General features: G+C 69.3%; 124 protein-coding genes and 1 tRNA gene (2 of these 125 cut by a window edge). 72 read left to right on the top strand and 53 right to left on the bottom strand.

The features are described 5' to 3' along the window. The 4 genes from ACQPZZ_RS04495 to ACQPZZ_RS04480 all read right to left on the bottom strand — a co-directional run. Window positions 1–168, bottom strand: the beginning of a protein-coding gene (locus ACQPZZ_RS04495) for a carbonic anhydrase (protein WP_432929216.1). The gene continues 453 nt to the left of window position 1, outside the view; 168 of the gene's 621 nt are visible here — the first part of the coding sequence; its start codon is at window positions 166–168; its stop codon lies beyond the left edge, outside the window. A gap of 158 nt (window positions 169–326) precedes the next feature. Continuing rightward, the gene (locus tag ACQPZZ_RS04490; protein WP_432929214.1) at window positions 327–716 is read right to left on the bottom strand and encodes a hypothetical protein; all 390 of its coding nucleotides are present in this window, start codon (window positions 714–716) and stop codon (window positions 327–329) included. Between the two features lie 280 nt (window positions 717–996). Further along, window positions 997–1362 carry a DUF2809 domain-containing protein gene (locus ACQPZZ_RS04485; protein WP_432929212.1) on the bottom strand — a complete coding sequence of 122 codons (366 nt, stop codon included), beginning with the start codon at window positions 1360–1362 and terminating at the stop codon, window positions 997–999. Between the two features lie 31 nt (window positions 1363–1393). After that, a complete protein-coding gene (locus tag ACQPZZ_RS04480) occupies window positions 1394–2215 on the bottom strand; it encodes an SDR family oxidoreductase (protein WP_432929210.1) in 822 nt (273 codons plus the stop codon). A gap of 216 nt (window positions 2216–2431) precedes the next feature. Between ACQPZZ_RS04480 and ACQPZZ_RS04475 the strand changes: the two genes are divergently transcribed. Beyond that, the gene (locus ACQPZZ_RS04475; RefSeq protein ID WP_363645707.1) at window positions 2432–2899 is read left to right on the top strand and encodes a MarR family winged helix-turn-helix transcriptional regulator; all 468 of its coding nucleotides are present in this window, start codon (window positions 2432–2434) and stop codon (window positions 2897–2899) included. Window positions 2900–2938: 39 nt separating this feature from the next. Here ACQPZZ_RS04475 and ACQPZZ_RS04470 read toward each other — a convergent pair whose 3' ends face one another. Beyond that, the gene (locus ACQPZZ_RS04470; RefSeq protein ID WP_432929207.1) at window positions 2939–3517 is read right to left on the bottom strand and encodes a DUF1707 SHOCT-like domain-containing protein; all 579 of its coding nucleotides are present in this window, start codon (window positions 3515–3517) and stop codon (window positions 2939–2941) included. 389 nt (window positions 3518–3906) lie between these two features. On the opposite strand from ACQPZZ_RS04470, the gene ACQPZZ_RS04465 reads away from it, so the two are divergent. From ACQPZZ_RS04465 to ACQPZZ_RS04445, 5 genes are all read left to right on the top strand, one after another. Then, entirely contained in the window at window positions 3907–4878 is a 972-nt protein-coding gene (locus ACQPZZ_RS04465) for a hypothetical protein (RefSeq protein WP_432929205.1), read from the top strand. A 38-nt stretch (window positions 4879–4916) separates the two neighbouring features. Then, entirely contained in the window at window positions 4917–5486 is a 570-nt protein-coding gene (locus ACQPZZ_RS04460; protein ID WP_432929203.1) for a TetR/AcrR family transcriptional regulator, read from the top strand. A gap of 106 nt (window positions 5487–5592) precedes the next feature. Beyond that, window positions 5593–6672, top strand: coding sequence for a hypothetical protein (locus ACQPZZ_RS04455; protein ID WP_432929201.1), 1080 nt, complete (start codon window positions 5593–5595; stop codon window positions 6670–6672). Window positions 6673–6737: 65 nt separating this feature from the next. Then, window positions 6738–7985: an erythromycin esterase family protein gene (locus tag ACQPZZ_RS04450; protein ID WP_432929199.1), complete on the top strand. Its 1248-nt coding sequence runs from the start codon at window positions 6738–6740 to the stop codon at window positions 7983–7985. 382 nt (window positions 7986–8367) lie between these two features. Beyond that, window positions 8368–8757 carry a hypothetical protein gene (locus ACQPZZ_RS04445; RefSeq protein WP_432929197.1) on the top strand — a complete coding sequence of 130 codons (390 nt, stop codon included), beginning with the start codon at window positions 8368–8370 and terminating at the stop codon, window positions 8755–8757. Window positions 8758–8787: 30 nt separating this feature from the next. On the opposite strand, the gene ACQPZZ_RS04440 is transcribed toward ACQPZZ_RS04445, so the two are convergent. After that, window positions 8788–9150: a hypothetical protein gene (locus ACQPZZ_RS04440; RefSeq protein ID WP_432929195.1), complete on the bottom strand. Its 363-nt coding sequence runs from the start codon at window positions 9148–9150 to the stop codon at window positions 8788–8790. Between the two features lie 196 nt (window positions 9151–9346). On the opposite strand from ACQPZZ_RS04440, the gene ACQPZZ_RS04435 reads away from it, so the two are divergent. Further along, window positions 9347–10192 carry a class I SAM-dependent methyltransferase gene (locus ACQPZZ_RS04435; protein WP_432929194.1) on the top strand — a complete coding sequence of 282 codons (846 nt, stop codon included), beginning with the start codon at window positions 9347–9349 and terminating at the stop codon, window positions 10190–10192. Window positions 10193–10348: 156 nt separating this feature from the next. Here ACQPZZ_RS04435 and ACQPZZ_RS04430 read toward each other — a convergent pair whose 3' ends face one another. After that, window positions 10349–10903 (bottom strand): hypothetical protein, encoded by a 555-nt coding sequence (locus ACQPZZ_RS04430; protein ID WP_432929192.1) that lies wholly within the window; start codon window positions 10901–10903, stop codon window positions 10349–10351. A gap of 798 nt (window positions 10904–11701) precedes the next feature. Next, the gene (locus ACQPZZ_RS04425) at window positions 11702–12055 is read right to left on the bottom strand and encodes a nucleoside triphosphate pyrophosphohydrolase (RefSeq protein ID WP_432929190.1); all 354 of its coding nucleotides are present in this window, start codon (window positions 12053–12055) and stop codon (window positions 11702–11704) included. Window positions 12056–12085: 30 nt separating this feature from the next. Here ACQPZZ_RS04425 and ACQPZZ_RS04420 point away from each other — a divergent pair, with 30 nt between their 5' ends. Next, entirely contained in the window at window positions 12086–13102 is a 1017-nt protein-coding gene (locus ACQPZZ_RS04420) for an HNH endonuclease (protein WP_432929188.1), read from the top strand. A gap of 349 nt (window positions 13103–13451) precedes the next feature. Here the strand turns inward: ACQPZZ_RS04420 and ACQPZZ_RS04415 are convergent, their stop codons facing one another. Beyond that, window positions 13452–13709, bottom strand: a complete 258-nt coding sequence (locus ACQPZZ_RS04415) for a hypothetical protein (RefSeq protein ID WP_432929186.1) — start codon at window positions 13707–13709, stop codon at window positions 13452–13454. A gap of 1026 nt (window positions 13710–14735) precedes the next feature. On the opposite strand from ACQPZZ_RS04415, the gene ACQPZZ_RS04410 reads away from it, so the two are divergent. From ACQPZZ_RS04410 to ACQPZZ_RS04395, 4 genes are all read left to right on the top strand, one after another. After that, window positions 14736–15668, top strand: a complete 933-nt coding sequence (locus tag ACQPZZ_RS04410) for a hypothetical protein (protein WP_432929184.1) — start codon at window positions 14736–14738, stop codon at window positions 15666–15668. A gap of 52 nt (window positions 15669–15720) precedes the next feature. Beyond that, complete coding sequence (locus ACQPZZ_RS04405) at window positions 15721–16176, top strand: DUF488 domain-containing protein (RefSeq protein WP_432929182.1); 456 nt, start codon at window positions 15721–15723, stop codon at window positions 16174–16176. A 902-nt stretch (window positions 16177–17078) separates the two neighbouring features. Beyond that, entirely contained in the window at window positions 17079–17801 is a 723-nt protein-coding gene (locus tag ACQPZZ_RS04400) for a GIY-YIG nuclease family protein (protein ID WP_432929180.1), read from the top strand. A gap of 193 nt (window positions 17802–17994) precedes the next feature. Then, the gene (locus ACQPZZ_RS04395; RefSeq protein ID WP_432929178.1) at window positions 17995–19095 is read left to right on the top strand and encodes a GTP pyrophosphokinase; all 1101 of its coding nucleotides are present in this window, start codon (window positions 17995–17997) and stop codon (window positions 19093–19095) included. 1006 nt (window positions 19096–20101) lie between these two features. Here the strand turns inward: ACQPZZ_RS04395 and ACQPZZ_RS04390 are convergent. The 3 genes from ACQPZZ_RS04390 to ACQPZZ_RS04380 form a co-directional block, all read right to left on the bottom strand. Continuing rightward, complete coding sequence (locus tag ACQPZZ_RS04390) at window positions 20102–20488, bottom strand: hypothetical protein (RefSeq protein WP_432929176.1); 387 nt, start codon at window positions 20486–20488, stop codon at window positions 20102–20104. 87 nt (window positions 20489–20575) lie between these two features. Then, entirely contained in the window at window positions 20576–21001 is a 426-nt protein-coding gene (locus ACQPZZ_RS04385; RefSeq protein ID WP_432929174.1) for an NUDIX hydrolase, read from the bottom strand. Window positions 21002–21011: 10 nt separating this feature from the next. Then, window positions 21012–21761 (bottom strand): GntR family transcriptional regulator, encoded by a 750-nt coding sequence (locus tag ACQPZZ_RS04380; RefSeq protein WP_432929172.1) that lies wholly within the window; start codon window positions 21759–21761, stop codon window positions 21012–21014. A gap of 153 nt (window positions 21762–21914) precedes the next feature. Between ACQPZZ_RS04380 and ACQPZZ_RS04375 the strand changes: the two genes are divergently transcribed. From ACQPZZ_RS04375 to ACQPZZ_RS04285, 19 genes are all read left to right on the top strand, one after another. Continuing rightward, window positions 21915–22262, top strand: a complete 348-nt coding sequence (locus tag ACQPZZ_RS04375; protein ID WP_432929170.1) for a hypothetical protein — start codon at window positions 21915–21917, stop codon at window positions 22260–22262. Window positions 22263–22361: 99 nt separating this feature from the next. After that, the gene (locus ACQPZZ_RS04370; protein ID WP_432929168.1) at window positions 22362–22589 is read left to right on the top strand and encodes a hypothetical protein; all 228 of its coding nucleotides are present in this window, start codon (window positions 22362–22364) and stop codon (window positions 22587–22589) included. Window positions 22590–22598: 9 nt separating this feature from the next. Beyond that, complete coding sequence (locus ACQPZZ_RS04365; protein ID WP_432929166.1) at window positions 22599–23762, top strand: FtsK/SpoIIIE domain-containing protein; 1164 nt, start codon at window positions 22599–22601, stop codon at window positions 23760–23762. Window positions 23763–23869: 107 nt separating this feature from the next. Then, on the top strand, window positions 23870–24574 hold the full coding sequence (locus ACQPZZ_RS04360; RefSeq protein WP_432929164.1) for a DUF2637 domain-containing protein: 705 nt from the start codon (window positions 23870–23872) through the stop codon (window positions 24572–24574). 22 nt (window positions 24575–24596) lie between these two features. Further along, window positions 24597–24914 (top strand): hypothetical protein, encoded by a 318-nt coding sequence (locus tag ACQPZZ_RS04355; protein ID WP_432929162.1) that lies wholly within the window; start codon window positions 24597–24599, stop codon window positions 24912–24914. 12 nt (window positions 24915–24926) lie between these two features. After that, window positions 24927–25082, top strand: coding sequence for a hypothetical protein (locus ACQPZZ_RS04350; RefSeq protein WP_432929160.1), 156 nt, complete (start codon window positions 24927–24929; stop codon window positions 25080–25082). Between the two features lie 35 nt (window positions 25083–25117). Beyond that, entirely contained in the window at window positions 25118–25624 is a 507-nt protein-coding gene (locus tag ACQPZZ_RS04345; protein WP_432929157.1) for a Pycsar system effector family protein, read from the top strand. A gap of 44 nt (window positions 25625–25668) precedes the next feature. Next, window positions 25669–25830: a hypothetical protein gene (locus tag ACQPZZ_RS04340; protein WP_432929155.1), complete on the top strand. Its 162-nt coding sequence runs from the start codon at window positions 25669–25671 to the stop codon at window positions 25828–25830. Beyond that, window positions 25827–26222 (top strand): RapZ C-terminal domain-containing protein, encoded by a 396-nt coding sequence (locus tag ACQPZZ_RS04335; RefSeq protein ID WP_432929153.1) that lies wholly within the window; start codon window positions 25827–25829, stop codon window positions 26220–26222. The genes ACQPZZ_RS04340 and ACQPZZ_RS04335 overlap by 4 nt, the downstream gene beginning before the upstream one ends. 51 nt (window positions 26223–26273) lie before the next feature. Then, window positions 26274–26417: a hypothetical protein gene (locus tag ACQPZZ_RS04330; protein WP_432929151.1), complete on the top strand. Its 144-nt coding sequence runs from the start codon at window positions 26274–26276 to the stop codon at window positions 26415–26417. Further along, window positions 26414–26587, top strand: coding sequence for a hypothetical protein (locus ACQPZZ_RS04325; protein ID WP_432929149.1), 174 nt, complete (start codon window positions 26414–26416; stop codon window positions 26585–26587). Before ACQPZZ_RS04330 ends, ACQPZZ_RS04325 begins: the two co-directional genes overlap by 4 nt. 116 nt (window positions 26588–26703) lie before the next feature. Further along, window positions 26704–26904, top strand: a complete 201-nt coding sequence (locus tag ACQPZZ_RS04320) for a hypothetical protein (protein ID WP_432929147.1) — start codon at window positions 26704–26706, stop codon at window positions 26902–26904. A 1-nt stretch (window position 26905) separates the two neighbouring features. Next, entirely contained in the window at window positions 26906–27028 is a 123-nt protein-coding gene (locus ACQPZZ_RS04315; protein WP_432929145.1) for a hypothetical protein, read from the top strand. A gap of 281 nt (window positions 27029–27309) precedes the next feature. After that, window positions 27310–27450 carry a hypothetical protein gene (locus ACQPZZ_RS04310; RefSeq protein WP_432929143.1) on the top strand — a complete coding sequence of 47 codons (141 nt, stop codon included), beginning with the start codon at window positions 27310–27312 and terminating at the stop codon, window positions 27448–27450. Continuing rightward, on the top strand, window positions 27447–27581 hold the full coding sequence (locus ACQPZZ_RS04305) for a hypothetical protein (protein WP_432929141.1): 135 nt from the start codon (window positions 27447–27449) through the stop codon (window positions 27579–27581). Before ACQPZZ_RS04310 ends, ACQPZZ_RS04305 begins: the two co-directional genes overlap by 4 nt. Beyond that, window positions 27578–27814, top strand: coding sequence for a hypothetical protein (locus ACQPZZ_RS04300; protein ID WP_432929139.1), 237 nt, complete (start codon window positions 27578–27580; stop codon window positions 27812–27814). The genes ACQPZZ_RS04305 and ACQPZZ_RS04300 overlap by 4 nt, the downstream gene beginning before the upstream one ends. Beyond that, window positions 27811–29250, top strand: a complete 1440-nt coding sequence (locus tag ACQPZZ_RS04295) for a replication initiator (protein WP_432929137.1) — start codon at window positions 27811–27813, stop codon at window positions 29248–29250. Before ACQPZZ_RS04300 ends, ACQPZZ_RS04295 begins: the two co-directional genes overlap by 4 nt. Continuing rightward, window positions 29222–29440 carry a helix-turn-helix transcriptional regulator gene (locus tag ACQPZZ_RS04290; RefSeq protein ID WP_432929135.1) on the top strand — a complete coding sequence of 73 codons (219 nt, stop codon included), beginning with the start codon at window positions 29222–29224 and terminating at the stop codon, window positions 29438–29440. Before ACQPZZ_RS04295 ends, ACQPZZ_RS04290 begins: the two co-directional genes overlap by 29 nt. After that, window positions 29437–30825 (top strand): tyrosine-type recombinase/integrase, encoded by a 1389-nt coding sequence (locus tag ACQPZZ_RS04285; RefSeq protein ID WP_432929133.1) that lies wholly within the window; start codon window positions 29437–29439, stop codon window positions 30823–30825. Before ACQPZZ_RS04290 ends, ACQPZZ_RS04285 begins: the two co-directional genes overlap by 4 nt. Window positions 30826–30940: 115 nt before the next feature. Here the strand turns inward: ACQPZZ_RS04285 and ACQPZZ_RS04280 are convergent. Continuing rightward, window positions 30941–31025 (bottom strand) — tRNA-Tyr (locus ACQPZZ_RS04280). A gap of 157 nt (window positions 31026–31182) precedes the next feature. Between ACQPZZ_RS04280 and ACQPZZ_RS04275 the strand changes: the two genes are divergently transcribed. The 10 genes from ACQPZZ_RS04275 to ACQPZZ_RS04230 all read left to right on the top strand — a co-directional run bounded on the left by ACQPZZ_RS04275 (window position 31183) and on the right by ACQPZZ_RS04230 (window position 40692). Then, window positions 31183–31662 (top strand): GNAT family N-acetyltransferase, encoded by a 480-nt coding sequence (locus ACQPZZ_RS04275; protein ID WP_432929131.1) that lies wholly within the window; start codon window positions 31183–31185, stop codon window positions 31660–31662. Between the two features lie 54 nt (window positions 31663–31716). Next, complete coding sequence (locus ACQPZZ_RS04270) at window positions 31717–32208, top strand: YajQ family cyclic di-GMP-binding protein (protein ID WP_363645684.1); 492 nt, start codon at window positions 31717–31719, stop codon at window positions 32206–32208. Window positions 32209–32372: 164 nt separating this feature from the next. Next, the gene (locus ACQPZZ_RS04265) at window positions 32373–34937 is read left to right on the top strand and encodes an MFS transporter (RefSeq protein ID WP_432929129.1); all 2565 of its coding nucleotides are present in this window, start codon (window positions 32373–32375) and stop codon (window positions 34935–34937) included. Then, a complete protein-coding gene (locus tag ACQPZZ_RS04260) occupies window positions 34934–35755 on the top strand; it encodes a YceI family protein (protein ID WP_432929127.1) in 822 nt (273 codons plus the stop codon). The genes ACQPZZ_RS04265 and ACQPZZ_RS04260 overlap by 4 nt, the downstream gene beginning before the upstream one ends. Before the next feature lie 33 nt (window positions 35756–35788). Beyond that, window positions 35789–36271: a MarR family winged helix-turn-helix transcriptional regulator gene (locus ACQPZZ_RS04255; protein WP_363645678.1), complete on the top strand. Its 483-nt coding sequence runs from the start codon at window positions 35789–35791 to the stop codon at window positions 36269–36271. A 111-nt stretch (window positions 36272–36382) separates the two neighbouring features. Then, window positions 36383–37291, top strand: a complete 909-nt coding sequence (locus ACQPZZ_RS04250; RefSeq protein ID WP_432929124.1) for an ABC transporter substrate-binding protein — start codon at window positions 36383–36385, stop codon at window positions 37289–37291. Between the two features lie 5 nt (window positions 37292–37296). Next, entirely contained in the window at window positions 37297–38133 is an 837-nt protein-coding gene (locus ACQPZZ_RS04245) for an amino acid ABC transporter permease (protein ID WP_432929122.1), read from the top strand. Continuing rightward, window positions 38130–38870 (top strand): amino acid ABC transporter ATP-binding protein, encoded by a 741-nt coding sequence (locus ACQPZZ_RS04240; RefSeq protein WP_432929120.1) that lies wholly within the window; start codon window positions 38130–38132, stop codon window positions 38868–38870. Before ACQPZZ_RS04245 ends, ACQPZZ_RS04240 begins: the two co-directional genes overlap by 4 nt. Window positions 38871–39066: 196 nt before the next feature. Continuing rightward, complete coding sequence (locus ACQPZZ_RS04235; protein WP_432929118.1) at window positions 39067–40098, top strand: hypothetical protein; 1032 nt, start codon at window positions 39067–39069, stop codon at window positions 40096–40098. A gap of 18 nt (window positions 40099–40116) precedes the next feature. Beyond that, window positions 40117–40692 carry a pyridoxamine 5'-phosphate oxidase family protein gene (locus tag ACQPZZ_RS04230; protein ID WP_363645669.1) on the top strand — a complete coding sequence of 192 codons (576 nt, stop codon included), beginning with the start codon at window positions 40117–40119 and terminating at the stop codon, window positions 40690–40692. A gap of 84 nt (window positions 40693–40776) precedes the next feature. Here ACQPZZ_RS04230 and ACQPZZ_RS04225 read toward each other — a convergent pair whose 3' ends face one another. From ACQPZZ_RS04225 to ACQPZZ_RS04195, 7 genes are all read right to left on the bottom strand, one after another. Further along, the gene (locus ACQPZZ_RS04225) at window positions 40777–41625 is read right to left on the bottom strand and encodes a M48 family metalloprotease (RefSeq protein WP_363645667.1); all 849 of its coding nucleotides are present in this window, start codon (window positions 41623–41625) and stop codon (window positions 40777–40779) included. 89 nt (window positions 41626–41714) lie between these two features. Continuing rightward, window positions 41715–43328 carry an NADH-quinone oxidoreductase subunit N gene (locus tag ACQPZZ_RS04220; protein ID WP_432929115.1) on the bottom strand — a complete coding sequence of 538 codons (1614 nt, stop codon included), beginning with the start codon at window positions 43326–43328 and terminating at the stop codon, window positions 41715–41717. Continuing rightward, a complete protein-coding gene (locus ACQPZZ_RS04215) occupies window positions 43325–45157 on the bottom strand; it encodes a complex I subunit 4 family protein (RefSeq protein ID WP_432929113.1) in 1833 nt (610 codons plus the stop codon). The genes ACQPZZ_RS04220 and ACQPZZ_RS04215 overlap by 4 nt, the downstream gene beginning before the upstream one ends. A gap of 184 nt (window positions 45158–45341) precedes the next feature. After that, window positions 45342–47273, bottom strand: coding sequence for an NADH-quinone oxidoreductase subunit 5 family protein (locus ACQPZZ_RS04210; protein WP_432929111.1), 1932 nt, complete (start codon window positions 47271–47273; stop codon window positions 45342–45344). After that, the gene (gene nuoK / locus ACQPZZ_RS04205; RefSeq protein ID WP_432934280.1) at window positions 47270–47653 is read right to left on the bottom strand and encodes an NADH-quinone oxidoreductase subunit NuoK; all 384 of its coding nucleotides are present in this window, start codon (window positions 47651–47653) and stop codon (window positions 47270–47272) included. The genes ACQPZZ_RS04210 and nuoK overlap by 4 nt, the downstream gene beginning before the upstream one ends. Before the next feature lie 43 nt (window positions 47654–47696). Further along, window positions 47697–48236, bottom strand: coding sequence for an NADH-quinone oxidoreductase subunit J family protein (locus ACQPZZ_RS04200; RefSeq protein ID WP_363645659.1), 540 nt, complete (start codon window positions 48234–48236; stop codon window positions 47697–47699). Then, the gene (locus tag ACQPZZ_RS04195; RefSeq protein WP_432929108.1) at window positions 48233–49021 is read right to left on the bottom strand and encodes a 4Fe-4S binding protein; all 789 of its coding nucleotides are present in this window, start codon (window positions 49019–49021) and stop codon (window positions 48233–48235) included. Before ACQPZZ_RS04195 ends, ACQPZZ_RS04200 begins: the two co-directional genes overlap by 4 nt. Window positions 49022–49484: 463 nt before the next feature. Between ACQPZZ_RS04195 and ACQPZZ_RS04190 the strand changes: the two genes are divergently transcribed. The 4 genes from ACQPZZ_RS04190 to ACQPZZ_RS04175 all read left to right on the top strand — a co-directional run bounded on the left by ACQPZZ_RS04190 (window position 49485) and on the right by ACQPZZ_RS04175 (window position 52910). Continuing rightward, window positions 49485–50201 (top strand): ComEA family DNA-binding protein, encoded by a 717-nt coding sequence (locus tag ACQPZZ_RS04190; RefSeq protein ID WP_432929106.1) that lies wholly within the window; start codon window positions 49485–49487, stop codon window positions 50199–50201. A 100-nt stretch (window positions 50202–50301) separates the two neighbouring features. Then, window positions 50302–50562 carry a hypothetical protein gene (locus ACQPZZ_RS04185; protein ID WP_432929104.1) on the top strand — a complete coding sequence of 87 codons (261 nt, stop codon included), beginning with the start codon at window positions 50302–50304 and terminating at the stop codon, window positions 50560–50562. A gap of 24 nt (window positions 50563–50586) precedes the next feature. Then, window positions 50587–52572 carry a hypothetical protein gene (locus ACQPZZ_RS04180; protein ID WP_432929102.1) on the top strand — a complete coding sequence of 662 codons (1986 nt, stop codon included), beginning with the start codon at window positions 50587–50589 and terminating at the stop codon, window positions 52570–52572. Beyond that, window positions 52569–52910: a hypothetical protein gene (locus ACQPZZ_RS04175; RefSeq protein ID WP_432929100.1), complete on the top strand. Its 342-nt coding sequence runs from the start codon at window positions 52569–52571 to the stop codon at window positions 52908–52910. The genes ACQPZZ_RS04180 and ACQPZZ_RS04175 overlap by 4 nt, the downstream gene beginning before the upstream one ends. Before the next feature lie 6 nt (window positions 52911–52916). Here ACQPZZ_RS04175 and nuoH read toward each other — a convergent pair whose 3' ends face one another. From nuoH to ACQPZZ_RS04155, 4 genes are read right to left on the bottom strand one after another with little or no spacing between them, the layout of a single operon-like run. Then, window positions 52917–53870 (bottom strand): NADH-quinone oxidoreductase subunit NuoH, encoded by a 954-nt coding sequence (gene nuoH, locus ACQPZZ_RS04170; RefSeq protein ID WP_432929098.1) that lies wholly within the window; start codon window positions 53868–53870, stop codon window positions 52917–52919. 13 nt (window positions 53871–53883) lie between these two features. After that, window positions 53884–54414 carry an NADH-quinone oxidoreductase subunit C gene (locus tag ACQPZZ_RS04165; RefSeq protein ID WP_432929096.1) on the bottom strand — a complete coding sequence of 177 codons (531 nt, stop codon included), beginning with the start codon at window positions 54412–54414 and terminating at the stop codon, window positions 53884–53886. Continuing rightward, entirely contained in the window at window positions 54411–54929 is a 519-nt protein-coding gene (locus ACQPZZ_RS04160; protein WP_432929094.1) for an NADH-quinone oxidoreductase subunit B, read from the bottom strand. Before ACQPZZ_RS04160 ends, ACQPZZ_RS04165 begins: the two co-directional genes overlap by 4 nt. Window positions 54930–54975: 46 nt before the next feature. Next, on the bottom strand, window positions 54976–55347 hold the full coding sequence (locus ACQPZZ_RS04155) for an NADH-quinone oxidoreductase subunit A (protein WP_363645644.1): 372 nt from the start codon (window positions 55345–55347) through the stop codon (window positions 54976–54978). Window positions 55348–55453: 106 nt separating this feature from the next. On the opposite strand from ACQPZZ_RS04155, the gene ACQPZZ_RS04150 reads away from it, so the two are divergent. The 4 genes from ACQPZZ_RS04150 to ACQPZZ_RS04135 all read left to right on the top strand — a co-directional run bounded on the left by ACQPZZ_RS04150 (window position 55454) and on the right by ACQPZZ_RS04135 (window position 59683). Next, window positions 55454–55531, top strand: coding sequence for a putative leader peptide (locus ACQPZZ_RS04150; protein WP_363645885.1), 78 nt, complete (start codon window positions 55454–55456; stop codon window positions 55529–55531). A 186-nt stretch (window positions 55532–55717) separates the two neighbouring features. After that, window positions 55718–57562 (top strand): 2-oxoacid:acceptor oxidoreductase subunit alpha, encoded by a 1845-nt coding sequence (locus ACQPZZ_RS04145; RefSeq protein WP_432929091.1) that lies wholly within the window; start codon window positions 55718–55720, stop codon window positions 57560–57562. Then, complete coding sequence (locus ACQPZZ_RS04140; RefSeq protein WP_432929089.1) at window positions 57555–58640, top strand: 2-oxoacid:ferredoxin oxidoreductase subunit beta; 1086 nt, start codon at window positions 57555–57557, stop codon at window positions 58638–58640. Before ACQPZZ_RS04145 ends, ACQPZZ_RS04140 begins: the two co-directional genes overlap by 8 nt. A gap of 128 nt (window positions 58641–58768) precedes the next feature. Then, entirely contained in the window at window positions 58769–59683 is a 915-nt protein-coding gene (locus ACQPZZ_RS04135) for an NAD-dependent epimerase/dehydratase family protein (protein ID WP_432929087.1), read from the top strand. 3 nt (window positions 59684–59686) lie between these two features. On the opposite strand, the gene ACQPZZ_RS04130 is transcribed toward ACQPZZ_RS04135, so the two are convergent. Continuing rightward, window positions 59687–60496, bottom strand: a complete 810-nt coding sequence (locus ACQPZZ_RS04130; protein WP_432929085.1) for a 2OG-Fe(II) oxygenase — start codon at window positions 60494–60496, stop codon at window positions 59687–59689. Between the two features lie 149 nt (window positions 60497–60645). Between ACQPZZ_RS04130 and ACQPZZ_RS04125 the strand changes: the two genes are divergently transcribed. The 6 genes from ACQPZZ_RS04125 (at window position 60646) to ACQPZZ_RS04100 (ending at window position 66437) form a co-directional block, all read left to right on the top strand. Continuing rightward, window positions 60646–61557, top strand: a complete 912-nt coding sequence (locus ACQPZZ_RS04125; protein ID WP_432929083.1) for a glycosyltransferase family 2 protein — start codon at window positions 60646–60648, stop codon at window positions 61555–61557. 116 nt (window positions 61558–61673) lie between these two features. Next, window positions 61674–62990, top strand: a complete 1317-nt coding sequence (locus ACQPZZ_RS04120) for a nucleotide sugar dehydrogenase (RefSeq protein ID WP_363645632.1) — start codon at window positions 61674–61676, stop codon at window positions 62988–62990. Continuing rightward, window positions 62980–64161 carry a glycosyltransferase family 4 protein gene (locus ACQPZZ_RS04115; protein WP_432929080.1) on the top strand — a complete coding sequence of 394 codons (1182 nt, stop codon included), beginning with the start codon at window positions 62980–62982 and terminating at the stop codon, window positions 64159–64161. The genes ACQPZZ_RS04120 and ACQPZZ_RS04115 overlap by 11 nt, the downstream gene beginning before the upstream one ends. Further along, on the top strand, window positions 64158–64994 hold the full coding sequence (locus ACQPZZ_RS04110) for a glycosyltransferase family 2 protein (RefSeq protein ID WP_432929078.1): 837 nt from the start codon (window positions 64158–64160) through the stop codon (window positions 64992–64994). Before ACQPZZ_RS04115 ends, ACQPZZ_RS04110 begins: the two co-directional genes overlap by 4 nt. A gap of 10 nt (window positions 64995–65004) precedes the next feature. Further along, window positions 65005–65553 (top strand): dTDP-4-dehydrorhamnose 3,5-epimerase family protein, encoded by a 549-nt coding sequence (locus ACQPZZ_RS04105; protein WP_432929076.1) that lies wholly within the window; start codon window positions 65005–65007, stop codon window positions 65551–65553. Beyond that, a complete protein-coding gene (locus ACQPZZ_RS04100) occupies window positions 65550–66437 on the top strand; it encodes a hypothetical protein (protein WP_432929074.1) in 888 nt (295 codons plus the stop codon). The genes ACQPZZ_RS04105 and ACQPZZ_RS04100 overlap by 4 nt, the downstream gene beginning before the upstream one ends. On the opposite strand, the gene ACQPZZ_RS04095 is transcribed toward ACQPZZ_RS04100, so the two are convergent. Further along, on the bottom strand, window positions 66400–67779 hold the full coding sequence (locus ACQPZZ_RS04095) for an O-antigen ligase family protein (RefSeq protein WP_432929072.1): 1380 nt from the start codon (window positions 67777–67779) through the stop codon (window positions 66400–66402). The genes ACQPZZ_RS04100 and ACQPZZ_RS04095 overlap by 38 nt on opposite strands. Continuing rightward, on the bottom strand, window positions 67779–68483 hold the full coding sequence (locus ACQPZZ_RS04090; RefSeq protein ID WP_363647986.1) for a hypothetical protein: 705 nt from the start codon (window positions 68481–68483) through the stop codon (window positions 67779–67781). Before ACQPZZ_RS04090 ends, ACQPZZ_RS04095 begins: the two co-directional genes overlap by 1 nt. Before the next feature lie 142 nt (window positions 68484–68625). Here ACQPZZ_RS04090 and ACQPZZ_RS04085 point away from each other — a divergent pair, with 142 nt between their 5' ends. Then, a complete protein-coding gene (locus tag ACQPZZ_RS04085; RefSeq protein ID WP_432929070.1) occupies window positions 68626–69501 on the top strand; it encodes a DUF6492 family protein in 876 nt (291 codons plus the stop codon). 36 nt (window positions 69502–69537) lie between these two features. On the opposite strand, the gene ACQPZZ_RS04080 is transcribed toward ACQPZZ_RS04085, so the two are convergent. Beyond that, window positions 69538–70551: a hypothetical protein gene (locus ACQPZZ_RS04080; RefSeq protein WP_432929068.1), complete on the bottom strand. Its 1014-nt coding sequence runs from the start codon at window positions 70549–70551 to the stop codon at window positions 69538–69540. Between the two features lie 195 nt (window positions 70552–70746). On the opposite strand from ACQPZZ_RS04080, the gene ACQPZZ_RS04075 reads away from it, so the two are divergent. Further along, window positions 70747–71919, top strand: a complete 1173-nt coding sequence (locus ACQPZZ_RS04075) for an acyltransferase family protein (protein ID WP_432929066.1) — start codon at window positions 70747–70749, stop codon at window positions 71917–71919. Window positions 71920–71998: 79 nt separating this feature from the next. Here the strand turns inward: ACQPZZ_RS04075 and ACQPZZ_RS04070 are convergent, their stop codons facing one another. The 8 genes from ACQPZZ_RS04070 to ACQPZZ_RS04035 are packed head-to-tail and all read right to left on the bottom strand — an operon-like array spanning window position 71999 to window position 80281. Next, on the bottom strand, window positions 71999–72874 hold the full coding sequence (locus ACQPZZ_RS04070; protein ID WP_432929064.1) for a glycosyltransferase: 876 nt from the start codon (window positions 72872–72874) through the stop codon (window positions 71999–72001). Between the two features lie 15 nt (window positions 72875–72889). Next, complete coding sequence (locus ACQPZZ_RS04065; protein ID WP_432929062.1) at window positions 72890–74380, bottom strand: oligosaccharide flippase family protein; 1491 nt, start codon at window positions 74378–74380, stop codon at window positions 72890–72892. A 10-nt stretch (window positions 74381–74390) separates the two neighbouring features. Next, window positions 74391–75380 carry a hypothetical protein gene (locus tag ACQPZZ_RS04060; RefSeq protein WP_432929060.1) on the bottom strand — a complete coding sequence of 330 codons (990 nt, stop codon included), beginning with the start codon at window positions 75378–75380 and terminating at the stop codon, window positions 74391–74393. A 5-nt stretch (window positions 75381–75385) separates the two neighbouring features. Beyond that, window positions 75386–76636, bottom strand: coding sequence for a DUF4910 domain-containing protein (locus tag ACQPZZ_RS04055; protein ID WP_432929058.1), 1251 nt, complete (start codon window positions 76634–76636; stop codon window positions 75386–75388). After that, on the bottom strand, window positions 76633–77652 hold the full coding sequence (locus ACQPZZ_RS04050; protein WP_432929056.1) for an NAD-dependent epimerase/dehydratase family protein: 1020 nt from the start codon (window positions 77650–77652) through the stop codon (window positions 76633–76635). Before ACQPZZ_RS04050 ends, ACQPZZ_RS04055 begins: the two co-directional genes overlap by 4 nt. Further along, on the bottom strand, window positions 77653–78303 hold the full coding sequence (locus tag ACQPZZ_RS04045; protein ID WP_432929053.1) for a PIG-L deacetylase family protein: 651 nt from the start codon (window positions 78301–78303) through the stop codon (window positions 77653–77655). Beyond that, window positions 78300–79076 carry a sugar phosphate nucleotidyltransferase gene (locus ACQPZZ_RS04040; protein WP_432929051.1) on the bottom strand — a complete coding sequence of 259 codons (777 nt, stop codon included), beginning with the start codon at window positions 79074–79076 and terminating at the stop codon, window positions 78300–78302. Before ACQPZZ_RS04040 ends, ACQPZZ_RS04045 begins: the two co-directional genes overlap by 4 nt. Then, the gene (locus ACQPZZ_RS04035; RefSeq protein ID WP_432929049.1) at window positions 79073–80281 is read right to left on the bottom strand and encodes a class I SAM-dependent methyltransferase; all 1209 of its coding nucleotides are present in this window, start codon (window positions 80279–80281) and stop codon (window positions 79073–79075) included. Before ACQPZZ_RS04035 ends, ACQPZZ_RS04040 begins: the two co-directional genes overlap by 4 nt. Window positions 80282–80435: 154 nt before the next feature. Here ACQPZZ_RS04035 and rfbC point away from each other — a divergent pair, with 154 nt between their 5' ends. Then, window positions 80436–81026, top strand: coding sequence for a dTDP-4-dehydrorhamnose 3,5-epimerase (rfbC, locus tag ACQPZZ_RS04030; protein ID WP_432929047.1), 591 nt, complete (start codon window positions 80436–80438; stop codon window positions 81024–81026). Here rfbC and rfbD read toward each other — a convergent pair. Continuing rightward, window positions 81008–81847, bottom strand: a complete 840-nt coding sequence (gene rfbD, locus ACQPZZ_RS04025; protein WP_432929045.1) for a dTDP-4-dehydrorhamnose reductase — start codon at window positions 81845–81847, stop codon at window positions 81008–81010. The genes rfbC and rfbD overlap by 19 nt on opposite strands. Window positions 81848–81859: 12 nt before the next feature. Further along, window positions 81860–82837, bottom strand: a complete 978-nt coding sequence (gene rfbB / locus ACQPZZ_RS04020; protein WP_432929043.1) for a dTDP-glucose 4,6-dehydratase — start codon at window positions 82835–82837, stop codon at window positions 81860–81862. A 234-nt stretch (window positions 82838–83071) separates the two neighbouring features. Between rfbB and ACQPZZ_RS04015 the strand changes: the two genes are divergently transcribed. After that, complete coding sequence (locus ACQPZZ_RS04015; RefSeq protein ID WP_432934278.1) at window positions 83072–84802, top strand: DUF4082 domain-containing protein; 1731 nt, start codon at window positions 83072–83074, stop codon at window positions 84800–84802. Window positions 84803–84849: 47 nt separating this feature from the next. Here the strand turns inward: ACQPZZ_RS04015 and ACQPZZ_RS04010 are convergent, their stop codons facing one another. Together ACQPZZ_RS04010 and ACQPZZ_RS04005 are read right to left on the bottom strand one after the other, a co-directional pair. After that, on the bottom strand, window positions 84850–85914 hold the full coding sequence (locus ACQPZZ_RS04010) for a glucose-1-phosphate thymidylyltransferase (RefSeq protein WP_432929041.1): 1065 nt from the start codon (window positions 85912–85914) through the stop codon (window positions 84850–84852). Between the two features lies 1 nt (window position 85915). Further along, window positions 85916–87313 (bottom strand): sugar transferase, encoded by a 1398-nt coding sequence (locus tag ACQPZZ_RS04005; protein ID WP_432929039.1) that lies wholly within the window; start codon window positions 87311–87313, stop codon window positions 85916–85918. Between the two features lie 618 nt (window positions 87314–87931). Between ACQPZZ_RS04005 and ACQPZZ_RS04000 the strand changes: the two genes are divergently transcribed. Continuing rightward, complete coding sequence (locus tag ACQPZZ_RS04000) at window positions 87932–88693, top strand: crotonase/enoyl-CoA hydratase family protein (RefSeq protein ID WP_432929037.1); 762 nt, start codon at window positions 87932–87934, stop codon at window positions 88691–88693. A gap of 72 nt (window positions 88694–88765) precedes the next feature. On the opposite strand, the gene ACQPZZ_RS03995 is transcribed toward ACQPZZ_RS04000, so the two are convergent. The 3 genes from ACQPZZ_RS03995 to ACQPZZ_RS03985 all read right to left on the bottom strand — a co-directional run bounded on the left by ACQPZZ_RS03995 (window position 88766) and on the right by ACQPZZ_RS03985 (window position 90979). Then, complete coding sequence (locus ACQPZZ_RS03995) at window positions 88766–89137, bottom strand: hypothetical protein (RefSeq protein ID WP_363634528.1); 372 nt, start codon at window positions 89135–89137, stop codon at window positions 88766–88768. A 120-nt stretch (window positions 89138–89257) separates the two neighbouring features. Next, entirely contained in the window at window positions 89258–89872 is a 615-nt protein-coding gene (locus ACQPZZ_RS03990; protein WP_432929034.1) for a GntR family transcriptional regulator, read from the bottom strand. Between the two features lie 102 nt (window positions 89873–89974). Then, window positions 89975–90979, bottom strand: a complete 1005-nt coding sequence (locus ACQPZZ_RS03985; RefSeq protein ID WP_432929032.1) for a DMT family transporter — start codon at window positions 90977–90979, stop codon at window positions 89975–89977. Between the two features lie 176 nt (window positions 90980–91155). Between ACQPZZ_RS03985 and ACQPZZ_RS03980 the strand changes: the two genes are divergently transcribed. Both ACQPZZ_RS03980 and ACQPZZ_RS03975 read left to right on the top strand, forming a co-directional pair. After that, a complete protein-coding gene (locus ACQPZZ_RS03980) occupies window positions 91156–93255 on the top strand; it encodes a sensor histidine kinase (protein WP_432929030.1) in 2100 nt (699 codons plus the stop codon). After that, window positions 93252–93605 (top strand): DUF742 domain-containing protein, encoded by a 354-nt coding sequence (locus ACQPZZ_RS03975; protein ID WP_432929028.1) that lies wholly within the window; start codon window positions 93252–93254, stop codon window positions 93603–93605. Before ACQPZZ_RS03980 ends, ACQPZZ_RS03975 begins: the two co-directional genes overlap by 4 nt. A 104-nt stretch (window positions 93606–93709) precedes the next feature. Here the strand turns inward: ACQPZZ_RS03975 and ACQPZZ_RS03970 are convergent, their stop codons facing one another. Continuing rightward, a complete protein-coding gene (locus ACQPZZ_RS03970; protein WP_432929026.1) occupies window positions 93710–94114 on the bottom strand; it encodes a hypothetical protein in 405 nt (134 codons plus the stop codon). A 77-nt stretch (window positions 94115–94191) separates the two neighbouring features. After that, a complete protein-coding gene (locus ACQPZZ_RS03965; protein ID WP_432929024.1) occupies window positions 94192–94611 on the bottom strand; it encodes a hypothetical protein in 420 nt (139 codons plus the stop codon). A gap of 261 nt (window positions 94612–94872) precedes the next feature. Here ACQPZZ_RS03965 and ACQPZZ_RS03960 point away from each other — a divergent pair, with 261 nt between their 5' ends. After that, window positions 94873–95229 carry a hypothetical protein gene (locus tag ACQPZZ_RS03960; RefSeq protein ID WP_432929022.1) on the top strand — a complete coding sequence of 119 codons (357 nt, stop codon included), beginning with the start codon at window positions 94873–94875 and terminating at the stop codon, window positions 95227–95229. Between the two features lie 127 nt (window positions 95230–95356). Here ACQPZZ_RS03960 and ACQPZZ_RS03955 read toward each other — a convergent pair whose 3' ends face one another. Next, a complete protein-coding gene (locus ACQPZZ_RS03955; RefSeq protein ID WP_432929020.1) occupies window positions 95357–96178 on the bottom strand; it encodes a hypothetical protein in 822 nt (273 codons plus the stop codon). Between the two features lie 65 nt (window positions 96179–96243). Continuing rightward, the gene (locus ACQPZZ_RS03950; protein ID WP_432929018.1) at window positions 96244–96873 is read right to left on the bottom strand and encodes an NAD(P)-dependent oxidoreductase; all 630 of its coding nucleotides are present in this window, start codon (window positions 96871–96873) and stop codon (window positions 96244–96246) included. Between the two features lie 200 nt (window positions 96874–97073). On the opposite strand from ACQPZZ_RS03950, the gene ACQPZZ_RS03945 reads away from it, so the two are divergent. Then, complete coding sequence (locus ACQPZZ_RS03945; protein WP_363634550.1) at window positions 97074–97427, top strand: winged helix-turn-helix transcriptional regulator; 354 nt, start codon at window positions 97074–97076, stop codon at window positions 97425–97427. Window positions 97428–97441: 14 nt separating this feature from the next. Here the strand turns inward: ACQPZZ_RS03945 and ACQPZZ_RS03940 are convergent, their stop codons facing one another. Beyond that, window positions 97442–97996 (bottom strand): TetR/AcrR family transcriptional regulator, encoded by a 555-nt coding sequence (locus ACQPZZ_RS03940; RefSeq protein ID WP_363634552.1) that lies wholly within the window; start codon window positions 97994–97996, stop codon window positions 97442–97444. 101 nt (window positions 97997–98097) lie between these two features. On the opposite strand from ACQPZZ_RS03940, the gene ACQPZZ_RS03935 reads away from it, so the two are divergent. Together ACQPZZ_RS03935 and ACQPZZ_RS03930 are read left to right on the top strand one after the other, a co-directional pair. Next, on the top strand, window positions 98098–98550 hold the full coding sequence (locus ACQPZZ_RS03935) for a nuclear transport factor 2 family protein (protein ID WP_432929015.1): 453 nt from the start codon (window positions 98098–98100) through the stop codon (window positions 98548–98550). Window positions 98551–98592: 42 nt separating this feature from the next. Beyond that, window positions 98593–99108: a GNAT family N-acetyltransferase gene (locus ACQPZZ_RS03930; RefSeq protein WP_432929013.1), complete on the top strand. Its 516-nt coding sequence runs from the start codon at window positions 98593–98595 to the stop codon at window positions 99106–99108. Here ACQPZZ_RS03930 and ACQPZZ_RS03925 read toward each other — a convergent pair. Further along, window positions 99105–99986 carry a GNAT family N-acetyltransferase gene (locus ACQPZZ_RS03925; protein WP_432929011.1) on the bottom strand — a complete coding sequence of 294 codons (882 nt, stop codon included), beginning with the start codon at window positions 99984–99986 and terminating at the stop codon, window positions 99105–99107. The genes ACQPZZ_RS03930 and ACQPZZ_RS03925 overlap by 4 nt on opposite strands. Window positions 99987–100030: 44 nt before the next feature. Continuing rightward, entirely contained in the window at window positions 100031–100462 is a 432-nt protein-coding gene (locus ACQPZZ_RS03920; protein WP_432929009.1) for a MarR family winged helix-turn-helix transcriptional regulator, read from the bottom strand. 74 nt (window positions 100463–100536) lie between these two features. On the opposite strand from ACQPZZ_RS03920, the gene ACQPZZ_RS03915 reads away from it, so the two are divergent. From ACQPZZ_RS03915 to ACQPZZ_RS03905, 3 genes are all read left to right on the top strand, one after another. After that, window positions 100537–101148: a TIGR03086 family metal-binding protein gene (locus tag ACQPZZ_RS03915; protein WP_432929007.1), complete on the top strand. Its 612-nt coding sequence runs from the start codon at window positions 100537–100539 to the stop codon at window positions 101146–101148. Between the two features lie 133 nt (window positions 101149–101281). Next, window positions 101282–101716: a nuclear transport factor 2 family protein gene (locus ACQPZZ_RS03910; RefSeq protein WP_432929005.1), complete on the top strand. Its 435-nt coding sequence runs from the start codon at window positions 101282–101284 to the stop codon at window positions 101714–101716. A 338-nt stretch (window positions 101717–102054) separates the two neighbouring features. Beyond that, complete coding sequence (locus ACQPZZ_RS03905; protein ID WP_432929003.1) at window positions 102055–104196, top strand: glycoside hydrolase family 6 protein; 2142 nt, start codon at window positions 102055–102057, stop codon at window positions 104194–104196. Here ACQPZZ_RS03905 and ACQPZZ_RS03900 read toward each other — a convergent pair. Both ACQPZZ_RS03900 and ACQPZZ_RS03895 read right to left on the bottom strand, forming a co-directional pair. Further along, window positions 104181–104948 (bottom strand): hypothetical protein, encoded by a 768-nt coding sequence (locus ACQPZZ_RS03900; RefSeq protein WP_432929001.1) that lies wholly within the window; start codon window positions 104946–104948, stop codon window positions 104181–104183. The two genes, ACQPZZ_RS03905 and ACQPZZ_RS03900, sit on opposite strands and share 16 nt — an antisense overlap. A gap of 317 nt (window positions 104949–105265) precedes the next feature. Continuing rightward, a complete protein-coding gene (locus tag ACQPZZ_RS03895) occupies window positions 105266–106228 on the bottom strand; it encodes a lytic murein transglycosylase (protein WP_432928999.1) in 963 nt (320 codons plus the stop codon). 150 nt (window positions 106229–106378) lie between these two features. Between ACQPZZ_RS03895 and ACQPZZ_RS03890 the strand changes: the two genes are divergently transcribed. Continuing rightward, entirely contained in the window at window positions 106379–107488 is a 1110-nt protein-coding gene (locus ACQPZZ_RS03890; RefSeq protein ID WP_432928997.1) for a HesA/MoeB/ThiF family protein, read from the top strand. 253 nt (window positions 107489–107741) lie between these two features. On the opposite strand, the gene ACQPZZ_RS03885 is transcribed toward ACQPZZ_RS03890, so the two are convergent. After that, a complete protein-coding gene (locus ACQPZZ_RS03885; RefSeq protein ID WP_432928995.1) occupies window positions 107742–108626 on the bottom strand; it encodes an NAD-dependent epimerase/dehydratase family protein in 885 nt (294 codons plus the stop codon). A 167-nt stretch (window positions 108627–108793) separates the two neighbouring features. On the opposite strand from ACQPZZ_RS03885, the gene ACQPZZ_RS03880 reads away from it, so the two are divergent. Both ACQPZZ_RS03880 and ACQPZZ_RS03875 read left to right on the top strand, forming a co-directional pair. After that, complete coding sequence (locus ACQPZZ_RS03880; protein ID WP_432928993.1) at window positions 108794–109645, top strand: helix-turn-helix transcriptional regulator; 852 nt, start codon at window positions 108794–108796, stop codon at window positions 109643–109645. A gap of 125 nt (window positions 109646–109770) precedes the next feature. Beyond that, on the top strand, window positions 109771–110007 hold the 5' portion of the coding sequence (locus ACQPZZ_RS03875; RefSeq protein WP_432928991.1) for a hypothetical protein. 192 nt of this gene lie beyond the right edge of the window; 237 of the gene's 429 nt are visible here — the first part of the coding sequence; the start codon lies at window positions 109771–109773; its stop codon lies beyond the right edge, outside the window.

The following is a 110007-nucleotide window of genomic DNA, read 5'->3' as shown; positions in this document are numbered from 1 at the left end:
GATCTCACCGGGACGTGCGCCGGTGAACAACGACGGCATGACTCTGGAATCGGAGCAGGAGATGAACAGCGCCTGCGGCCGCTGGCCGCGTGCCAGTTCCGCGAACTCCTCCCGCCTGTCCTCGATCCGCTTGGGGAAAACTCGGGCGTGGTCGATGAGAGACCGCATGGATGACCTCGGGATCTTCCGTATGACAGGGACTCGGCATCGAGAGGTTCCGGACACGCCGCCGCCCTGTCCTGAGTTCGATGGGCAGGCGGAATGGACACGCCTCTGCCCCCTCGGGCACGACGGCGCGCGTCAAAGCGTCCGGAACGCCCTGTCTGTCAGCAGCGGAAGACCTGGAGGGTGGCGGGTGTCGGAGGCTGTCCCGCGTCGGCAGGAAGCCCGTCGCCCCGGACGAGACGCGCCGGCCAGGTGGCGGCGATCGGCGCGACGGCGGCCACGGCGCTCTGCGACAGCTGCCGGCGCGGGCAGGATGCGCATTTGTGGGGCTGACCGAGGGCGCGGAGAACGGCGGAGCCGCTCCCGTGATGGCCCGATGTGCCCTCCTGCTCCGTTTCCGGAGAGGGAGCCTCCTGATCGGCGGAGAACGGGGACGACACGACCATCCGGCCCGCCGCCGTGGCCGCATCGGCTCCGCGGTCGGGCAGGACGAGGACGAGAAGCAGAGCGGACACCAGCAGCGTGACAACCGACGCCGCTCCGCGCACCACCCGCGCCACTCTCACCGCCTCGCCAAAGTCGCCGAACTCGCCGGAACTGCGCCCAATCGGTTCCTCGTCACCGGTTCGTGTCAGCGAGCGAGAATCCCGAAGTTGAACAACATCTACACGCGACTTGACAGAGACGGCAAGACCGGGAGGAAGGGCCTTTTGTAAATTCTCAGTTACGGGCGGGAGGTTCGAAATGCGAATAATGTTCCAAGGCCATTGAGCAGGGCATACACCGCCCCGGAAAGGCGCAGGCCGGGCGGATGCCGTCGGACTGGTACTTCTATTTCGTACAGGCCGAATGGACGGCGTATCCGGCGGCGGCGCCCACGGCGTACCAGAACAGGTCGGGAGCGTTGAATGTCGTGCCGAGCACCAGCCGGGCCAGCGTGCTGCGCGCCGACAGCTCGGCCGGAACGCCGGTGAGCTGGGCGAACTCGACCAGCCAGCTCACAGCGAGCGCGACGGCCGCCGCCACGACCGGCCGGGCGCGCGGCGCGGCCGCGACCACCAGCGCGTACACGAGGAGGGTGTAGAGGAGGTCGCCCGCGTATTTCGCGACCGCGCCGGGCAGCAGGGCCCGGACCCCGAGGCCCGCGGCCACGACCACCACGGCGGCGGCCAGGGCGGCGATTCGGCGATTCGGCATCCGGAAACCCTATGCCGCGTCGCCACCACGGTCATACGCGGAAGTCGGCCGCATGGTCCTCCGCCCAGGTCGTGAAGGTCCGGGCGGGGTGACCGGTCAGCTCGGGCACCGCCTGCGTGAGCTCGACGGGGGTGCCGTCGTTGGACTGCCACCAGTCAAGCAGCGGATCGGCGTAGGCGGAGGGGATGTGCTCGGCCGTCTCCTGCTTCCATTCGCCGCGGGTGACCTGACGGAAGGGGATGGGCCGGTCGATCACCCGGCCGAGAATGCCGATCTGTTCGGCGAAGGTGAGCGACTCCGGGCCGGTCAAGGTGTATGGGCGCCCGCCGAGGCCGGGATCGGTGAGCACGGCGAGGGCGGCCTCGGCGACGTCGGCCTCGTGGATCGGATCGCTGTGGGAACCGGGGAAGGGCAGGCTTATCGGCCGGCCCGACCGCAGGCTCCAGCTCCACGCGAGCGCGTTGCTCGCGAACGATCCCGGCCGCAGCGACGTCGTGTGGAGACCGGAGGCCTCGAGGGCCTTCTCGACGTCCAGGTGGGAACTGGCCAGCGGGCTCTTACCGGCGTCCGGAGCGAGGACCGAGGAGGAGGACAGCAGCACGACGTGCTCGACTCCGCCGCCGACGGCCTCCTCGGCGAACGCGCCGATGCGGGACGGCTCGGCGTACAGGAAGACCGAGGTCACCCCCTTGAGCGCGGCCGCGAAGGTGGACGGGTCGGTGAGATCGCAGTGGACGGCGTCCGGGCCGTCGGGCCGGCTGGAGGCCGGGCGGACGGCGAGCCCGCGCTGACGCAGCAGGCCGACGAGGGTCCGGGCGACGGCGCCGCGGCTCCCGGTGACGAGAACGGTCATCTCGATGATTCCTTTCGATCGTGATCGGTGATGCTCCGGCGACGACTCGATGAGGGCACGCGCCGGGGCCGCTACGCGGCATGAGCCGCACGAGGCCATGGGCGGGCGAGGACGACGGCGGATAGACTGCCGACGTGACGCAGATGCTTTGCCGCACAGATGATGCGCGACAAAGAATCTGCGTGACGAAGATAAAACTGAGGCGTGGAGGGCCCGATGTCAAACCGAGCGGAGCTGCTGGCGCGCGTCGCGGCGGAGAGCCAGCGGCACTACGCGGCGTACACGCTGTTCAACCAGGCGATGGCCGACCGGATCGGGCTGCATCCGACGGACGTGCAGTGCATCGCGCTGCTCGACCTGGAGCCCGGGCCGGTCACGACCGGGGAGATCGCCCGGCTCACCGGCTTGGCGTCGGGATCGGCGTCCCGGTTGGTGGATCGGTTGGAGAAGGCGGGCTTCGTCCAGCGGCAGCCCGACCCGCACGACCGCAGGCGGGCGCTCGTCGCCCTGACTCCCGACGCGGCCACGCGCATCGCGAAGGCGTGGGAGACCCCGGGCAAGGCGTTCGGCGCGACGCTCGAGCGCTACACCGACGAGCAGCTGGAAATCATCGCCGACTATCTTCAGCAGGCCGGCGAAGTGGGCCGCGAGCAGGCGCGGCGGCTGACCGCCGAAACGCCGTAGCCGTTTTCGGACGAGAGGCGGCTTTCGAACGAAGGGCGGCTATCGGGCCACACGGTGAAAGCGCACCCAGATGTCGCCGCCGATGTGTCCGGACAACCGCAGCACGACGCCGTCCGGGTCGGGCGGCACCGGGGAGGTGTTGTGCACGCGTTTGTGCCGGATCCACCCGCCGGAGGTCACCTCGTCGGCGACGACCCGCCAGCCGACCGGCACCCGGATGATGACGTCGCCGAACATCGAGTCGCATCGGACGGTCATGTCGATCTCGCGGTGCGGGCAGTTCGCGTTCCGGAAGTCGACCACCGCCGTGCGCCACGTGCAGTCGAGCGTGATACGCGGCGGCACGGTCCATCGCCCGGCCTTCCTGACGGCCCGCGTCCCCCGGGTGAACAGCAGCAGTGCGTTCGCCGGCTCCGGCCGCCCGTCCCCCGCCGCGATTCCGGGCAGGTCCGCGACCAGGCCCTCCAGCTCGCCGTACGTCCGTGCGGCGTACACGCGGTCGAGCCGATCGGTCAGCTCGTCCAGGGTGATGCGACCTTCGCCGACCGCGCCGCGCAGCCTCTCCGCGATACGGTCCCTGTCCTGGTCTCCGGCGCGTAATTCCGCCTGGGCGCTCACGATTGAGCAGTTTAGTAATCGGTTTTTCACCCTCGCCAGGCGCGCATATCCGTTATCACCATCTCCACCTGACCGAAATATTCAATGCGTCGCGTTAGTTTGGGTGCATGCGCCGATCGCGCATCGCCCTTCACGCGGCCGTCGTCCTCACGCTCGTTCCGGGCGTCGTCGTGTACGGCGGCGCCGGGACCGTGGACGGCTCGCCGTCCCGGACGGCTCCTGGGCCGGTCAGGCCGTCACCACCCGGGCGGCCACGGCCGAGTTTCTGCCTCCGCTGACCACGGCTCCGCTTCGGAGGGGAGCGGTTGACGGTTAAGACGACCGGTCATATTGTTCCGTCAGCCGCTCGATCAAGAGCGCGAGCGGCGCAACCAGAAAGAAGGCCCCCCATGGCCAGCACGACGCCGGTCCCCGCCCGGCTCCCCCTCAACACCCTCGGCATCGGCTTCGGACTGTCCGGACTCGCGGGCACCTGGACGGCGGCCGGCCTCGCGCTCGGCGCCCCGCCGGCGGTCGGCGAGGCCCTCTGGGGGACGGCGGCGGCCGTGTGGGCCGGCACCCTCGCCCGATACGGCGCGCGGGTCACCCGCCTCGGCGACATCGCCGAGGACCTGCGCCACCCGGTCCTCGGGCCGTTCGCCGCACTCGCCCCCACCACCGGCTCGCTCCTCGCGGCGCACCTCGCGACGTACCTCCCGGGTCTCGGGACGGCGCTCGTCTGGACGATGCTCGCGATCACCGCGCTGTTCGGCGCGTGGTTCGTCGCCTCGATGCTCACCACGCCGCGTCAGCCCGCGACGCTGCACGGCGGATATCTCCTCCCGACCGTCGCGGCCTCCCTCATCGCCGCGCAGTCCCTCGCGACCGTCGGCCATCGGGCGGCGGCCACCGCGCTGTTCTCCGTGGGCATTCTCTTCTGGCTGCTGATCGGAGCCGTCCTCCTCGTGCGGTTCGCCACCGGCCCCGAGCTGCCCGGACCGCTCATGCCGACGCTCGCGATCTTCTCCGCGCCGCCCGCCGTCGCCGGCAACGCGTGGTGGGCGATCGCCGGCCCGCAGCCGGACACCGTGCACGAGGTGCTGCTCGGCACCCTCGCCGCACTGCTGCTGCCCCACCTGTTCCTGCTCCGCAGGTACGCGCGGATCCCGTTCGCGCTCGGTTTCTGGGCCTTCACCTTCACCACGGCGGCGAGCGCGACGTACGGCGTGCGCCTGCTGACCCTCACTCCGTCGCCGCTGCACACGGCGATCGGCTGGCTCGTGGTGGCACTGGCGACCGCCGTCGTCGGCGGCATCGCGGTCCGCTCGCTCGCTCTGCTCCCCCTGCCCCACCGCCGCGTGAAGCACGTTCAGCCGGTCTGATTTTTGACAACTCCAAGACGAACGGTCATATTGAAGCCATGCCTCAGGTGAGCGTGAAGAACAAGCTGGTCGAAAGCGCCGAGGACGTTTTCCGGCGGCAGGGGTTCAACGGCGCCAGCGTGCAGGACATCACCAGCGCCGCGGGCGTGCCCAAGGGGTCGTTCTACAACCACTTCGAGAGCAAGCAGGCTCTCGCCGTCGAGATCGTGCGGCGCTACGCACACGGCGCGAACCACGCCGTCCTCAACGGCGACGGGTCCGCCCTGGAACGGCTGCGCGCCCACTTCCTGTCCATGATCGAGCGGACCCGCGACACCGGCGTGGAGTTCGGCTGCCTCCTCGGCACCTTCGCCGGCGAGAGCAGCAGCGCGGGCGACCAGGTGCGTACGGCGGTCCGCGAGATCCTCGACGACTGGACCGAGGACGTGGCCCGCACCGTGCGGGCAGGTCAGGAGGCCGGCGAGATCACCTCGGCCCGTCCGGCGAGGACGCTGGCTGCCTTCCTCATCGACTCCTTCGAGGGCGCCACCCTGCGCGCCAAGACCATGGGAGACCAGTCGACCGTCGCCGAGCAGGTCGAGATCGCCCTCGGCGCGCTCCGCGCCTGATTCCCCCGTCCCCCCTTCCCGTTCGGAGGGGGGACATGTTTGCCCGGTAGCCACCGGGACATCAGGAGCTACGGCTGCTCCTCCTGATCCCCCAAGGTGAGGTCGCATGGCTGGGACCTACGTGCTGGCTCTCGGACCCTCGGGACCGACGCGCGCGAAAGCCGTCTCGCTGCAGGCACTGCAGTACACCGAACGCAAGGACCTCCAGCAATGGATCATCACGTACCCCGAACTGGTGGAGGAGGGACTGCTGGTTCTGACCGAGGAACACGACCGATGGGCGTCGGCGGACGGAGCGCCCGTCAAGGACCGTCTCGATCTCCTGGCCCTCGACCAGGCAGGGCGGCTGGTCGTCATCGAACTGAAGCGTGACGACGCGCCGACGGATGTGCACCTTCAGGCGCTCACCTACGCGGCGATGGTGTCGCGACTGACGGAGCAGGATCTCGCGGGGATACTGGCGAGGTTCTCGGAGAAGCGCGGAGAGCCGCTCACGGAGGAAGAAGCCGTCCGCCGGCTTCGAGAGCACGCCGGCGGCGAGGAGCTCGACCCCCAGATTCTCCGGCAGCCTCGCATCATCGTCGTGGCCAGGCGGTTTCCTCCCCAAGTCCTCTCTTCGGTGGTCTGGCTGAACGAGATGGGCATCGAGATCAAGCTCCTTCAGGTCCAGGCATGGCTGGCGGGCGGTTCCCCCGTGCTGACCTCGACCACTCTGTATCCGGTGCCCGGCACGGAGGACTTCGTCGTTCAGCCGATGCGCGAGGACAAGGCCAAGGCCGCTGCCCGAGCCGTGGAGAGCGGGCGCAACACGAGAGCGGTTCGCCGGATCGTCGAGAGGGGACTGATCGAGCCCGGAGCCGTGCTCCACCTGCGGCTCGAGCCCCCGGCGCCCGAGTTCTCTGCCGCGTTCGAGGAGATCGCGAAGTGGGTCGGGCAGGATCCCCGGCGTGGTAGGGCGACCTGGGTCGCAGACGCCTTCCGGCCTCTCAAATGGGCCTATGACGAGCAGCAATACCCACCCACGACCCTGATCAAGACAATCGTGGAACAGGTGACGGGAGACAGACCCGCCTCCGCGAACGGCGCGAAGTGGTGGTGCCTGGAGTCGGGGCTGACCATCGGGCAGGTCGCCGATCAGTCCGAGGGCGAGCTGCCGGCCGGCACCGTTTCCGGGGAGCCGGTCTGAACGTCACGCCCTGCTCTCGCCCCGTACGAGGTTGATCGTTGTAGCCTCCTCGGTGACTGCCGACCGTGAGGAGCACCGTGCCCGGCAAGGCGACCGAGGACGAGGTGGCGGAATGGCTGAAGTCGCGGGCGATACCGCTGAGCGGTCTGAGACCGGGCACCGGAATCTCCGACCTGGCGCCGCTCCGCGTCGCACTGGACGGGGTGCGGGTGGTGGGGATCGGCGAGGCCACACATGGCAGCCGGGAGTTCTTCCTGGTCAGGCACCGGTTGCTGGAGTTCCTGGTCGAGGAGCTGGGCTTCACGACGATCGCGGTCGAGGCCAGCGCCTCGGCCTCCCCGGCAGTGGACGACTACGTGCGGGGCGGCTCCGGCGATCCGGTCGAGGCGCTCGCCGGTCTGGGCTTCTGGACGCTGTACACGGCGGAGATGCTGGCCGTCGTCCGGTGGCTGCGCGACCACAACCGGACCGCCTCACGGAAGATACGGTTCGTGGGGATCGACCCGCAGTATCCGGCCGCGTCGCTGGATGCCCTGCGTACCTACCTCGGCGATGAGGCTCCGGGCCTGCTCGGCCCCCTGGCTCCCCTCGCCGGCAAGCGCCTGGGGGTCGGCCCACCGCTCGCCCGGCGGATCGAAGCCGACGCCCGCCGCGTGGAGGACCGCCTGACCGGCCGTGCCGCCGGCTCCGAACGGGATGAGGCGCTGGCGCATGCGCGGATCGTGCGGCAGAGCGCCGATCTCGCGAGCCGGCCGTTCCGGCATCCAGACCCCGCCGAGACCGTGAGCGTCGCCCGCGACCGCTATCTCGCCGACAACCTCGACCTGCTCCTGGCCGACCCGAACGCCAAGGTCGCTCTCTTGGCGCACAACGGCCACATCATGAAGGGCAGCCACAGCGGCGGGTCGGTGCCAACCATGGGCAGGCACCTCACACAGCGCCATGGGGAGGCGTACTACGCACTCGGCGTGCTCTTCGGCGAGGGCGAGTTCCGGGCCCGGCAACCGCGATTCGGAAAGGTGAACCCGGCCAGGCCTCCGGTCACCTTCCGCGTCCCACTCGTGCGGAATTCGATGATCGTGGAGGCTCACCTGGCCACCGCCCATCCGGGCAACCATCTGATCGACCTGCGGGGCGAACCACGGCCCGAGGCCGTGGCGCGGTGGCTCGGTGAACCCCTCCGGATGCGCAGCTACGGCGGCGCGGTGGCGAGGCGCTTCACCTACAAACTCAGCTACATGCCCACGGTGCTCGCCGAGCACTTCGACGGCATCGCCTTCGTGCCCAGGACCACCGCCTCCACCCCTTTGTAGAGCTGGACTGTCAACTGTGCGGCTGCTGACCGTACCCAGGGGGAGGCCCATAAGGCGGCTGCTGACCGTACCCAGGGGGAGGCCCGTAAGGCGGCTGCACCGGGCTGCCGTATCCGGGGTTCTGCATCATCTGCGCACGCTGCGCGCTGAGCCGCTCATGCTTGAGCGCCAACCGAACCGCCCCGTAGATGATGAAGAACAGAACAACCAACGAGACGATCGTTATGACCAATGACGCAGCGCTGGCCATTATCAAAGCGCCCTCCTGCCCTCGAATGTCACCCTCCCATGAGTATTGGGCACCCGTCGAGCCCGCGGCCCGGTCGGCCTCGACGCCGGGGCAGGCACCGCGGCTGTCCGGAGCACGAGAAGGAGCGGGGCGATGATCCGATCCAGGACTGACGCACGTGCCCAGCGCAGGAAAGGGACAGGGATTGGTTTCTGGATTCCCGTTCTGGTGAACCTCGCCCTCGGCGTGCCCGCGAGCGCGCCGCTCTACCTGGCGTGGTGGCTGCTGACTCAATACCTGCCGATGGACTGCAGGAGCGCGGAAGACTTCGGCAAAACCGGTCTCGTCAACTGCAACTACACAATTCTCGATCACTCGTCCGTCGTAATGCTCCTCCTGGTGGTGACGGGCGTCTTCACCGTGGCATTGGTGGTTGCGATCGACGTGATTCTGCCGCTTCGGCGCGGACGAAGGCCGATGGCATGGCTTGCCGCGGCTGCGCTCATCCCCGTCCCGTTCGCGGTGTGCATGGCACTGGCCTGACGGCAACCGGCTGCCCGGCATCTGGAGTGGTCAACTCAACGTAGGACACTGCTTGCCGAGGCTGGACAGCTCACCCGCGAAGGCCTTCGCGTGCTTCAGCTCGTCTTTCCCGGTGTCGTTGAGCACGCTGGCCGCCTCGGTGTCGCCGGCCGAGCCCTGTTCGGCTCCCGGTACGCGGCTGGTGCCGAAGGAGAGCGCCGACCTGCTCGATAAGGCGGTGAGCGCCGGCCTGGTGACCGTCGGCTCACTGGCGCTGGTGTTTTCGCCCGCCGCAGCTTCGGCCGCTCCCGGAAACTCCCGGGCCGCGAAGGTGTCCGCCGTTCTCGGCCGTCGCTGAGGAGACGCACCAACGGCCGGCGGAGCCTGCTCGCGGCCGACGCGGGCCTGCGTCACGCCCTCCTGGAGGAGGGGTCCCGTCCCGTGGAGCTGCCCGAAAGGGCGGCTTCGCCACACGACGTCACGTAGGAATGAGTTGAACGTGATGAATCGAACGGCGACAAGACCTGAAGGACTCGAACCTGGCTGACTGCGGCGTCGCCGATGAGTACGTATCTATCGACGGCATCACCAACGCGTGGGGAGAATTGGCATGCCTGACGGATGGGAGTGGGACAGCACCCTGTTTCAGGGGTCCGCGGCCTACTACGAGCGCGGCCGGCTGCCGTACGCTCCGGGATTCGCCGAAACCCTGGCTGCGATGCTCGGCCTGGATGGTCGGGGCCGGCTTCTCGACGTCGGCTGCGGGCCGGGCACCGTGACTCTCCCTCTGGCGCGGTTCTTCAGCGAGGCGGTCGGCATCGACCCAGACGAGGACATGCTGGCCGAGGCCGAGCGACAGGCCAAGCGTCGCGGGGTGACCAACGCGCGGTGGGTGGCTGCCCGCGCCGAGGACCTGCCGGCCGGTCTGGGCACGTTCCGGGTCGTGGTGTTCGCCCAGTCCTTCCACTGGACCGATCGAGATCGCGTCGCCGCGACCGTGCTGGACATGCTGGAGCCGGGAGGCGCCTTCGTCCACATGAGCGACCTCAAGGATTCCCCCGCCGAGCCCGCGCCGCTGCCGCTGCCCGCTCCCCCGTACGCGCAGATCAGCGATTTGGTGCGTCGGTATCTGGGGCCGATACGCCGGGCGGGACAGGGAACGCTCGTCAACGGCACGCCGGATCGTGAGGACCTCGTCCTGGCGCGGGCGGGGTTCGAGAACTTCAAACGACATGTCGTGGCGGCCGGAGCGGTGACCGATCGCACCGCGGACGACATCGTGGCGTGGGTGTTCTCCCGATCCGACTCCGCCCCTCACCTGTTCGGGGACAGGCTGGAGGACTTCGAACGGGACCTGCGGGCGGCGCTGCAACAGGCGTCACCCAGCGACCGCTTCGCGGAGCGTCTCGCGGCGACCGAGATCATGGTTTGGAACAAGCCGCTTGGTGAGCGATGACGACACCGCCGCATCGCCGTCCAGCTGACCGCCGTTCCTCAGCGCGCGGGCAGTCCTCACGCCGTCGTCATCACGAACTTCTGAATCGACTACGCACGAGGCGCGTGGCAGCGAGCTTTCCGAGGGATACCGTCATCACCACTTACCGGCGAAGCCTCAATAGGCGATATCGCGTTCGATCTCCGAGAACATGGAGACCAATATCTTGTTGCTTCGACCCCAGTCGTACGCCTGGCCGGGTATATGGATGCCCACCTCCAGGTAAGTCCTGTTGGCATCTCCCGCGACGGCGGCGCTGATAGTCCCTTTCCAGGACAGCCAGCTGGACGGAAGGTGAGCCTTTATCGCGCAGCCGGACGAGTCCTGCAGGGCTTGGTTTACGGAATATCCTCCTCGGGCCAGCGCGCACAGTAAGGCGACGATAACCTGACCAATTGGGCGCTGGTAGGAGGCCCGCCGGCTCTTTTGGACCTTGACCCCCATGGCACCATACAGCTGCGCCAAGACAGAGCCGGCCTGAAACATCGTGCCGAGCAAGGGCATGCCCGTGGCCGCTCCGATCGAGCCGCCGACCACTGCTAGGAATTTTTCCGCGGAAATTTGCTTCTGTGCGCCTTGGGCCGCCTGCTGAATGAGGAAGCTCACGTACGGGTAACTCATCAGATGACTCAGCCGGTGTTCCGTCTTCCAGCCGTCAGGGTCGTCACTCACGAGCCACCCTCTGCCTTTTCTGTACAGCAATCTGTTTCCTGCGCGCCAGGGTGAAACACTGCCGTCGCCACTGTCAACGACGCTCGAATTTGGGATGCCCGTATCTGTTTTCGCCGTGAGGCGCTACGCAACTCAAACGCGTCTTGCCGATGCGCTGACGAGGGTTGATCTGGTCTGCATGACCAAGGCATGCGGTATGCCAAGGCGGCGGCTTCACCTCCCCCAGAAGCAGCGGCGCCGCGAGGAGGTACGGCTGCAAGCAGCCGAGATGTCCGAACGCGGCAGTAGCCCAGGCGTTGCGGGTCACTCAGCGGTCGGTAGAGCGGTGGCGGCGCGCATGGCGGGAGGGCGGCACGGGCGCCGGCCTCAGCGGGCCCGCACAGGCTTCGCCCCTGACCTACGCGGGCACACGCGCCCGGGCCGACGACTCATGTCCCTGTTCGCCTGCATGTACTACGCCGCGCTTTGCCGCAGATCGGTGGACCGGCGGCAGACGGCCGCTCAGGGTGGCGTACTGCTGCACAGGCCGGGAAAGCAGAAGAGGCCCCGGAGGGCCTCTGAGCTGCTGTTCTGCTGGTGGCAGGTCCAGGGTTCGAACCTGGGTAGGCTGAGCCGACGGTTTTACAGAGCTCTGTCTACCGAGCTATCACATAATGCTTGACCTGCTCGAATACTCCGAAAACGACGAAGTGAGTGGTCACGGCGACGCGTATACGACGCATGCCCTTCGCTGGGGCCGACACCCCTGCGCTGGCGAGCCCTGACGCCTTGGATGCGAGATGGGAGCAACGGGCGCGACTAGTGAGGGGCGTTAGCCAATGGAGTCACCTCGTCTAGCCACAGGCGGCGGCTGAATCCGCCCCGCTCGGCCCGCTTGTGGCGTGCCGCCTCCTGGACCTGCTCGTCAGAGAATCCGAGTGTTTCGGTCAGGGCCGCCAGCACCTCGTAGATATCGGCTAGTTCCCCCAGGCGATCGCCGGGACCTGCCTGGCGCAGCTCTTCGGCCTCTTCCGCGAGCTTGGCCGTCAGCGCGGGGACCAGCTCCGACTCACCAAGGACGCGTACCCTGGCCGTCCGGCCGTCGGCCCCGATGATCTCTGGTATCCGGTCACGGACCATCTTGCCGTAGATGATCGTCTGTTCCTGGGTCACAATGTCGCCCTCCTGGCCCATACTGCCCGTGTGGATTACCGACGCGGCGTGGTCACCGGTGAGAGCGTATGGCGCGCCATCGTGTTGTACGGCGCCAACTCGGCCACCTACAAGTTCGCCTTCGGCGCGACACTGCTGGAGGTTGCCGCCACCGGCCGCGACCGCGTCACGCTCGAGGAGCTAGCGCCGCGGTACGCGGAACTGATCTGTCACGCCCTGCAGCGCCAACCCCGACAGGGCACCGCCGCCCGCAGCAGGTTCTTGGACGCCTGCCGCGCGTTCAACGCCGGCGAACTCGACCGTGACGGCCTGCACCGGCGAACCGTCCAGCTCGGCTTCACCAACGTCATCGACGCCTTCCCCCAGATTGGTGGCGCCCTAGCACCGGTGCGCTACTACGAAGACCAGCGCAAGAACTCCGCCACCCCGGGCCTCGTGTTGCGCGATGAACTCCTCGACCTGGCCCGATCGGTACACGCCCAAGACCTCGACGCCGAAACCGCTGCCCGTTGGCGGCTCGTGGAGACGGCGTGGGCGACCGGTATATCCGACGCCATCCTGACCCCCGCGTTGGTCTACGACCCAAATACCCAGCACCTGGTCCTGCAGACCAAGCAGCGCCGCAAGAGCGTCACCGGCGTCGTCGCCGCCCTCAACGGATACCAGGACGGCCGCTGCGCCTACTGCAACCAGCTCATGGCGCAGGGCACCGCAACCAGGCCCATCGTCGAGCACGTCCTGCCCTACAAGCTGCTCACCCGCCGGTGGAACGGCCCCGACGTCGACGCCATCTGGAACCTGGTCCTGTCCTGCAAGCCCTGCAACGACGCGAAACGGGACCACGCACCCCACGAAACGTGGATGCCCTGGCTCGAACGGCGCAACAACGACCTCATCGAATCGCGTCATCCGCTCCGCGACGTACTCATGGCGCAGACCGGCGACACTGTGGCCGCCCGGCACGCCACCCTCAAGCGCGCTTACCAAAGGGCGACAGAACAACTGCCGGTCGTGTGGACACCACCCGCAGGCGCCCACATCGCATAAAACTCCTGCCCACCGAGGCTGTAGCCGTACCGACCGGTTGCGGCGGCGAACAGCCCGCAGGTAGCGGTAACCCTGAGCAGCGAAAAGGCCCGTCAGATGGATCACCTGACGGGCCTTCGTCGTGGTGGAGCTATGGGGATTTGAACCCCAGACCCCTTCGATGCGAAGCCAATTCCCCGGTGACGTGAGCTGGATGAAAACACCACCTGAGCTGTCGAGACTGTTCATCGCCGTTCGCGAGAGTTCGCGGCCGTTCGTGGCGGTCGTCACTCAGTTGGTCACGCATCTTCACCTGACTCGGACCGGAGGGTGAGGCGGCCCCGCTGATGCGAGACCGCCTTCGCCGTCGTCACTGCCGCCGGCGGAACCGAAGGATCCGGTCGAACATCTCGGCCGCTGCCTGCCGGCGCTCCGGCTGGCCCGACCAAACAGCCGGGAGAACAACGAAGACGAACACGGCGGCACTGATCACGAAGAACCAGAGCTTCGCGTCGGTCCAGATGTTGATCACGAGGTCGATGACCTGCGGGATCAGTGCGGCGTACGAGCCGATACCAGGCACGGCGACTTCGCCAGCCGCGACCAAACTCGCTACGATGGTCAGCAAGTATGACCCCTTTCGGGTTGTACTTTGTGGTGAAGGGCGGCCTCCCGTGCCCGCGGGAGGCCGTCGCCGTTTCCGGCGACAGGCCGATGGCCGCTGCGGCGGACCCCGTTGATCAACCGCTAAGCCGTAGCCTAGCGCGCCCCAGAGCGCTCGTGCGACACGGAAGGCTCGGGGTAGATCCTTTTTCATCCGGCGCCAAGTTCGCGCGTCAGCGGGCTTTACAGGGCCGCACAGAGGGTGCTAGAACGCCTGCGCGCGGGAGAGTAGCACCGCTCGTGCCGATCTGGACACCCCATCAACCCGGTGGCGCCTGTCGCGCCTGGCCGCCCCTTTTGCAAGACCAAGCGCTACGCCCCACCAAGGTCCTAGCTACGCGGGAATGGCATTAATTATCTCAGAAGCAATGGGTATTGTGGCGCATGGACGAGATATTTGCACGCATAAAGCTGCATCCATAATGAGACTCGAGACAGGCGCTCAATGATTGCAAGTCCGAACATTTTCACCCGTCACAGAGCAGACAAATGCAATGCGAGTTACTTCATTCGTAGCGGCAATTCGGAAGGTGAGCCCGAAACCCGACCTGGCCTCGATGGGACATGAAGAACCGCCACCGGCTTGAGCATATACCGCCATTTTTGGGTGAGAGTAAGCCATGAACTACCGGCAAGTTTTCCCAGAACTACCTGCGGGTTTGCGAACAACTATTAGGCGATCTCTTTCTAACGGTTCGGAATCAACCTCTTGCTTCGAGGTTCACGTATGTGGTATTCGCGCGTGCGCGCGCACGTTAGGTAGATAGGTGGGACAGCTCGGGAGGTGAGATGTGGCAACCACGATGTAGCCGCGTCCATGTCGACGAACTTGCGGGACGTTGCGCTGTTGTGCTACGCGCGCGCGTGCGCGTAGATATAGCGGACAAGCTGCTTGGGACCGGGGCCTCGCGTAGCGAGTTGACCTGTTACTCGGGCTAGGTAGAGGTCCAACTCGCTCGCTGCTGTCCCTGCTGAGGCGTACGGTGGCTCCGTGATCAGCAGCAGATGGGACACCGCTCTTGGTGCCTCGCTCACCCGCGACGAGCGTATGGCACGGTACGGCGGGGCGAAGTATGGCGGGATAGAGCCGTCCAGCAGTACCGCCAACACCTTCATCTACTCGGACCCTGCACGCGGCGAAGCCTTCGGCTACAACTTCGACGGATGGAACGAAGACGGCACAGTCTTCCTCTACACGGGTGAGGGCCGCTTAGGTGATCAGGTCTGGAGTGCGGGCAATCGCGCCATCCTCGAACACCAGGCTAAGGGGCATGACCTGCGGGTATTCGTAGCTGATGGTGTGGTCCCAGGGACCGCGAAGAAGACCCATCGCTACATCGGATGCTTTGAGCTCGACCGCGAGAGTCCCTACTTCCTTGAAGAGGCGCCCGACGAGGCCGGGGAACTGCGGACAGTCTTCGTCTTCAGGCTTCGCCCGTCGGGGGATGCCTTCCAGCGGGACGTGGACCGTAGCGCCGTAGGAGATGCCAGCGAGGAGACGCAAGCGAAGCTGATCTCCACGGAGAGTCACAACTCTCCTACCTTCGCAAGCCGCGGATCGTCACCCACAACCGCAGAGCGGCGGGAGGCTGAGCTTTGCGCCAGGTACATCAAGTTCCTAGGTAGACCGTTGCAGCGCTGGAGCATCCTGCCGGCCGGCGAAACCCGACCTCTGCTTACAGACCTCTACGATGAGCAAGAGAACGAGCTGTATGAGGCTAAGGGAACGGCAACTCGAGATGCGATCCGACGGGGCATCGGTCAACTTCTCGACTACCGACGCCACATCGAACCCACGCCTAAGATCACTCTGTTGCTGCCCCATCGCCCTAGTGCCGACCTTTTCGACCTGTTGCAAGAGCTCGGTATCTCTTGCGTCTATGAGGATGTGACTCGAGGCTTCCGTCGAGCGCCTGCGGGATGAGGTGTGGAGGTTTGCAAGCGGGCCAAAGCATCTGCATGAAAGGGTATGCACTATGAGCATGGGTGAACGCGGCGGCGTCGTCGGTCTCGGATACGAAGGACTTGATCTCGACGGGTTCGTTCGAGGTGTAGTCGAGATGGGCTTGGAGACTCTAGTAGACGTTCGACTGAACCCGATCTCGCGTAAACCTGGTTTCAGTAAGAGGCGCTTGGCGGAAGCGTTGGCCGGGTGTGGGATTAGTTACGTACACTTCCCGCAGCTTGGTAACCCGAAGTGGAATCGAGCTGGGTTCGGTGCCGAAGGAAGAGAGCTTGCTGAGGCGATGGCTTCATACGCGGAGGAGATCAGCTCACCGGAGGCAGGTGAAGCTATCGACGGCATCGTGATAATGGCACAAAAGGGCCTAACGGGTGTCCTGTGTTTCGAGGCCAGCGAACACAGGTGCCATCGGCAAGTGGTACTCGACCAGGTAAACTCTCGACTAGATCTCCTCGCAGCTCCGCACTAACGGCGAGGATAGAAGACCCCTAGAATGCTGAACACGTGCTGCCTCTTTGCCTGATTGCCAACAAACAAGATGGTATCGCGGTTCGCGGCGCAGATCTCCTCTAGCCAGCGCTCCCGTAGCTTCCGCTGCGCGGTAGCATCGTCGTCTCCTCTGAGATGTCGCTGATGAGCAACGAATTCCCAGTCCAGCAATCCCTGGCGATGCCCTCTACAGGATTGAGCGTGGCATCGGTAGCGATACCAAGCTCGGAAACGGGGGGCTTCGAGAGCTGTGCGCGGTCCGCTCTCAAAGAGAGCGTCTTGCCGAACGTAAGCGTCTATTTTTGTTTGTTCCTCCTTGGTCCATCCAGGGTGCAACTCAATATCTAACCCGTCGATCCGACGAGGTCGGATTGCTGCTAGCGACCGCGCTGGCGGGGTAGCCCGGACCGCGTTAAGTAGGTCGCACATCGACTCTTCGATGTGGTCAGAAATCCATGGTAGTCGTTTTTGCCAACCGTCGAGATGACCGACCGTTCGCAAGGTTGGCATAATCGGGCGCCAACTTTCATGTCGGGGATCGGCGCTGGCGGGTCTTGCCTCCAGGGTTACTATGTCGTACTTGCGAAATGTGTTTGGATCTTCGAGGGCTCGGAAGTTGATGGGGTATAGCCGTACCCATTGATTCTTCTCCGGATCCAGTCGCAGCGCCGCAACGCAGACCGTTTCGCCATAAGTCTGTGACGGGTTCGGCGCCGCTTTGACAACGATCAAGAGCTTCATACGTACCGGTCGGTTTCCCGCCGGTTTGTGACTCACAGCGTCCGGATCTGGCGCAAAGAGAGATTGCTGCGTCATGGGCATGGCTCCCTCTCGCGCCGGCGCAGGTCGGCGCAGTATGGACCGTTGCATGGGACTCTAACTATGCATAACGCAAAGATCGATCGATGTCACCAGTCGAGATGTGAAGGGGTGCGGCCGCGCTCTGCTCTGCGACTCCGGTGGATCTCGTCCAAAGAGGCCATCCCCTGCCCCAACATGCCGCGCGTGGGCCCGTCATTGTGTTCTAGTCTCTCCACCAGTGACCAGGTAGGAGATGCGATGGACGCTGCTGAGCTCCTAGAACCCGACAAGTTGTGGCGTGCAAACGATTCGCTGAGCCGGCCTAGCCCGATTCCTGCCGCCCCTGGCGTCTACGGGTGGCACTTCGACCGGTCGCCTGACCCACAGTTGCCCGCCGGCCGTCTTCTCTACGTCGGCATCGCTCCACGTCGAATGGCGAACCGATCAAGCAGGCAAAACCTGCGCACCCGGATCCGCTACCACTACCGCGGGAACGCTGAGGGTTCCACTTTGCGGCTTACCTTGGGCTGCCTACTTGGGCTCGAGCTCCGCCGCGTGGGCAGTGGGAAGCGTCTGACCTTCGGGCAAGCTGGAGAGCGCGAGCTGACAGCGTGGATGGCCGAGTACGCCCAAGTGTGCTGGTTCGAACATCCCGAGCCCTGGATCGCCGAGTCTGCACTGATCGCCCAACTGGACCTTCCACTGAACCTCGACCAAAACCGACGCCACCGCTTCCATGAGTGCCTGAGTGATCTGCGAGCCACCGCACGGTCACGTGCCCGAGCCCTTCCCATCCTCGCTTGAAAGGGGTGCGGGACCTCCCATGTTTGTAAGTAGACAATCTCCCAGGTGAATGGCGTTCAGAAAGGCAAGGGCCCGTGCTGGTCGCATAGCTGGAGCCCCTCCCCGACTTATAGCGACCCTCGCAGCTTCGTTCCGGGTACGGATTCGAGGAGCGTATGGCATCTTACCCATGTGAGCTGCTAGAGTTGTCAACGTGTCTTCTTTTGAGTCAATTAGCCCCCGAAGCCGTTATTATGAATTAGTTGAGAAGCTGAATCCACTCGGCCCCATCGTGGTATCACTACTGCAAGCGCTGGCGCTCGCGAGGAACATCTCAGTGCACTCCATAACATATCGAATAAAAGAAGAGGTGAGCGCACGAAAGAAGCTATCAAATGGAAGAGAGAAGTATGCGGGAGTAGATGATCTGACCGACCTTCTGGGCGTTCGGATCATTACTTACTTCCCAAATGAAGTTGATGCAATAGCGAAGATAATCGAAGATGAGTTTCGCATCGATAGGGAGAATTCGGTAGACAAGCGCAAATTACTTGACCCGGACCGCTTCGGCTATCTCTCGCTCCACTACATAGCAATGCTTAACGAGGACCGCTGCAAACTTATCGAATATCAACCGTTTGCCGATCTAAAATTTGAAGTGCAAATCCGATCCATTCTGCAGCATGCTTGGGCAGAGATAGAGCACGACCTGGGATACAAGAGTCAACATGGCACACCAGCCGAAGTGCGCAGGAGATTCTCCCGGCTTGCCGGACTCCTTGAACTCGCAGATGCGGAATTTCAAGCCATTAATCAAGAACTCCGGGACTACGAAGTTGCAGTAGTTGCTGGCATAGATAGCAATCCAGAAGCGTTCAACCTGGATCAAGCTACGATCAGCGATCTCATACGGCGCAATCCCATTGTGGCTGAGCTCGATAAAAGGATCGCCCGTACCTTCGGGGAACCTATCTCAATGGACGACGAAGACACCGAGGCCGATAAGTATGTAGCACCCTTGCTACGCCTTGGACTATTGAAAGTGGACGAAGTAACGAGGACCTTAGAAGAACGAAGTGATTTTATAGCTCGCTTCGTAGATGCATGGTTGCAACGCCCCTCTAGCACTAGAGGTGAGGATAAGAATACGATATCGATCCTCCCCGCTGGCATATCCTTGTTCTACCTCTGTTATGTCCTTGCCTGCGAAGCAAGCGATCCAATAGCGATGAGCACTCTTAGAGATCTCCGCTTCACCGACAGCGTGAGACTTCTCGGAGAGTTGCGGGCGATTTACGCTGAAGTGCAATTGTGAGGGTTGCATTTATCGCCGCTCTGTCAATCGCTGGTGAGGTAGCACATGGTGCAGATAAAAGGAGCGAGGAGCATCAACTACTGCTTACGGTGGTCACTGTAACCTGATCTTCCCGTCTGCCTTCGACCCCGCCGCGGAGGGGCAGCGGGCCGGCGACGGAGGGTCAAGCCCGGCTTCCGGTGTACATGTTCCCGGTGAGCTTCCTCGCGCGCTGGTTGCCCTGCATGCACAGCCGGGCTTGACCTGGAGGAGTCGGCCTGCTGGGCTCTGCCCGGGTCGATGGCGGGCGGGGAGATCAGGGCTTCACCTCAGCCCTCTACGGGCCTCCTGCTCGCAGAGTCGATCATCCCGGAGCCTGAGCGCCCCCGGGGTTTGGGGCGGAGCCCCAAGGTCGTTCACTGTCTCCTTCGCCTGCTACTTCTTCCGTCTTCCCCACCATTTGTCGCCAGCGTCGCCCCTGGTCTCCGGGCTTCCTCGGCTTGTTGGGCTGCCTGCTCGTGGTCTTCGTGCACTTCCCCCAGTTCCCACCAGTTCTAGGGCGGGCTCTCCAAGGGCACCAGCGTCTAATCCGCCATCACACCGCTGCGCCGCTTGCCGGCGCGGTGCGCGCCTGCCTCGACGGCGGGTCGGCCCGAAGAGGCCGCACGCCCGCCGGAGAAGGCGAGGCGCGCGGCCCAGTGGATCGCTATGTGGTTCGCGTGCAGTTCTGGAAGTGCGGGCCGTGACTGGCTTCTCGGGCTGCGTTGTGCCTCTTTCCCCTCCTCGCCCCTTCATCAGGTGCTGTCAGGGGCCGGCAAGCGTCGCCCACCTCCGCGGCTTCCCCCAGTGTCGATCTCACTTCCCGGCGGTGTCCTCCTCTGGACACCGCCTATCTCTGGATCGTCCATCGCGAACCCTCTTGAGACTCCCCTTCCCTTCCCCGTTCCCTCCTCGGTCTTGCGGGGCTGTCCCGCCGAAGGCGGCTTGATGGCGTAGGGAAACCTGTAACAGGGCAGCCGTAGAGGGGCTACCTATCTGCACGACGTTGCGGTTGACCGCGTTGGGCATGGAACTCATCAAGGAGTGCGAAGAACATCTCGATCGCTGGCGTACCGGACTCCTCGGCTGCCCGTTCGATCTCCACCGCCCAGCCCAGAGCGCTGGGATACGACAGGTTCAGCCTCTTCCATAGCCACTCAGCGAAAGGCCCGCCGTTCCAGAAGTCAAACGGCTCATCGATACCATGGACTTCCAAGGCGAGAGCGTATCCGAACAGTATGGAGTCCAGGTCCTGCAAAGAACTGCGGCGGACCCACATGCCTGGTCTAAGCCGCACCTCTTCTAGGAACTCGTAGACGTCTTGCAGCTCGCTCGGCTTTCGAGGGGCCCGCCCGCTTCTTGCCGTCTCCGCCATGGGCGCAGCTTACTTGGAAGAGCGAACGGTCACAGGACCAGCGTTGATAAGAAGGTAGACCTGCAAGGAGCGTTGATCGCCCCCGGCCTACAGTAGGCGTGTCCCGTCATGTACTCGCACAAACGGGCCGTCCTCGCGGAGCGCGTCCATGACGCGAATACCTCTCGCTTCGGGCATCCGGCTCTGTACCTCTTCCAAGGTCAGCCAGGTTGACTCAAGTGCTTCATCGCTGGGCCTGGCCTCGCCGGCGACCGGGTGGCATCGGAAGGTGAGTGAGACCACCCCGAGAACCATGTTCTTGTAGACGCCTGTCAGGATTTCTGGCTTGATCTGGACGCCGGTCTCTTCGAAGACTTCACGGATAACTGCCTGTTCCGGGCTCTCGTCCAGCTCAACCACGCCGCCTGGTGGAACCCAGCGCCCGTCATCTTCGCGGCGGATGGCTAGGACTCGTCCGTCGTCGCGGAACACGGCTGCGGTGACACTTACGGAGTGTCGAGGAAGCTCGGACATGAGTGCTCTCCTACCCTGCCGTCCACTCGTATGACAGTCGCCATTGCTGACTGGGGAAGATGTTGAACACCGTTTCGGCTGCGATGTCTTCGGCGGTGTAGGCGATCCGTGTGACTTCCAAGACCTGCTGAGCCTCCGTCAGGTTGAGGAACTGGGCTTCCTCCTCTGAGGGGTGCCGTGCCTCGATCTCCTCCACAAAGCGCGCGATGTGGTGGCCCCGTTCGCCGAGGCGGCGGTAGAGGCCGCTCGGCCCTGTGTCGGGGAGGGCGATCTCTTCGCCGCCAGCGATGGTGACTGGGATGTATGACGTCGCTAGCTGGACCGGTCGATCTCCTACGAACATGTGGCGCTTGCGCATCACAACAGGATCGCCCTCGGAAATGCCGAGGCGTTCGGCTACTACTGCCGGCGCGGGGACGGTGGCGAGTTCGACCAGTGGAGCGCGAGGTTCGAGTCCGGCTTTGCGCATCTCCTCGGCGAAGCTGCTCCCGGAGCCGTCGCCGCGGGGGATGCGGCGTACCCGCTTGACGGTGGGGATTTCCTGTACGAAGGCTCCGCGGCCGTGCTCGACTCGGACGAGGCCCTCGGCGCGTAGTAGGGCGATGGCCCTGTTGATCGAGGTCTGGTTCAGTCCGTAGGCGCGAGCTAGTTCAGGCTGGCTCGGGAGGGCGGAGCCGGGCTTGTACTTGCCTCGCTTGATGTCATTCCGGATCTCATCCGCAACCTGGCGGTAGCGGGCTCGTGGTGTCTCCACGTTCATATCACGGCCTTGGCCTCGGCTTATGACTTCTGTCACCACCCTACCTTGCCCAGTCTCACCAGCGGATCTCCGAAAGCCTCTTGCTACTTATGACATATGTGTTAGGCTACGAGAGCACGCAAGGTTATGACACATGTCAGAAGAGGAGCAGAGATGCGCAACATCCCGGTGGACATCTCGGGCCTGTCGTTCACGGTCGCGGGTGAGCCGGAGCCGAAGATCGTGGATCGGGCGACGGGTGAGGTGAAGAAGGACGCGGAGGGGCGGGACCTGTACGTGGTTCCGCTGCTGCCGAAGCCGAACGATGACCGGCGTAACCCGGTCATCAACGTGACGTTCCCCTCGATCGACTTCCCGCGCATCCCGGAGGGGGTGCAGGTGCGGCCGGTGGGGCTGTCGGCCTTCTACTGGCAGATGAACGGCCGTTCGGGGCTGGGGTTTCGCTGCGAGGCGATCCGCCCGGCGAACGAGCCCGCCCCCGCCCCCGCGCCGGCGGTCTGAACGGTCGCAAGGTAGGTCCCGGGACGGCTGTGCTTGGCGGCTTCGACCGTCCCGGGGTCTCCGATCCGCTCATCAACTGATGGAAAGGAGGACTCCAGTATGGCCGACTTCCTGATCCGCGCGACGGTCGTCGCCGCGGTCGTGGTGGTGGCGCTGCTGGTGTGGCGTCGGCTGCACCGGGTCTCGTTTTGGCTGGTGCTGGGTTTCCCGGTCAAGGCGCTGATGGTCTACGGCACTTGGCGTGCGGTGGCTTCGGGGTGCGGGCTGGCGCGGCGTCGCCGGCGTCTGCGCTGGACCTTCCCCGGCTTCCCCTACATGGGGGGCTGAGCGGTGGTCATGATGTTCACGGGCCAGCGCCGCAAGATTCGCCGGGTGGAGGTGGAGCGAGCTCCGCGGCTCGGGCTGATCCGCCCGACCGCGCTCGGTTTCCGCGTCACGGTCCGCCTGCACGATGGGCAGACGCCGGAGGACTACACGCGGGTGCTGGACAAGCTCGCCCACGCCTGGAAGGTCCATTCGGTGCGGCTGGCCGGCTGGAAGCCCGGCAAGGTCACCCTGGTGGCGACGCTGGTCGATCCACTCGACTCGGTGACGATCCCGGTCTTGTCCGATGGGCTGCTGCGGGTCCGCGTCGGGCTGCTCGACACCGGGGCGCCGTTCGTGGTCGACTTCCGCACCGTGCCGCACTGGCTGAACGTCGGGGCAACCCAGTCGGGCAAGTCCAACCTCGCCAATGACCTCGTTGTGGGGTTGGCGCCGCAGCCGGTCGCCCTAGTGGGGTTTGACCTCAAGGGCGGGGTGGAGTTCACCCCGTACGAGGCGCGGATGTCCGCTCTGGCGACCGAGCGGGCCGAGTGCGCGGACCTGCTGGCCGACCTGGTCGGCATCATCAAAGACCGCATGGCGTTGTGCCGGCGGCACCGGGTGAAGAACATTTGGCACTCCCGCCTGCCCGAGGCGGAGCGGCCGGTCCCGATCGTGGTGCTGGTGGACGAGGTCGCCGAACTGTTCCTCATGGCCGACAAGAAGAAGGAACAAGACGAGGTGTCCGCGGTCGCCACGCGGTTGCTGCGGGTGGCCCAGCTCGGCCGCGCGTTCGGGATCTACCTGGTGGTGTGTGGGCAGCGAGTCGGCTCCGACCTCGGCTCAGGCGTGACCGCGCTGCGTGCCCAGCTCACCGGGCGGATCTGCCACATGGTCAACGACGAAGAGACCGCCAAGATGGCGCTCGGCGACATGGACCCCGGCGCGCTGGTCGCCGCCCGGCAGATCTCCCCGGACAAACCGGGAACCGCCGTGGTCATCGGCTCCGAGGGCCGCTGGCACCGCATGCGCAGCGTGCACGTGACTGAGGAACAGGCCGAAGCCGCCGCCGCCGCGCACGCGCACCTAACCCCCACCTGGGCGCAGTTGACCCGCGGCGCCGCCGCGACCGGTGACCTCGACCCGCGTGAGGTGGAGGAGTTCACCGAACCGGATCTGGAAGACCTCCCCGTCTAATCCGCTTCGCTTTCGAGCGTTTCCGGGCGTGCCGTGAGCCCTCAATCACGCCAGGTCCCTACCCGACTCATGCCGAAAACCCTGTCGAACCCTGTTGGGGGTCTGTGATGTTGCGTCGTTTGCGCTCGCTGCTGGCCGATTCGGGGCCGGTGGTCGTGCTCGCGGTGATCGCGGCGGTGGGCTCCTTCGACCACATCAGCAAACTGGCCGCCAAGCACGGCCAGGCCGATTGGCGCTCGTGGGCGGTCGCGGTCTGCATCGACCTGATGTGCGTGATGGCCGCCCGCGAGATCCAACGCGACAAGCGCACCGGCCGGCGCCGCCGCGGTCTGGTGTCGTGGCCGTCGCTGGTGCTGGCCGGCGGGATCGTCCTCACCCTGGCGGCCAACCTCGCCGAAGCCGAACCCTCGGCGTGGGGGTGGATCGTCGCCGCGACCCCTGCGGGGGCGTTCCTGATCGCCATGTCGATGCTGGAACGCCGGGCCAGCCACACCCCCACCCCGGCCGTCCTGGACGGCGAACTTGTCGCCGACCAGGTCCCCCCAGCCCCGGCCACCTCCGGCGACGATCGCGCGGAACTACCGACCTCGCATGAGGTACCGGCCGAACTCGACCCCGCGCCCGCCCCTGTCCCGTCATCGTCGGCGCGCCCGGAGATCAGCCCGGCCGTGCTCGATGACGCCCGGTACTTCGCCGGAGAGTACTCCCGCCTGCACAACGCGCCGATCCCGGCGGATGAGTTGGTCCGCCGCATGCGGATCACTCCCGACCTCGCTCGTGAGCTGCTCGACCAGCTCACTCCTACCGCCTGAACCGCAAAGGAGCCGAACCGTCATGACGACCGACCCGACCGCCCGCGCTGAGTTCATCGCCGGCCTGCGTCGCCTGGCCGCGTTCTTGGCCGACAACCCCAAGGTTCCCGTCCCCGACTACGGCGCCGACATCTCCATCCACGTGGACGGCACCGACGCCCAGCAGCGGGCCGCGATCGACCGCATCGCCGACCTGATCGGCGCCCCCACCTCCGAGGGCCTGCACTACACCACCGCCCGCGACTTCGGGCCGATCAACTACCGCGCCGTCGCGGTGTGGGAGCAGACCTCCCGCGACTGGGACGCGCTCATGAGCTACCACGGCACCGTCTCCGTCTGAGGTGACCCCGTGATGCTGCGCAAGCTGACCGCCCGCGCCCTGCTGCTGTTCGCCCTGTTCTACCTGTTCACCCGCCCCGTCTCGGCCGCCGACCTCGTCAACCGCACCGTGACCGTGCTGCACGCCACCGCTGACAACGTCGCCGGCTTCCTCACCCGCCTGAACTGACCCCCCGTCCCTGTCGACTCGAAAGGAGGAGCACTGTGACCACGCTCCCGCCGCCGGTCGAGCCGGCACCGGCCGACACGGTCACGCTGGCCGACCTCTACGCCGAAGCGAGCCTGGTCCGTGCCGAACTGGCCCGGGTGGACGGAAAAGCCGGGCTGCTGCTGTCGTGGGCCGGCGCTGCGCTCGCCGTCGTCACCGCCGCGACCACCGCGGCGACCTCCACCACCCGTGTGCCCGCCGCGGCGCTGGCCGGCCTGTGGGCGGCGGCTGGCCTGCTCGGCGTGGCGGTCGCGGTGCTGCTGCTGGCCGTCCGCCCCCGTATCCCCCGCACTGGCGGAACCGGCTTCGTCGTCCACGCTCGCGCCGCCTCCCCGGCCGCGCTCCTGCACACCCTGACGGCCGCCGATGCGGCCGGTCACCTGGCCGCGGATGTGTGGCTGCTGTCCCGCCTGGCCGTGACCAAGTACCGGCGCCTGCGCCTGGCCGTGGACTTCCTCATCGTCGCGCTGCTGGTCCTGGCCGCGGCGCTGACCTTCGCCTGACCCGTCTCGTCCATCCCCTGCCATCCGGAAGGAGGGCCCCTGTCATGGGCCTGTTCAGCAAGAAGACCAGCGATACGCCGAAGCTCGCCCGCGAGGTCTGGCACACCTGCCGCCCGTGCAACGGCGTCGGCCGTCGCACCGTCCACCACATTCCGGACCGGCCCTGCCCGGACTGCAACGGCGTCGGTCGGGTGCTGGCCTCATGATCCGGGTCAAGGTCCTGTCCTTCGGCTACGGCCACGCCCCCGCCCCACAGGCAGACATCACGATCGACGCCCGCCGGCACCTGCGCAACCCGCACCACGACCCCGCCATGCGCCAGCTCACCGGCCTTGACCCCGCGGTGCGCCGGCACGTGCTGGCCACCCCGGGCGCCGACTGCCTGATCCGCCACACGACCGCCTGCGCCACGGACCTGCTGACCGCCCTGCCCCGCCCGCCGGCCCTGGTGGTCACCATCGCGGTCGGCTGCGTCGGCGGCCGGCACCGCAGCGTCGCCCTCGCCGAAGAGATCGCCGCCACGCTCCGCGGCCACGGGATCGGCGTGCAGGTCGATCACCGCGACGTGACCAAACCGGTTATCCAGCGCACCACCTGACCCCGTCCCACCCTGCTCCCGCCAAATCCCTGATCCGAAGGAGAACCCGCGATGAAGTCCCAGCACCGTACCTGCGGCACCTGCCGCGGCTACCGCACCGTCGGTGTCCTCAAGTCCGTCAAGCGCGGCGGCCAGACCGTCATCATCGAGACCCGCCAGACCTGCCCCACCTGCACCGGACGGGGCGAACTGTGACCCCCACCGCCAGCACGCACGAGGCACCCGAGACCTGCCCCGACTGCGACGGCGAGCGCCAAGTCCTCACCGCGATGGTGCTCGGCCGCGGCCTGCGACGCCGCACCGTCGAGCAGTACGCCGCCTGCCTCACCTGCGACGGCACCGGAACCCAACCCTGCACCGAATGACCGTGATCACTCATCAGCCCGACCGTCAGGCGGTCACCCAACTTCGAGCCTCGGACGGGCACGCAGCAAACCCGCTGTCCCCCTACCGCTTGCGAGATCAGGAAGGAGACCCACCCGTGGGAGACCAGGAGATCAACATCTGGCGCGCAGCTCAGAGGAGGTACCTCAAGGAGGAGCGCAAGGCATCACGCCGCGGTGAGTTCGACGGCCCCTCGGCCCCCGGAAAGGCGTACCTCAAGGCGCTGCGGCGTCGCGTCGAAGCAGACGAGCGGCTCAGCCCCGAGGACATCGCTGCGATGCAGCAGTGGGGCCTCTGACATGACCTCGCGCGAGTTCCCCGTCTACGCCTACCGCTGCTGCACCTGCAACGGCACCGGAATCGACTCCGACAACCAGCGGTGCCGCGACTGCGACGGCACCGGCATCGACAACCACCGCTGATCCCCACGCAGACACGACCAGGAAGGAAACCACCCGGTGAGCAACCACGACGACGAGACCGACGAGAACTACCAGGCCGACACCTTCTGCTGGGTCTGTGGCGAGGAAGGCCACCTTCCCGGCGATGGCTGCGCCCGCCGCGCCGGCATGTGGTAGCCGCTCCGGTCCAGCAACCGCGCACCACTCCTGCGTAATTCGACGCCTCCACGGGGCGGCCAGAGCTTGCCGGCACAGCCGTCCCGCGGGGCGTCTCCCTCGCCTCACAGCAAGGAGACACCAGTATGCGCCACCTTCGCCCCGTCACGCCCATGCTCCGCTCCGGTAGGGCCTGGCTGCCGCCCGGCACCGCCTCCACCTGGGTCTGCCAGTGCGGCGGGATCAACCCCCGCACCTCGACCACCTGCGCCAGGTGCAGCAAGTGAGCGTTGGTCACTACCGCACCTGCCCCACCTGCAACGGCTTCTGCTCCACCGGCCTCGACCCCAACCGGCGCCCCATCCCCTGCCGCACGTGCAACGCCACCGGCCGCATCTACGTCCGGGGCCGCAAATGAGCCGCTACCAGGTCCAGATCACCGAGACCTACGCCCTCGGCGCACAGCGCCCCTGGTCCACCGTGCGGCGGGTGCTGGCCGTGGAGTCCGGCCCATGCCTCGCGCCGGTCCTCATCCGGCTCGGCCGCCTCCACCGGCACATCGCCTGCGGACGCCGTCTCCCCCACGACCGGCAGTGCCGCAACTGCTGCCCCCGCATCGTCGTCACCGAGATAAGGAGGATCACCGCTTGAGCGCGCCTACGCCGCTCGCCGAGCTGGTCGGGCCGGTCATCCGTGACCTGGCCCGCCGCTCGGGCAAAGACCTCACCCGCTGGCTCGACCAAGTCGCCCGCCTGCGCGGCTGCACAGAGCCCGTCCGCCTCACCGGCGAAACCCTCACCGTCGATGCCGGCACCGGTGAGGTCCTGCACAGCTACACCACCAGCAACGAGCCGCACGGGCAGCTCCTCGTCCGCTGCGGCAACCGCCGCGCCTCCCGCTGCCCCTCCTGCGCCGAGCTCTACCGGCGTGACACCTTCCACCTGATCCGCGCCGGCCTGATCGGCGGCACCAAAGGCGTCCCCGAAACCGTCCGCACCCACCCGCGGGTCTTCGCCACCCTGACCGCCCCGTCCTTCGGTCCCGTCCACCGCGGGCCGAACAAGCACGGCACCCCTCAGGTCTGCCATCCCCGCCGCTCGGGGCCGGCCTGCTTCGAGCGCCACGCCGCCGACGACCCTCGCATCGGGCAACCCCTCGACCCCGACACGTATGACTACGTCGGGCATGTGCTGTGGAACGCCCACGCTGGGGACCTGTGGCGCCGCTTCACCATCTACCTGCGCCGCCACCTCGCCGGCGCCGCCGGCATGTCTCAGGCCGCGTTCAACCGGCAGGTCAAAATCTCCTTCGCCAAGGTCGCCGAATACCAAGCCCGCGGCGTCGTCCACTTCCACGCCATCATTCGCCTCGACGGCCGACCCGACGACCCCGACGACACCACCCCGATCCCGCCGCCGGACTGGGCCGGCGTGCAGCTCCTCGACGGGGCGATCCGCTCGGCCGCCACTGCGGTCCACATCGACGCCCCCGACCTCGGCCAACCCACCCTCGATCTCCACTGGGGCGACCAGGTGGACGTCAAGCTCATCGACCCCGCCGACCTCGACGGGGAGGGCGATCAGCTCACCGAGCAGAAGGTCGCCGGCTACGTCGCCAAGTACGCCACCAAAGCCGCGGAATCCGCCGGCACCCTGGACCGGCGCATCCGCTCCCACGACCTGATCCACCTGCGCGACAAGGGCGCCAGCGAGCACGCCGCCCGGCTGATCCGCACCGCCTGGGCCCTCGGCGACCCCGTTACGCATCCGGAACTGTTGGATCTCAAGCTGCGCAAGTGGGCGCACATGCTCGGCTTCCGCGGCCACTTCTCCACCCGATCCCGCGCCTACGCCACCACCCTCGGCAAGATCCGCCAGGAACGCGCCGACTACCTCCACGCCCAACTCCGCGAAACCGGCGGGGCCTACGACCCCGACACCACGCTCGTACTCGCGCACTGGCGCTTCGCCGGCCAGGGCTACACCCCCGGTGAATCTGCCTTGGCCGCGGACCTCGATCCTTCGACGCTGCCTGACCAGGAAGGAGGAGACATCACAGATGACTCGCACGCTTCGCGTTCTCTCTGATGCCGCTGAGAGCAGTAAGCCGCTCACGGTCGCTGACTTCTGCGCCGAACTTAGGATCTCCCGCAGCACCTTCTACGACTGGCGTGCCAAGGGTCGCGCCCCCAAATGCATCACCCTCCCCAACGGCAGTCTCCGCATCCGCCGATCTGAGTATGAACGCTGGCTCGCCTCTCGTGAGGACGCTGCATGATGAACAGCACCTACGACGTGCGGGTATGGCATGTACTCACCAACAAGAACAAGGGCGGCAACACCTACTCCGTCCGCTGGGTCACGGCAGGTAAACCCTGGCGGGAGACCTTCAAGACCCGAGCGCTCGCCGAGAGTTTCCGCGCTGAACTGCTCACCGCGATTCGCAAGGGAAACGCGTTCGACCCGACTACCGGCCGGCCTGTCCAGCATGCGGGGCAGCGTGGGCAATCGGTGACCTGGTGGGCGCTCATGTGTGACTACGTTGACCATCGGTGGGACGAGTCGGCTCCCAACACCCGCCGTACGATCGCGGACGCCCTTGCCAGCATCACCCTTTGTCTTCTTCCCAATGGCACGGGCAGCCTGTCAAAGCTGGACATCCGCCAGGCTGTGATCAAGTGGGCCGCGCACAAGCCGCGTCGCGCGGGCGGGAACGTGCCCGAGGAGATCGCCCGGGCGGTGGCTTGGCTGGAGAGGAATACGGTTCCGGTGTCCGCACTGGCGGACGAGGCGGTTGTCTTGGACACGTTGAAGGGCATCTCCAGAACGTTGACGGGCAAGACGGCCGCAGCTACCACCATCGCACGTAAACGCGCGGTGTTGTACAACGTGCTGGACTACGCAGTGAGCCCGGGGAGACTTCTGCCGAGTAATCCGCTGATCAGTGTGAAGTGGAAAACGCCGAAGGTCGCTGAGGAGGTCTCTCCTCGTCGTGTCATCAACCCTCGGCAAGCAGAGGCGCTCTTGGCCGCGCTCGAGAAGGTTTCTGGTCGGCTGACTGCATTCTTCGCCGTGATGTATTACTCCGCCCTGCGGCCGGCGGAAGCCGTCGACCTGTCCATAGACGAAATCGACCTTCCGAGCACGGATGCCGCCGACGAGTGGGGGTGGTTCTACCTCGGGAATTCTGCTCCGGCGGTAGGGGCCGACTGGACGGGTAACGGGAAGCGGCGGGAGTCGCGGGGACTCAAGCACCGAGCACGCAAGGCAGTTCGGCCGGTCCCGATCCCGCCGCCGTTGGTCGCGATCCTTCGCAACCATCTCGCCAGGTACGGCGTGAGCCCGGACGGCCACCTGTTCATCGGTGAACGCGGCGGGCCGTTGTCTGAAAGCGTCTACGGCCGTGCCTGGCAGAAGGCTCGCGCGTCCGCGCTGGGCAAGTCAGGGGTCGCCTCGCCCCTTGCGGAACGGCCGTACGATCTTCGTCATGCTTGCGTGTCCACGTGGCTCAACGCCGGCGTCCCCGCGCCGCAGGTCGCGGAGTGGGCAGGGCACAGCGTGAACGTACTCCTGCGGGTCTACGCGAAGTGCATCGCGGGTCAGGACGAAGTCGCCCGGAACTTGATCGCCAAGGCTCTCAAGCCCCCGACAGAGTCCGACTGATCGCCGACGCGCATACGACGCGAGTAGCCGTAGAGCCTCGATGTCGGCCGTAGACAGCCGGACAAGCAAAGAAGGCCCTTCACCGCATCTCTGCTGGTGAGGGGCCTCTTGCTGCTGGTGGCAGGTCCAGGGTTCGAACCTGGGTAGGCTGAGCCGACGGTTTTACAGACCGCTCCCTTTGGCCACTCGGGCAACCTGCCTTGTCTTCCGCTCGCCGCGGCGACAGGTAGAAGAATAGCGGACTTCCCGGGTGCACGTGACATGGGTTCCGCGCCGGCCCCTCGCATGATCCTCGGGCAGCAGAGGGTCCCGGAAACTCGGAAGCGGGCGCGGGGGCCCACCGGCCATAGTGGGTCGGTGATCAGACGAGCCGAACCGGCGGATCTCGCGGCCCTGGCGGCGATCGAGCGAGCCGCGGACGGGATGTTCGTGCCGCTCGGCATCGCCTTCCCGCCGGGCACCACGGTGATCGAAGAGTGCGACGATCCCGGGCGTGTCATCGTGGCCGGGCGGCCACCGGTGGGATTCGCCCTGCTCGGGATGGTCGACGGCCTGACCCACCTCGAGCAGATCGCCGTGCGTCCCGGCCACGGCAACAGAGGGATCGGGACAGGGCTCCTCGACGCCGTCTGTGCGGCCGCCACACAGGCCGGCACCACGGCAGTGACGTTGACGACGTTTCGCGATGTGCCGTGGAATGCCCCCTGGTACGCCCGCCGGGGCTTCCGCGTCGTCCACCCCCACGAGTGGGGGCCCGAGCTCACCGCACTGGTCGAGCACGAGCGGGCCCTCGGCATCGAGGTGGCGCCCCGCGTCGTGATGAGGAAAGACCTCTGATCACAGCGGCGCCCACTACCCTCAAAGGGCAACGGAGAGAGGACACGGACACCGATGGCCGACAGCAGTTTCGACGTGGTGAGCAAGATCGACCGGCAGGAGGTCGACAACGCCCTGAACCAGACGGTCAAGGAGGTCGGGCACCGCTTCGACTTCAAGGGCACCGGCGCGAGCATCTCCTGGTCGGGGCAGAAGGACATCGAGATCAAGGCGAACAGCGAGGAGCGGGCCAACGCCGTTCTCGACGTCTTCAAGGACAAGATCGTCAAGCGCAATCTGTCCCTCAAGATCCTGGACGCGGGCGAGCCGAAGCTGTCCGGCAAGGAGTACCGCCTGGTGGTCTCCCTCAAAGAGGGCATCGACCAGGAGAACGCCAAAAAGATCTCCAAGCTCATCCGGGACGAGGGCCCGAAGGGCGTGAAGGCACAGATCCAGGGTGAGGAGCTCCGGGTCAGCTCCAAGAAGAAGGACGACCTCCAGGAAGTGATCTCCCTGCTCAAGGGCAAGGACCTCGACATCGCCCTTCAGTTCGTCAACTATCGGTGATACGCGTCACAGCGCGACACTGACGGAAAGGCCCTGACCTGCGGGTTCAGGGCCTTCGTCGTCTCCGGAAGACCCCGTGGCCATGACTATTTGATTGCCCGAAGCAACGATCAAGATATGATTGCTTAGGGAAACTAAGTTTGATCACACGGGGAAGGACTTCGATGGCGAATGCGATGACCAGGGAGACGCCGCCAGGCGCGGCGTCCCCCGCGATGACGCACCGGGAGATCCTGGAGGCGCTCTCGGGTCTGATGCTGGGGATGTTCGTCGCGATTCTGTCGTCGACCGTCGTGTCGAACGCGCTCCCCACCATCACGGCGGAACTGCACGCCGACGAGACGACGTACACCTGGGTGATCACCGCGACGCTGCTCGCGGCGACGGTCTCGACACCGATCTGGGGCAAGCTGTCCGACCTGTTCAGCAAGAAGCTGCTCATCCAGCTCGGCCTGGTCGTGTACGTGATCGGCTCCGCGATCGCCGGCCTGTCCCAGAATCCCGCGATGCTGATCTCGGCGCGGGTGGTGCAGGGCCTGGGCGTCGGCGGTCTTACCGCCCTTTCCCAGGTGATCATGGCGGCGATGATCCCGCCGCGTGAGCGGGGGCGCTACTCGGGCTACCTGGGGGCGGTGTTCGCCGTCGCCACTATCGGCGGCCCGCTGATCGGCGGTCTCATCGTGGACACCGACTGGCTCGGGTGGCGCTGGTGCTTCTACGTCGGCGTGCCCTTCGCGATCATCTCGCTGGTCGTGCTGCAGAAGACCCTGCACCTGCCCGTGATCAAGCGCAAGGTGCGCATCGACTGGGGCGGCGCGGTCCTCATCGCCGCGTCGGTCTCGCTGCTGCTGATCTGGGTGTCGTTCGCGGGCAACAAGTACGACTGGTTGTCGTGGCAGACCGGCGCCATGGTCGGCGGGGCCGTGGTCCTCGCGGCTCTGTTCCTGCTGGTCGAGACGAAGGCCGCCGAACCGATCGTCCCGCTGCGGCTGTTCCGGATGCGGACGGTCAGCCTCGCCGTGGTCGCCAGCGTGCTGGTCGGCGTGGCCATGTTCGGCGCGACGACCTTCCTGAGCCAGTACTTCCAGCTCGCCCGCGGTGAGACGCCCACGGTGGCCGGCCTCATGACGCTGCCGATGATCCTCGGCCTGGCCATCTCCTCCACGGTCTCCGGTCAGATCATCACCCGCACCGGCCACTGGAAGGTCTTCCTGGTCTCCGGCGCGTTCGCCCTCACCGCCGGGTTCGCGCTGATGGGCACGCTGCGGTACGACACCGACTACTGGCTCGTGGCCGTCTTCATGTTCCTCATCGGCGTCGGCGTGGGCATGAGCCAGCAGAACCTCGTTCTCGCCGTGCAGAACCAGGTGCAGGCGGAGGACCTCGGCGCGGGCAGCTCCGTGGTCGCGTTCTTCCGCTCCCTCGGCGGCGCGATCGGCGTGTCGGCGCTCGGCGCCGTGATGGTCAACCGCGTCAAGAACTACCTGGAGGAGGGCCTGTCCGCGCTGGGCGTCAGCGGGACCGGCACCGAGAGCGGCTCGATCCCCAAGCTCTCCTCGCTGCCCGCGCCGATCCGCACGGTCGTCGAGAGCGCGTACGGCCACGGCGTCGGCGACCTGTTCCTCTACGCCGCGCCGGTCGCCTTCCTCTCGCTGATCGCCGTGCTGTTCATCAAGGAGGTCCCGCTGCGGACCAGCGCGATCAGCGTCCGCGCCGAGGCGCCGGAGGCCGACGAGACCCTCACTCCGCAGGCCGCTCCTCAGCGGAACGGTGTCGCACCAGGGCGGCACGCCCAGCGAGACGGGCAGCAGCGAGACAGGCAGCGGCCGATCACGGCCGACGCGGGGTTCGCCTCGCCGAACGGCCACGCCCCCACGCAGCCTCTGGGCGCGCAGCCCCTGAACGCACAGGTTCTCACCGCGACGCAGGCCCAGCCGTACGCCGCCGTCGCCCTGGAGACGTACGGCCCGGACGGTGTGGAGATCCGCGGGTTCGTCAAGGGCCAGGACGGTGTGCCCGTGGGCCGCGCGACGCTCACGCTGATCGACGTACGCGGCCACCAGCTCGGCCGTACGGTCACCAGGGACGACGGGGGCTACGCGCTCCAGACCCCGGGCAGCGGGACGTACGTGCTGATCGCGTCGGCGGGCGACCGTGACCCGCAGGTCGCGACACTGGTCGTGGGCGACCAGCCGGTCGACTTCGACATGGTGCTCGCGGCCTCGGGCCGGCTCGTCGGCACCGTACGCGGCGTCGACGGGACGCCGGTCGCCGAAGCGGTGGTCGTCGTGACCGACGTACGCGGCGAGGTCGTGGCCACGAGCGCGACCGACGCCGAGGGTGGCTTCACCTTCTCCGGCATCGTGGCCGGCACCTACACGCTGACGGTCAGCGGCGCGGCGTACCGACCGGCCGCCGTCCCTGTCGAGGTGCTGGGCACCGGCCAGACCCGGCACGACGTCGTGCTGCTGCCCGGCGCGCGGGTGCGGGGCACGGTACGCGTCAAGGACGGCGTGCCGCTGGCCGACGCCAGGGTCACGCTGCTCGACGCCGCCGGCAACGTGGTGGGCGTGGTGACGACCGGCGAGGACGGCGAGTACGCCTTCACCGACCTGACCGGCGGGCAGTACACCATCGTCGCCAGCGGCTACGCGCCCGTGGCGAGCACGCTGAACCTCGGCGGCCAGGGCGACGAGCCGCACGACATGTGGCTGGGACACGAGCGATGAGCGTCTCGGAAGCCCTCCCCAGGGGATTGCACGCCCTGGTGCGGAGCAGGGACGGCTGGGCCGTCCAGCACGCGGTCGTCACGGTGACCGACACGACCGGCCACCAGGTGGCGCGGGCGGAGGCGGACGCCGACGGGCAGATCGTCACCGCCCCGCTGCCGCCGGGGGTCTACACGGTGGTCGCGACCGCGATCGGGTACGCGCCCGCCGCGTCCACCGCGATCGCGACCGCCTCGGGCGCCGCCGAGGCCGGCACGCTGGTGCTGGCCCGGCAGGGCGGCACCGAGCTGCCTCCGCCCGGCGTGTGGACGATCGACCCGGAACACTCGAAGATCTCCGCCACGGCCCGGCACCTCGGCCTCAGCAGCGTGCAGGGGCGGTTCACCGAGTTCTCCGGCCGGATCGAGATGGGCGCCACTCCGGAGGAGTCGTCCGTGGTCGCCGAGATCGTCGCGGAGTCCATCGACACGGGCAGCCGGATGCGCGATGATCACCTGCGTTCCGCGGACTTCCTCGACGTCCCGGTGCATCCGCTGATCGCATACCGGAGCACCGGGCTGTCGCCGGCGGGCCCGGACCGGTGGACGGTGCACGGTGTGCTGACGCTGAGCGGCGTCAGCCGCCCGGTCGATCTCGACCTGACGTACCTGGGCACCGGCCCGGACCTGTGGGGCGGCCTGCGGGCGGCGTTCCGCGCGGTCACCGAGCTGCGCCGCGAGGACTTCGCGATGACCTACAACCAGGTCGTGCAGGCCGGGATCTCCCTGATCGGCGCGACACTGAAAGTAGAGCTGGACATCCAGGCGGTGCGCGGGTAGTCCCTGCCACACGCAGTCAGGAGGAGGCAGGCCATGACGGAGGCGGAGATCGCTCCCCGACCGCCCACTGCCGGCGAACGCGAGGCGTACTGCGCGGTCGAACGGCAGCTCGCCATCCTGTTCCGGCGCGGCAGGGCGCTCTCCGCCGGGATGGGCCGCAAGGTGCACCCCGAGCTGGACCCCGGCGCGTACGGCCTGCTCGTCCGCATCGACCAGAGCTCGCCGATGCGGTCGAGCGACCTGGCCGCCTACCTGCGGGTCGGCCGGGCGACGATCAGCCGTCAGCTCAAGGTGCTGGAGGAGCTGGGGCTGATCAGCCGCAGCCCCGACCCCGAGGACGGCCGTGCCCACCTGCTGGCCCTCACCTCCGAGGGGCGCAGGCGGCTCGACGACGCGCGGGCCGCCCGCGAGAGCCGGCTACGGACGCTGCTGGCCGCCTGGCCGGAGGAGGACGTGCGGCTGCTCGCGCGGATGCTCGAACGGTTCAACTTGCTCACCGAGGGACTGCATCTGTGACACCAGGGGTCACAGCCGTTACTACCTGCGCACCATGCGGTGGCCAATCCGTCATAAGGGGCGCTTAAACTGCGCTCCAGACGTTTTCGCATCACAAACAAGGAGGCCGGAGTGGCTCCCTGGTCCACGTATCGGAAAGCGGCGAGCATCGGCGCGGCGACGCTGGCGGCGGCGCTGACCGTCACCGCCTGCGGGAGCGACTCCGCCGGCTCGGGTTCGGCGACGGCCTCGGCCGCCCCGGGGGGCGTCGCCCTCGTGAACGCCGGCAAGATCACGACCTGCACGAACATCCCGTACGAGCCGTTCCAGTTCAACCAGGGCGACAAGGTCGTCGGGTTCGACGTGGACATCGTCGACCTGGTCGCCAAGAAGCTGGGCGTGACTCAGGACATCGTCGACATCGATTTCGCGGCGATCAAGAGCGGCGCCGCCCTGAACGCCGGCAAGTGCGACGTGGCCGCCGCCGGCATGACGATCACCGACGAGCGCAAGCAGAACCTGCTGTTCTCCGACCCGTACTTCGACGCCACCCAGGCGCTGATGGCCAAGAAGGGCAGCGGGATCACCTCGCTGGACGACGTCAAGGCCAAGAACCTCAAGCTCGGCGCGCAGGCGTCGACGACGGGCCTCGAGTACGTCAAGAAGCAGGGCTTCGAGCCGATCGAGTTCGCCGACTCCCCCAAGGAGCTGCTCGGCCTGCAGACCGGCCAGGCGGACGTGATCGTGCAGGACCTCCCGGTCGTGTCGACCTGGCTGAAGAAGCCCGACGTCGGCGCCAAGTTCGAGCAGGTCGCCAGCCTCGACACCGGTGAGCAGTACGGCATCGGCATGAAGAAGGGCAACGACGCGCTGGCGAAGACCGTCAACGAGGTTCTCGCCGCCGCCAAGGCCGACGGCACCTACAACGAGATCTACAAGAAGTGGTTCGGCACCGAGCCCGGCGCGGCCTCGGGCGGCGGAGCGGACGGATCGGGCGCCGAGACCCCGGCCACGACCGAGTCGCCCGCCGCTGGATCGTGAGTCCCGTGAGCGAGCAGCAGGCAGCCGCTTCCACACCGGCCGGGCCCCGCAAGGGGCTCAGCCCGCGGAAGAAGCAGCGGATCAGCCGGGGCGTCCAGTACGTCCTGCTGGTCGTGATCCTGGTCGTCCTGGCCGCGCTGGCCGACTGGAAGGCGATCGGCGAGTCGTTCCTCAACCTCGACGTCGCCGGCAAGGGCCTGCCCGACTTGTTCACGGTGGCGTTGCGCAATACCGTGATCTACACGCTGTCGGGCTTCGCCCTCGGCTTCGTCGCGGGTTTGGTGCTGGCCCTGATGCGGCTGTCCTCGGTCGCACCCTACCGGTGGCTGTCGGTGATCTACATCGAGATCTTCCGCGGCCTGCCGATCCTGCTCATCTTCCTGATGATCGGGAGCCTTCCGCTGGCGTTCCCCGGCTTCGCCCTGCCCGGCGGCTTGTACGGCAGCGCCGCGCTGGGGCTCGGCGTCGTCTCGGCGGCGTACATGGCGGAGAACTTCCGGGCGGGCATCCAGGCGGTGCCGAAGGGACAGATGGAGGCGGCGCGGTCGCTGGGCATGCCGCACATGCGCGCGATGGTGTCGATCATCATTCCGCAGGCGATCCGGATCGTGCTGCCGCCGCTCACCAACCAGCTCGTCATGCTGCTGAAGGACTCCTCGCTGGTGCTGATCCTGGGCGTCACGGCCGCCCAGGTGGAGCTGGCGAAGTTCGGCAACGACCAGTCCTCCACGTTCGCCAACCCCACGCCGATCCTCGTGTCCGGCATGACCTATCTGCTGATCACGATTCCCCTCGGGTATGTCGCGAGGCGGCTCGAAGCGCGTCAGGGAGCGGGCCGATGAGCACCGTCGAGATCAGGAACCTGCACAAGTCGTTCGGCAGGCTCGAAGTCCTCAAGGGCATCGACTTCACGGTCGAGAGCGGCCAGGTCGTCTGCGTGATCGGGCCGTCCGGGTCGGGCAAGTCGACGCTGCTGCGCTGCGTCAACCTGCTGGAGCAGCCCACCTCCGGCCAGGTGATCGTGGACGGCGTCGAGCTGACCGACCCCGACGTGGACCTCGACGCGGCACGCCGGCGACTGGGCATGGTGTTCCAGCAGTTCAACCTGTTCCCTCACCTGACCGTGCTGCGCAACGTCACGATCGCCCAGGAGCGTGTGCTCAAGCGGCGCAAGAACGAGTGCGACCGCATCGCCCGCGAGAACCTGGAGAAGGTCGGCCTCATCGACAAGATCGGCGCCTATCCGCCACAGCTGTCCGGCGGCCAGCAGCAGCGGGTCGCGATCGCCCGCGCGCTCGCCATGAACCCCTCGCTGATGCTGTTCGACGAGCCGACCTCGGCGCTCGACCCCGAACTGGTCGGCGACGTGCTGTCGGTCATGCGGCAGCTCGCGGAGGACGGCATGACCATGCTGGTCGTCACCCACGAGATGGGCTTCGCCCGTGAGGTCGCCGACCGCGTGGTGTTCATGGACGGCGGCGTGATCGTCGAGGACGGGCCGCCCGAGCAGGTCATCGCCGACCCGCAGCACGAGCGGACCCGGGAGTTCCTGAGCCGGGTGCTGCATCCCGGCGTCTGACGCGGACGACACGAGACGATACGAGACGAGGCGGGGCCGTCGCGGCGCCCGCCTCGTCTCGTCTCGTCTCGTCTCCGGGGGCTCCCTTCCGCGGGCCCCTCGCGGACTCATCGTGGCCCATTCGTGACAGAACCTTTCGTCGTCGCACCGCATCTACCCAGGCGACAGCCATCCTGGCGGGACGAAAGGAACTCCGATGAGAAAGCCCGCGATCCTCGCCCTCTCCGCGGCGGCCACCATGGCGCTGACCACTCTCGCCGGCCCGGCGCAGGCGCGTACGGGAGCCGTCTCCGCCTCCGCAACGGCCTCCTCCTCCGGGTCCGCCATCCGGTACGCCTGGCTGAAGTCCTGCAGCAAGAAGGACAACTACTTCCCGTGCGGCTCGTGGCACCTCCTGCTCGGCAACGGCCGTGACAGCGTCCTCAAGGACGCCCGGGTGTTCCCCCGCACGGCGAAGGGGAAGGTCGACAAGCAGTCGTACACGGCCCTGTCGGTCAGCGGCGACGGCCGCCACGTGTCGTACTTCCGCGACAAGGACGGCAGGCTCGTCGTCCGCGACGTGACCACGAACAAGGTCCGTGTGCTTCCCCGCTCGGTGTCGAAGCTGCCCAAGGGCGTCGGCATGGGGGATCTCGCCACGACCCTGTCCCGGGACGGCGGCCTCCTCACGGTCGATTACTACGACGAGAACGACAAGGTTCCGTCTCTCCTCGTGGACGTCCGCACGGGGAAGGTGCGCAAGGTCCGGGCCGACGCCGCCGTCATGGGCTTCAGCCCCGACGGAGAGCACCTGCTCGTCTCCCGTACGACCGCCGAGAACACCACCGAGTTCAGCGTGTACGACCGGGACGGGCGGCGGACGAACAGTCAGGTCGTGCCGCAGGTGGTGGCCCACAACAGTCCGACCGCGCTCGCGGACGACGGCTCCTCCGTGGCGGTGCTGATCACCACCACCTCCGGCACGCGGCGGCTGCGGGTGTACGACCTTTCGAACGACAGCGTGGGCGAGGCGGTGAACGTCCACGTGCCCAAGAAGGAGTCGGCCAAGCGCCTGGAGTGGACCTCCGGCGGCGACCTCAAGCTCTGGGAGACCCTGGACTCGAAGAAGACGGGCGAGACGACCGGGGTCGTGGTGCGCAGCCTCGACCCCGGCACGGGAGCCACCGCCACGCTGGACTCCTTCCGAGTGAAGTCCAGCCTGTGGACCTGGTGGCTGCCCGGCGAGTGAAACGGGTTATCGTCGCATATGGGCAAGATGTACGAGAAGCTCACCGACCGGCTGCGCGAGTTCGTCACCACGCAGCCGGTCTTCTTCGTCGCGACCGCTCCCGAGCAGGGTGGTCACGTCAACGTCTCCCCCAAGGGGTACGCGGACACCTTCGCGGTCATCGACGACACCACGGTGGCCTACCTCGACCTCGACGGCAGCGGCGTGGAGACCGTCGCCCACATTCGCGAGAACGGCCGCATCACGCTGATGTTCTGCGCCTTCAACGGCCCGCCGAAGATCGTCCGTCTTTTCGGCACCGGGCGGGTGGTGACCCCCCGCGACGCCGACTTCGCCGGCCTGCTCGCGCTCTTCGGGCCGCATCCGGGAGTGCGGTCGATCATCGTCGTGAGCTGTGACCGCATCGCCGACTCGTGCGGTTACGCGGTGCCCTTCATGGCGTACGAGCAGGACCGGACGCTGCTCGACGAGTGGGCGGGGCGCAAGGACGTCCAGCAGCGGCGGGACTACCGCGCCAAGCACAACCGGGAGAGCATCGACGGCCTGCCCGCGCTGGCGGCCGAGGAGACCGACCCGGCCATGCAGCACTCCTGATCGGCCATGCACGCTGGGCGAGGGCGGTGGTTCGGTTGTGCGCCCCCGCAGGCCCGGATGTGAAGGCGGCGTCCCGTGGCGGGCTCACCTGCGGTAGCCGGCCATCCGCTCCAGACGGGCGATCCGTGCGGCGACCGGCGGATGGGTCGCGAACAGCCTGCCGATCCGCGCGCCGCGAAACGGGTTGACGATCATCATGTGACCGGCGGAGGCGAGCCTGCCGTTCTCCGGAAGCGGCAGCCTGCGGACCTCCATCTCGATCTTGCGCAGCGCGGAGGCGAGAGCCAGCGGGTCGCCCGTAAGCCGTACGCTCGCGTCGTCGGCCGCGAACTCCCGGGAGCGCGCGATCGCCACCTGGATCATCGTGGCGGCGACCGGGCCGAGGATCATCACGAGGACGGCGCCGAGAAACCCCGGAGCCTCGTCGTCGTCGGAGCCGAAGAACAGACCGGCGTACCCGAAGTACGTGATCATGGTGGCGAGCGCGCCCGCGACCGAGGAGATCAGGATGTCCCGGTTGTGGATGTGCGACAGCTCGTGGCCGAGCACGCCCTTGAGCTCACGCTCGTCCAGCAGCCCGAGGAGACCGTGCGTGACGCACACCGACCCGTCGCGCGGGTTGCGCCCGGTCGCGAACGCGTTGGGCTGCATCGTCGGAGACACGTACAGGCGGGGCATCGGCCCGCGCGCCTCGGTGCACAGCTCGCGGACGACCCGGTAGAGGGCCGGCTGCTCCACCTCGGCCACGGGCCGGGCCCGCATGGCCGACAGCGCGATCCTGTCGGCGGAGAAGTAGGCGACGCCGGCGACCGCGAGAGCGACCACGACCGCGATGCGGGCACCCATGCCGCCCCCCAGCCAGGCCCCGGCCACCAGGAGCGACGCGGACAGCGCCCCCAGCAGGACCGCGGTGCGCAGGCGGTTGTGGTGCACGCCTCCTCCTCACGGTTGGGTGTGTCCGGTTCGGTGCGTCCAGCCCTACCAACGCGCATGGCCTGGACGAACGTTCCCCGTGAGGAACCTCACTGCGCGACCGACAGCACCACCTGCGGAGCGACGGAGAAGACCACGGTGACGGCGACCGTGACGGCGACGGCGACCCCCGCCGCCGCTCTCATCGAGACCGTACGGCTCTCGCCCGCCGCGGGCGGCGCGAACAGCCGGGCGGTCCAGGCGATGTAGTAGTACAGCCCGGCCACCGTATTGACGGCCACGACCACGGCCAGCCAGCCGAGTCCGCCGTCGACGACGGCCCGGAAGACGACGATCTTCGCGAACAGGCCGGCGAGCCCGGGCGGCAGCCCGGCCAGGCAGACGAGGGCGAAGGCGAGGGACAGCCCGGCGGCCGGGCTTCGCCACACCAGCCCCCGGTACGCCTCCAGGTCGCCGGTCTCGGCGTCCCCCTCACTCCCGAAGCCGCCGCCGCTGAGATCGCCGGGGTCGTCGGCGCGCCGGCGGGTCATGAGCGTGACCACCGAGAAGGCGATCAGGTTCATCGCGGCGTAGAAGACGAGATAGGCGACCGACGCCCCGACGGCCACACGGGGTTCGGCCTGAGGTGCAGCATGGGGTTCGGCGGCGTAGGCGGCCAGCGGCGCGAGGATGTAGCCCGACTGCGCGACCGACGACCAGGCGAGCAGTCGGACGGCGGCGCTCTGCCGCATGGCGAGGACGTTGCCCGCCGTCATGGTCAGGGCGGCGACGACCGCCACTCCGGGAGCCCACAACGCCGCCTGCCCCGCCAACGCCGACGTCAGCAGCAGGATCAGCCCGGCGAAGCCCGACGCCTTGGACACCACCGACAGCAGCGCCGCTATCGGAACCGGCGCGCCCCGGTAGACGTCCGCCGCCCAGAAGTGGAACGGCACCGCCGCGATCTTGAATGCGAAGCCCGCCACCACCAGCACCACGGCCACCGCCGTGACCTGGGCCATGTCACCGGCCGTCCGCAGGGCGGCGGCGATGCGGCCGAGGTGGACCGAGCCGGTCACCCCATAGAGCAGCGACACGCCGAACAGCGTGATCGCGGTGGAGACCACGGAGACCAGGAAGAGCTTCAGGGCCGCCTCGGATCCGCGGCCGTCGTGGCGCCTGAGCGCGGTCAGCGCGAAGACCGGCAGCGACACCAGTTCCAGCGACACGACCAGCATGATGAGATCACGGGAGGCCGGCAGCAGGACCGCCCCGGTCAGCGTGGCCAGCAGCAGGAAGTACCACTCCCCGGCCGGGATACGGCCGCGCTCCGCGGGCCCGGTGCCGCGTTGCACGGCGATCTCCGTCATCGACAGCAACACGACGACCAGCCCGGCGGCGAGCACGACCGCCGCGATGACCAGGGTGAAGCGGTCCGCGACGAACGAGCACGACGCCGCGGCGGCCCGGCCGGAAGCGGACTCGCCGCCGAGGGAGGCGGGGACGCAGAACGTGCGCCGGGTCGCGCCGCTCACGGCCTGGGCGGCCACCACGGCCAGGGCCGCGGCCAGGCCGCCAAGTGTGACGAGGCCGAGCGCGCGCGCACCGCCGGGACGGGCGGGCAGGAACGCGTCGAGCAACAGCACGAGCCCTGCCACCAGCACGAGGACCAGCGGCGCCGCCACGGCGGCGTAATCGATGGACTGGATCGTCCCGCCGGTCATGGAGCCGCCCCCGATCCGAGGAGCGACTGGACGGCGGGCGTGGTCACGGCGAGCAGGGCCTTGGGCCACAGGCCGAACAGCACGATCAGCGCCACCAGCGGCAGCCAGGCCGCCAGCTCGTACGCCGAGACCTCGCCGAACCGCCGCCGCCCCCGGCCCGCTTCCGCGGCATCGGCGGCGCCCGCCCCGAAGACGCCGGCGGCTCCCGCCGCATCGGCCCCGCCGTCGTCCGCCGCGGTTCCGAGCTCCCCCGGCACCGCCGCGGCGCCCGCGCGGGCGGTCTCCTGCCGCACGTCCTCGCGGTCCAGCGCGGCCACGGCGGCTCCCGTCGCGACGGGCTCGACCGGCTCCGCGCCCTCCCCCACCTCGCTGAGCACCTCGCGTACGCCCTCGGCGGTGGCGAGCGGAGGCCTCGGCGGCTCATCCGGCCTCAGAGGCTCATCCGGCCCCGGCGGAGGCTCAAGAGGCCCGCCGAGCGGGATCGTTTCGACCGCCCGGCCGTGCGTCACCCGCGAGAGCATGACCAGGAAGTAGGCCGCCGTGAGCACCGTGCCGAGCCCGCCGACGGCCATGAACACGAGGAACAGCGGCCGGGAGAGCACGGCGGCCGGGCGGAACGCGCCGAGCAGGGCGAGCATCTCCCCCCAGAACCCGGCGAGACCGGGCAGGCCCAGCGAGGCGACGCACGCGAAGGTCAGCAGCGACCCGACGTACGGGAGGCGGCGCAGCATGCCACCGCCCAGCCGGACCATGTCCGTCGTGCCGTACCGCTCCTTGACGGCACCGGCGAGGAAGAACAGCAGACCGGTGATCAACCCGTGGGCGACGTTGGCGAACAGGGCGCCGTTCAGGCCCACCGGCGTGAGCGAGGCGAACCCGAGCAGCACGAACCCCATGTGGCCGACGGACGAGTAGGCGATCATCCGTTTGAGGTCGCGCTGGGCCAGGCAGGCGAGCGATCCGTACGCGATGCCCACGACGGCGAACGCGCCGAGCCAGGGAGCGAGGGCCGCCGCCCCCTCGGGAAGCACCGGGATCGCGATCCTGGCGAAGCCGTACGAGCCCATCTTGAGCAGCACGCCCGCGAGCAGGACCGAGCCGACGGTCGGCGCCTCGGTGTGCGCGTCGGGCAGCCAGGTGTGCAGCGGCCACATGGGCGTCTTCACCGCCAGGCCGAGGCCGATGGCGAGGAACGCGAGGATCTGCGCGGATCGGGTGATGCCCGCGCCGTGGCGCCCGGCCAGCGCGACCATGTCGAGAGTCCCGGCCTGCGTCCGGACGACGAGCAGGCCGATGAGGAGAACGGCCGAGCCGAGCAGCGTGTAGAGGATGAACTTCACGGCCGCCGCCCGCCTGCCCGCACCGCCCCACAGGGCGATCACGAAGTACATCGGGACCAGCACGACCTCGAAGAACACGAAGAACAGCAGCAGGTCGAGGGCGAGGAACGTGCCGATCATGCCGACCTCGAGCACGAGCAGCGTGACGACCAGCGCGCCGGGTCTGCCTCCCGCGGGCGGGTGCCCGGCGAGGTGGACGAAGCACAGGAACGCCAGCAGCGCGGTCAGCACGACGAGCGGCAGCGAGACGCCGTCCACACCCAGGTGGAACCGCAGGCCGAGGCCGGGGATCCACGACTGGTCGGTCTCCAGCTGCATCGTGGCGGGCCGCCCGTGGTCGAAGACCGCCGCGAGCGCGGCGGCCAGGACCAGGACCAGGGCGGAGACGGCGATTCCCCAGGCCACCGCCCTGTCCCGTACGGCCGGAACGGCGGACGCGACCGCGCCGACCAGCGGCACGGCCACGAGTGCGATCGGCAGCCAGCTCACGTCGTCACCGCCCGTGCGAAAAGACGTGGGCGACCGGTCCGATCGGCCGCGAACGGCACGAGGCCCGGGGGCGAACCGCTCGCGGGGCTCGCGTTCCGCGCGGGGCGCCTCATGTCAGCACCACCGCCGCCACCGCGAACGGCATGAGACCCGCGGGCGGGGCTCACGTTCCGCGCGGGGCGCCTCATGTCAGCACCACCGCCGCGACCGCGATCACCACGAGCCCGGCGAGCAGCCCGGTGACATAGAGCTGCGCGTTGCCGTTCTGGGCGAGCCGCACCAGGCCGGACAGGCCGAGCGTCGCCCGGCCCGAGCCACGGACCGCGCCGTCCACCACCCGCGCGTCCGTGCGGACCACTCCCCTGGCCAGGCGCAGGACGGGCCGGGCGACCAGCGCCGCGTACGCCGCGTCGACGTGGAAGGCCCGCTCACACGGCACCCTGAACGGGCCGAGCAGCCGGGCCGGGTCCTGCTCCGGCGCGGCCCGCCACAAGGCGTACACGCCCCCGGCGCCGAGCAGCGCGACGGCGAGACTGACGGCGGCCGCCCCCCACTCGACCTCCGCGCCGGCCGCCACACCCGCAAGGCCGAGCAGCAGGGCCGGCACGGCCAGCACCCCGGCCGGCCACAGCATCGACGGGGGCGCCTCCCGGCCGTCGAAGACGTACGCCACGCCGGGTGGCGGCTCCGCGAGCGGCTCGATCCGGGCGGGACCGAAGAACGTGCGCAGCCAGGCCCGGGCGGCGTACGCCCCGGTCACCCCCGCGGTCAGCAGCGCCGACGCGTACACGAACGGCTGAGCCGGTCCCGCCCCGTGCTCGATCGCCGAGATCACCGCGTCCTTGCTGAAGAAGCCGCTCGCCGGCGGCAGCCCGGCGAGCGCGGCGAAGCCGATCGTCATCGTCCAGAACGTCACGGGAAGGGCCGTGCGCAGCCCGCCCATGTGGCTGATCAGGTTCGACCCGACGTGGTGGATGACCAGTCCCGCGCACAGGAACAGCAGGGCCTTGAACGCGCCGTGCGACACCAGGTGGAACATCGCCGCCCGGTCGGACCCGGCGGCCAGGGCGGCGGCCATGTAGGCGAGCTGGCTGATCGTCGAGTAGGCCAGCACGCGCTTGAGGTCGTCCTGCGCCAGCGCGGCGAGCGCGGCGCCCAGCATGCCGACGGCCGCGACCACGCCGAGCACGTCGAGCGTGGGCGGCGCCGCGAGGAAGGCGGGGTAGAGCCGGGCGACGACGAAGATGCCCGCCGCCACCATCGTGGCCGCGTGGATGAGCGCGCTGATCGGAGTGGGGCCGGCCATCGCGTCGGGCAGCCAGGTCTGCAGCGGCACCTGCGCGCTCTTGCCCGCGACCCCGGCGAGCAGCAGCAGCGTCGCGGCGATCAGGACTCCCCGCGGGATGTCGGCGCGCAGCACGTCGTCGATCCTGAAGCTGCCCGCCGCCATGCCGAGAGTGAAGATCCCGAACAGGAAGCCGACGTCACCGAGCCGGGTGACCAGGAACGCCTTGACCGCGGCCCGGGAGTTCGCCCGGTCCTCCCACCAGTGCCCGATGAGCAGGTAGGAGCACAGGCCCATGATCTCCCAGCCGACGTAGAGGACGATCAGGTCCCCCGCGTAGACCACCAGCAACATGGCGCCGGTGAACAGGCTGACGAACGCACTGTAGGACGGGTAGCGGGGTTCGTCCCGCATGTACCCGACCGAGTAGACCTGCACCGCCAGCGCGACCACGACGACCAGGATGCCCGCGAGCACTGACAATCCGTCGGCCCGCAGAGTCAGGGAGATCGGCACCGACCCCGTCTCGACCAGCGTCAGCGTGCCCTCGGCCCGCCCGGGGAACAGCTCCGACCAGAACCGCCCTCCTGACACCCCGGTTCCCGCCGCGAGGGAGACGGCGAGCCACACCGTGAGCGCCGCCGACACCGCGCCCGGTGCGATCGCGAACCACGCCGCCCGCCGGTACACCGCCCGTTCCGTACCGGTTTCCAAGTCACGCACGCGCGCGTCACGGGGACGCGGATCACGAAGACCGAGGCGGGTCGCCAGCAGCCCGGCCGCGGCGGCGGCGAACGGAAACAGGATGATCAGAGCCGTCACGGCGGTCACGGGGCGCCCTCCCCGTCCGCAGGCTGTACGGCGGACCCCGCCGGGCGTTCGGATCCGGGTCCGGACGCGGGCGGAACCTCGGCGAGCGCCCGCAACCGGTCGACGTCGACGGTCCGCCTCGTGCGGAAGACGGCCAGCACGATCGCCAGCCCCAGGCCCACCTCGGCCGCGGCGATCACGATGACGAACAGCGTCAGCACCTGGCCGCCGTGCAGGCGGTCGCCGAGCCATACGTCGAAGGCCACCAGGTTGAGGTTGACCGCGTTGAGCATCAATTCGACCGACATCAGCACGAGGATCGCGTTGCGCCGGGCCAGCACGCCGTACACACCGATGGAGAACAGCAGGGCGGAGACCACCACCGGATAGACGACGTGCACCTCGCTCACCGCCTCAGTGCCGTGGGCCTGGTCGATAACGACGTCATTCCCGCCCCCTGATATCGGTACGGGACAGGACGATCGCACCGATCAGCGCGGCGAGCAGGAGCACCGACAGCGCCTCGAACGGCAGCACCCAGACGCGGAAGACGCTCGCTCCCAGGGGTTCGGCCGCGCCCTGCCCGGGGTGAAGCGGCGCGTACGCCGCGCGGAAACCGGTGACGACGACGGTGACGAGCACGGCGGCCGTCGCGACGGCGACCAGCGCGGCGGCCCAGCGGTTGCCGGAGTCGAGGCCGGAGGAGGGCCCGATGGGCGCGCGGGTCAGCATGATGCCGAACAGCAGCAGCACCACGACCGCGCCCACGTAGATCAGCACCTGCACCCAGGCGACGAACTCGGCGGTCAGCACCAGGTAGCCCCCCGCGAGCGCGCCGAAGCAGACGACCAGCCACAGCGCCGCGTGGACGAGTTGCCTGGTCGTGACGACCAGCAGGGCCGAGCCGACGACGACGGCGCCGAGCAGCAGGAAGACGATCTCAGGCCCCGAGGGCGGCCACAACCCCGGCGCCTGGGAGGTCATCGCTCCTCCTCGGGCCCGTCCTTCTTGTCCGGCGCCGAACCCGCCTTCTTGGGCAGCGAACCCGGCGGCCGGATGGAGCGGATGTCGCGCATGGCTCTCGGCGGCTCACGCCGCGGACGGCTCTCGGGAGTCTCCGATGGTTCCACGGCCGGTCGCCGCGGGGTCTCCCGCACGGTGTCCCGCACGGGCTCGCGCACCCCGTCCTCCGCCGTCTCCCGCCCAGCGCTCTGCGGCGTTTCCTGCGGCGTGTCCCGCGCCGTTTCCTGCGCCGTTTCCTGCGCCGTGGACGCGCCCTCGGCCGCTCCCTTCACCGCTGCGGACGGCGCCGTACGGCGGGCGGGCGACGGCCGGGAACCGGCCGACAGTTCCTTCGGCGACTCCGCGCCGACCTCGTGGGCCGGTGGGGGCGGCACGGTGGCCGCCCACTCGCCCAGCCTGTCCTTCTCGTGCAGGAGGTCGCGGATGTCGTATTCGGCGTACTCGAACTCGGGCGACCAGAACAGCGCGTCGAAGGGGCACACTTCGATGCAGATGCCGCAGTACATGCACAGCGAGAAGTCGATCGCGAAGCGATCGAGCACGTTGCGGGCACGCGGACGGCCGCCCTCAGGTGCCGGCAGGGTCTCCTTGTGGGAGTCGATGTAAATGCACCAGTCGGGACACTCGCGGGCGCAGAGCATGCAGACCGTGCAGTTCTCCTCCACCAGGGCGATCACGCCCCGGCTGCGGGCGGGCAGGTCGGGGTGGACCTCCGGGTACTGCTGTGTCTCCGACTTCCGCAGCATGTGCCGCATGGTCACAGCCAGTCCCTTGGCCAACCCTTCTCCTGGAATGCGCGCCACAGGTTCATCATCGCGCACTACCGGCGATGAGTGAACGCGCTCCAGACGTTTTCCACACCGTCCACACGCTAATCCCCAGGGTTATCCACAGGATCCGGGGAGAAGAGGGAAGCACGAACACTCACAAATACGTATCGTCTGGAACATGAACGGCTATGGCGGGCCGGAAGGTAACCCCTCCGGACCACAGGGACCGCAGGTGCCCTCCAGACATCCGTCGTCGCAGCCACCCCGGGGACGTCGGGCGCCCCAGGGTCCGTACGGGCAGCAGGGCCCCTACGAGACCTATCCGCCGCCGCCCCCGCACCCTCCCGCGCCGCCGCACGCGCGGCCACCCGTACGGCCGCCGGCCGCCCCGCCACGGCCCGCGCAACCACGGCCCGCACAGCCGCACCAGCCTCCATCCGTGCGGCCACCGTTCGCGCAGCCGCAGGTTCCCCCACCCGCGCCTCCGCCGATGCCGTCACCCCCGCACCGGCCTTCCAGCGCCCCCAGCTTCCTGTGGGCGCTTTCCCCGCTGTACACCTGCGGCTTCGGCACCCCCTTCACCATGCTGTACGCAGCCATCCGCAAGCGCAGCGTGTGGTACGGGGCGGCCGCCGCCGGATACGCCACGGCCACCGGTGCGTGGATCTACCTGTCCGAGATCTACGACGACATGGATGCCCCCGCCCTGGCGTCTTTCCTGATGGTCATCTGCATGCTGACTCCGTGGCTTTTCGGCACCGTGCACTCCCTCGCGGTCAGGAAGCAGGTCTTCGAGGACGCCGCGCCGTACTCGCCGGCGAACGAGCAGGCGCTCGCGATGGCGCAGTATCGCCGCGGCCTGCGAGAGCAGGCCAGGGAGCTGGCGCAGCACGATCCGGCGATGGCGCGCGAGCTGCGGATCGGCCGGCCCGACCTGCCCCGGCAGTACGACGACGGCGGCCTGGTCGACGTCAACCGCGCCCCTGCTGCGGTCATCGCGAACCTGCCCGGCCTGACGCCCGCGCTCGCCGACCAGATCGTGCGCGTACGCGACCAGGTCGGCGGTTTCGTCTCGGCCGAGGACGTCTCGGCCGCCGCGTCCCTGCCCCCGCACCTCACCGCCGACCTCGCCGAATACGGAATTTTCCTCCCATAGTCAGTCGGTAATCCCGATTGTCGTCGCGCATATCCCTGGCTGAGCCATCGGCGTTTCCTTAGGCTTCAAGGTGCGTCAGCCGTGACAGCGGGAGGGCCCAGTGACGTCATCCGAGATCGCCGAATGCAGGGCGGACATGGCCGCGGCCGCCACCGCCGTGCGGGAGATCCTCCAGGCGCTCAGCGCCGTCCCCGCCGTGTTCGGTGACCACACCTGGCAGGGCCCGTCGGCCGACCGCTGGGCGACCGGTTGGAACGCCAGAAGGACTCAGCTCACCAGGCTGTTCGACGCCGTGCTCGCCGAACAGCCGCACCTGATCGCCCGTGTGGAGGAGGCGGAGCGCCGCAAAGCCGCCTCGTAGGCCACCGCACCGGGAAGGATCGCCGTGGGGGAGTTCGTCGGAGTCGATCCCGAAAACCTCAAGGAGCTGACCAGACGACTGGAACAGCTTCATGAGTTGCTGGCCCGGCATAGTCCGCTCATACAGCAGAAAATGCAGAAATGGGGGAGCGAAGTCGCGGTCACCTCGTTGCCCGGCCTCATCGCCGCCGCGCTCGACGACGTCCGCGACATGGACGCCCGCACGACCAGGGCGTACGAACTGGCGAGGCAGCAGGGCTGGAGCGCGCTGGTCCGTGCGCCCGGCATACCCGGCCTCACCTACAAACGGCCACCCAACGTACGGCTGGACTGGGAGGCGACGGGGCAGAGCGGATACCAGGGCAAGCGGGATGCGGAGACGCTGACCGCCGCCCTCGCGGCCAAGGACCCCCAGGACGCGCGCCTCGCCCTCCTGGGACTGCCGGACAGTCTGCGGCGACACCTCGCCGACAAGGACTACCAGGCGGCCTTCTGGGCGGGGGCGGGCCCGCTCGCGCTGCGGGCCGCCCGCGCGCTGTACGAACGGGCGGGTGGCGCCCTGTTCAGCGCGGAGAGCCTGAGCGTACTGCGGGCGCTCGGGGCGTCCCTGGCCGCCGCCAGTCAGATGCGCGTCGGCACGGGCAAGGACCGCCGCCCGTTACTGCCCGCCGCGACCCGCGCCACCCTCACCGGGAGCTCCGACCCCTGGTCGGTCGGAATGCTCGTGAAGTACGGCCCCGAGGGCAGGTCGTGGGACTCTCGCCTGCTCGCCGACCTGACCCGTGCCATGCTCGACGCCCGCGCCGCCGGCAAGACCATCTGGCCGCCCGCCCGCGGCAAGCTGGAGACCGACGTCGACGCCTCACGTCACCAGCAGCTTATGGCGGACTACGACGCCGTGGGGGCCGTCCTCCAGCGGGCGGCGGAGAACGGGATGGCCGCCCGGCACGTGCTCGGCGATCCGGCCACCGGCCTCAAGTACGCCCGCATGCTCGTCAGCGACTCCTGGCATACCCCCGGCTACGACCCTGGCCCCTTCCTGAGCTCATACGTACACCCGGGCGGCATGCTTCCGCCCACCGGCCAGGTGGACCTTTCGGCGCCCACCGCGGCCTTCCTCAAGGCCGCCGTCTCAGCCGAGCGCGGCACCTCCGTGGACGCCAAGGAGTCGGCCTGGTCCGTCGTTCACATCGCCCAAGCCACCGCCGACTTCTCCAAGCTTCACCCGCAGACGGTGCTGCCCAGAGAGATCCGGCACGCGCTGATCTACACCGCCGACCGCTACCTCCCCGATTTCGCCGCCTCGGCAAGTCATGAATTCACCGCATCCATCGCGATGCAGAGAGGCGAGGATGCCGCAAATCCCTGGGCTCCTGTCGTACGGCCGGCCGAATTGGAGGCTCTGTTCGGGCAGGCACTGCAGGAACCGAAAGAGTTCGGTGCTTACAAGGGAAAGATGGACGGACGTATAAGCGTTGCCGTCGCCGCCACAATCAAGGACCCCTCGGATCAGAATTACCTACGAGAGATGGGCGGCCTCTACGGCATGATCCAGAGGATTCAGGGCGACCACCACTTCGCCGAGGAACAACTGAAGGACGATCAAGCTACCCGCACGCAGACGGCGATCTCGATAGTCAGCGGAGGCTTCGGCGCATTGAGCTTCAGCAATGCATTCGGCCCGGGAACGATCACGCAGATCCTCGTCGCCCTGGCTGCCCCGCCGCTCAACGCCATGTTCGACACCGACTTCGCCCTTCAGGCGTATAAGAGCAACGCGGACGACTTTCGTGCTCAAGTCCTGCATGTCGAGGCGCCAGTACTACAGGGATTGATACTAGCCGGCGCGATCACCCCGCCCGACGATGCAAGCTGGGTGAAGAACGGCGTTGTCATTCGCACCGCGGCGATGGCCGACTGGATCAGCCGGCACTCCGACACGAGGTATTTGGGAAAGACTTTCACGGAATGGGTAAAAGAGGCGCAGGACGCCATGAGGTTACAACAATGATCAGGCGTCATCTGGCCGGCCTCCTGGCCGTCGCCGTCTGCACCCAGATGCTGGCGAGTTGTACGCGGAGAGAACCGCCCACTTCACCTGAGGCAGGTGAAGCAGAACGGCGCGGCCAGGCTCTCGTCGCCGTCGTCCAATGCTTCGTGGACCACAATGTGCTGGCGCGGAGCGAGGCGGAGAACCATTCATGGTTCGAGAACGGCAAGGTGCAGCAGACTGCGGCCCTCGTGGACTGGGCGAGCAGCCACGCGGAAACCAGCTTCAGCGGGAAGACACTGCAGGTGTGGGAGGACGAGGCGACGGCGGGGTGGCCGGGGTGGAGGTGCCCGTTGTGAGGCCGCTCAGGCGGTGAGGACCCTGACGACTCCGGTGAGGGCGAGCTGGAGGAGCGCGAGGGGCACCAGGACGGTCCAGGCGAACCTCTGCAACTGGTCCTCACGCAGCCGGGGATAGCTGACGCGCACCCAGATGACGACGAAGGCCAGTGCGAAGACCTTCAGGAGTGTCCACACCGGGCCGGGCAGGAGGGGCCCCTGCCAGCCGCCGAGGAACAGCACCGTGGTGAGGGCGGAGAGCACCACGATCCCGGCGTACTCGGCCAGCATGAACAGGGCGAAGCGGAATCCCGCGTACTCCGTCATCGGGCCCATGATGATCTCGGACTCGGCGATCGGCATGTCGAACGGCGGCCGGCGCAGCTCGGCCAGCCCTGCGACGAAGAACACGAAGGCCCCGATCGCCTGCCAGGGAAGCCACCACCAGCGCCATTGCCCGGCGATGCCCTGCAGCGACAACGTGCCCGCGGCCATCGCCACGCTGGAGGCGGCGAGCACCAGCGGCAGCTCGTACGACATCAGCTGGGCGGCGGCCCGGATGCCGCCGAGCACGCTGTACTTGTTGGCCGACGCCCACCCCGCCATGATCGCGCCGAGCACGCCGACGCCCATCACCGCCAGCACGAAGAACAGCCCGGCGTCGAGGTCCACGGCCGCCAGTCCGGGGCCGACCGGGATCACGACCATCACGACGAGGTACGGCACGAGCGCCACCGCCGGGGCGATCGCGAAGATCCGCCGGTCGGCCGCGGCCGGGATGACGTCCTCCTTCTGGGCGAACTTGACGCCGTCCGCGAGGAGCTGCGCCCACCCGTGGAAACCACCGGCGTACATCGGCCCGAGTCGCGACTGCATGTGGGCCATGGCCTTGTGCTCCATCTGCCCGACGATCAGCGGCAGCAGCAGGAATGCCGCCACCACGACGATCAGCCGGACCGCGACGTCGAGCACCTCGGCCATGTGGCGGCCCCTCTCAGGATGACGCCCAGTCGGGTGGCACGCCCGGGGGCGACATCCGGCGGCGGCTCGGCGAGCCGTGGCCGGACTCCCCCGGTTCCTTCGCCCCGGGCCACGCCTTGGCTACCCGGGCGGCCAGCACGAAGTCCTTACGCAACGGGTGGCCCTCGAAACCCTCCGGCAGCAGCAGAGGGCGCAGGTCCGGGTGGCCGTCGAAGACGACGCCGAACATCTCGTACGTCTCCCGCTCGTGCCAGTTCGCCCCGCGGAAGACGCCGGTGGCTGTCGGCAGGCGGGGGTCGGCGCGCGGGACCCGGGTGCGTACGAGCAGGTGCGCGAACGCGACCGGATCGAACACGTGGGCCACGACGGCGAACGCCTCGGGCGGCTCGTCCACGGCGGTCAGCCAGTCGAAGAACTCGAATCCGGCCGAGCGTGCGAACGCCAGCGCGCCGGCCCACTCGCCGGGGTCCACGTCGAGCACGTCCTGGCCCAGGGAATCGGTGACGCGGGAGCCGTACCGCTCGCGCACGACCTCGATGCTCATGCGTCCGCCTCCGGCCGGTAGCGGTCCTCCAGCGTCTCGGCGGCGATCTTCTCCTGGAGCTTCATGATGCCGTGCAGCAGCGCCTCGGGGCGGGGCGGGCACCCGGGGACGTACACGTCCACGGGGATGATCTGGTCGACGCCCTTGGTGACGCAGTAGGAGTCCCAGTAGGGCCCGCCCGAGTTGGAGCAGGCGCCGAACGAGATGACGTATTTGGGGTCGGGCATCTGCTCGTACAGCCGTCGTACGGCGGGAGCCATCTTGTCCGTCACCGTGCCCGACACGATCATCAGGTCGGCCTGCCGGGGACCGTTGGCGAACGGGATCACTCCGAAGCGGATGAAGTCGTGCCTGCTCATCGACGTCGCGATGAACTCGATGGCGCAGCAGGCCAGCCCGAAGTTGAAGACCCACAGGGAGTAGCGACGGCCCCAGTTCAGCACGAACTTCATCGGCTTGGGCGCCAGCCGGGACACCGGCCCCACCGTGGGCATCGGGAGATCGTTCACGGGCATGCGGTCACCGCCATGCCGTCCATTGTCCTCTCCCGTGCCGGCCGGGTCACGTCCAGCCCAGCACTCTCTTGCGCCAGGCGTACAGGATGCCGAGCGCGATGAACGCGAGGAAGACGAACATCTCCACCAGCGTCGTCATGCCGTACCCGGGGGCGGCGAAGACGGTGGCCCAGGGGAAGAGGAACACCGCGTCGACGGCGAAGACCACGTAGAGATAGGTGAAGACGTAGTAACGGATCTGCGACTGCGCCCAGCCCTCGCCGACGGGGTCGACCCCGCACTCGTACGTCGTGAGCTTCTCGGGGGTCGGCCGGCTGGGACGTAACAAGCGGTTCACGAACAACCCGCCCGCGAAGATCGCCACGCCGACGAGGAAGAGGACGACGACCACGGCATATGAGCCGAAATATCCACTCATAGCGCCTCCCAGATCTCGAGGATAACCCCGGCACGATCTCAAGGGCTGAACACCTGACGGTCACATCCGAGTCCCCCGCATATAGTTGAGGATCGTGACCCGAATCATGCTCGTCGCCCGCTTGCACCTGGACCTGTGCCGGCTCGCGTCGGGCCTGTGTCGCCCGGATGGTTCGCGAGGCTGACGGTGCGCCGCCCCCCGGCGGCCGAGGCACCAGCGGGAACGCGCCACAGGCGCGGAAAGTCCCGGTAGAACGCACGTCAAGTGCACGTCTACGAACAAACCAGCGTGACCCCGATGGATCTAGCATGGACATGACAACGTGCCACCAGCAGGCAGGCCTGGGCGCGTCAAGGAGGACTGAGGAGCTGTGACCAAGCAGGTTCAGCAACTCGACCGCGTGATCATCCGGTTCGCGGGTGACTCCGGCGACGGAATGCAGCTCACCGGTGATCGGTTCACGGCGGAGACGGGCCAGTTCGGCAACGACCTGTCGACGCTCCCCAACTTCCCGGCGGAGATCCGCGCTCCCGCCGGCACCCTGCCCGGGGTGTCGAGCTTCCAGTTGCACTTCGCCGACCACGACATCCTGACCCCCGGTGACGCGCCCAACGTGCTCGTCGCCATGAACCCCGCCGCGTTGAAGGCGAACCTCGGGGATCTTCCCCGCGGCGCCGACATCATCGCCAACACCGACGAGTTCACCAAGCGCAACCTGTCCAAGGTGGGCTACGACGGCAACCCGCTCGAGGACGACTCCCTCAAGGAGTGGCGCCTGCACGCGGTGCCGCTGACCTCGCTGACGGTCAAGGCGCTCGAGGGCTACGACATCTCCAAGAAGGACGCCGAGCGGGCCAAGAACATGTTCGCGCTCGGTCTGCTGTCGTGGCTGTACAACCGGCCGACCGAGGGGACGATCCAGTTCCTCGAAGCCAAGTTCGCCAAGAAGCCGGAGATCGCCAAGGCGAACATCGCGGCCTTCCAGGCGGGCTGGAACTACGGAGAGACGACCGAGTCCTTCTCGGTCTCGTATGAGATCAAGCCGGCCACGCTCCGGCCGGGCACCTACCGGAACATCTCCGGTAACCAGGCCCTGGCGTACGGGCTCATCGCGGCGTCGGTGCAGTCGAAGCTGCCGCTGTTCCTCGGTTCGTACCCGATCACCCCGGCCTCCGACATCCTGCACGAGCTGTCCAAGCACAAGCGGTTCGGAATCCGGACGTTCCAGGCCGAGGACGAGATCGCCGGCGTCGGCGCCGCCCTGGGCGCCGCTTTCGGCGGGTCGCTGGGCGTGACCACGACCTCCGGCCCGGGCATCGCGCTCAAGGCCGAGACCGTGGGCCTCGCGGTGACCACGGAGCTGCCGTTGATCGTCGTGGACGTGCAGCGGGCCGGGCCGTCGACGGGCATGCCGACCAAGACCGAGCAGACCGACCTGCTAATGGCGTTGTACGGCCGCAACGGCGAGTCGCCGGTGCCGGTGCTGGCGGCGGCCACGCCGTCGGACTGCTTCACCATGGCGGTCGAGGCGGCACGGATCGCGCTGAAGTACCGCACCCCGGTCATGCTCCTGTCGGACGGCTACCTCGCCAACGGCTCTGAGCCGTGGCGCATCCCGGACATCGACGAGCTGCCTGACATCTCGATCCAGTTCACCACCGAGCCCAACGGCGAGGACGGGACCTACCTCCCGTTCAAGCGCGACCCGGAGACGCTGGCCCGCCCGTGGGCGGTGCCCGGCACGGCGGGCCTGGAGCACCGGATCGGCGGCATCGAGAAGGCCGACGGCACCGGGAACATCTCCTACGACCCGGACAACCACGACACGATGGTCCGGCTGCGCCAGGCCAAGATCGACGGCATCGACGTGCCCGACCTGGCGGTCGACGACCCCGACGGCGACGCCCGGGTGCTCGTGCTCGGCTGGGGCTCGACGTACGGGCCGATCGCGGCGGCGGCCCGCCGGGTGCGCGCGGCCGGGCACAAGGTCGCGCAGGCGCACATCCGTCACCTCAACCCGCTGCCGGCCAACACGGGCGAGGTGCTGCGCTCCTACGACAAGGTGCTGCTGCCCGAGATCAATCTCGGCCAGCTCGCCATGCTGCTGCGGGCCCGCTTCCTGGTCGACGTGATCAGCTACAACCGGGTGCGCGGGCTCCCGTTCAAGGCCGCCGAGCTCGCCGCCGTCATTCAGGACGTGATCGAAAGTGACTAGTGCTGAACTGCCCGCCTCCGGCAGGACCACCCTCAACGGCAAGGGCCTGGCCCTCATCCCCCGTACGGACGCCAAGCAGACCCTGAAGGACTTCAAGTCCGACCAGGAGGTGCGCTGGTGCCCGGGCTGCGGTGACTACGCGATCCTGGCGGCGGTGCAGAGCTTCCTGCCCGAGCTGGGCCTGCGGCGCGAGAACATCGTGTTCGTCTCCGGCATCGGCTGCTCCTCGCGCTTCCCGTACTACCTCAACACCTACGGCATGCACTCGATCCACGGGCGGGCGCCGGCCATCGCGACCGGTCTCGCCGCGTCCCGGCCGGATCTGTCGGTGTGGGTCATCACCGGAGACGGCGACGCGCTGTCGATCGGCGGCAACCACCTGATCCACGCGCTGCGCCGCAACGTCAACCTGAACATCCTGCTGTTCAACAACAGGATCTACGGCCTGACCAAGGGGCAGTACTCCCCGACCTCCGAGATCGGCAAGATCACCAAGTCGACGCCGATGGGGTCGCTGGACAAGCCGTTCAACCCGATCTCGCTGGCGATCGGTGCCGAGGCCGGGTTCGTCGCCCGGACCATCGACAGCGACCGCAAGCACCTGCAGAGCGTGCTGCGCCAGGCCGCCGAGCACCGCGGCGCCTCGCTGGTGGAGATCTACCAGAACTGCAACATCTTCAACGACGGCGCCTTCGACACGCTCAAGGACCCGGCCACCCGCGACGAGATCACCGTCCGGCTAGAGCACGGGCAGCCGATCGTGTTCGGCACCGGCGACAACGAGCGTGCCGTACGGCTGTCGCGCACGGGCGGCGTCGAGGTCGTGCGCCGCGCCGAGGTGGCCGACAGCGAGATCCTCGTACACGACGCCCACAACCCCGACCCGTCCCTGGCGTTCGCGCTGTCGCGACTGGACGAGCCGGCGTTCCAGCACGTGCCGATCGGCGTCTTCCGCTCGGTCGACCGGCCTGCCTACGATCACCTGCTCAACGAGCAGCTCGAGGCGGCCACGGCCGACAAGGGCGCCGGCAGCCTCGCCGGCCTGCTCCACGGCGGGGACACCTGGACCATCGGCTGAGCACGAATCAATCAGGGAAGGGACCGGCCTTAGGGCGGGTCCCTTTTCCTATTACCGGCCCTGAATCTGCTGGAGATCGTCAACCGCCGGCGTCATCAGGCCGTCCCCCTGTGGTGACAGATCATCACATGACAGCGCCGGAAGAGTCGCGGTGGACGGGAAGGAAGGTCCTGGTCACCGGAGCGGCCGGGTTCATCGGATCCCGGCTCTCCCTGCGCCTGACCGCGCTGGGCGCACAGGTGCACGGCGTCAGCAGACGGAAGATCGCGGACGACACGTGCGTGTGGCACACCGCGGACCTGACGGACGCCGAGGGCACCACGGAACTCGTCCGCTCCGTCCGGCCGGATGTGGTCTTCCATCTCGCCGCCGAGGTGAACGGCTCGCGCGGCACGGAGACGCTCGTGCCCACACTGACCAATACCGTGGTGGGTTCCGTCAACCTGCTCAACGCCGCGCACAGCCTCGGTGCCCGGGTCGTCATGGCCGGCTCCGTCGAAGAGGCCCGGCCGGAGCTGGGCGAGACGCTGACCTCGTCCCCGTACGCCGTCGCGCGGTGGGCCGCGACCGGGTACGCGCGGCTGTTCCACCAGCTGTGGGGTCTCCCCGTGACCGTCCTGCGGATCTCGATGGTGTACGGTCCCGGCCAGCCCGACACGACCAAGGTGGTGCCCTACGTCGCGCAGTGCCTGCTGCGCGGCGAGGAGCCGTCGCTGACGGCGGGAAAGCGGCGCATGGATTGGGTGTACGTGGACGACGTGGCCGAGGCCCTCGTGCTCGCCGCTGAGAGGGAGAACGCGGTCGGCCGGGTCTTCGACATCGGCACAGGCGACGGCATCGCCGTACGGGACATCGTGACCAGGTTGTACGAGCTGGCCGGCAGCACGGCGACGCCGCCGTTCGGCACACGGCCGGAGCGCGTCATGGACGTCGAACGGTTCGCCCACGTCGAGGAGGCCGCCGACGTGCTGGGCTGGCGCGCGACGACGCCCGTCGACGAAGGACTCAGGCGCACCCTGGAGTGGTACGGCCGGCGGCTGTGACGCTCACTCCCGCTTGTCGCGGCCGAACAGCTCGACGAGGGCAGGCGGGGTCCAGCGCTTGGCCACCTGCCTCGCGTTGAACGTCCATTTCTCACCCGGCCGCTCCTTGAACAGAGTCGAGTGGTCCGTGGTGATCTCTTCTTCGGGACGGCCGTTGGTGTAGTAGTACAGCGCCATCGATCGCCGGGCCCGATCCTCGGGACAGGTCAGCGGGTCGGGGTGCCCGTGGTTCGCGTCGTCCGTCGTGGCGAACAGCACGAACCTGTTGAAGACCGGCAGGATTTTGTGCTCGCAGGCGGTCATGTCCTTGTTCCACAACTGCAGGTGCCCGCCGTAGCTCTCCTCCCAGTCCTTGTTCAGGTACAGCAGGCCGTTCAGCCGCCGGTCGAGGTTGAGCTTGCGGCTCTTGTTGAAGTCGGCGTGCACCTTGAGGAAGCCGCCCGGGCGGATCTGGTGCAGACCGCCGCCTTCCAGATGAGGATCGGACACCAGGTGCGTGATACCGGTCAGCCGTTCCAGGAACTCGACGAACACGCCCCCGTTGAATTCCGCGAGCAGCGACCTGGTCGCCGGGCCCATCCTCTCCGTGTCGGCCAGGGCGAGTTTGATCTCGCGCGCGTCGTCGAACCGCTGCCAGCTCGCATCGCGAGGCTCGGGAAATTCGGCCAGGACGGGTTCCAGCACGCTCGGCGGCAGGAAGTCATCGATCACCACGTGCCTGAACGGCTTGGCGTTGAAGAATTCCTCCCGCAGCCGATCGGCGACGGGGAACAATTCCTCGCGTGTGAAGGTGAACGACTGAACGTCCCGCATACCGCTGACCCCCTCTGATTCTGCCGATCCCACTGGTGTGCATATCGTGACGGAGAAGTCCGGTCGTTACATCGGAAAAGATCGGCCCCCAGAGGGCTAGCATTCGGCGTGGCCGGAATGTTCGTCGGAGCCCTGCCTCGGAGGCCCGCATGCCAGGCATCCCCAGAATCGCCGTCGTGATCGTCACTTACAACAGCGCGAAAATCCTCGGAGCATGCCTCGACTCGCTCCCGGCCGGAGCGCGGGGCGTCGACCTGCGGGAGATCGTCGTCGCGGACAACGCCTCCAGGGACGAGTCGACGGCCATCGCCGAGCGAGCCGGGGCCACCGTGGTGCGGGTGGGCAGGAACGCCGGGTACGCCGCCGCCTTCAACGCGGGTGTGGCCGCCCTGGATCTGCGGCGGCTCGACGCCGTGATGATCCTGAATCCCGACTGCCGCCTGCGGCCGGGCTGTCTGGCCCCGCTCGCCGCGGCTCTCGGCGAACCGGGCCTCGGCATCGCCGCGCCGCGTCTGCTGAGCGTGGACGGCCACACCCATCCCTCGCTGCGCCGGACCCCCAGCGTACGGCGGGCGTGGGCGGAGGCTCTGATCGGCGGGCGGCTTGCCGGTCGCGTGGCCGCCCTCGGCGAGGTGATCACCGATCCCGCCGTCTACGAGCGGCCGGGGCCGGCCGACTGGGCGACGGGCGCCGCCCTCCTCATGTCCGTGCGGGCGCTTGCCGACGTGGGGCCGTGGGACGAGTCCTTCCTCCTGTACAGCGAGGAGACCGAGTACGCGCTGCGCGCCGCCGACCGGGGGTGGCGCCTCTGGTACGAGCCGTCCGCGGTGGTGGAGCACATCGGCGGCGAGGCCAAGGTGAACCCCATGCTGGCCGCGCTGCTGACGGTCAACAAGGTCAGGTTGTTCCGCAGGCGCCGTGGCCCCGTCTCGTCGGCGGCCTATTACCTGGCCGTGGTCCTCGGTGAGAGCATCCGCGCGCTGCGCGGGCGGCGTCCTGCACGCGAAGCGGTGGCGTGGCTGCTGCGCCCCTCACGCCGCATCAGCGCGCTTCCCGACTGAAGAGCCATATCGACCGAAGAACCAACCAAAACGTCTATTAAACCACGCCCGTAACGATCGACGCCACCCACGCGACTACTGGGGGGACTGACTGTCGTGACGGAGGGGGCTTCCCCGTGAGGATCAGCGTGTTCGGGCTCGGCTATGTCGGCTGCGTGTCGGCCGCCTGCCTGGCATCGCGAGGCCACCAGGTGATCGGCGTCGACGTCAACCCCGTGAAGGTCGACCTGATCAGGCGGGGCCGGGCGCCGGTGGTCGAGGAGCGCATCGGCGAGCTGACCGCCCAGGTCGTCGCTTCCGGCGCGCTGCGTGCCACCACCGACGCCGCCGAGGCCGTCAGGTCGAGCGAGCTCTCCCTGGTCTGCGTCGGCACTCCCTCCGCGTCCAACGGCAGCCTGACCACCGCCTACCTGGAGCGCGTGGCCGAGCAGATCGGCGAGGCGCTGGCGGACCGGCGGGACTGGCACACCGTGGTCTTCCGCAGCACGATGCTGCCGGGCACCACGGCCTCGGTGCTCGTGCCGATCCTGGAGAAGGCCTCGGGCCGCACCGCGGGCGTGGACTTCGGCGTCGCGGTCAACCCCGAGTTCCTGCGTGAGGGCACGAGCGTCAAGGATTTCTTCGACCCGCCCAAGACCGTCATCGGCGAGCTCGACCCCACCAGCGGGGACGTGCTCGCCGGCCTCTACGAAGGGCTGCCTGGACCGGTGTTCCGGGTGCCGGTCACCGTCGCCGAGATGACGAAGTACGCCGACAACTCGTTCCACGGCCTGAAAATCGCCTTCGCCAACGAGCTCGGCGCCGTCTGCGCCGCTCTCGGGGTCGACTCCCATCAGGTGATGGACGTGTTCCTGGCCGACACCAAGCTCAACGTGAGCCGCGCCTACCTGCGTCCGGGGTTCGCCTTCGGCGGCTCGTGCCTGCCCAAGGACCTGCGCGGCCTCGTCTACGCCGCCCGCCGGGCGGACGTCGCGGTGCCGCTGCTTTCGCATGTGCTGCCCTCGAACGAGGAACACCTGCGCCGGGCCTTCGACCTGGTCGCGGCGACCGGCAGGCGCCGGATCGGCCTGTTCGGCCTGTCGTTCAAGCCCGGCACCGACGACCTGCGCGAGAGCCCCCTGGTCGAGCTCGCGGAGCGGCTCCTCGGCAAGGGCTACGACCTGCGCATCTACGATGCCAACGTCTCGATGTCCCGCCTCATCGGGGCCAACCGGGACTACATCGCGAGCCGCCTGCCGCACCTGGGCGAGCTGCTGTCCAACTCCGTCGACGACGTGCTCGCGCACGCCGAGGTCTGCGTGGTGGGATGCGACGATCCCGCCGTTCTGGACGCGCTCGGCGACTCCGGAGACAAGGAGATCGTCGATCTCATCCGCCTGCCCGACGCCGGAGAGCGTCGCCGACACCCGGGATACACAGGACTTGGCTGGTAAGGCACTCATTCTGGTGGAGAACCTGTCCGTGCCGTTCGACCGGCGCGTGTGGCAGGAGAGCCTCGCGCTGCGCGACGCCGGCTGGGAGGTGCACGTCATCTGCCCTCGGGGCGCCAGGCGCGACACCGAGCCGTACGCGGAGATCGGCGGGATCAGGATCCACCGGTATCCGCTCAGGGCCGCCACCGGCGGCCCTGCCGGCTACCTGCGGGAGTACGGCTCCGCGCTCTGGCACACCTACCGGCTGGCCCGCCGGATCGGACCGGTCGACGTGATCCACGCCTGCAATCCGCCGGACCTGTTCTTCCTTATGACCAAGCTGCCCGGGTCCCGGGGTGCCCGGTTCGTGTTCGACCAGCACGACCTGGTGCCCGAGCTCTATCTGTCGCGGTTCCGTCGAGGTGAGGACTTTCTCTACCGCCTCGTGTGCCGCCTGGAGCGGGCCACCTACCGGGCGGCCGACATCGTCATCGCCACCAACGAGAGCTATCGGGAGGTCGCGCTCACCCGCGGCGGCAAGCGCCCGGAAGAGGTCTTCGTGGTGCGCAGCGCACCCGCCGTCGAGCGGTTCCACGAGGTCCCGCCGCGGCCGGAGCTGAAGAAGGGCAAGCCGCACCTGCTGTGCTACCTCGGCGTGATGGGCCCGCAGGACGGCGTGGACTACGCGTTACGCGCCCTGGCGAAGCTGCGGGACGAGCAGAACAGGACCGACTGGCACGCGGCCTTCGTCGGCGCGGGGGACGCGTTCGACGACATGGTCCGGCTCTCCCGTGACCTCGGCCTGGCGGACTTCGTCGACTTCACCGGCCGCATCCCCGACGAGGACCTCCTCCACTACCTCTCCACGGCGGACGTGTGCCTGTCACCCGACCCGCTCAATCCGCTCAACGACGTCTCGACGATGAACAAGGTCATGGAGTACATGGCGATGGCACGCCCGATCGTCTCCTTCGACCTGCGCGAGGCGAAGGTCTCCGCGGGCAAGGCGGCGCTCTACGCGCCGCCGAACGACGAGTCCGAGTTCGCCAAGCTCGTCGCCCTGCTCCTCGACGACCCGGAAGAACGCCGGCGTATGGGAGAGCTCGGACGGGCCCGGGTCGCAGGTCCGCTGTCGTGGGAGAACTCGAAACAGTCGCTCATCGCGGCGTACGAGGCGGCACGGAGCCGGTGAAGCCGATCGCGAGCGTCGTGATCCCGGCGTTCAACGAGGAGCCGGCGCTGGACCGCTGCCTGGGGCCGCTGCTGGCCGGAGCGGCGCCGGGCGAGTTCGACGTGGTCGTCGTCCCCAACGGGTGCACGGACGGGACGGCACGGGTCGCACGGCGGCTCGGGGCGAGGGTCGTGGAGACGGCGCGGCCGGGCAAGGCGAACGCGTTGCGCCTGGGCGACGCGGCCTGCTCGGTGTTCCCGCGCATCTACCTGGACGCCGACGTGCTGCTCGACACCGGGTCCGCGCGGGCCCTGGTGGCCGCGCTTGAGGAGTCCGGCGCGGCGGCCGCGGCGCCCGTTCCGGTCTGGGACCTGTCGGGCGCCGGCCGTACCGCCCGGCGCGTCCACCACGTCCATGAGCGGTTGCTGGGACCGCGGCGCGCGCTGGCGGGCGTCGGCGTGTACGCACTGAGCCGGGCCGGGCACGCACGGGTGTTCCCGATGCCCGACGTCGTGGCCGACGACGAGCTGGTGCACCGCAGCTTCGGCCCGCACGAGCGCGTGGTGGTGGCGGAGGCGCGCTCGGTGGTGCGGCCGGCCCGCACGGTGCGGGCGCACCTGCGCCGGCGCGTACGGGTCCGGCTGGGCAATCGCCAGCTGACGGAGCTGGGCCTGCCCGCACCCGAGGGAAGGCTCGGATTGCGCGCCCTCGCCACGCTGGTCACGTCGCGGTCCGTGAGTCCCCTGGACGCCGCCTGCTACCTTGCCGTCCTGCTCGCCGACCGCGCGCTGACCCGCAGGCGGTCGGCGCGCCCGGCCGCGATCGCCTGGTCGACCGACTCGACCAGCAGGTGAAGGGAAGCGCATGCACGTGCGACACATGGGGCTCGACGGAGTGCTGTTGTTCGTCCCCACGCCCCACCGGGATGATCGCGGACTGTTCACCCGCACCTTCGACGCCCGGCTCGCGGCCGAACACGGACTCGACCCGAACTCCTTCATCCAGGACAGCCAGTCCCGCTCGCGTCTGGGGACGGTACGGGGCATGCACGGCAGATCGGGGCAGGGCGAGGCCAAGCTGGTCCGCTGCGCGCGCGGGGCGATACTCGACGTGCTCGTGGACGCCCGGCCCGGCTCCCCCACGTTCGGCGAACATCTCACCGTGCGGCTGGACGACGAGTCGTTCCACACCCTGTACGTCCCGCCGGGGTTCCTGCACGGCTTCCAGGCGCTCACCGAGCAGACCGACGTCTGCTACCGGATCGACCGGGAGCACGACCCCGCCGAGGATCTCGCCGTACGGTACGACGATCCCGACCTCAAGATCGACTGGCCGCTGCCGGTCAGTGCGATCAGCGTCCGGGACCGGTCGGCGGGTTCGTGGACGGAGCTCCGGGAACGCCTGTCGCGATGAGATCGTCACTCCTGTGGGCCGTCCCTCTCGCACTGCTCGCGGTCGCCGCCTGCACCCCGGCGTCCCCGGAGCGCACCCCGCCGGCCGTGCCGTCCCCTCCGGCGACCTCCGTCTCCCCCGTGAGCGGATGCTCCGGCTACCCCACTCCGGCGTGTACGGGCGCGCCCAAGGGCAGGCAGCTGAAGACGCTCCGCCCCAACTTCTACGGTGCTTATCGGGTGACGCAGGACGGGACGGTGCTGGACGGCGTGCACGTCCCCGGCACACTCCTGATCACCGCCAGGAACGTCACCGTCAAGAACAGCCTCATCGACGGCGACGTGAAAAACGACTACGACCGGAAGATCTACCCCTTCACGATCAGTGACTCCACCGTCGGCCCCGAACACGGCTGCAACCAGAGCGTCGGCATCTGGAGCGCCCAGTTCACCGCCACCCGCGTCCACGTCCGCAACCACAGCGACGGCTTCAGCGTCTCGGGCGACGACGTCGTCATCCGCGACTCCTACGTCGTGCTCTGCTCACGCCCCGGCGACCACTCCGACGGCATCCAGACCGTCGGCGCCGGCCACGGCCTGATCTTCGACCACAACACCGTCGACCAGCGCTACGCCCCCCAGCACACCGCACCGGTCTTCCTCGTCGACGCCAACACCGGCGTCCAGGTCACGAACAACCTGCTCGTCGGCGGCACCTACACCATCAGGGTCAGAGCCGCCCGCGGCGCCGTCGTCCGCGGCAACGCCGTCGTCGACAAATCCTGGGACTACGGCCCCTCCGAGTCCGACTGCTCGAAGACGACCTGGGCGGACAACCGGCTGGTCACCATCGACGACGACTACAACGTCACGAGCACGGTAGGGCCTCTGAAGTGCGCGGGCTGAGAGCCCTGGCCGCGTTCTCCCGTTTCACGACGCGCAGCAGGGCTCCCGCCGCGCCGAGCTGGAGGAACATCAGGTTGGTCGCCGCCGGGTAGGAGAGCTGATCGAAGGTGATCGAGCAGACCAGCGGAACCAGCAGCGGCCCCGTCATGGACAGGGCGAGGTCCCGCAGCACCGGGTCCGAGGTGAGGCGCCTGGCCCGCTGGACGGCGTAGACGCCCGTCGCCAGCAACGCCAGGAACGCGGCCACACCGACGATCCCCGACTCGACCAGTGTCAGCAGGTACTGGTTGTCGAAGACCTGGTGCTTGGGCGCGTACCAGGTGGCCAGGCCGCGGCCCAGCCACGGATGGCGGAGGAACTCCGCCAGCGCGTTGGGGTAGTCGTGCACGCGATACCGGATGCTGTCGTCGGAGCCGAATCCGGCGAACAGCCGGTAGAACGTGCTGAGCACACCCGGCATGAGGATCTGGACCAGCACCAGGAACCCGAGCACCACGCCGAGAGCCCGCAGGCGACGCCGCGCCGGCCAGCCCGCCATCAGGACGACGCCGACCGTCGCGAGCGCGATGATGCCGGTGCGCGAGACCGAGTAGGCCAGTCCCATCGCGATCATGGCGGTGCAGAACCACCATCGCCGCGGCGAGTCGCCCCGATCCCGCGCGTGCAGGGCGTAGTGCACGGCGATGGGCAGGATCATGACCGACACCACGGCGAACTCGATGGGATGCCCGAGGGTGGCGGCGACCCGGTTCAGGTCGTCCCTGGCGAGGACGTTGGCCGTGCCCTCCACGGAGTTGGCCTGCAGGAAGGGCAGCGTCATGTAGCGGGTGAGGTCGAACTCCAGGACGGACTGGAACCCGCCGACGATGGAGACCACGACACCGGCGACGATGATCCCCTTCATCACCAGGTCGAGTCTGCGCCGGTTGGCGATGCCGTCGCACACGCCGAGGCCGAGGCCGATCCCGCCGACCAGGACCACCAGGCCGTGGTCCATCAGGTTGAGCTCGTCGCCCGGCAGATAACCGAAGGCGGCGTGCCCGTAGACCGCCAGACTGGCGGCGAGGTAGGCGAACAACCCGGAACGTACGGGATTGCGCCCCTTGCTCGCGCCGAGTGTGGTGGTGGCCTGGCCGAACAGCCACAAAAGCCCCGCCAGGAGCCCTGCCAGGTCGGCCGGCGTCACCGACAGGGGCAACCCGCGCAGGATCGTACGGGCCGGGACGCACAGCAACGCCACGACCGCGACGACCGCCACGGTCGCGCTGTCGGCCGCCTGGAAACTCTCGCGGAGGGGTGGTGGTGCGGCATGCGTCGCCTCCCCGGCGGTGGAGACGGTCATCAGACCGTCTGCTCCGCCTTCGGCGCGGCCTCGGCCGGCGCGTGCGGATACCGCCCCGGCCCCGGAGTCCGTCTTCCGCGGGCGCGACGGTGAGTCATGAGGCTTTCCACGCCGAAGGCGGCCGTGAGGCTGCCCATGAAGCTCAGGGCGACCGCCGCCCCCGCCGCGCGGCTCCTGCTGCCCTTCTTCGCCTCGGGCGTGGTGGGCTCGACGACGTGCGTGATGGTGAGGAAGGTCGTCGGCGGCGCCGCGACGGCCTTCTGGCGCTGGACCAGTTCGATGTCGGCCTGCGCCATCACCTTGGCCACCAGCGCCTTGGCCGTGCCCGGGTCCGGCGCCTCGGCCTCCACGAAGACGAACGGACCGCTCATCATCAGCTCGGGGTTGGTGCTCCCATTGGTGACCTTGTATTCCACGTCGCCGCCCGGCGGCACGCCGAGCCGTTCTCCCGTTTCCGGCGCGCTGAGCGCCTGAATGAGCAACGACGCCGTCATGTTGAGGCCGTAATCGAAGGTGACCAGGGGATTCGACAGGGGATTGGACAGCCGGGGATCGTCGGGAACGGTCGCCCCGGTGGTGGGAATCGTGATCAGCATGACCGCTTGAGAGGTGTAGGTCACGGGGATCCGGGTGTAGACGAGAAATGAGGCGCCGATACACAGGACGAAGGTGGGCAGCACCACATACCATCTCCGAAACAGCACGAGGACTGTGCCCCACAAGTCCATCCGATCCCTCCCCGTGCGGTCCTACTGACTATCGCACGGAGCCCGTCGTTCTGTTACGGCACCACGGGATAAGTCCGACCAGCCCCTGTAGACGTTTGCGATCCGGAGGTCACGACCGATGCCGAAGCTGGCCGTCATCACCCCGACGTGGAAGCCGGACCGGGACTTCTTCGTGGCCCTGCACCGCTCGTTTCTGCGATTCACCTCCGCGGACACGGTCCATCACGTCATCGTGCCCTGGGCGCACAAATCGCACTTCACGGAATTCGCCGGGCCTCGTTGCCGCATTTGGACCCATTCCGAATTGCTCCCGCGCCGCTACGTCCGCATGCCCGGCGGGGTGTGGATCAACACGCGCCGCCCGTGGCCGCCGGTGCGCGGCTGGGTCATGCAGCAGGCGGCCAAGATCGCCGCAGCGGGCATGGTGGAGGCGGACGCCGTGCTGCTCGCCGACTCCGATGTGGAGTTCGTCCGCCCGGTCGAGGTGGGCGATTTCACCGCGAACGGCGGGCTCACGCTGTTCAGGAAGGAGGGCGCGGTCCACGAGGGGATGGAGCGGCACGTCATCTGGCACCGCGTCGCCCGCGAGCTGCTCGGGCTCCCGGCCGCGCCGCCCCCGCCTCTGAACGACTACGTCGACGCGCTGGTCTTCTGGGACCCCGTACGGGTGCGGGCCATGCAGGCGCGCATCAGCGAGGTCACCGGCATGCCCTGGGCCGACGCCTTCACCTCTCAGCTGCACGTGTCGGAGTTCATCGTCTACGGCGTGTACGCCGACGAGCTCCTCGACGCGGAGGACCGGCCCGCCACCAGCCCCGAGATCTGCCACAGCGCCTACATCAGGACGCCGATGGACCACGAGGCGGCGATGCAGTTCGCCGAGCGCATCGGCCCGGACGCCATCGGCATGATGATCTCGTCGCATTCGCACACGACCGCGTTGGTCAGGGAGGTCGCCGCGCAACGGTGCGCGGAGGTGGCCGCGTCGCGCTGACTTAACCGACCGCCGCCCCCGGCCCCGGGGCGCGGATCAGCCCTTTCGCAGCCCGTTCGGCGATTGCCCCGAGGATCCGTTCTCGGAAGCCCGCAGGCTCATGGCACTGTCGGCGGTGAGGATCGGGTCCATGATGATGACCACCGTCTGGTCGGACTCGTCATCGGCGTCGTCGGTCACGGGCGTGCCGGCAGGAGGCGTGGCGTCGTCGGCGGGCTCGACCGGCGGGTCGGTCCGCGGTGCGGAGGCCCCGGCGACCGCCGCACCGGACGGGGCGGCGAGCGACCCGGCGTCAGCCTGGCCCGCCGTGGGGGCGGGGACGCGCCACTGAGCCGTGGCCGCGCCGAGCATCTCGGGATCCTCACTCCAGCCCGACATCCGCTCGAAACGGTGCTCGCCCGACTCGATCTGCTTGATCCGCTTACGCCTGCCCAGCGCGTAGGCGACGCCGAAGCCGGCGAGCAGTGCGACGGCGAAGGCGCCGGCCGCCGTCTTCCACCGGACGCTCGTCACCCGCTCGGGCGGGGAGATCGGCACCACGTCATTGAGCGAGACGAACGTGGACTTGGGTGCGCCCAGCGCGACCTGCCGGTCGTTGAGTTCCTTGCGGACCCGCGCCTGGACCGCGGCGACCGTTCTGTTGGCCTCGCCGTCGGTGGACGCGACGACCGACACGTAGATGTAGGGCCCGCTGATGTCCAGCAGGTCGGGGTCGGTGCGGCCGTCGTCGACTGTGAGCTCGACCGGCCCGTCCTTGGGCGCGCCGACCTCGCGCCGCAGCTCGGGGGTGTTGATCGCCTGGATCAGGATGGTGGCCGTGGTTTTCAGCCCGTCGCTGAAGCCCAGCAGCGGATTCTGCAACCCGAAGGTCTTGTGCGGGTCGATGGTGGCGCCCCTGGCCGACGTCGTCAGAACCATCAGGGCGCTGGACTGATACTTCACCGGGGTGAAAAAGAACGTTCCCACCGCGATCAGCAACGACACCAGAATCAACGGCGGGCCCACGGTCCTGCGGGTGAGTAAGCCGCTGAGGATCGTCCACAACTCCATGAATGCAGTCCCCCGCCCTAGTGGCGCACCCGGGCGCCCGGGCGGCCCCACATTTCCATCGCCGCCCACAGACAGATCGTTACACGACAACCCTGATGCGTGACGATTCCCGATCGGTGTCCTTATAACAGCGTTACACGGTGACCGTCACCTCCGATAGACCATCGTGGGCCGGGTCGACGAGGAGGGCAACACATGACGGCACCCCCATCGCGGGAACACACCCGGCTGGCCGGCCTTGACGGCATAAGAGGGCTCGCCGCGCTCTTCGTCGTGCTGCATCATTGCTGGCTGACGTCGTTTCCCGGCTTTCCATCAGATAACGGACCATTTTGGGCAGGCTGGCTTCTTTACGGACACTTCGCGGTTGTCGTCTTCATAGTGCTGTCCGGTTTCTCCCTCGCCGTCGGGCCGGCGCGCCGCGATTGGCGACTCGGAGGGGTGGCGAGGTTCGCCCACCGGCGGGCCTGGCGCATCCTGCCGCCGTACTGGACCGCCCTGGTCTACAGCCTGATCGTGGCGTGGACCGTCGTCCCCCAGACGGACGCGGGTCCCCCGACGGCCAAGAGCGTGCTGTTCTACGGGCTGCTCATCCAGGACGTCTTCGGCGCTCCGAGCCCTAACGGGGCCTTCTGGTCCATCGCCGTCGAGGCGCAACTGTACGTCGTCTTCCCCCTGCTCCTCCTGGTGGTGAGGCGTTTCGGCGCGGCCGCGATGATGGCCGCCGTCACGGTGGTCGTGGCCGCCGTCGGAGCGTTGTCTCCCGTGGTGCCGGCCGTGGCCCTCCTGGATCGGTTCACCCCGCAGTTCGCGGCGCTGTTCGCCCTCGGCGCCGTCGCGGCGGGCGTCGTGGGCGGACACTGGCGCGCACCCGCGCCGTGGCTGTCGGCGGTGGCCCTGGCGCCGGTCGTGACGCTGATCGCGGTACGAGGCTCGGTGTGGACCGTGAACCACTACTTCTGGGTCGATCTCGCCCTGGGACCCGCGGTGGGACTCTTCCTGGCGGCGCTGGCCGCGGGCAGGCCCGCGCCGCTGGTCGCGTTCCTCGACACCCGTCCTCTGCGGTCCCTCGGATCGTTCTCCTACAGCCTCTACCTGACCCACGCGCCGCTGGTCGTGGCGCTGCACGCGCTGGTGGTGGCGCCGCACGTGGCGAAGGGCGTCCCGGCCTTCCTGACGATGGTCGCGCTCGCCGTGCCCGCCAGCGTGGCGGTGGCGTGGGGCTTCGCCGCCCTCTTCGAGCTGCCCTTCCAGCGTCACCGCAGCTGGAAGGCCCTGCGTACGGCGATCCTCGGGAGGATCCGGCCGGCACGCGGGGGGACCGCGGCGGCTCCGCGGTACGAGCCGGAGAAGTCGGCCACGCCGTGACGCGGCGATCAGCGGCGCCCGTGCATCAGCGGCGCCCGTGTCATGGTGACGCCCGCCTGATCAGCGGCGTACCGTTCCTTCAGCGACGTACCGTGGCGAGGGCCAGACGCGCCGCCTTGCGGGTCCGGTGGCTCAGCGTCTGGTGCTGGCGGCGGGCGTACATCCGGGCCACCACCCCCCACGCCCGCCTGCGCTGCTCCGGGGTCAGGTCGAGGGTGCGCAGGTGGCGCACCACGGCGGCGAACTGCAGTGTGGTGGCGAAATGCACGGTCCACTGCGGGACGCCCAGCGTCCGGGCGACCTGGGGCAGCCTGCGCAGGCGCAGGCCCCGGTGCGCCAGGACCTCGGGCACGTGACCCCAGGGGCCGGCCAGGGCCAGCATCACGGCGTAGACCTCGTCCTCACGCAGCATGACGGGCCGGGGGACGCGTGCGACGGCCTCCCTCCGCATCATCGCGTACAGGGGGTCGAGCAGCATGTGCTCCTGAGTGTGCACGACCATCATCTCCGTGAACCGGTCGACGGGATCGTCGGAGAGCAGCCCCGTCCCGCGATAGGTCGGCGGCGTCATCGCCTGCCCGTCAGGACCGGTGTAGCGGGTCTGCGAGGTCACCAGGATGAGCCGCTCGTCCTCGGCGAAGACCTCGAGCGACCGTGACACGCAGTGGGGCTCCAGCAGGTCGTCGTCGCCCATCCAGCGGAAGAACGTGCCCCGGGACAGCCGCAGGACCGCCTCGAAGTTGCCGACGACGCCCACGTTCCCCGGCTGGCGGTGATAGACGACGCGGCTGTCCGCCCTGGCCAGCTCCCTGCAGTACTCCTCCGTATGGTCCGTCGAGGCGTTGTCGGAGATGACGAGCTCGATGTCGGCGTGGTCCTGTTCGAGCACGGACCGGACGGCGTCGCCCATCCGGTCGGCTCCGTTGAATACGGGAAGTCCAATGGAGACGAGCATGCACGTCACTCCAGGTCAGGATGTCGGACGAGGTCTCGCGGCCATCCGGGGCAGGCTGCGCAGCCGGTCGACCGGAACGACGATCAGCACATAGACGATCAGGCCCGCGGCGGATCCCAGGCACAGCACGGCGAAGGGGGGCGCGCCGCCCAGCGAGGAGAGCACGCCCAGGACGGCGGCGCCCGACGCGAGGCCGCCCAGGCTCGGCCGCAGGAGAGCGGGGGCGATGGGCGCCACGCGCACACCTGCGGCGCGCAGCCCGAGAACGGCCAGGGGCAGGGCGACGAACAGCGAGGCGGCCGCCTGACCCGCGGCCGCACCCCGGATGCCCTGCAGGTGCGTGCCCACGATCACGGCCGGCACCAGGGCCAGGCCGTAACCGACGTTGATCCAGACGGTCAGCGCGGTGGCGCCCTGACCGTTGAGGATGTCCAGGGCGAACGACGTCAGCATCCGCACCACCATCACCACGGCGAGGAAGCGCAGGACGCCGGAGGCCTGGTCCCATTTCGGGCCGTACAGAAAGGCCACGAGCGGATGCGCCAGCAACCCCATGATGATCGCCAGGGGCAGCACACCCGAGTACAACAGGGGCACCGACCTCTGGACGCCCTTCGAGAGGGTGCCGGACTCCTGCTCGGCCAGCCGGGAGAAGCCCGCGACGGACACCGTGCGGATGGCCGTCCCGATCAGTCCGGGCACCCAGCTCGACACGTTGAAAGCCAGCAGGTAGTAGCCGAGCGGCTGGGTGCCCAGGATGTTGCCCACGATGATGTAGCCGACGTTGAGGAGCACGGCCTCCAGCCCGATGCCGGCCGCCGACGGGATGCCGAAACGCAGCAGCCTGCGGGCGATCGCGCGGTCGAAGCCGATCCGGAACGGCATGCGCGCGATCCGGAGCACGATGATCCCGGTGACCACCGCCTGGACGACCTGTCCCCAGGCGAAGCTGAACGGCCCGGCTCCTTCGGCGGCCAGCATGATCGCGACGACGGCGTTGGCGGCGAACCCGGCCAGGACCGCCATGCTGTTGTGGGCCTGCTGGAACCGGCGCAGCAGCGCCGCGCTCCTGACCGCCGTGACGGCCTCGACCAGGATGACGGCGGTGAGGAGCCGGACGACGGGCGTGGCCTCGGGACTCCCGGCGTACGCGGCGTAGAGGGGCGCGATCGTCCAGAACACCCCGTACAGCGTCGTCGCGGAGATCAGGTTGAGCAGGGTCGCGGTGGGCGCCATCTCCTCCAGCGACCCTCGCCACTGGATGGTCGCCATCATGATGCCCAGGTCCTTGACCACCATCACGAAGGAGGTCGCGGCCAGGGCGACCGCGTAGACGCCGAAGTCCGTCTCGGACAGCAGCCTGGCGAGGATCAGCCCCATGACGAAGGACCCCGCCTTCATCACGAGGTTGCCGAGCAGGCTCCACCCGAACCCGCGACCGGCCTTCTCTCCGATGCTGCGCGGGTCGGCCGGGGCCTCCGTCACCGTGGCGTTCTCCTGCTCCACATCGGACCCCTCACGCTATGTCCGGCTCGGTGAGCCGTTCGAGCCAGATCTCCCGCCAGAACGGCGCGAACTCTCGTGGGCAGTTCGTTTTGTACAGCCCTTTGCAGACGACGTCCTCCAGAAGAATGCAAGGGTTCTTCATTTGCAACATCTGGCCGGTCTTCTCGTCCAGGCACCGCTCCACCCGCGCCTGCACTCTGGCCGTTTTGCCGCACCAGTGCGCCATCTCCTCCTCGAAGCCCAGGCCACGGTTCTTCCGGTCGGGGCCGAGAGTGGCGATGATCTCCGCCTTCGATTTGATGCGCACCAGTTCGCCCGGTTCGAGGTCGAGAGTCCCCGACGGGGTCCTCTTATTCGGCCCAGGACCGACCCAGCCCCAGGTGAGCCCCCCTCTGATCCATAATCGGCGCGGCAGGCGGCGCCTGCTGAAATTCTGATAGCGGTCGAAAAGCCCGAAGAAGACGGTGCGCACGGTCTCCCAGACGGTCGCGTTGCCGGTCCTGACGTCGGTGACGTACTGACCGGCGTCACGGAACGGCAGGCATACGGGCGCCGCACGCAACAGCTCCGTCGCCTGGCACGAGTACCGCACCTCGCCCTCCGGCGCCGGCTCCTTGAACGAGTTCTTCACCAGCAGCGGCAGCAGGACGCCCGGCGAGGCGGCCGGTTCCACGGCGGAGGCGTCCGCCACCTTCTTCAGCCAGGCGGTCTTCCAATAGATCGAGCAGAACGTCTGGCACCCGCCGTGCCCCGACCCGTCACACCTGGCCCCTTCCAAGTACACGGCGTCGTCCATACGGCGCATGCCGGACTGCGTCATGGTGTCGCAGAGCTTGTGCGCCACCTTTTTCACCACCATGTGCTTACCGCAGAACGGGAGCATCTCCGGCATGAAGGGCAGCCCGTCGAGCTCTCCGCGTTCGTCCAGGGTGGCGAGAATCTCCTCCTCGCCGAGGACCTCCACGAGGTCCCCGACCCGCAGGGTGAGCGCTTGTGTCATAACGACTACTCCTTCAGCAGGCCCGCGGCCAGCAACGACCGCGCGGCGGCGGCTACGGCGGGAAACGGCAGCGTGGATCGTTCCGCGATGTCCAGCAGGCTGTGCTCGCCGTCCGACAGGTTGAGCACCCACAACATCGCCATCTGCGCCTGTTTCGCGTCGCTGCGGCCGCCGACGGAGTCGTACAGGCCCCGCCGTCCGAGCTGCGGCTCCCCGTACGGGCTGGTGTTGTGGTACCTGCGGTTGCGCTCCAGGACGCCGACGGCCTCCCAGAGCACCTCCAGCGTCTCCTCCATCGCCTCGGGCGCGACGAAGCCGGGATCGTCGCCCGACGTGTGGTACTCGGGATAACCCGCGTACGGCGTCCTGGTCAGCGATCCGACCCCGAGGTCGAACCCTGGCGAGCAGTACTGGCGCTCGTCGTAACCGTAGGGAGTGAAGTCGACGATCTCGTGCCGCCTCCCGCGCAGCACGTACGACATCACCTGGTCGATCTCCGCGTTCCCGCGCCTGCTGCGCTTGTAGGTGAGCGCCCCCCGGTCTCCCGCGCAGGCCAGGGTGAGACCGTGCTTCACACGTTCCACCCGGTTGCGCGCCAGCCAGGTGATCGCCCCGATGGTGCCGGGCGCCATGATGAACCGGTAGGTGTACCAGGGGTCGGTGATCCGCCGGGCGAGGGCGACCGCCACGGCGATGCCCGCCAGGTTGTCGTTGGCCAGGGACGGATGGCACACGTGCGTGGAGACGATGACCTCGTCCTCCACCCGGCCCGGGATCACGTGCTCCGCGTAGGTGAGATGACCCGGCTCCAGGGTGGAGTCGATCAGCACCTCGTAGGGCCCCTCCCCCATCTCGGCCAGCGTGCTCGCCCTGAGACAGAATCCCCAGGTCTCGGCGTAGTAGCTGGTCCGGTAGGGGATCAGGTCGGGCTGTTCCGGCAGTGTGTGCAGATGCGGACGGAGCTCCTCGAGCGTGAGGGTGGCGGACACCGGGACGCTGTAGCCCACCACGTGGAGGTTGGAGTCGGCGAAGTCGACGACGCGCCGGCCCTCCGGATCCTTGATGTAGGCGTCCCGGATGTTCCACTCGTTCGGGATCGTCCAGTCGAGCACCTGGGTTCCGGTGGGCACCTCCGAGATCCGCAGCGGCAGGTGCTCGCCGACGACGCGAAGCGTCTCCCGCACGCCGTCACCCGTGATGCTCCTGCACAGCGGGTACAGCCGCGCCACGAGGGCGTGCATCTCCTCGCCGGTCATGGCCTGAGCGTCTCGTCGATCGTGCCGGCCGCCCTGCGCCGCGACAGCCACGCGAGGCGCGTGAAGCGCTCAGCGAAGTCCCCGGCGGTCAGCCCGTGCGCCTGGTAGGCGTCGTACAGCTCGACGGCGCCGTCCTTGACCGTCCACCGGGCGGCGTAGCCGGGCAGCGCGGCCCTGATCCTGGAGAAGTCGACGCGGTAGGAACGGGGATCGGCGCCGGTCTCGCCGGTTATCACCAGCGTGGCGCCCGGGACCACCTCGACCACGTGCTGCGCGATCTCGGCGACGGTCACGTTGTTCAGCTCGGTGCCGACGTTGAACGCCCTGGCGTGCACGGCCTCGCGCGGGGCGACCAGGGCGGCGGCGAAGGCGTCGGCGATGTCGGCCACGTGGACGAGCGGCCGCCACGGCGTGCCGTCGGACAGCACCCGCACCTCCCCCGTCAGGAAGGCGTGCCCGACCAGGTTGTTGAGCACGATGTCCGCCCGGAGCCGGGGCGAGAACCCGAACGCCGTGGCGTTGCGGAGGAACACCGGCGTGAAGTCCCCATCAGCCAGGTCGACCAGGTCCTCCTCCACCCGCACCTTCGACTCCGCGTAGGGCGTCACCGGCCGCAGCGGCGCGTCCTCGGTGAGCAGATCCTCGCCGCCCGACGCGCCGTACACCGAACACGTGGACGCGTACAGGAACCGCCGGACGCCGGCCTCCTTGGCCAGCCGCGCCAGGCGGGTCGAGGCGTGCTGGTTGATGTCGTACGTCAACGCGGGCGCGAGCGCGCCCAGCGGGTCGTTCGACAGGGCGGCGAGGTGGATCACCGCGTCGAAACCCGCGAGATGCTCGGGACGCACGTCGCGCAGATCCACCGCCGGTCCCGCGGGGTCCTTCGGGAACGGTCCGAGCACGCATTCGGCGAACAGTCCCGAGTCGAGGCCGGCCACCTCGTGGCCGGCCTCGGTCAGAACCGGCGCCATCACGCTCCCGAGGTAGCCCGTGTGCCCGGTCAGCAGTACCCGCATCTAGTTCTCCAGTCGAAGGGTGAGCTTGTTCACGTGGAAGGCCTCCGCGTAGCGGGCCTGGCACTCGATGCCGCGGATGCGTGCCAGCCCCAGGAACGCCTCCCGGTCGTACCACGGCCGGTGCCGCTGGGACGGGTAGTGCCGCTGGAGCAGGCTCACCTTCGCCTCCGCGATCTCCTCGTCCAGCGGCTGGTACGCCGAGGGTCTGCCGAGGTCGCCGTCCCACTTGACGATCTCGTAGCCGAGCACGAGATGGTCGCGGAAGGCCGTGGGGACCAGCGTGGCCAGGCCGCGGTGATCCTGGTGGGCGTCGCCGGTCCACGGCGCGAAGACCAGGTCGGGATCGGTCGCCGCCCGCAGCTCCTCCACGGCCGACTTGGCCTCTTCCCAGTGGGCCGGGAACCTGCCGTCGGGCAGCTTCAGGACCCTGAGCCGCAGGTCCGCTCCCGGGCAGAAGGCGGCGAGCGCGGCACGCTCCTCGTCCTCCCGCGCCGTGCCGCCGCCGGACAGCACCAGGGCGTCGACCCGGACGCCGGGATGGGCGGAGCAGACGGTGAGCAGGCTGCCGCCGGCGCCGATCGGGATGTCGTCGCAGTGCGCGCCCAGGGCGACGATCCTGGTAATCGGCGACGCGGCCCGCAGGCCGATCACGCGTGCTCCCACAGCGCCCACGGGCGGTTCCCGCGTGAGTACGCCTCGTCGAGGGCGAGCCGCTCCTTGACCGTGTCGGTCGGCCGCCAGTATCCCCGGTAGGGGTAGGCGAGCAACCGGCCTCGCTTGGCCAGTTCCGCGCAGCCGTCGCCCACCAGGTCGCCGTTCTCCGGGATGTGGTCGAAGATCTCCTGCCGCAGGACGAAGTAGCCGCCGTTGATCCACAGCGGCATCTCGCTCACCGGGGTGATGCCGCCGACCCTGCCGCCCTCTCCCATGTCGATGCAGTGGAAGGTCTCGGCGGGCGGAACCACCATCATCGACGCCCCGGCGTCGGAGCGCCGGAAACGCTCGATGATCTCCGGCAACGGCGCGTCGGTGAGCACGTCGGCGTAGTTCGCCAGGAACATCTCCTCACCGTCGAGGTGATCGCGCACCCGGCGCAGCCGCTCCCCGATGGGCGAGTCGACCCCGGTGGTCACGAAGGAGATCGACCAGTCGGAGATGTCCGTCGACAGCAACTCGACCTGCCCGCCCCGCAGGACGAAGTCGTTGGAGGTCGTCTCCTGGTAGTTGAGGAAGAAGTCCTTGATGTGGTGGGCGCCGAAGCCGAGACACAGGATGAACTCGGTGTGCCCGAAATGGGCGTAGTAGCGCATCACATGCCAGATGAGCGGACGAGGTCCCACGAGTTGCATCGGCTTCGGCACGTCACCGGGGATGCCGCTGCGCATCCGCGTGCCGTACCCGCCGCAGAAAAGCACGACCTTCACGAGACGATCTCCAGGGTTGGGATGGGGAAAACGAGCTTTCCTCCCCACCGATGGACGTAGGACAGCTGCTCGGTGAGCTCGGCCCGCAGGTTCCAGGGCAGAACCAGCACGTAGTCCGGGCGGTCGGCGGCGATCCGCTCCGGCGGGAGGATCGGGATCCTGGCGCCCGGAGTGAACTTGCCGTGCTTGTAGGGATTTCTGTCGACCGTGTAGGCCAGCAGGTCGGGCCGGACGCCGCAGTGGTTCAGCAGCGTGTTGCCCTTGCCCGGCGCGCCGTACCCGACGACCGTCTGCCCCGCGTCGGCGGCGTCGATCAGGAAGCGCAGCAGGTCACGCCTGACCCGAGCCACCCGGTCCGCGAACTGGGTGTAACCGGACAGGTCGAGCAGGCCCGCGGCCTTCTCCGACGCGATCACGTCGTCCACCCGCCGTCCCGGCCGGCCCGAGGGCCGCGCCCACAGCCGGATCGATCCGCCGTGCGTGGGCAGCATCTCGACGTCGACCAGGACGAGCCCGCCGGCGGCCAGCGCCCGCTGCGCGGACGCGACCGTGTAGTACTGGAAGTGCTCGTGGTAGATGGTGTCGTACTGGTTCAGCTCGATGAGGGTGAGCAGGTGCTGCACCTCGATCGAGACCCAGCCGTCGTCGGCGACCAGAGCGCGCAGCCCCTTCGTGAACCCGATGAGGTCGGGGATGTGCGCGTAGACGTTGTTCGCCACCACCAGGTCGGCGGGACCGTGCTCCGCGCGGACCGCGGCGCCCGTCTCCGGGGTGAGGAACGCGGTGAGGGTGGGCACGCCCTTGTCGCGCGCCGCCTGCCCCACGTTGGCCGACGGCTCGATGCCCAGGCACCGCACCCCACGCTCGACCACGTGCCGCAGCAGGTACCCGTCGTTGCTGGCGACCTCGACGACGAAGGACGGGCGGATGCGCCCCATCGCGTCCGTGACGAACCGCTGCGCGTGCTCCACCCATGAGGTGGAATATGACGAAAAATAGGCGTACTCGGTGAAAGTCTCCTCAGGCGTGATGAGGGGCGGAATCTGGGCGAGCCAGCAGTCGGTGCACACCCGCAGGTGCAGCGGATAGGTGACCTCGGGCTCGGTGAGCCGCTCCGCGCTGAGAAACAGCTCGCAGGGCGGCGTCGCTCCCAGGTCGACCACCCCGACAAGGCTGCCCGAGCCGCACAACCGGCATTGTGCCATCATGCTCCCCGAATCGGTCGTTCGACTGAGTTGGCCGTTGAGACGCGTCGGGTACAGCCGCGATTCACTGTCCCCGCCCCTCGACCCACCAGCGGTAATTCGGCGCATTCGTGTCCTGCGTTACAAGGCGTCCATCACGTGGCAGGCTTCCCTCATGGATCCCCTCAGCATTTCGGGCGTTTGGCTGCACACACCGCAGATCCATGCCGATGCGCGCGGTTCGTTCTTCGAGGCTTTTCGGATGGCCGATTTGAACGCGGCAACCGGTCATCGGATGGAACTGGCACAGATGAACTGCTCCGTTTCCACGAAGGGAGTGCTGCGCGGCATCCACTTCGCCGATGTCCCGCCCGGCCAGGCGAAGTACGTGACGTGCGTTTCCGGCGCGATCCTCGATGTGGTCGTCGACCTGCGTGTGGGCTCGCCCACCTTTCTGCGGTGGGAAAGCGTGCGCCTGGACGAGAAATCGCGGCGCGGCCTGTTTATCGCGGAGGGGCTCGGACACGGTTTTCTCGTGCTCAGTGAACGGGCCACGGTGACATATCTGTGCTCGACGCCGTACACGCCCTCCCGTGAGCACGGGGTCCACGCTTTCGACCCCTCGATCGGCGTCGACTGGCGGGTGGAGGACGCTCCCATCCTTTCGGAGCGGGACGCCGCCCAGCCGTCGGTGAAGGAGCTGCTGGAGGCCGGGGCTCTTCCCGTCCACTCGGAGTGTCAGGCGTTCTACGCCTCGCTGAGATAGGGCCAGGCCGCGCGCAGGGCGGCCCGCCAGTCTCTGATGGGGGAAATGCCGGTGGCCGTCCATCCGCCGTGGCCGAGGACGCTGCTGGCCGGCCGCGGCGCCGGTCTGGGAAATTCGGCCGTGGTGACGGGCGTGACACGGTCCGGGTCCGCTCCGGCCAGCTCGAAGACCTCCCGTGCCAGGCCGTACCAGCTCGTGCTGCCGCTGCTGGTCGCGTGGTAGACGCCCGGCGGAGCGCCCGCCGTCACCAGGCGGAACAGCTGCGCGGCCAGGTCGGCGGTCCAGGTGGGCTGGCCGACCTGGTCCGCCACGACCCGGACGGCGCCGTCGCCGGCCGCGAGCCTCGTCATCGTCCTGACGAAGTTCGGGCCGCCTATCCCGTAGAGCCACGCCGTCCGCACGACCGTTCCGCCGTGGGCGAGCGCCGCGCGTTCCCCGGCGAGCTTGGTGCGCCCGTAGGCGGACACCGGCGCCGGTTCCGCGTCCTCGGGATACGGCTCGGCCGCCCTGCCGTCGAAGACGTAGTCCGTGGACAGCTGCACGAGCCGCTCCCGGCATGCCGCGGCCAGATCGCCGACCGCGTGACCGTTCACCGCGAGGGCCTCCTCCTCACGCGTCTCCGCGTCGTCGACGGCCGTCCAGCCCGCACAGTTGACGACCACGTCGGGGGCGGCGTCACGCACGGCGGCGGCCACCGCCCCCGCGTCCCGCACGTCGAGCTCGGACCGCGTCGGCGCGACGACCGTCTCGCCCTCCTCCCGCAGCAGCGCGACCAGATCCGTGCCCAGCAATCCGCCCGCGCCCGTCACCAGCCATCTCATGGTTCCTCCAGATCAGGCCGGCCGGTGTTCCCCGCGCAACGGCTTCCACCACGAGGGATTGTCCTTGTACCACTCGACGGTCGCCGCCAGGCCCTCCTCGAAGCCCACTTGCGGCGCGTAGCCGAGGCTCCGCAGTTTGCCGTCGTCCAGGGAGTAACGGCGATCATGACCCTTGCGGTCCGGCACCCTGCGGATCCGGTCCGCGGGCAGACCGAGGGCCTCCAGAAGACGCATGGTCAGCTCGAGATTGGTCAGCTCCGCCGTGCCGGCTATGTGGTAGATCTCACCGGGCCCGCCGATCTCGGCCACGCGCTGGATCCCGCGGCAGTGGTCCGACACGTGGATCCAGTCGCGTACGTTGCCGCCGTCGCCGTACAGCGGGACGGAGCCCCCCTCGATCAGGGTCGTGACGAACAGCGGGATGACTTTTTCCGGGTATTGGTAGGGGCCGTAGTTGTTGCCGCACCTGGTGATCGACACGGGCAACCCGTGGGTGATCGCGTAGGCGCGGGCGATCAGGTCGCCGCCCGCCTTCGACGCCGCGTACGGCGAGCGAGGCGCCAGTGGAGCGTCCTCGTCCCAGGAGCCGGTCTCGATCGAGCCGTACACCTCGTCCGTCGAGACGTGCACCACGCGCCGGACGCCGGCCGCCAGGCACGTCTCCATGAGCGTCTGCGTGCCGAGCACGTTCGTCCTGACGAAGTCCGCCGCCCCCTCGATGGAGCGATCCACGTGCGACTCGGCCGCGAAGTGGATCACGACGTCATGGCCGGGGACAACGTCGGCCAGCAGCGCGCCGTCGCACACGTCACCCTTGACGAACGTGTAGCGCCCCTCGACGGGTGCGAGATTGGCCAGGTTGCCCGCGTAGGTGAGGTTGTCCAGGACGGTGACGGACGCCCCCTGGAAGGCCGGGTAGCCGCCGGCGATTACGGTGCGAACATAATGCGAACCGATAAAGCCGGCACCGCCGGTAACGAGGAGTTTCACGAGACGATCAACACCCACTTCGAAGTTCTGCGGATAAAAGTCGGCAAAACCGATGCGACCCTGTTACCACTCCGGTAACAATATCCCCGCGCTAGTACCCATAGAACCATCAAACCGGGCGAATACACGATCACCACCCAGGGACGGAGTTCGGCCATGGTCCATTCGGTCAGGGGCCACAGCGAAAGAGAAGGCCGCCCACGCCGGGGCCGCCGCGTCGGGGTGACCGTGGCGATGCCCCTCCTGCTGGTCGTGGCGGCCGTCCCCGCTGTCTGGATCATCACGCGAGACGGGAGGACACAGGCGCCGCCGCCCGCGGCGGCGACCACCACGCCCGTGGCGACGCCCAAGCTCCGTGAGGTCAGCTTCTGGACGCCGGCGACGAAGCTGGCGGTGCCCGTGCACGCCGACCGTACGCCGGTGGAACTCGGCTCCCGGTTCACTGTGGCGGAGGACGGCTGGATCGCCGGCGTCCGCTTCTACAAGGCGACGGGCGAGAAAGGCCGGCACGTCGGCAGCCTCTGGGACGCCGACGGCAGGAGGCTCGCCACCGCCACCTTCGCCCGGGAGACCCCGAGCGGATGGCAGGAGGTGCGTTTCGACGCCCCCGTCCGGGTCCGGGCCCGCGAGACGTACACGGTCTCCTATCACAGCGAGCACGGCACGTACGTGGCCAGGCCCCTGCGTGACGGCAGAGCGCCGCGCTCGGGCCCGCTGACCGCCGTGCCGAAGGGGACCGGCGTGTACCAGTACGGCGACGGCGCGTTCCCCCACCACTCGAACCCGCGGAACTTCCACTACTTCGTGGACCCGATCTACCGCTGGTGGTGGCGGCCCCGGCCGACACCACCCTCCCGGCCGACGCCGCCCTCCTCGCCGGCTGTCACCCGGTCTCCCGTGCCGGCCACGGAACCGGCGCGCACTCCGTCGCCGTCCCGGGCGGCGACCCCGGAGGTCAGTCCCGCCGTGGAGGTTCCCACACTCGGGCCCACGCTCACGCGGCGGCCCCAGACCCCCACGCCCGGCGAGACGGGACAGAGCCCCTCCCCTGCGCCGACGGTCACGGAGAGCCCGGCGCATCCCACGCCGACCCGGTCCCGGACCACGGCGCCCCAGACCACGGCCCCTCAGACCACGGCGCCCCAGACCACCGCGCCCCAGACCACCGCGCCCCAGACCACTGGCGCCCCGGGCACGGGCGGCACGGCGTGCTCGGGTTACCCCACTCCGGCGTGTACGGGCGTGCCCAAGGGCAGGCAGCTGAAGACGCTCCCGGCCGATTTCCACGGTGCTTATCGGGTGACGCAGGACGGGACGGTGCTGGACGGCGTGCACGTCCCCGGCACACTCCTGATCACCGCCAGGAACGTCACGGTGAAGAACAGCCTCATCGACGGCGACGTGAAAAACGACTACGACGGCAAGATCTACCCCTTCACGATCAGTGACTCCACCGTCGGCCCCGAACACGGCTGCAACCAGAGCGTCGGCATCTGGAGCGCCCAGTTCACCGCCACCCGCGTCCACGTCCGCAACCACAGCGACGGCTTCAGCGTCTCGGGCGACGACGTCGTCATCCGCGACTCCTACGTCGTGCTCTGCTCACGCCCCGGCGACCACTCCGACGGCATCCAGACCGTCGGCGCCGGCCACGGCCTGATCTTCGACCACAACACCGTCGACCAGCGCTACGCCCCCCAGCACACCGCACCGGTCTTCCTCGTCGACGCCAACACCGGCGTCCAGGTCACGAACAACCTGCTCGTCGGCGGCACCTACACCATCAGGGTCAGAGCCGCCCGCGGCGCCGTCGTCCGCGGCAACGCCGTCGTCGACAGATCCTGGGACTACGGCCCCTCCGACTCCGACTGCCCCACCACGAACTGGACGGGCAACCGGCTGGTCACCATCGACGACGACTACAACGTGACCTCCGTCGTGAAGGACCTCTCCTGCCAGGGTTAGGAACGCACGAGGCCGGGGCCACCACAAGGGTCGGGAGCCGGCGACGGTCAGGAGCTGATCTGGACCCTGCTGTGGTCTCCCAGCACCAGGCGGTGCGCCCTCGGGGTCTCGGGTGCCGGGGTGACCTCGACGTCATGCCCGATCAGTGAGGCCTCGATCCGGCGCACCCCTTGAATGGATGCGCGGGACAACACGATCGAATACTCGATCTCGCTCCCGCTCACCACGCAGTCCGCGCCGATGGAGGTGAACGGGCCGACGTACGAGCCGCTGATGACGGTCCCCGCGCCGATCACCACCGGTCCGACGACGCGCGAGCGGCGTACGGACGCGCCGGCCTCCACCACGACCCGGCCGATGATTTCACAGTCCTCGACGTCCCCGTCGATCCGGGGCTCCGACGACTCCAGCACGAGGCGGTTCACCTCGAGCATGTCGGCGACGTTCCCGGTGTCCTTCCAGTAGCCCGAGATGACCGACGGCTCGACATCGTGGCCGGAGTCGATGAGCCACTGGATGGCGTCGGTGATCTCCAGCTCACCCCGCCAGGACGGTTTGAGCTCCGCCACCGCGTCGTGGATCGCCGGGGTGAACAGATAGACGCCGACCAGGGCGAGGTCGCTCTTCGGTTCACGCGGCTTCTCCTCCAGACCGACGACCCGGCCGTTCGCGTCGAGTTCCGCGACGCCGAACTGCCGGGGGTCGGACACCCGGGTCAGCATGATCTGCGCACTGGGCCGCCGCGCCCGGAAGCGCTCGACCAGACCCTCGATCCCGCCCACGATGAAGTTGTCGCCCAGATACATGACGAAGTCGTCGTCGCCGAGGTAGTCGCGGGCGATCAGCACGGCGTGCGCGAGCCCGAGCGGCGCCTCCTGGCGGAGATAGGTGGCCTGCAGGCCGAACCGGGAGCCGTCGCCAACCGCCGCTTCGATCTCGGCGTGCGTGTCGCCGACGACGATGCCGACCTCGCGGATGCCGGCCTCGGCGATCGACTCCAGGCCGTAGAACAGCACCGGCTTGTTGGCCACCGGCACCAGTTGTTTGGCCTGCGTGTGCGTGATGGGGCGCAGACGGGTTCCGGAGCCGCCTGCGAGGACGAGGGCCTTCACGTCAGTACGCCCCGTCGCCGCGGGTGACAGCCGACCACGTCTTCCACAGCACCTGCAGGTCGAGCATGAGCGACCAGTTCTCCACATAGCGCAGGTCGAGCCGGACCGACTCGTCCCAGGACAGGTCGGACCTGCCGCTGACCTGCCACAGGCCGGTCATGCCCGGTTTGACGACCAGGCGGCGGCGCACGTCCACGCCGTACCGCTCGACCTCGGCCGGCAGCGGCGGACGCGGACCGACGAGGGACATCTCACCCCGCAGCACGTTGATGAGCTGGGGAAACTCGTCGAGCGAGTAACGGCGCAGGACAGTCCCCACCCGGGTGATCCTTGGATCGTTCCTAATTTTGAACAACACCCCGTCCGATTCGTTCTCCTCAAGGAGGACCTGCCGCAGCTTCTCCGCGTCCGCCACCATCGTCCTGAACTTGAGCACCTCGAACTCGCGGCCGTGCCGGCCGACCCGGGTCTGGCGGAAGAGCGCGGGCCCGGGGCTGGTCAGGCGGATCGCGACCGCGATCGCGAGCATCGGCACCGCCGCGATCGCCAGCACGACCGCGGCGACCACCCTGTCGAACACGCTCTTCACGAGCTGGCCCGTGCCGTCGAGGTCGGGGTGCTGCACGTGGAGCAGGGGCATCCCGGCGACCGGCCGCACGCTCACCCGGGGGCCCGCGACGTCCATGAGCGCCGGAGCGACGAACAGCTCGGCGCCCCTCGACTCGATGCCCCACGCGAGGCGGCGCAGCGCCGCGCCGTCCAGCTCGGGGCAGGCCAGTACGGCCACCGCGTCGGCGGACACCTCGTCGACGACCGCCGGCACCTCGCCGAAGTTCCCGAGCACGGGGATGTCGTCGACGTCGAGCCGCTGGCTGCGGTCCTGCGCGTTCGGCAGGCACGCCGCGACGACCCTCATCCCGTGGTACGGCTGCCGCCGCAACTGCATGACCAGGTCGAGAACGGCCGCGCCGTGCCCGACCGCGACGACCCTGCGCATGTACTCGCCCCGGGACCGGGACCGGTGCAGGCGCTTGCGCATCCGGTGGCGGAACACCAGCGTGACGAACGTCGCGAGCGGCACCATGGCCATGACGTAGCTTCTGGCCACGGTGGTCTGCGTGACGTACGCCCCGATCGCGACCGTCGCCACGAGTCCGAAGCCGCCCTGCGCGACGGCCCGGAACTCCTCCGTCCCCTCGCCGTGCGCACTCCTGCGGTAGCTGCCGACCAGGCTCATGACGCCGGGCCACAGGACGGTCAGGGTGACGCCGAAGATCAGATCAACCACGGGAATGAACGCACCCAGCGCGAGCCGAGTCCCCTCGACCGCGCCGAACGCGAGAACGGAGCACGCCAGATCACCGGCCACGAGCAGCCTGAAGTAGACCGCCGTCGCCATGCTGGTGTATTTCCGCTGCCCAACACCCGCGGGGACAGTTCGCGTCTGGGTCGGCCCCAACCGCGTCTCCATCAATCACGCCCCTAGGTCGCGTCTGACAAACCAAGCCCTGCCGCGCGGGGCCCGGGCGGCGCCTCGCTGCGTTCTCGTCACCGGACGGAGGCTCCGCTCCGCCCTCCTCCTCGGCCTTGCGATGCGTCCACCCGGATCCGCGCTCGCGACGGGAAGCATTTGACAGACACTCCTCAGTCGCCGGACTTTGCAGAATTGACGCCTGTTCCGTCACACAGGTTGACGCGGAGCACACGGTTTCATGGCCTGGCACCCGACTCTGATATTAAAGAGCGCCTCTTCCGTTAGGAACGACGATCGTCTGTCCACATTCGGCCGCATTGGAACTATCCAAATGACTTGACGGGAACGGTCCAATGATGCCATCTTTAGCGACTTTCCGAATATTGACGCCATAGATATGGCGATTCCCGCCCGGCCGAAATCGCCGATTCACGGTGGGTGGTTAGATATGGGGTGTTTCGCCCATTGCGTCCTCGTATAGGCGGTGCCGCTGTCCACGGAGCGTGCATGCCGTTCGGCACGGGCCGGAATACAGTCGGCGTCATGTCCGTACGCGTGGACCGGGACGGCCCGGTCACGATCGTGATCCTGTCCCGCCCCGATGTCCGCAACGCCGTCGACGGGGCCACCGCCGCCGCCCTGGCCGGGGCGTTCCGCGCGTTCGACGCCGACGAGAGCGCGGCGGTCGCCGTGCTGTGGGGCGAGGGCGGCACGTTCTGCTCCGGCGCGGACCTGCACGCGGTCGGCACCGACAGGGGCAACCGGGTGGAGCCCGACGGCGACGGCCCGATGGGGCCCACCCGCATGCGCCTGTCGAAGCCGGTGATCGCGGCCGTGGAGGGCCACGCCGTCGCCGGCGGGCTCGAACTGGCCGTGTGGTGCGACCTGCGGGTGGCCGCCGAGGACGCGGTCTTCGGCGTCTTCTGCCGGCGGTGGGGCGTGCCGCTGATCGACGGCGGCACGGTGCGCCTGCCGCGCCTGATCGGCACCGGCCGCGCGCTGGACCTCGTCCTGACCGGGCGGCCGGTGCCGGCGCGGGAGGCGCTGGAGATGGGCCTGGTGACCCGGGTGGTGCCGCCGGGCACGGCGCTTGAGGCGGCGAGGGAGCTGGCGCACCGGCTGGCGGCGCTGCCGCAGGCGTGCCTGCGCGGCGACCGGATGTCCGTGCTGGAGCAGGAGGGAACGGCGGAGGGGGAGGCGATGGCCGCCGAGTTCCGGCACGGCCTGGCCACACTGGAGGCGGGACGTCTCGCCGGCGTGGAGCGCTTCCGTGCCGGCCATGGCCGGCACGGCATCCAGGAATAGGGCCCGGCACGGCACCCAGGAATAGGGCCCGGCACGGCACCCGGGAAGAGGACCCGGGAGTAGGGCCAGCGCTCAGTCGTATTCGAGGTCGGGTAACGGGGACGGCGGCTCCGGGCTGCGCCACACCACGACGTAGTCCGCACGCGCGCTCGCGACCGCCGTGCTCAACCGGTCGAGGTCGAAGTCCGGCAGGTAGCGCAGCCGGGCCAGGAAACTCGCGTCGGTCGCCGAGTGCGGGACCACACAGCCCTCGCCCTCCCGGTCGAGCAGGACGATGAAGACGTCCTCCTGCTGGGCGGACGGATCCCGGTGGCTCTGGCCGCCGACCCGGACCTCGACCACGTCCTCCCAAGCGAGGGCCTCGACGCTGCCGTCGGCGTAGTGACGCGTCACGCCTTCTTCGGTGACGTACACGTAGGTGTCCGGCACTGGGTTGCCGTGCATGGGCGCGATTGTGACGACTTGAAGCGGCAGCGTGCAAGAGAACCCGCGTGGGAGACCGCCTGTGGGAGGCCACGTGCGGGGTGATCGGCGTCCCCGGGCCGCACGGCGGCCGTCGCGGGCTCAGGCGTGCCGCCACCGCAGGTGTTCGCGCACCGCGTGGACCGCCGCGTCCGCCGGTCCCTCGGCGATGACGCGCAGCAGCGCGGCGTGCTCCGTCGCGAGCTCGTGGGGATCGGCGTACGCGTGCCTGAGCCGGACCAGCCCGAGCCGCGTCTCGGCCGCGAGCGTGGCGTACAGGCGCTCCAGTCGCGGGCTGCCGGCGGCGGCGACGAGCGCCTCGTGCAGTGCCATGTGCTCGGCCACCACGGCCGCCCAGGGCGCCCCCGGAGGCAGGCCGGCCAGCCGGTTCAGCGCCTCCTCCGCCGCCGTGACCCGGCGCCCCGCGACGGCCTGCGCCATCAGTTCCTCCAGCGGCCTGCGCACGTACATCAGGTCGGCCAGGTCGGCGGAGGTGATCACCGGGACGTACGCGCTGCGGTTGCGCTCACGCCGCAGCAGTCCCTCGTGGACGAGCAGGGCCAGCGCCTCCCGCACGGTGGGGCGGGCCACACCGTACCGGGCCGACAGCTCCTGCTCGGGAAGCGCGGCCCCCGGCTCGATGTCCCCGGACAGCACCCGCTCGCGCAGCGCGGCCGCGAGCGCCTCGACGGTGGAGACGGGCCTCAGGGTGGTCACGGGGCCGAGCCTAGTGCGGCGACCGGCGGGGTGGAGCTCCGCCGCGGTGCCGTTCCGGGCGGCGGACCGGGCTGAGGACCGGGCCGGGGCGCGGGACACGACCTACGATTCATGCCCTGCCGCGCGTGGCCCGGGCTCGCGACGAGCCGCGATCGGCAGACGTTCCCCGGCGCCGGCCGTCCGGTCCGCGGCGGGTACGACGGGTTCCGGCATGATCGGCTTGGCGGGCAGCGCCACCACGACCAGTCCCAGGGCGAGCAGCACCAGACCCGCCCAGGAGACGGGGGACAGGTGCTCGCGCAGCGCCACGACGCCCAGCAGGGCCGCGACGGCGGGCTCGGCCAGCGCGAGCGTGGCCGCCGTGGCGACCGGGGTCGTGCGCAGGCCCCGGCCGTACAGGAGATAGGCCAGACCGGTCGTGGCGCAGCCGAGGTAGAGCGCGGCCAGCAGACCGCCCGGACGCGCGAGCCAGGCCGGTCCGGTCAGTGCGAGGACCGGCAGCATGAGCAGGGCCGCGCCGCCGAAGAGAACGCCCATGACGATCCCCGATTCCATGCCCCCGCCGATGGCGCGGGCCGCCACGACCGCGTAGAAGGCGTACAGGAGCCCGCCGAGGAGGGCGAGCGCGACGCCGCCCGCCTCCGCGCCGCCGGCTCCCCCTCCCCCGCCGGTCACGAGCACGGTGCACCCGGCGACGGCGGCGGCCGTGGCGAGCGCCCAGCGCCCGCTCGGCCGCTCGTGCCCGACGATCCAGGACAGGAGCCCGGTGAAGACCGGGCCGCTGCCGATGGCCACCACGGTGCCGATCGCCACGCCCGTCCTGCCGACCGCGGCGAAGAAGCACAGCTGGTAGGCCGCGACGGCGGCGGCGCCCAGGACCAGTGCCCAGCGCGTGGCATTGCCGGGCGCGGGACCGTTCCCGCGGGCGGTGCGGCGGCCCCGGCGATGCGCGACCAGCGCCAGCGCGCCCAGCAAGGCCCCGCCGAGCACGAGGCGGGCCGCCGCCAGCGAGACGGAACCCGCGGTGGCCAGGGCGCCCACGGTGCCCGCGGTCCCCCACAGGACGGCCGCCCCGACCACCGCGAGAGGACCCGATCTGGAGTTCATGGGTGGATTGTCTGACAATCAGACACAAGTCAGCAAGCACTTTATTCCGGGAACATCGAGACTGTCCCGATATGGGGCTGTAGCCCAAGTCGTTAGGAACGATCCCTGGTGGCGCAGCTCACGGATTGCTATGGTTTCGCCACTGTTAACACATGTGTAACCGACGGGCAGGTCTGATGGCTGGTCGGAAACGATCCATCCGCTTCAAGATTTTCGCGATCCTGCTGGTGCCTGTGACCGCCCTGGTGGTGATCTGGGGGTTCGCCGCCAAGCTGACCATCGAGCAGGGGCAGCAGCTCCTGCGTATCCAGAAGGTCTACGACAACATCGTCTATCCCGTCAGTGAGGCCATCAACGCGCTGCAGAGCGAGCGGTTCGTGTCGGTGAGCTACCTCGCCTGGCGCACCAGCTCATTGCGTACAGACCTGCAGGCGCAGCGCCGCAAGACGGACGCCACCGCTGTCCTGCTGGCCCGCCTGTCGGAGGAGGCCCGGGACGAGACGCCCCCGGCCATGTGGGACGGGGTGCAGGACCTGCGCCGGCAGTTGGACCGGCTCGACGTCCTGCGCGGCCAGATCGACGACCAGCGGCTCACCCGGCTCGACGCCATCGAGGAGTACAGCACGGCCGTCGAGGCCGCCCATCAGGTCTACGACCGGCTGATGATCTCCCCGGACATCGACATCATCGAGCAGACCAAGGCGCTCATCCTCATCACCCGCAGCCGCGAGCTGGTGAGCCAGCAGTCCGCCCTCGTGCTGGGCGCGCAGGCGTCCGGGCGGATGACGCAGGACGAGCGGGACGCCTTCTCCGGCATGGTCGGCAAGCGGCGCCTGCTCTACCAGCTCGGCACCAGCCAGCTCGACGCCGGCCTGCTCAAGCAGTACGGCACGCTGAACTCCTCCGCCGTCTACACGTCGTTCGTCTCCCTGGAGGACGACGTGATCGCCAGAGTGCGGCCGGGCCAGCCGCTCCCGCCGGAGGCGATCGCCTGGCCGACGACCGCCCAGGCCCTGACCCGTCAGCTCACCGAGACGACCGACGCGGCCGCCGACGCCACCGCCGCCCGCGCCGTGCCGCTGGCCCAGGACGTGCTCTGGGACATCGGCATCGTCGGCGCGCTCGGCCTGGCGGCCCTGCTCGCGACCGCGTTCATCTCCGTCCGGTTCGCCCGGACCGTGGCCGACGAGCTGAGCATCCTGCACCGGGCCGCCGCCGACCTGGCCGGGCGGCGCCTGCCCGATCTCGTACGGCGGCTGCGGCGCGGCGAGGACGTCGACGTGGCGGCCGAGACTTCGCCGATGGCCCAGGCGAGCGGCACCGTCGAGATCGAGAACGTCGGCCGCGCCTTCACCTCCGTGCAGCAGACCGCGATCGAGGCGGCCGTCGGCCAGGCCGAGCTGCGCAAGGGCGTCAACAAGGTCTTCCTCAACCTGGCCCGGCGAAGCCAGTCGCTGCTGCAACGCCAGCTCGGCATGCTGGACAGCCTGGAGAAGGAGATCAGCGACCCCGATCTGCTCGAGCGGCTGTTCGGCGTCGACCATCTCACCACCCGCATGCGCCGCCACGCCGAGGGCCTGATCATCCTGTCCGGCGCCGTGCCCGGCCGGGGCTGGCGCAACCCCGTCCGGCTGTACGACGTGGCCCGCGCCGCCATCGAAGAGGTGGAGGACTACCTGCGGGTGGACGTCAACCTGCCGCACGGGGTCTCGCTCGCGGGCAGCAGCGTCACCGACGTCGTCCACCTGCTCGCCGAGCTGATCGAGAACGCCACGGTCTTCTCCCCGCCGCACACTCGTGTGCAGGTCAGGGGGGAGATGGTCGCCCGCGGCTTCGCGATCGAGGTCGAGGACCGCGGGCTCGGCGTTCCCCCGGAAGAGCTGTCGCACCTCAACGCGCGGCTCGCCGATCCGCCCGAGTTCGACCTGGCCGACAGCGACCGGCTGGGACTGTTCGTCGTCGGGCTGCTGGCACGGCGGCACAACATCCGCGTCTCCCTGCGCACCTCGCCGTACGGCGGGACGAGCGCCGTGCTCCTGCTCCCGCAGGAGATCGTGGTGGAGAACGAGACCCGGGAACCGGTGGTCGAGCGCCTCGCCCAGCCGGAGGTCCCACCCCCAGCCCTGGCCCTCACCCCGCCGATCGGCGGCCAGGCCCAGGATTCCCTCCCCCGCCGGGTGCGGCAGGCCAACCTGGCCCCGCAGCTCAAGGAGGAACGGAGCGATGTATTCTCCTCCTTCCAGGCCGGCTGGCAACGCGCTCAGGAGGACTCGTGACCGAGCACGAGGACGGGCCGCTGCTGCGTCCCTACACGCTCACCCGTGGCCGTACCCGCCCGACCGGTCCGGACTTCGACCTGATGACCATCATCAGGACGGCTCCCTCGGCGTACAGCGGGGTCACCGGGCTGGCTCCCGAGCACTGGCGGATCCTGCAGCTGTGCCGGGTTCCCTCCTCCGTGGCCGACCTGGCCTCGGAGCTCGGCCTGTCGCTGAACGTCGTGCGCATCCTGCTGGGCGACCTGCGCGACCAGGGACTGATCACGGCGCGGCCGCCGGCCACGGTCGCCCAGCTGCCGGAAGAACGCCTCCTCCGCGAGGTGATCCAGGGGCTTCAGGCACTGTGATCCCGCGGGAGGCACTGTGATCCCGCGAGAGGCACTGTGATCCCGCGGGAGTCCTCCTCTCGGGGCGCCGCTCTCCTCCCCGGGCGTCCGCCGGCGCGCGACGCCTAGGAGTCGCCTTCGCACGACTCCATGAGCCGCTGGACGTGCCAGCGGGCCGGGGTCAGCAGCTCGTCGGCGTACCGGTCCAGCAGGGCCGCGCACGCGAGCGGATCGGCGGTCTCGACGGGCGGCAGGACCAGGATCTCCTCCTCGCCGTCCAGCACGAGGTCGCCCCGCACGCCGAACGTCCCGTCGCCGACCGCGACCGCGGTCTCGAACACGAGGTCGTGCCCGGGCAGCGCGAGCGCGGCACCGAGCCGTACGGCGGGTCCGGCCAGGTCGCAGACGGGCTCCACGCGGACATGGGGGAAGAAGTCGCGGGAAACGGACCGCCCCATCTCGCTGAACCGCGCAGCGGTGCGCATCAACGCGCTCAGGAGTTCGGCGGCACCCTGACTGTTGGCGTCCACCCACGCAGGGTAGATCACCGAAAGTTGCGGTTTGGCCAAAATATTGTGTTCGGCCGGAAATTCCGCCGGAAAACGGCTCAGCGGAAGGCGTAACACTCCACCTCGGCCCGCCGCCGGGTCAGTCCGCCGCCCACCGACTCTTCGACGCAGGAGCGCTGAGCGGCGGTGAGTTCGAGCACTCCGCAGACGCTGACTCCGGAGTACGTGCGGCAGTCGAGGTTCGGATTGAAGGCGCCCACCGTGTACTGCTCGCGCACCTGCGCGCGGCAGCGATGCCGCGCCTCGGACGTCTTCAGGTAGCGGCACTGGCCGATGAGGATGTCGTACTGTTTCCGGCTCACCTCCTGCCGCTCCACGCCCCCTTTGGGCGCGGACGCCTGCGCGATCCCCGCCCTCGGACCGATTCCCGGGCGGCCGCCGGCCCCTGCGGCCACCGAGGCGACCGTCCCGAGCATGGTCATCGCAGCGAACACGGCGACAGCGACGATCTTTCTCATGGCGATCCTCCCGAGCAGGAACGTACCCACGGGCGAACGGCAGCCCTCCTGCGCCACGCCGGGCCCGCATGGACGGTCGTGACCTTGTGTCATGCCGAAGTCGACGCATTCACTACGAGGCGTAAATACCCCATTGCGAAGTGTGATGGCAGACGATCAAGGGTAGGTGAGGCCACGGAACCGACGGGGACGGCGTTGACGCCATCCACACCCGATTCTCGGTTCGAAATCCGGTCATTTTCGACGCAACGGAGCTTTTACGTGCGATTTGTTCACGCAATCACGACGGGCGCGCTGGTCCTCACCGGGCTCACGGTCACCGGCGCGGGCACGGCCGCGCTGGCCGACGCGGGCCCGCAGGCCACGTCCCGCGCCGTCGTTGACGGCTACCAGGTCGTGACGCTGCCCAACGCGAACGTGCCGAACTTCACCCGGCGCACGGTGTACTGCCCGCAGGGCAAGCGCGCCGTGGGCGGCGGCGGCGAGGCGCAGGGCAACGACGCGGTCCTCGTAGGCAGCTTCCCCACTCCGGACGGCACCGGATGGATCGCGCTCGGCCGGCAGAACAGCTACAGCACCGTCGGCATCAGCGTCTACGCCATCTGCGCCAACGCCTGATCGAATCACTCGCAGCGCGGGGGGCGGGCGGAGCCCGCTCCCCGCGTACATGGGGCGGAGCGCGCCCCCTACGTACGCAGGGCGGAGCCCGCTCCCCCCGCGTGCGTAGGGCTGTGTGAGCGACGGGCTAGGAGGCGCTGACCGGCGCCGGGGCCGGCTCCTCGCGGACGAAGGGCGAGGAGGTCCCGCCCAACGACAGGCGGGCGGGCAACCCGGCCGTCCAGCTCTGGCGCTCCGCACGGGCCAGCCCGGTCACGGTGAGCGTCCCGTCGCACGGCCACTCGTCGGCCCGCTCGCCCGACCGGTCCCACACCGCGAGTGGGCCGTCCAGGCGGGCGGTGAGCAGATGCTGCAGCGGGGTGCGGGGCAGGAACAGGTCGGCGTCGGGCGTCTCGCGCCGTACGGCCCGGGGAAGCATCGGCTCGCGCAGCCGCACCAGCGTGGCGGGCTCGGCCCGCTCGACCAGCGCACGGATTTCGGGAGCGGTCAGATTCGCCACCTCCCTGGCCATCGAGACGTTCCGGACCAGCACGCGGACCCGTCCGGAAGCGCCGTCCATGCGGGCCAGCGCCTGCTCGGATCTGGCGTCGCAGACGACCTGGTCGGCGAACAGGTCGCGCACGCCGGCCACTCCCCCGGTTCCGATCGCCGCGACGGCCGCGGCCAGGGCGTCCGCACCCGTGATCCCGTTCCAGCGAAGGCCGGGACCGCAGGCCGTGCAGCCCGTCGCGGCGGACGCGGACCGGCGGGCGTCCGGCCCGCGGCACTCTCGCCCGCAGTCCGCGCACAGGACGGCGGAGGGCGCCGCCGCGGCGCGCGGCCGGCAGTCGTCGCAGCAGACGAGCGGATACATGTACCTGCGGCCGGCCCGGTCGAACAGCTCTCGCACGCAGGCCGGACAGAGCCCGTGCTCGCTTCGCCGAGCGCCGGGGGAAGCCGAGATGACCATGAAAGCCGCACTGCCCCCGGCCGACGGCTCTAATCACATACGTCCCACCAATCTCAGTGGTGTGGTCACGCCTGCTCCACACCGAGGTGAACGCGCCGGTGACGGGGCCGCTCCGCCTCGTCGAGCACGGCCACCGCGAGGTCGGGGTAGGAGATCCGGCTCCCGGCGTCGCCCGGCGCCGGGCGGTACCGCCCGGTGCGCCCCCCTTCGTGGTCGAAGTCGCCGGACGGGCTGATCACCAGCCAGTCCACCGGAGTGGCCGCCTCGCGCAGGACGGCGGTCCCCGCCTCGTGGCCGAGGTAGAACTCGAGGTAGTCCTGGGGGTAGCCCGGTGTGTCCCGCAGCAGCGTCCCCGAGGCGGTCCGCAGGCCCGTGGCCAGGCCGACCGCGATCAGGCGCCGGACACCGGCCCGCTCCAGACCCCCGAGCAGCGCACGGGCCGCCGCGGGGAAGAACTCCATCGGCGGAGCGGCCAGGTCGGCGGCGGCGTTGACCGCCACGTCGTGGCCCACGGCGATCCGCGCGATCGCGTCCGCGTGTGTGACGTCGCCCGCGACGACGTCGTCCGCCTCCGGACCGCCGTACGCCGCGGGATCGCGGACCACCGCCGTCACCGTGTGCCCGCGCTCGCGCGCCTCCCGTACCACCGCGCGGCCCGCCCTGCCGCCCGCCCCGAACACCACGATCGCGCTCACGCGCACCCCTCTCCGTCCGGACCGGTCACAGCGGCCGGCCGTCTGGCAGCGGACGCTATCCGGGTGGGCGGTTACCTCCGGGTCACCGGCCGGGGAGTGCTCTTCCCTCGCGCGGAGGATCGGCGACGCGGGCGGGCCGATCGAGGCGCCGTCGCGCGGCAGGCTGGATAGATCACTCGACACGACCTAGCGTTGTCGCCGTGACCGAACCACTCGACCCGGACATGTTCGATCCGCTCTGTCCGTCCGGCCTGATGCCCATCAGGCTCGGAGACAAGTGGTCCGGGATGATCGTTCGCTGCCTGGAACAGGGGCCGCGGCGCTTCTCCGAACTGCGCGTCCCTCTGCGCGGCATCTCGGCCAAGGTGCTCACCCAGTCGCTGCGCACGCTCGAACGCGACGGGTTCGTCCTGCGCACGGCCCACCCCGGGCCCGTTCAGCGGGTCGAGTACGCGCTGACCCCGCTCGGCCGGAGCCTGCTCGAACCGCTGGACGCCATGTGCGCGTGGGCCGAGGAGCACTGGGAGGAGCTCCTCGACGCCCGCGAGGCGTAGCCGTACGGGCCTGCTCAGCCGTCGGCGAGGGCGCGCAGGGACGGGCGCAGGGCCTCGGCGATCCGTTCGGGCGACGCGTCGCGCAGGGCCGTGAGGCCGAGCAGCTGGTGGGCGATCGTCACGCCCAGCATCGTGCTGACCATCAGGGCCGCCCGTAGTTCGGCCTCGTCGGAGCCGATCGCGTCCGCCAGCTGCGCCACCTGACCGTCGAGCTTGCCGCGCACCTCCTCGGCGGCGTCGGGGTGGGTGAGCATGGAGCGCATCATCGCCAGCGTCGCCTGTGGCAGCGGTCCCATCTTCATGCCGATCCTGCCCAGCAGTTCCTCGACCGGCTCGAGCTCGCCGTCCAGCGGCGGGATCGACGGGATTCGCACGGCCCGCTCGAACAGGTCCTGCTTCGACCCGAAGTACTGCATGACCAGGGCCGGGTCGACCTCCGCCGCCGCCGCCACGGCCCGGATCGTCGTGCGCTGGAAGCCGCGCTCGGCGAAGATCGCCCGCGCGGCGGACAGGATGCGCTCCTCGGTGCGGCGCCGGCGCTCGGCCCGGCTCGTCGGCGTCCCCTCCATGCGACGACTCTACCGGCGTTGACCGTGCGGGTCGTTCGCTCTACAGTCGTTGAGTCAACGAATGTTGAGCGAAACGCTCGCCGAATGATCGGAGTGAACGGATGACACTCACCCCGCGCGAGGTCCTGGCCCGCTTTCACCGGGCGATGGTCGACAGGTCGGCCGACGACCTCGCCGATCTCTACGCCGCGGACGCCGTCCACACGTTCCCGTTCCGGGCACCGCTGTTCCCCGCCCGCCTGGAGGGCCGGGAGGAGATCCGCGCCCTCTACCGAGCGACGTGGGGCGCGAGCCCCGTACGGCTCGCCGAGATCCACGACGTCGTCGTCCACGAGGCGGCCGACCCCGAGGTCGTCACCGGTGAATGGGAGGGCACCGGCAGCGTCGGCCCGGACGGCCGGCCCTTCCGGGCCACCGGCCTGCTGACTCTGCGTGTACGGAACGGCGAGATCGTGGAGACGCGCGACTACATGGACGTTTTCGGCACCTACCACGCGATGGGCCGGCTGCGGGACGTCGTGGCCGCCGCGGAGAACGAACCTGCCACGGCCTGATCCGGGCCGCGCAGGCGCGCGGGCACGGCCACAATGGCGACCATGACGATCTCGCCGATCACTGTCCGCCGGTCGGGAACGGCGGACGCCGCGGCCCTCGTCCGCCTGCGCGCCCTGATGCTGGAGGACATGGGGGCGGACGTCGGGGACGAGAACGCGCCCTGGCGGGCGGCGGCCGAGGCGTGGTTCACCCGGCGGCTGGGCGATCCGAGCAACTTCGCCGTGTTCGTGGTGGACGACCCGGAGCTCGGCGTGGTGAGCTGCGCGGCGGGCACCTGTGACTCCCGCGCGCCGGGGCCGACGAACCCGGGCGGCCTGCACGGCCACGTCTTCAACATCTGCACCGACCGGCGCCGACGCCGGCTCGGCCTCGCACGCGTCTGTCTCGACGCGCTGCTCGCCTGGTATCGCACCGAGACCGAGGTCCGGACGATCGACCTCAACGCCACGTCGTACGGGATCGAGCTGTATCAGTCCTTCGGGTTCGACGCGCCCCGCTACCCGGCTCTCCAGCTGCGGCTGGGCCCGCCGCTCGGGCGTGGTTTCACGAGTCGCTAGAGGTCGAGCCGGTAGCGCACGGTCCGGTGCGTCGGCACATACCCGAAGGCGTCGTTGATGCCGCGCATGTAGGTGTTGCCGTCGGCGGTGTCGGCGAGCAGCCCCGCGAGGTCCGGGTGGCGTTCCCGGACCAGCCGTATCATCTCGGCCTTCATCCAGCGGCCGAGGCCGCGCCCGCGGTGTTCGGGAAGGACGCCGGTGCCGTAGTGCTGCCCATCGCCGGTGCCGTCACCGGGAACCACCAGCTCGGTGAAGCCCGCGATCGTCCCGCCGGCCTCCTCGACCGCCGCGACGGTGTGCAGGAGCTCGCCGCGCCGCACCACCGCCTCGGCGACGGCCCTGACCCGGGCGACGTCCCAGGGAGCCGGCCTGTGGTCGAGGCCGTCCATCGGCATGTCGTCCATGGCGCGGCGGGACGCGGCGAACGTCTCGGCCAGTTCGTCCGGGACGACGCCCTCCCAAGCGACCAGCCGGTATCCCGGATGCGGCTCCGCGAGGGCCGCGGCGAGGACGGCGGGGCCCACCTCGGCCAGTGCCAGGCGGGTGAACGTCAGGCCCAGCGCCGGGCGGAACCCCCGCGCGGCCAGGAACGCCTCTGCGGGGCCGCCGGCCTTCGCCTCCGCGGTGACACATCGCCGGCCCTCCTCGCGCGCCGCCGCCAGGGCCGCGGCGAGCAGGCGCGACCCCACCCCGGCGCGGCACTCGGCAGGGTGGACGTGCAGCTCGAGCTCGGCGAGATGCTCGTCGCCCGCGGCGGTGAACAGGCGCAGGTACGCCGATCCCACGGGGACGCCGTCGGGCCGGGAGGCCAGCCAGGCCAGACGGTGACTCGAAGCACCGGTGTGCGGGTCGACCAGACGGGTCAGCTGAAGAGACATGGGCGCACACCATACGGATCGGTGCGCTCATGGATCAACGGGATTTACCGGAACTCCTGCGCGGGCAGGGCCGACAGGACCCGCAGCGCCCGCAGGAACGTATCCCTTTCGTCATCGGGCAGCCGGGCGAGCAGCCGTTCCTCCATCCGGCGGATGCCCGCCTGGGCCGCGTCCCGTACGAGGCGGCCCTCGGGGGTGATGGACAGGAGCCGGACGCGGCGGTCGGCCGGGTCAGGGCTCCGCTCGATCAGGCCCCTGTGCTGAAGGTCGTCCAGGACGCGGATGATGCGCGTCTTGTCCGCGCCGATCGCCTCCGCCAGCGCGGCCTGCGTGCGCACCGGCCGGTCGTCCAGACCGAGGAGCACGACGTACGCCCACATCGACAGGCCGTGCTCCCGCAGGATCGGCGTCTCCGCGGCCACCAACGCCCTGGTCAGGGGAGCCGTCATCGCGGCGAGATCGGGGCGGTCGGACATGCCCCACAGCTTAGGCTTTGACAAACAATAAGCATGCACATATCGTCTGCGCAGACTTACTAATTGGAGGAGACATGGACATCCGGGACCTGGACCGCCGGGCCGTGCAGGCGAGCGTCGACGTGGTGGCGGAGGTGCGCCCGGGCGACCTGGAGCACCCGACGCCATGCGTGGGCTGGACCCTTGCCGACCTGCTCGCGCACATGACCGCCCAGCACCTCGGTTTCGCCGCCGCGGCGGAGGGCCGCGGGGCCGACCTCGACGCGTGGCGGGAGCGGCGCGCCCCCGACCCCGTCCGGGCCTACGCCGTGGCGGCCGAGCGCGTCGTCGACGCGTTCGCGGCCGAGGGGGTGCTCGACCGCGCGTTCGTCCTGCCCGAGATAGGGGTGGACGCGCCGTTCCCGGCCGTGCAGGCCATCGGCTTCCATTTCATCGACTACCTGGTCCACGGGTGGGACGTCGCCCGCACGCTGGAGCTCTCCTATGATCCCGGCCCGGATCTGGCCGAGGCCGCCTGGCCGATCGCCCTGGCGGTGCCGGACGGCGACTACCGCGACAGGCCCGGCGCCGCGTTCGCGCCGAGCCTGCCCGCCGGGCCGGAGGCCTCCCGCTTCGACCAGGTCCTCGCCCGCCTCGGCCGGGCCCCCGCTCACGAGATGGCCGCCCTCCCCGCCGACGAGTCCTGAGTGCCCGCGTGCTCACACGGCCCGGCTTGCGAGCTGGGCTATCGTGAAAATGCCGCCGATGTCCGGCTTCGTCACACCGGCCGCGGCGCAGGCGCACCATACGGCCGCTCTCGTCGGGGGAAGGGAACGTCCGATGTCCGAAGTGCTCCGTGCCGTGGACAAGCTGAGACAGGCCATCAACCGCCATGACCTCGACGCCCTGGCGCAGTGCTTCGACGAGCGGGCCGTTCTCGTGGCCCCGGACGGCATCGCCGAGAACAGGGAGGAGATCGCCTCCTACTACAGCCAATGGCTGGAGGCGTACCCCAACATGGTGATCACCCCGCAGTCGGTGACCATGTTCGGGGACACGGTGGCGGCGGAGTTCACGATCAGCGGCACGCACAAGGGGCCGCTGCTCTTCCCCGGCGGGGACGTTCTCGAGGCGACCGGGCGGCCCATCCTCCTGCGGTCATGCAGTTTCTCCACGGTGGAGGACGGGCTGATCCTCAGTCACCGGCTCTTCTACGACCAATTGGAGGTGGCGGCCCAGATCGGCGGCTGCCTCTGTTTCGGCGACCACCCGTAGCCGTCTGGGCGCGTCCGTCGCCGACGACGTCGTCTCCGGCACGTTCCTGACGGCCTTCCGCACGCGCGGGCGCTACGGCCCGACGTCGTCGGTCGCTCGGCCCCGGGGCGTGCTGAATATTTCACCGAATTCGGCGGCGACCGGCAGATCTTGTACGGCGTTTCCCAAGGTGCCTTACGGTTCCCGCACTTTGTTTTGGAAAGGTCCATTTTCACTTCGGGCGAATCGTGTACATGTGCCGGGCGATTGCCGAATCTGGGGGGCGTCGGCGCCGTGTGCGAAGCCGGAACGGGCGCCGGATGCCAGAACTGGTCAAGTCACCCTGGAGACGATCGCTTATGCCCTTCGGCCATCATCGGTTCGCCCGCAGGATCCTGACGGCCGTCGCGGCGGTCGCCCCCGCCGTGGCGCTGGCCGCGGCGGGATCGGTCCTGGGCACGGCGTCCGCCGACGCCGCGGTCACCTGCCAGGTGACCTACTCGAGCACCCAGTGGGGCACGGGTTCCGGCGGCTTCACGGCCGGGCTCACCGTCAAGAACATCGGCGACCCGCTGTCGGGTTGGAAGCTGACGTTCACCTTCCCCGGCTCCCAGAAGCTCACGCAGGGCTGGTCGGCCCGGTGGACCCAGCTCGCCGATCGCGTCACCGCCGAGAACGAGTCCTGGGGCGGCACGGTGGCGTCCGGCGGATCCCTTCATCTCGGGTTCAACGGCACCTGGACCGGGAGCAACCCGGCGCCCAGGGACTTCGCCGTCAACGGCGTGCCCTGCCAGGGCACCCTGCCGAACATGTCGCCGAGCCCGGTCGTCAGCCCCAGCGCGAGCCCGTCACCCGGCCCGCTGCGGATCCTCATCGAGCCCAAGCAGGTCACCGTGCCCGAGGGGGGCACGGCGAGCGTCCAGGTGTCGCTCAGCCGCAGGCCCGAGGGCACGGTGTCCATCGGCACCGCCCACATGACCGGCGACGAGGACCTGACGATCGTCCACAGCCCGTCCTTCACCCCGGACAACTGGAACATCCCGCAGCCCCTCACCGTGGCCGCCGCCGAGGACGACGACGCGGTGAACGGCAGCGCCACCTTCGACACGCGCAGCAGCCAGGCCACCGCGCCCAGCGCCGTGCTGTGGACCGCCACCGAGCAGGACAACGACACCGCCGATCCCTCGCCGAGCCCGAGCCCGAGCGTCAGTCCCAGCCCGGACGTGCCGGTGGACAACCCGTTCGCCGGCGCCACGGGGTACGTCGACCCCGGCTGGGCGGCCGATGTGGAGTCCTCCGCCGCGAAGGTGGACGACGCGACCGCGCAGAAGATACGGAGCCTGAAGACGACGCCCACCGCGGTCTGGCTGAACCGGATCGCCGACGTCACCGGCGGCTCCGGGGTCACCCGTACGCTCAAGGACCACCTCGACACCGCCGTGACCCAGGGCGCCGGGTACGTCACGCTCGTGCTCCACAACCTGCCCGACCGCGACTGCCGGTCGCGCGTCTCCGACGCCGAGCTGCACATCCAGGGGAACGGACTCAACCGCTACAAGGCGGAGTTCGTGGACCCCGTCGCCGCCCTCCTGGCCAAGCCGGAGTATCGGAACCTGCGCGTCGTGACCGTCATCGAACCGCGGGCCCTGATCGACCTCATCGTGGGGACCTCCCAGGGCATCTATCCGTGCGAGCAGGCGGCAGGGTCGGGCGCCTACCTGACGGGCATCCGGTACGCCCTCGACAAGCTGTCGTCCCTGCCGAACGTCTACACGTACCTGGACGCGGGCAGCGCGGGATGGGCCGGCTGGGAGACCAACTTCACGCCGCTCGCGGCCATCATCACCGAGACCGCTCGCGGCACGACGGGGGGCCTGAACAGCCTCGACGGCATCGCCACGAACGTCGGCGACTACGTCCCCCTCCAGGAGCCGTTCCTGACCGGCCCCAACCAGACCGTGAGCGGCCAGCCGATCCTCCAGAGCAGGTTCATCGACTGGAACCCCTACCTGAACGAACGGGACTACGCCGTCGCGATGCGCAGCGCCCTGATCGCCAAGGGCTTCCCCGGCTCTCTCGGCGTGGTCGTCGACACCTCCCGCAACGGCTGGGGCGGGCCGGCCCGGCCCACGGCCGCGAGCACTTCGAGCGACCTCAACAGGTTCGTGGACGAGAGCCGCGTCGACAGGCGTCCGTCGCGCGCCGCCGAGTGCAACCAGGACGGTGCGGGGCTGGGGGCCCGGCCGGTCGCGGCGCCCGCGCCCGGTGTCGACGCCTACCTGTGGATCAAGCGGCCCGGCGAGTCGGACGGCGTCGGCGGACCGCTCCTGCCCGAGGGCTCCGACCGGCTGATCGACTACAGGTGCGACCCCAAGGGCACCCTCACGCCCGGGACGGACGGCTGGCGGCCGACCGGCGCTCTCCCCAACGCGCCGCTGATCGGCGACTGGCACCACGAGCAGTTCGTGATGCTGGTGAAGAACGCCTACCCCGCGCTCTGAGGCCGGGTGCGGCTCCGGCCCGAGCGCCGGAGCCGCATCCGCTCTTCTCGGCGGCCGGGCCCTGACGACGAGCCGGGACGTATCAGGTCACCGGCCAGGCCGTAGAACCCGTTCGGGTCGCCGAGCCGGTCGAGCCAGCCGTCGCGCCCCCGGCTGTCGGTGCTCCAGGTGGCCCAGATGAGGAACACGGCGGCGGGCGCGCCCACGTAGGACGCGTACCGCGCGGCGAGCCGGGCGTTCGCCCACCACGACACGCCCGGCCCGCGCGACGCCACGCGGCCGCGCAGAGCGGCGCCGCCAGGAGGGCGATCGCCACCCCGTCCGTCAGGCCGATCATGTGGGCCGAGCACCTGCGACGGCAGAGGCGTCACCGTGCGCACCCGGGACTCCGGCGTCTTGACGACCACGGTCCGCCAGCGCGCCCCGGCCAGCCCGGACGGAACGTCTCCGGGCGAGGGCAGCAGTGCGACGAACCAGGTCCCGCCGGGCTCGCGGCTCGCCCACAGCCCGGCGGACTCCTCGCCCCACTGCGAGTCGTAGTCCTCCAGACGGATCTCCTGCGTGCTCTGGGCCACCACTTCGGCGCCGTCGGCCGACGTCGTGACGGTCGGTGTGCCGCCGTCCGGCAGCAGGCAGCCGACCGCGCTCCCGTCGCCGAGCAGAGCGGCGGACCCCGCCCAGTCACGGGGGACGCCGACCCGCGTCGTGCTCGTCATCACGGGGGTGTCGTGGCCGCGCTCCGCGATGGTCACGGAGGTCTCCACCCAGGACGAGCGGGGAGGTCCGAACCCGCAGGGCGTCACGCCGGCGAGCGCCGGGCCCGAGCCCAGATCATCAGGCCCCAGATCGTCACGCCGAGCGCCACCACGGCGAGCGGCACCACAGTGAGGATCCCGATCGGCTTCATCCCCGCACCACTCGTCAGGCGTCGCACAGCCGACCTCCCGTACGCGATCGATCCCCAAGGATGAGTCGCGCGGAAAGCGGCTTTGGTTACGAACCCTCCCGCCACCGCCCCTCCCGCCACCGCCTCTCCCGGGCGCCGCCCCGAGCCTCGGCGTCGCCGCCGTCAGGGGCCGGTCAGGCGGCGCTCGCCCTTCGTGGTGATCACGTAGACCTGCCAGGTGTAGTAGGCGTAGTAGTTCCTGATGTCCCGCTTCATCTGGCGTGCGTGCGACAGGACCGCGTCGACGTAGGCCTGCGAATGGTTGTAGGCGTACAGCGCGCGCCGGTAGTCGCGGGGCGCTCCCGACGCGTGGAGGTAGTTGGCCGCGGCGAGCAGGGCGTCGCGGGTGTCGTCGATGTCGCCGCCCATGCCGTACGCCTTCCAGGTGCCCGGCATGAACTGCATCGGCCCTCTGGCGCCCACGTAGCTCGGCGACCGCACCCGTCCGAACTTGGTCTCGACGAGCATGACCGCCGCCAGCACCTCCCACTCGACGCCGAACCGGCGCTCGGCGCGCCGGAAGTCGGCGAGCAGGACGTCGGCCGGCTCCGCCCGCTCGACCTTGATCTTGATCGGTCCGCTGACGGGGTGCGCGAGGGAGAGCAGGTCGCGGATGGCCGTCACGTTGTCCCGGGCCCGCGCGGCCTCCTCCTTCGGCAGCTTCCCGTACGTCCGGGACGCGACCTTCGCGTTGCGGGCGAGGTAGCGGTACACCCGCTGCTCGTACAGGGACAGCAGGACCACGGGCTCGGGCGCCTCCCCCTTCGCGGGGTCACCCGTACGCCTCCAGTCGTCGATCGCGTCGCGCAGGTGCCCGGCCGTACGGTTGAGGGCGTCGGCCAGCCGGGCGGGGTCCTTGGGGATCGCCTCGTCCGGCACGGGCAGGTCGCGTGCGGACGGCTGCGGCGCCGGACTCGCGGAGGACGCCGACGTGGACGGGGACAGGCGCTCGCGCGGAGCGACGGAGGCGGCCTCCCCCGCCGCGCCGCCGCAGCCCGAGAGCGGAACGGCCACGGCGGCGAGCACGGCGGCCAGCGCCCTGCGGAGCGGCATCGGCGGTGGGATCACGGCAGGCTGATCGTTCATCGTCCCCAACGTATGCCCAGCGGCGCCGTTCCATGTCCTCGTCCGGCGCGGTGGGGCGCCGGACGTCGGGAACGTTACGGACGACCCCTTTTTCCTCCGATTGAAATTCGCTGTTGACTCGCCCAGTTATCGCACAGTAATCGTCGTCACGTGCAACTGCCTCGGGTGAAATTCGAGCACCGGCCCCACCGGTACGAGGACGGCACCGTTCGCATCGGCGGCGAGATTTACGGGATCGCCGCCGAAATCGCCGACCCGTACGGCTGGGTGTGGACGACCCTCACCCTGATGGACGGCACCCGCTCCCGCGACGAGATCGCCGAGCGGCTGCGGCTGGCCCATCCGGAGGTGCCGGACGCCGTGGCGATCGTCGAGCAGCTGGTCGCCACCCGATACGTGGAGGACGCCGCGGCCGTGCCGCCGGCCGGGCTGAGCGAACGCGAGCTCGACCGCTACAGCAGGAACCAGGCCTTCTTCCGCACGGTCGACGCCGTGCCGCGCGCGCACGGCTGGGAGACCCAGCTCCGGTTGAAGTCCGCCCGGGTCGTGGTGCTCGGCCTCGGCGGCACGGGCAGCCACGCGGCCTGGGCGCTCGCCGCCAGCGGTGTCGGCACGATCCACTGCGTGGATCCGGATCTGGTCGAGCTGTCCAACCTGAGCCGCCAGGTGCTCTATGGCGAGGACGACGTGGGGCGCCCCAAAGCGGAGGTGGCGGTCGAACGACTCCGCACCGTCAACTCCGACATCTCCGTCACGGGCGAACGCCGCCACATCGGCGGCAGGCGGGAGCTGGACGACCTGGTCGCGGGCTGCGACGCGCTCGCCCTCTGCGCGGACCGGCCCACCGGCCACGAGATCAGGGTGTGGGCCAACCGCGCCTGCGCCGCCGCGGGCATCCCCTGGGCCGGCGGCGGATACAACGGGCCGCTGGTCACCGTGGGGTGCTTCGCGCCGGGAGCGGGCGCCTGCTACGAGTGCCTGAGCAGCGGCGAGGAGGCGAGACGCCGCCCCGGCACGCCGGTGGACCTCGGCGGGGCCGGCGTCATCGCCACCTCCGCGGGCGTGTCCGGGCAGCTCGTCGCTCACGCGCTGCTGGGATTGCTGACCGGGGTGCCCGTGCCCCCGGTCGGCACCATCCAGGGCGTCAACCTGATCGCCGCGGACCATCACGTGTGGGTCCGCCATCCGCCGCGTCCCGGCTGCCCGGTGTGCGGGACACGGGCACGCGCACGGGATACGCACACAGTCCATTTCGGTTGACGACCGAAATCGACGACGGCGGAATGGCCATCGAATGTCCTGACTGCCTGTGTCAACCGGCAGGTCGTGAACCGGTTTTCATGTCCCCGCCGGAGGCGACGGGAAAGGGCCGGTCATCGTGATCGGCGGGTCGTGGGGGTCCCCCGCCGACCACCACCGGACCCGGCCCGAGGCCCGCCGGGCGCGGCGCGGAGACGCCGCTCTCCGAGTACGCCGTACGAGGGGATGCGCGGGCCGTCCGGCCGGCCGCCGATCAGGACTGTGCGTAGGAGCCGGTGGTCAGGTCCTCGATCAGCCCGGGTCGCTCCGGGGCCCACCCGAACAGCCGCCGGGCCCGCGAGGCGTCCATCGGCGACGACCGGGTGAGCACGCCGGCGGACTGCCCCATCGCGGCGGCCGCCTGCTCCGGCGTGATCGACACGGCCCGGGCGCCGGTCAGCTCGGCGACGGCCTCGGCGATCCGCCGCATCGTTGTCCGCTCGGCCGAGGCGGCGTTGACGACGGCCCCGGGCGTACGGCGCTCGACCGCGGCCACGTACAACGCGGCGAGGTCGTCGACGTGCACCGATGTCCACGCGTTGGTGCCCTCGCCGACGTAGGGCACCGTCCCGCTCTGCCTGCCGCCGGCGATGAGCCCCTGCAGCAGCCCCGACCCGCCGCGCCCGTAGACCAGCGCCGCCCGGATCACCGTGGCCGCCACGTGGCCCGCAGACAGGACCCGCCGCTCGCCGAGGACCTTGTACGGCATCGGCGAGGTCTCCGCGGTGACGGGGTGATCCTCGTCCACGGTGGCGCCCCGCGTGTCCGGGTAGACCAGCCCGGTGCTGGTGTAGACGAACGCGCCTCCGCCGTTCAGGCCGCCGAGCAGCGCCGCGAGGGCGTCGCGCTCGATCTCGCCCATCTCGGGATCGGCGTAGTCCACGGCCGTGTGCACCACCGCCTCCGCGGTCGCGGCCGCCCCGTGCAGGACGTCGAGGTCCCGCAGGCTCCCCGGCACCGCCTTCGCGCCCAGCCCCTCGACCCGCTCGCGCGCCCGGTCCGACCTGGCCAGGGCGGCCACCTCGTGACCGGCCCGGACGAGGTGCTCGGCCACGACTCCTCCGACGTAACCGCTCGCACCGGTGATGAGAATCCGCATGATCATGTTGCCTTTCGCTGGGATCGGTTGACCTTCGGCGGGTCCGTGTCCGCCGCCGCAGGCCGGTGCAACTCCACGGTCGCGCCCGCCCGTCCCGCACAGCCAGGGACCGGGAGTCCGTGGCTGCGCGGGCCGGCGCTCCCGCTTGCGGGCGTACCGTCATGGACATGGACAAGCACGGCCTGGCGAAGTTCCTGCGCGGCAAGCGGGAGCAGGTCGGCCCCGCCGACGTCGGCCTGCCCGAGGGACGCCGCCGCCGTACCCCCGGGCTGCGGCGCGAGGAGGTCGCCCAGCTCGCGTACATCTCGGTGGACCACTACACCCGCCTGGAGCAGGCGCGCGGCAGGCATCCGTCGCAGCGCGTGCTCGACGGCATCGCCCGCGCCCTGCGCCTGTCGGACCAGGAACGGGCCCACCTGTTCCATCTGGCCGGGGAGCGGGAGGAGAGCCGGTCCGCCGAACCCGTACGCGAGGTGCGGCCGAGCACGCTGAACCTGCTCAACCGGCTGACCGACGCCGCCGCGATCGTCGTGGACGACACCTGCGCCGTGCTGGCCTGGAACCCGCTGGCCGCGGCCCTGTTCGAGGACTTCTCCGCTCTGGCTGGCCGGGAGCGCAACGTCATCCGGCGTTACTTCCTGCACCCCGACCCCGAGCGGCGGCACTACGGCATGGGCAGCCCGGAGCGCTTCGTCGTCACGGCGGTCAGCTACCTGCGCGTCGCCGTCACCCGTTATCCCGGCAGCCGTGAGCTGAGGAGCCTGGTCGAGGAGCTGCTGGCCGGGAGCGAGGAGTTCGCCCGCCTCTGGAACTCCCAGCGGTTCCACATCGAGCGGCATCTGCGCCAGACCGTGCGGCACCCGCGCGTCGGGCCGATCGAGCTGGACTTCGACGTGCTGACCGTGCCCGACCAGGAGCAGCAGGTGGTCATCTTCACCGCCGAGCCCGGGTCCCCGGCCTACGAGTCCCTCCAGTTCCTCAAGGTCATCGGCGCCGAGCAGGCGCCCGCCGGCGCCTGACATCCCTCCGGTTCCTGCCGGGCGGGGGTGCCGCCCGGCGTGCGATGTAAAAAAACCTGTACATGAGGTCAAAGATTGGCTACCTTGGAGATGTCAAAGATTTCATACATCAGGAGGTTCCGATCATGACTCACGAGGAGAAGCGCGCCTGGATCAGGCTGGTCGTCGCCGTGATCGCCTACGCGGCGTACGTCGTCGCCGTCCTCAGACGGGCGGACGGCGGCCCGCTACCCGACGTGCCGTACACCGCCGCCCTGCTGTGGACGATCGGCGGGGCGATCGCCGCGGCGATCGTGGCCGAGATCGGGATGGCGATCGTCAACCCGCGGGCCTCGCGCGTCATCGACGTCCGCGACAAGGAG

The sequence above is a fragment of the Microbispora sp. CA-135349 genome (assembly GCF_050947365.1).
Lineage (GTDB): Bacteria > Actinomycetota > Actinomycetes > Streptosporangiales > Streptosporangiaceae > Microbispora.
This window is presented reverse-complemented; position numbering and strand designations above follow the sequence as displayed.

Bases quoted from the DNA above. Each gene is read 5' to 3' on its own strand.
- ACQPZZ_RS04485 (WP_432929212.1), bottom strand. From the start codon at position 1,362: ATGCCGAATCGCCGAATCGCCGCCCTGGCCGCCGCCGTGGTGGTCGTG.
- ACQPZZ_RS04480 (WP_432929210.1), bottom strand. From the start codon at position 2,215: ATGACCGTTCTCGTCACCGGGAGCCGCGGCGCCGTCGCCCGGACCCTC.
- ACQPZZ_RS04475 (WP_363645707.1), top strand. From the start codon at position 2,432: ATGTCAAACCGAGCGGAGCTGCTGGCGCGCGTCGCGGCGGAGAGCCAG.
- ACQPZZ_RS04465 (WP_432929205.1), top strand. From the start codon at position 3,907: ATGGCCAGCACGACGCCGGTCCCCGCCCGGCTCCCCCTCAACACCCTC.
- ACQPZZ_RS04460 (WP_432929203.1), top strand. From the start codon at position 4,917: ATGCCTCAGGTGAGCGTGAAGAACAAGCTGGTCGAAAGCGCCGAGGAC.
- ACQPZZ_RS04455 (WP_432929201.1), top strand. From the start codon at position 5,593: ATGGCTGGGACCTACGTGCTGGCTCTCGGACCCTCGGGACCGACGCGC.
- ACQPZZ_RS04445 (WP_432929197.1), top strand. From the start codon at position 8,368: ATGATCCGATCCAGGACTGACGCACGTGCCCAGCGCAGGAAAGGGACA.
- ACQPZZ_RS04435 (WP_432929194.1), top strand. From the start codon at position 9,347: ATGCCTGACGGATGGGAGTGGGACAGCACCCTGTTTCAGGGGTCCGCG.
- ACQPZZ_RS04405 (WP_432929182.1), top strand. From the start codon at position 15,721: ATGAGCATGGGTGAACGCGGCGGCGTCGTCGGTCTCGGATACGAAGGA.
- ACQPZZ_RS04400 (WP_432929180.1), top strand. From the start codon at position 17,079: ATGCATAACGCAAAGATCGATCGATGTCACCAGTCGAGATGTGAAGGG.
- ACQPZZ_RS04390 (WP_432929176.1), bottom strand. From the start codon at position 20,488: ATGGCGGAGACGGCAAGAAGCGGGCGGGCCCCTCGAAAGCCGAGCGAG.
- ACQPZZ_RS04385 (WP_432929174.1), bottom strand. From the start codon at position 21,001: ATGTCCGAGCTTCCTCGACACTCCGTAAGTGTCACCGCAGCCGTGTTC.
- ACQPZZ_RS04380 (WP_432929172.1), bottom strand. From the start codon at position 21,761: ATGAACGTGGAGACACCACGAGCCCGCTACCGCCAGGTTGCGGATGAG.
- ACQPZZ_RS04375 (WP_432929170.1), top strand. From the start codon at position 21,915: ATGCGCAACATCCCGGTGGACATCTCGGGCCTGTCGTTCACGGTCGCG.
- ACQPZZ_RS04370 (WP_432929168.1), top strand. From the start codon at position 22,362: ATGGCCGACTTCCTGATCCGCGCGACGGTCGTCGCCGCGGTCGTGGTG.
- ACQPZZ_RS04365 (WP_432929166.1), top strand. From the start codon at position 22,599: ATGATGTTCACGGGCCAGCGCCGCAAGATTCGCCGGGTGGAGGTGGAG.
- ACQPZZ_RS04360 (WP_432929164.1), top strand. From the start codon at position 23,870: ATGTTGCGTCGTTTGCGCTCGCTGCTGGCCGATTCGGGGCCGGTGGTC.
- ACQPZZ_RS04355 (WP_432929162.1), top strand. From the start codon at position 24,597: ATGACGACCGACCCGACCGCCCGCGCTGAGTTCATCGCCGGCCTGCGT.
- ACQPZZ_RS04350 (WP_432929160.1), top strand. From the start codon at position 24,927: ATGCTGCGCAAGCTGACCGCCCGCGCCCTGCTGCTGTTCGCCCTGTTC.
- ACQPZZ_RS04340 (WP_432929155.1), top strand. From the start codon at position 25,669: ATGGGCCTGTTCAGCAAGAAGACCAGCGATACGCCGAAGCTCGCCCGC.
- ACQPZZ_RS04335 (WP_432929153.1), top strand. From the start codon at position 25,827: ATGATCCGGGTCAAGGTCCTGTCCTTCGGCTACGGCCACGCCCCCGCC.
- ACQPZZ_RS04330 (WP_432929151.1), top strand. From the start codon at position 26,274: ATGAAGTCCCAGCACCGTACCTGCGGCACCTGCCGCGGCTACCGCACC.
- ACQPZZ_RS04315 (WP_432929145.1), top strand. From the start codon at position 26,906: ATGACCTCGCGCGAGTTCCCCGTCTACGCCTACCGCTGCTGCACCTGC.
- ACQPZZ_RS04310 (WP_432929143.1), top strand. From the start codon at position 27,310: ATGCGCCACCTTCGCCCCGTCACGCCCATGCTCCGCTCCGGTAGGGCC.
- ACQPZZ_RS04300 (WP_432929139.1), top strand. From the start codon at position 27,578: ATGAGCCGCTACCAGGTCCAGATCACCGAGACCTACGCCCTCGGCGCA.
- ACQPZZ_RS04290 (WP_432929135.1), top strand. From the start codon at position 29,222: ATGACTCGCACGCTTCGCGTTCTCTCTGATGCCGCTGAGAGCAGTAAG.
- ACQPZZ_RS04285 (WP_432929133.1), top strand. From the start codon at position 29,437: ATGATGAACAGCACCTACGACGTGCGGGTATGGCATGTACTCACCAAC.
- ACQPZZ_RS04270 (WP_363645684.1), top strand. From the start codon at position 31,717: ATGGCCGACAGCAGTTTCGACGTGGTGAGCAAGATCGACCGGCAGGAG.
- ACQPZZ_RS04265 (WP_432929129.1), top strand. From the start codon at position 32,373: ATGGCGAATGCGATGACCAGGGAGACGCCGCCAGGCGCGGCGTCCCCC.
- ACQPZZ_RS04260 (WP_432929127.1), top strand. From the start codon at position 34,934: ATGAGCGTCTCGGAAGCCCTCCCCAGGGGATTGCACGCCCTGGTGCGG.
- ACQPZZ_RS04255 (WP_363645678.1), top strand. From the start codon at position 35,789: ATGACGGAGGCGGAGATCGCTCCCCGACCGCCCACTGCCGGCGAACGC.
- ACQPZZ_RS04240 (WP_432929120.1), top strand. From the start codon at position 38,130: ATGAGCACCGTCGAGATCAGGAACCTGCACAAGTCGTTCGGCAGGCTC.
- ACQPZZ_RS04235 (WP_432929118.1), top strand. From the start codon at position 39,067: ATGAGAAAGCCCGCGATCCTCGCCCTCTCCGCGGCGGCCACCATGGCG.
- ACQPZZ_RS04230 (WP_363645669.1), top strand. From the start codon at position 40,117: ATGGGCAAGATGTACGAGAAGCTCACCGACCGGCTGCGCGAGTTCGTC.
- ACQPZZ_RS04220 (WP_432929115.1), bottom strand. From the start codon at position 43,328: ATGACCGGCGGGACGATCCAGTCCATCGATTACGCCGCCGTGGCGGCG.
- ACQPZZ_RS04200 (WP_363645659.1), bottom strand. From the start codon at position 48,236: ATGACCTCCCAGGCGCCGGGGTTGTGGCCGCCCTCGGGGCCTGAGATC.
- ACQPZZ_RS04195 (WP_432929108.1), bottom strand. From the start codon at position 49,021: ATGCTGCGGAAGTCGGAGACACAGCAGTACCCGGAGGTCCACCCCGAC.
- ACQPZZ_RS04175 (WP_432929100.1), top strand. From the start codon at position 52,569: ATGATCAGGCGTCATCTGGCCGGCCTCCTGGCCGTCGCCGTCTGCACC.
- nuoH (WP_432929098.1), bottom strand. From the start codon at position 53,870: ATGGCCGAGGTGCTCGACGTCGCGGTCCGGCTGATCGTCGTGGTGGCG.
- ACQPZZ_RS04165 (WP_432929096.1), bottom strand. From the start codon at position 54,414: ATGAGCATCGAGGTCGTGCGCGAGCGGTACGGCTCCCGCGTCACCGAT.
- ACQPZZ_RS04160 (WP_432929094.1), bottom strand. From the start codon at position 54,929: ATGCCCGTGAACGATCTCCCGATGCCCACGGTGGGGCCGGTGTCCCGG.
- ACQPZZ_RS04155 (WP_363645644.1), bottom strand. From the start codon at position 55,347: ATGAGTGGATATTTCGGCTCATATGCCGTGGTCGTCGTCCTCTTCCTC.
- ACQPZZ_RS04150 (WP_363645885.1), top strand. From the start codon at position 55,454: ATGCTCGTCGCCCGCTTGCACCTGGACCTGTGCCGGCTCGCGTCGGGC.
- ACQPZZ_RS04135 (WP_432929087.1), top strand. From the start codon at position 58,769: ATGACAGCGCCGGAAGAGTCGCGGTGGACGGGAAGGAAGGTCCTGGTC.
- ACQPZZ_RS04130 (WP_432929085.1), bottom strand. From the start codon at position 60,496: ATGCGGGACGTTCAGTCGTTCACCTTCACACGCGAGGAATTGTTCCCC.
- ACQPZZ_RS04125 (WP_432929083.1), top strand. From the start codon at position 60,646: ATGCCAGGCATCCCCAGAATCGCCGTCGTGATCGTCACTTACAACAGC.
- ACQPZZ_RS04105 (WP_432929076.1), top strand. From the start codon at position 65,005: ATGCACGTGCGACACATGGGGCTCGACGGAGTGCTGTTGTTCGTCCCC.
- ACQPZZ_RS04100 (WP_432929074.1), top strand. From the start codon at position 65,550: ATGAGATCGTCACTCCTGTGGGCCGTCCCTCTCGCACTGCTCGCGGTC.
- ACQPZZ_RS04095 (WP_432929072.1), bottom strand. From the start codon at position 67,779: ATGACCGTCTCCACCGCCGGGGAGGCGACGCATGCCGCACCACCACCC.
- ACQPZZ_RS04085 (WP_432929070.1), top strand. From the start codon at position 68,626: ATGCCGAAGCTGGCCGTCATCACCCCGACGTGGAAGCCGGACCGGGAC.
- ACQPZZ_RS04080 (WP_432929068.1), bottom strand. From the start codon at position 70,551: ATGGAGTTGTGGACGATCCTCAGCGGCTTACTCACCCGCAGGACCGTG.
- ACQPZZ_RS04075 (WP_432929066.1), top strand. From the start codon at position 70,747: ATGACGGCACCCCCATCGCGGGAACACACCCGGCTGGCCGGCCTTGAC.
- ACQPZZ_RS04070 (WP_432929064.1), bottom strand. From the start codon at position 72,874: ATGCTCGTCTCCATTGGACTTCCCGTATTCAACGGAGCCGACCGGATG.
- ACQPZZ_RS04060 (WP_432929060.1), bottom strand. From the start codon at position 75,380: ATGACACAAGCGCTCACCCTGCGGGTCGGGGACCTCGTGGAGGTCCTC.
- ACQPZZ_RS04055 (WP_432929058.1), bottom strand. From the start codon at position 76,636: ATGACCGGCGAGGAGATGCACGCCCTCGTGGCGCGGCTGTACCCGCTG.
- ACQPZZ_RS04050 (WP_432929056.1), bottom strand. From the start codon at position 77,652: ATGCGGGTACTGCTGACCGGGCACACGGGCTACCTCGGGAGCGTGATG.
- ACQPZZ_RS04035 (WP_432929049.1), bottom strand. From the start codon at position 80,281: ATGGCACAATGCCGGTTGTGCGGCTCGGGCAGCCTTGTCGGGGTGGTC.
- rfbC (WP_432929047.1), top strand. From the start codon at position 80,436: ATGGATCCCCTCAGCATTTCGGGCGTTTGGCTGCACACACCGCAGATC.
- rfbD (WP_432929045.1), bottom strand. From the start codon at position 81,847: ATGAGATGGCTGGTGACGGGCGCGGGCGGATTGCTGGGCACGGATCTG.
- ACQPZZ_RS04015 (WP_432934278.1), top strand. From the start codon at position 83,072: ATGCCCCTCCTGCTGGTCGTGGCGGCCGTCCCCGCTGTCTGGATCATC.
- ACQPZZ_RS04005 (WP_432929039.1), bottom strand. From the start codon at position 87,313: ATGGCGACGGCGGTCTACTTCAGGCTGCTCGTGGCCGGTGATCTGGCG.
- ACQPZZ_RS04000 (WP_432929037.1), top strand. From the start codon at position 87,932: ATGTCCGTACGCGTGGACCGGGACGGCCCGGTCACGATCGTGATCCTG.
- ACQPZZ_RS03995 (WP_363634528.1), bottom strand. From the start codon at position 89,137: ATGCACGGCAACCCAGTGCCGGACACCTACGTGTACGTCACCGAAGAA.
- ACQPZZ_RS03985 (WP_432929032.1), bottom strand. From the start codon at position 90,979: ATGAACTCCAGATCGGGTCCTCTCGCGGTGGTCGGGGCGGCCGTCCTG.
- ACQPZZ_RS03980 (WP_432929030.1), top strand. From the start codon at position 91,156: ATGGCTGGTCGGAAACGATCCATCCGCTTCAAGATTTTCGCGATCCTG.
- ACQPZZ_RS03965 (WP_432929024.1), bottom strand. From the start codon at position 94,611: ATGAGAAAGATCGTCGCTGTCGCCGTGTTCGCTGCGATGACCATGCTC.
- ACQPZZ_RS03955 (WP_432929020.1), bottom strand. From the start codon at position 96,178: ATGGTCATCTCGGCTTCCCCCGGCGCTCGGCGAAGCGAGCACGGGCTC.
- ACQPZZ_RS03940 (WP_363634552.1), bottom strand. From the start codon at position 97,996: ATGGAGGGGACGCCGACGAGCCGGGCCGAGCGCCGGCGCCGCACCGAG.
- ACQPZZ_RS03935 (WP_432929015.1), top strand. From the start codon at position 98,098: ATGACACTCACCCCGCGCGAGGTCCTGGCCCGCTTTCACCGGGCGATG.
- ACQPZZ_RS03930 (WP_432929013.1), top strand. From the start codon at position 98,593: ATGACGATCTCGCCGATCACTGTCCGCCGGTCGGGAACGGCGGACGCC.
- ACQPZZ_RS03925 (WP_432929011.1), bottom strand. From the start codon at position 99,986: ATGTCTCTTCAGCTGACCCGTCTGGTCGACCCGCACACCGGTGCTTCG.
- ACQPZZ_RS03920 (WP_432929009.1), bottom strand. From the start codon at position 100,462: ATGTCCGACCGCCCCGATCTCGCCGCGATGACGGCTCCCCTGACCAGG.
- ACQPZZ_RS03915 (WP_432929007.1), top strand. From the start codon at position 100,537: ATGGACATCCGGGACCTGGACCGCCGGGCCGTGCAGGCGAGCGTCGAC.
- ACQPZZ_RS03910 (WP_432929005.1), top strand. From the start codon at position 101,282: ATGTCCGAAGTGCTCCGTGCCGTGGACAAGCTGAGACAGGCCATCAAC.
- ACQPZZ_RS03905 (WP_432929003.1), top strand. From the start codon at position 102,055: ATGCCCTTCGGCCATCATCGGTTCGCCCGCAGGATCCTGACGGCCGTC.
- ACQPZZ_RS03895 (WP_432928999.1), bottom strand. From the start codon at position 106,228: ATGAACGATCAGCCTGCCGTGATCCCACCGCCGATGCCGCTCCGCAGG.
- ACQPZZ_RS03885 (WP_432928995.1), bottom strand. From the start codon at position 108,626: ATGCGGATTCTCATCACCGGTGCGAGCGGTTACGTCGGAGGAGTCGTG.
- ACQPZZ_RS03880 (WP_432928993.1), top strand. From the start codon at position 108,794: ATGGACAAGCACGGCCTGGCGAAGTTCCTGCGCGGCAAGCGGGAGCAG.